The 108,430-nt window shown below is 69.3% G+C and carries 112 protein-coding genes and 1 tRNA gene (2 of these 113 running past the window's edge); 63 read left to right on the top strand and 50 right to left on the bottom strand.

Annotation, left to right across the window (positions count from 1 at the left end):
- Window positions 1-9 carry the beginning of a P-II family nitrogen regulator gene (locus AC1M14_RS16915; protein ID WP_102771640.1) on the bottom strand. The gene continues 330 nt to the left of window position 1, outside the view, so only the first 9 of its 339 coding nucleotides appear in the window; the start codon lies at window positions 7-9; its stop codon lies off the left edge, out of view.
- 657 nt (window positions 10-666) lie between these two features.
- Between AC1M14_RS16915 and AC1M14_RS16910 the strand changes: the two genes are divergently transcribed.
- The 9 genes from AC1M14_RS16910 (at window position 667) to AC1M14_RS16870 (ending at window position 8,111) form a co-directional block, all read left to right on the top strand.
- On the top strand, window positions 667-918 hold the full coding sequence (locus AC1M14_RS16910; RefSeq protein WP_102771639.1) for an accessory factor UbiK family protein: 252 nt from the start codon (window positions 667-669) through the stop codon (window positions 916-918).
- 141 nt (window positions 919-1,059) lie between these two features.
- On the top strand, window positions 1,060-2,574 hold the full coding sequence (locus AC1M14_RS16905) for a YifB family Mg chelatase-like AAA ATPase (protein WP_479730089.1): 1,515 nt from the start codon (window positions 1,060-1,062) through the stop codon (window positions 2,572-2,574).
- A 344-nt stretch (window positions 2,575-2,918) separates the two neighbouring features.
- Window positions 2,919-3,116 (top strand): 50S ribosomal protein L35, encoded by a 198-nt coding sequence (gene rpmI, locus AC1M14_RS16900; RefSeq protein WP_102771638.1) that lies wholly within the window; start codon window positions 2,919-2,921, stop codon window positions 3,114-3,116.
- Between the two features lie 19 nt (window positions 3,117-3,135).
- Complete coding sequence (gene rplT, locus AC1M14_RS16895; protein ID WP_006218741.1) at window positions 3,136-3,495, top strand: 50S ribosomal protein L20; 360 nt, start codon at window positions 3,136-3,138, stop codon at window positions 3,493-3,495.
- A 77-nt stretch (window positions 3,496-3,572) separates the two neighbouring features.
- Window positions 3,573-4,595, top strand: a complete 1,023-nt coding sequence (gene pheS / locus AC1M14_RS16890; RefSeq protein ID WP_102771637.1) for a phenylalanine--tRNA ligase subunit alpha — start codon at window positions 3,573-3,575, stop codon at window positions 4,593-4,595.
- Between the two features lie 13 nt (window positions 4,596-4,608).
- Window positions 4,609-7,023 carry a phenylalanine--tRNA ligase subunit beta gene (gene pheT / locus AC1M14_RS16885; RefSeq protein ID WP_479730088.1) on the top strand — a complete coding sequence of 805 codons (2,415 nt, stop codon included), beginning with the start codon at window positions 4,609-4,611 and terminating at the stop codon, window positions 7,021-7,023.
- A 3-nt stretch (window positions 7,024-7,026) separates the two neighbouring features.
- A complete protein-coding gene (locus AC1M14_RS16880) occupies window positions 7,027-7,368 on the top strand; it encodes an integration host factor subunit alpha (RefSeq protein ID WP_102771635.1) in 342 nt (113 codons plus the stop codon).
- 57 nt (window positions 7,369-7,425) lie between these two features.
- Window positions 7,426-7,854: a MerR family transcriptional regulator gene (locus tag AC1M14_RS16875; protein WP_479730087.1), complete on the top strand. Its 429-nt coding sequence runs from the start codon at window positions 7,426-7,428 to the stop codon at window positions 7,852-7,854.
- A 180-nt stretch (window positions 7,855-8,034) separates the two neighbouring features.
- Window positions 8,035-8,111, top strand: a tRNA-Pro gene (locus AC1M14_RS16870).
- A 188-nt stretch (window positions 8,112-8,299) separates the two neighbouring features.
- Here AC1M14_RS16870 and AC1M14_RS16865 read toward each other — a convergent pair.
- Entirely contained in the window at window positions 8,300-9,484 is a 1,185-nt protein-coding gene (locus AC1M14_RS16865) for an MFS transporter (protein WP_479730086.1), read from the bottom strand.
- 255 nt (window positions 9,485-9,739) lie between these two features.
- On the opposite strand from AC1M14_RS16865, the gene AC1M14_RS16860 reads away from it, so the two are divergent.
- Window positions 9,740-11,017, top strand: coding sequence for a rhomboid family intramembrane serine protease (locus tag AC1M14_RS16860; RefSeq protein WP_479730085.1), 1,278 nt, complete (start codon window positions 9,740-9,742; stop codon window positions 11,015-11,017).
- A gap of 4 nt (window positions 11,018-11,021) precedes the next feature.
- Here the strand turns inward: AC1M14_RS16860 and AC1M14_RS16855 are convergent, their stop codons facing one another.
- Window positions 11,022-11,663: a hypothetical protein gene (locus AC1M14_RS16855; protein ID WP_479730084.1), complete on the bottom strand. Its 642-nt coding sequence runs from the start codon at window positions 11,661-11,663 to the stop codon at window positions 11,022-11,024.
- Between the two features lie 237 nt (window positions 11,664-11,900).
- Between AC1M14_RS16855 and AC1M14_RS16850 the strand changes: the two genes are divergently transcribed.
- The 8 genes from AC1M14_RS16850 (at window position 11,901) to AC1M14_RS16815 (ending at window position 18,478) form a co-directional block, all read left to right on the top strand.
- Window positions 11,901-12,665, top strand: a complete 765-nt coding sequence (locus tag AC1M14_RS16850) for a FadR/GntR family transcriptional regulator (RefSeq protein WP_102771630.1) — start codon at window positions 11,901-11,903, stop codon at window positions 12,663-12,665.
- A gap of 37 nt (window positions 12,666-12,702) precedes the next feature.
- Window positions 12,703-14,064 carry an aromatic ring-hydroxylating oxygenase subunit alpha gene (locus AC1M14_RS16845; protein ID WP_111825485.1) on the top strand — a complete coding sequence of 454 codons (1,362 nt, stop codon included), beginning with the start codon at window positions 12,703-12,705 and terminating at the stop codon, window positions 14,062-14,064.
- Window positions 14,061-14,630, top strand: a complete 570-nt coding sequence (locus AC1M14_RS16840) for a 3-phenylpropionate/cinnamic acid dioxygenase subunit beta (protein WP_102771628.1) — start codon at window positions 14,061-14,063, stop codon at window positions 14,628-14,630. The genes AC1M14_RS16845 and AC1M14_RS16840 overlap by 4 nt, the downstream gene beginning before the upstream one ends.
- A 103-nt stretch (window positions 14,631-14,733) precedes the next feature.
- A complete protein-coding gene (locus tag AC1M14_RS16835) occupies window positions 14,734-15,726 on the top strand; it encodes a Bug family tripartite tricarboxylate transporter substrate binding protein (RefSeq protein ID WP_479730083.1) in 993 nt (330 codons plus the stop codon).
- A 5-nt stretch (window positions 15,727-15,731) separates the two neighbouring features.
- On the top strand, window positions 15,732-16,916 hold the full coding sequence (locus AC1M14_RS16830) for an FAD-dependent oxidoreductase (protein WP_479730082.1): 1,185 nt from the start codon (window positions 15,732-15,734) through the stop codon (window positions 16,914-16,916).
- A 12-nt stretch (window positions 16,917-16,928) separates the two neighbouring features.
- Window positions 16,929-17,255, top strand: coding sequence for a 2Fe-2S iron-sulfur cluster-binding protein (locus tag AC1M14_RS16825; RefSeq protein ID WP_102771626.1), 327 nt, complete (start codon window positions 16,929-16,931; stop codon window positions 17,253-17,255).
- A 19-nt stretch (window positions 17,256-17,274) separates the two neighbouring features.
- A complete protein-coding gene (locus AC1M14_RS16820; RefSeq protein WP_102771625.1) occupies window positions 17,275-17,484 on the top strand; it encodes a hypothetical protein in 210 nt (69 codons plus the stop codon).
- Between the two features lie 16 nt (window positions 17,485-17,500).
- Window positions 17,501-18,478 (top strand): 2-hydroxyacid dehydrogenase, encoded by a 978-nt coding sequence (locus AC1M14_RS16815; protein WP_479730081.1) that lies wholly within the window; start codon window positions 17,501-17,503, stop codon window positions 18,476-18,478.
- 51 nt (window positions 18,479-18,529) lie between these two features.
- On the opposite strand, the gene AC1M14_RS16810 is transcribed toward AC1M14_RS16815, so the two are convergent.
- On the bottom strand, window positions 18,530-19,522 hold the full coding sequence (locus tag AC1M14_RS16810; RefSeq protein ID WP_246842404.1) for a Bug family tripartite tricarboxylate transporter substrate binding protein: 993 nt from the start codon (window positions 19,520-19,522) through the stop codon (window positions 18,530-18,532).
- A 437-nt stretch (window positions 19,523-19,959) separates the two neighbouring features.
- Between AC1M14_RS16810 and AC1M14_RS16805 the strand changes: the two genes are divergently transcribed.
- Window positions 19,960-20,394 (top strand): GNAT family acetyltransferase, encoded by a 435-nt coding sequence (locus AC1M14_RS16805; RefSeq protein ID WP_479730080.1) that lies wholly within the window; start codon window positions 19,960-19,962, stop codon window positions 20,392-20,394.
- Window positions 20,395-20,419: 25 nt separating this feature from the next.
- On the opposite strand, the gene AC1M14_RS16800 is transcribed toward AC1M14_RS16805, so the two are convergent.
- Window positions 20,420-21,373 (bottom strand): M14 family metallopeptidase, encoded by a 954-nt coding sequence (locus tag AC1M14_RS16800; protein ID WP_479730079.1) that lies wholly within the window; start codon window positions 21,371-21,373, stop codon window positions 20,420-20,422.
- Window positions 21,374-21,644: 271 nt separating this feature from the next.
- Here AC1M14_RS16800 and AC1M14_RS16795 point away from each other — a divergent pair, with 271 nt between their 5' ends.
- Together AC1M14_RS16795 and AC1M14_RS16790 are read left to right on the top strand one after the other, a co-directional pair.
- Window positions 21,645-21,860, top strand: a complete 216-nt coding sequence (locus AC1M14_RS16795; RefSeq protein WP_479730078.1) for a hypothetical protein — start codon at window positions 21,645-21,647, stop codon at window positions 21,858-21,860.
- Between the two features lie 124 nt (window positions 21,861-21,984).
- Window positions 21,985-22,575, top strand: coding sequence for a BPSL1445 family SYLF domain-containing lipoprotein (locus AC1M14_RS16790; RefSeq protein WP_102771619.1), 591 nt, complete (start codon window positions 21,985-21,987; stop codon window positions 22,573-22,575).
- A gap of 64 nt (window positions 22,576-22,639) precedes the next feature.
- On the opposite strand, the gene AC1M14_RS16785 is transcribed toward AC1M14_RS16790, so the two are convergent.
- Both AC1M14_RS16785 and AC1M14_RS16780 read right to left on the bottom strand, forming a co-directional pair.
- Window positions 22,640-22,873, bottom strand: coding sequence for a hypothetical protein (locus AC1M14_RS16785; RefSeq protein ID WP_102771618.1), 234 nt, complete (start codon window positions 22,871-22,873; stop codon window positions 22,640-22,642).
- A gap of 120 nt (window positions 22,874-22,993) precedes the next feature.
- Window positions 22,994-23,464, bottom strand: a complete 471-nt coding sequence (locus tag AC1M14_RS16780) for an Lrp/AsnC family transcriptional regulator (RefSeq protein WP_102771617.1) — start codon at window positions 23,462-23,464, stop codon at window positions 22,994-22,996.
- Window positions 23,465-23,659: 195 nt separating this feature from the next.
- On the opposite strand from AC1M14_RS16780, the gene AC1M14_RS16775 reads away from it, so the two are divergent.
- From AC1M14_RS16775 to AC1M14_RS16755, 5 genes are all read left to right on the top strand, one after another.
- The gene (locus tag AC1M14_RS16775) at window positions 23,660-24,406 is read left to right on the top strand and encodes a sulfite exporter TauE/SafE family protein (RefSeq protein WP_479730077.1); all 747 of its coding nucleotides are present in this window, start codon (window positions 23,660-23,662) and stop codon (window positions 24,404-24,406) included.
- Between the two features lie 201 nt (window positions 24,407-24,607).
- Window positions 24,608-24,832 (top strand): hypothetical protein, encoded by a 225-nt coding sequence (locus AC1M14_RS16770; RefSeq protein WP_102771615.1) that lies wholly within the window; start codon window positions 24,608-24,610, stop codon window positions 24,830-24,832.
- Between the two features lie 353 nt (window positions 24,833-25,185).
- The gene (locus AC1M14_RS16765; RefSeq protein WP_102771614.1) at window positions 25,186-25,398 is read left to right on the top strand and encodes a hypothetical protein; all 213 of its coding nucleotides are present in this window, start codon (window positions 25,186-25,188) and stop codon (window positions 25,396-25,398) included.
- A 148-nt stretch (window positions 25,399-25,546) separates the two neighbouring features.
- A complete protein-coding gene (locus tag AC1M14_RS16760) occupies window positions 25,547-26,653 on the top strand; it encodes an AGE family epimerase/isomerase (protein WP_479730076.1) in 1,107 nt (368 codons plus the stop codon).
- A gap of 102 nt (window positions 26,654-26,755) precedes the next feature.
- Entirely contained in the window at window positions 26,756-26,971 is a 216-nt protein-coding gene (locus AC1M14_RS16755; RefSeq protein ID WP_102771612.1) for a hypothetical protein, read from the top strand.
- Window positions 26,972-27,079: 108 nt separating this feature from the next.
- Here the strand turns inward: AC1M14_RS16755 and AC1M14_RS16750 are convergent, their stop codons facing one another.
- Complete coding sequence (locus AC1M14_RS16750; RefSeq protein WP_111825479.1) at window positions 27,080-28,015, bottom strand: LysR substrate-binding domain-containing protein; 936 nt, start codon at window positions 28,013-28,015, stop codon at window positions 27,080-27,082.
- Window positions 28,016-28,127: 112 nt separating this feature from the next.
- On the opposite strand from AC1M14_RS16750, the gene AC1M14_RS16745 reads away from it, so the two are divergent.
- Genes AC1M14_RS16745 through AC1M14_RS16735 form a run of 3 tightly spaced genes read left to right on the top strand, consistent with a single transcriptional unit; the run spans window position 28,128 to window position 30,322 of the window.
- Complete coding sequence (locus AC1M14_RS16745) at window positions 28,128-29,120, top strand: Bug family tripartite tricarboxylate transporter substrate binding protein (RefSeq protein WP_479730075.1); 993 nt, start codon at window positions 28,128-28,130, stop codon at window positions 29,118-29,120.
- 2 nt (window positions 29,121-29,122) lie between these two features.
- A complete protein-coding gene (locus AC1M14_RS16740; protein WP_111825477.1) occupies window positions 29,123-29,992 on the top strand; it encodes an N-formylglutamate amidohydrolase in 870 nt (289 codons plus the stop codon).
- 60 nt (window positions 29,993-30,052) lie between these two features.
- Window positions 30,053-30,322 carry a hypothetical protein gene (locus tag AC1M14_RS16735; RefSeq protein WP_102771608.1) on the top strand — a complete coding sequence of 90 codons (270 nt, stop codon included), beginning with the start codon at window positions 30,053-30,055 and terminating at the stop codon, window positions 30,320-30,322.
- An 11-nt stretch (window positions 30,323-30,333) separates the two neighbouring features.
- Here AC1M14_RS16735 and AC1M14_RS16730 read toward each other — a convergent pair whose 3' ends face one another.
- On the bottom strand, window positions 30,334-31,176 hold the full coding sequence (locus AC1M14_RS16730) for a LysR family transcriptional regulator (RefSeq protein WP_102771868.1): 843 nt from the start codon (window positions 31,174-31,176) through the stop codon (window positions 30,334-30,336).
- Window positions 31,177-31,279: 103 nt separating this feature from the next.
- Here AC1M14_RS16730 and AC1M14_RS16725 point away from each other — a divergent pair, with 103 nt between their 5' ends.
- The gene (locus AC1M14_RS16725; RefSeq protein ID WP_479730074.1) at window positions 31,280-32,290 is read left to right on the top strand and encodes a bile acid:sodium symporter family protein; all 1,011 of its coding nucleotides are present in this window, start codon (window positions 31,280-31,282) and stop codon (window positions 32,288-32,290) included.
- Here the strand turns inward: AC1M14_RS16725 and AC1M14_RS16720 are convergent.
- On the bottom strand, window positions 32,239-32,628 hold the full coding sequence (locus tag AC1M14_RS16720) for a Rieske (2Fe-2S) protein (protein ID WP_102771606.1): 390 nt from the start codon (window positions 32,626-32,628) through the stop codon (window positions 32,239-32,241). The two genes, AC1M14_RS16725 and AC1M14_RS16720, sit on opposite strands and share 52 nt — an antisense overlap.
- A 52-nt stretch (window positions 32,629-32,680) precedes the next feature.
- Window positions 32,681-34,474, bottom strand: a complete 1,794-nt coding sequence (locus AC1M14_RS16715) for an ABCB family ABC transporter ATP-binding protein/permease (protein WP_479730073.1) — start codon at window positions 34,472-34,474, stop codon at window positions 32,681-32,683.
- A gap of 149 nt (window positions 34,475-34,623) precedes the next feature.
- Here AC1M14_RS16715 and AC1M14_RS16710 point away from each other — a divergent pair, with 149 nt between their 5' ends.
- A complete protein-coding gene (locus AC1M14_RS16710; RefSeq protein ID WP_111825473.1) occupies window positions 34,624-35,463 on the top strand; it encodes an aldo/keto reductase in 840 nt (279 codons plus the stop codon).
- Window positions 35,464-35,467: 4 nt separating this feature from the next.
- On the opposite strand, the gene AC1M14_RS16705 is transcribed toward AC1M14_RS16710, so the two are convergent.
- The gene (locus tag AC1M14_RS16705) at window positions 35,468-35,650 is read right to left on the bottom strand and encodes a hypothetical protein (protein WP_102771604.1); all 183 of its coding nucleotides are present in this window, start codon (window positions 35,648-35,650) and stop codon (window positions 35,468-35,470) included.
- Window positions 35,647-36,822 carry a PepSY-associated TM helix domain-containing protein gene (locus tag AC1M14_RS16700; RefSeq protein WP_102771866.1) on the bottom strand — a complete coding sequence of 392 codons (1,176 nt, stop codon included), beginning with the start codon at window positions 36,820-36,822 and terminating at the stop codon, window positions 35,647-35,649. Before AC1M14_RS16700 ends, AC1M14_RS16705 begins: the two co-directional genes overlap by 4 nt.
- Before the next feature lie 214 nt (window positions 36,823-37,036).
- On the opposite strand from AC1M14_RS16700, the gene AC1M14_RS16695 reads away from it, so the two are divergent.
- Window positions 37,037-37,738 (top strand): metallophosphoesterase, encoded by a 702-nt coding sequence (locus tag AC1M14_RS16695; protein ID WP_102771865.1) that lies wholly within the window; start codon window positions 37,037-37,039, stop codon window positions 37,736-37,738.
- Window positions 37,739-37,756: 18 nt separating this feature from the next.
- Here AC1M14_RS16695 and AC1M14_RS16690 read toward each other — a convergent pair whose 3' ends face one another.
- Both AC1M14_RS16690 and AC1M14_RS16685 read right to left on the bottom strand, forming a co-directional pair.
- Window positions 37,757-40,354, bottom strand: coding sequence for a penicillin-binding protein 1A (locus AC1M14_RS16690; protein WP_479730072.1), 2,598 nt, complete (start codon window positions 40,352-40,354; stop codon window positions 37,757-37,759).
- Between the two features lie 98 nt (window positions 40,355-40,452).
- The gene (locus AC1M14_RS16685) at window positions 40,453-41,259 is read right to left on the bottom strand and encodes an AraC family transcriptional regulator (RefSeq protein ID WP_209164825.1); all 807 of its coding nucleotides are present in this window, start codon (window positions 41,257-41,259) and stop codon (window positions 40,453-40,455) included.
- A gap of 167 nt (window positions 41,260-41,426) precedes the next feature.
- Here AC1M14_RS16685 and AC1M14_RS16680 point away from each other — a divergent pair, with 167 nt between their 5' ends.
- Window positions 41,427-42,665 (top strand): MFS transporter, encoded by a 1,239-nt coding sequence (locus tag AC1M14_RS16680; protein ID WP_102771601.1) that lies wholly within the window; start codon window positions 41,427-41,429, stop codon window positions 42,663-42,665.
- A 10-nt stretch (window positions 42,666-42,675) separates the two neighbouring features.
- Here the strand turns inward: AC1M14_RS16680 and pgaD are convergent, their stop codons facing one another.
- From pgaD to pgaA, 4 genes are read right to left on the bottom strand one after another with little or no spacing between them, the layout of a single operon-like run.
- Complete coding sequence (gene pgaD / locus AC1M14_RS16675) at window positions 42,676-43,119, bottom strand: poly-beta-1,6-N-acetyl-D-glucosamine biosynthesis protein PgaD (protein ID WP_102771600.1); 444 nt, start codon at window positions 43,117-43,119, stop codon at window positions 42,676-42,678.
- Window positions 43,116-44,453 carry a poly-beta-1,6-N-acetyl-D-glucosamine synthase gene (gene pgaC, locus AC1M14_RS16670; RefSeq protein ID WP_102771599.1) on the bottom strand — a complete coding sequence of 446 codons (1,338 nt, stop codon included), beginning with the start codon at window positions 44,451-44,453 and terminating at the stop codon, window positions 43,116-43,118. The genes pgaD and pgaC overlap by 4 nt, the downstream gene beginning before the upstream one ends.
- Complete coding sequence (pgaB, locus tag AC1M14_RS16665) at window positions 44,450-46,486, bottom strand: poly-beta-1,6-N-acetyl-D-glucosamine N-deacetylase PgaB (RefSeq protein ID WP_479730071.1); 2,037 nt, start codon at window positions 46,484-46,486, stop codon at window positions 44,450-44,452. Before pgaB ends, pgaC begins: the two co-directional genes overlap by 4 nt.
- Window positions 46,487-46,496: 10 nt before the next feature.
- Complete coding sequence (gene pgaA / locus AC1M14_RS16660; protein ID WP_479730070.1) at window positions 46,497-48,998, bottom strand: poly-beta-1,6 N-acetyl-D-glucosamine export porin PgaA; 2,502 nt, start codon at window positions 48,996-48,998, stop codon at window positions 46,497-46,499.
- A gap of 467 nt (window positions 48,999-49,465) precedes the next feature.
- Between pgaA and AC1M14_RS16655 the strand changes: the two genes are divergently transcribed.
- Window positions 49,466-50,674, top strand: a complete 1,209-nt coding sequence (locus tag AC1M14_RS16655; protein ID WP_479730069.1) for a GGDEF domain-containing protein — start codon at window positions 49,466-49,468, stop codon at window positions 50,672-50,674.
- On the opposite strand, the gene AC1M14_RS16650 is transcribed toward AC1M14_RS16655, so the two are convergent.
- The 3 genes from AC1M14_RS16650 to AC1M14_RS16640 all read right to left on the bottom strand — a co-directional run bounded on the left by AC1M14_RS16650 (window position 50,664) and on the right by AC1M14_RS16640 (window position 55,731).
- Window positions 50,664-52,580 carry an alpha/beta hydrolase family protein gene (locus AC1M14_RS16650; protein WP_479730068.1) on the bottom strand — a complete coding sequence of 639 codons (1,917 nt, stop codon included), beginning with the start codon at window positions 52,578-52,580 and terminating at the stop codon, window positions 50,664-50,666. The two genes, AC1M14_RS16655 and AC1M14_RS16650, sit on opposite strands and share 11 nt — an antisense overlap.
- A gap of 111 nt (window positions 52,581-52,691) precedes the next feature.
- Window positions 52,692-53,657 (bottom strand): Bug family tripartite tricarboxylate transporter substrate binding protein, encoded by a 966-nt coding sequence (locus tag AC1M14_RS16645; protein WP_479730067.1) that lies wholly within the window; start codon window positions 53,655-53,657, stop codon window positions 52,692-52,694.
- A gap of 31 nt (window positions 53,658-53,688) precedes the next feature.
- Window positions 53,689-55,731, bottom strand: coding sequence for a metallophosphoesterase (locus AC1M14_RS16640; RefSeq protein WP_479730066.1), 2,043 nt, complete (start codon window positions 55,729-55,731; stop codon window positions 53,689-53,691).
- A 109-nt stretch (window positions 55,732-55,840) separates the two neighbouring features.
- Between AC1M14_RS16640 and AC1M14_RS16635 the strand changes: the two genes are divergently transcribed.
- Window positions 55,841-56,656: an IclR family transcriptional regulator gene (locus AC1M14_RS16635; RefSeq protein ID WP_102771592.1), complete on the top strand. Its 816-nt coding sequence runs from the start codon at window positions 55,841-55,843 to the stop codon at window positions 56,654-56,656.
- Window positions 56,657-56,718: 62 nt separating this feature from the next.
- A complete protein-coding gene (locus AC1M14_RS16630; RefSeq protein ID WP_102771591.1) occupies window positions 56,719-57,177 on the top strand; it encodes a BPTD_2524 family lipoprotein in 459 nt (152 codons plus the stop codon).
- Between the two features lie 9 nt (window positions 57,178-57,186).
- Here AC1M14_RS16630 and AC1M14_RS16625 read toward each other — a convergent pair whose 3' ends face one another.
- Window positions 57,187-57,609 (bottom strand): PaaI family thioesterase, encoded by a 423-nt coding sequence (locus AC1M14_RS16625; RefSeq protein ID WP_102771590.1) that lies wholly within the window; start codon window positions 57,607-57,609, stop codon window positions 57,187-57,189.
- A 103-nt stretch (window positions 57,610-57,712) separates the two neighbouring features.
- Here AC1M14_RS16625 and dinB point away from each other — a divergent pair, with 103 nt between their 5' ends.
- Window positions 57,713-58,759 carry a DNA polymerase IV gene (dinB, locus tag AC1M14_RS16620; protein WP_479731814.1) on the top strand — a complete coding sequence of 349 codons (1,047 nt, stop codon included), beginning with the start codon at window positions 57,713-57,715 and terminating at the stop codon, window positions 58,757-58,759.
- Window positions 58,760-58,799: 40 nt separating this feature from the next.
- Here the strand turns inward: dinB and AC1M14_RS16615 are convergent, their stop codons facing one another.
- From AC1M14_RS16615 to AC1M14_RS16530, 18 genes are all read right to left on the bottom strand, one after another.
- Window positions 58,800-59,261 carry a GatB/YqeY domain-containing protein gene (locus AC1M14_RS16615; protein WP_102771588.1) on the bottom strand — a complete coding sequence of 154 codons (462 nt, stop codon included), beginning with the start codon at window positions 59,259-59,261 and terminating at the stop codon, window positions 58,800-58,802.
- A 69-nt stretch (window positions 59,262-59,330) separates the two neighbouring features.
- Complete coding sequence (locus AC1M14_RS16610; RefSeq protein WP_102771587.1) at window positions 59,331-60,554, bottom strand: beta-ketoacyl-ACP synthase; 1,224 nt, start codon at window positions 60,552-60,554, stop codon at window positions 59,331-59,333.
- A complete protein-coding gene (fabG, locus tag AC1M14_RS16605; RefSeq protein WP_111825462.1) occupies window positions 60,554-61,285 on the bottom strand; it encodes a 3-oxoacyl-ACP reductase FabG in 732 nt (243 codons plus the stop codon). Before fabG ends, AC1M14_RS16610 begins: the two co-directional genes overlap by 1 nt.
- On the bottom strand, window positions 61,282-61,737 hold the full coding sequence (locus AC1M14_RS16600; protein ID WP_102771585.1) for a hotdog family protein: 456 nt from the start codon (window positions 61,735-61,737) through the stop codon (window positions 61,282-61,284). The genes fabG and AC1M14_RS16600 overlap by 4 nt, the downstream gene beginning before the upstream one ends.
- Window positions 61,734-62,933: a beta-ketoacyl-ACP synthase gene (locus AC1M14_RS16595; RefSeq protein WP_479730065.1), complete on the bottom strand. Its 1,200-nt coding sequence runs from the start codon at window positions 62,931-62,933 to the stop codon at window positions 61,734-61,736. The genes AC1M14_RS16600 and AC1M14_RS16595 overlap by 4 nt, the downstream gene beginning before the upstream one ends.
- Window positions 62,930-63,469: a hypothetical protein gene (locus AC1M14_RS16590; RefSeq protein ID WP_111825577.1), complete on the bottom strand. Its 540-nt coding sequence runs from the start codon at window positions 63,467-63,469 to the stop codon at window positions 62,930-62,932. The genes AC1M14_RS16595 and AC1M14_RS16590 overlap by 4 nt, the downstream gene beginning before the upstream one ends.
- A complete protein-coding gene (locus AC1M14_RS16585) occupies window positions 63,466-64,710 on the bottom strand; it encodes an NAD(P)/FAD-dependent oxidoreductase (RefSeq protein WP_479730064.1) in 1,245 nt (414 codons plus the stop codon). Before AC1M14_RS16585 ends, AC1M14_RS16590 begins: the two co-directional genes overlap by 4 nt.
- Before the next feature lie 13 nt (window positions 64,711-64,723).
- Entirely contained in the window at window positions 64,724-67,051 is a 2,328-nt protein-coding gene (locus AC1M14_RS16580) for an MMPL family transporter (RefSeq protein WP_479730063.1), read from the bottom strand.
- On the bottom strand, window positions 67,035-67,643 hold the full coding sequence (locus AC1M14_RS16575; RefSeq protein ID WP_102771581.1) for an outer membrane lipoprotein carrier protein LolA: 609 nt from the start codon (window positions 67,641-67,643) through the stop codon (window positions 67,035-67,037). Before AC1M14_RS16575 ends, AC1M14_RS16580 begins: the two co-directional genes overlap by 17 nt.
- A complete protein-coding gene (locus AC1M14_RS16570) occupies window positions 67,640-68,083 on the bottom strand; it encodes an acyl-CoA thioesterase (protein WP_102771580.1) in 444 nt (147 codons plus the stop codon). The genes AC1M14_RS16575 and AC1M14_RS16570 overlap by 4 nt, the downstream gene beginning before the upstream one ends.
- Window positions 68,076-68,999, bottom strand: coding sequence for an LpxL/LpxP family acyltransferase (locus AC1M14_RS16565; RefSeq protein WP_479730062.1), 924 nt, complete (start codon window positions 68,997-68,999; stop codon window positions 68,076-68,078). The genes AC1M14_RS16570 and AC1M14_RS16565 overlap by 8 nt, the downstream gene beginning before the upstream one ends.
- Window positions 68,996-69,748 carry a glycosyltransferase family 2 protein gene (locus AC1M14_RS16560; protein ID WP_479730061.1) on the bottom strand — a complete coding sequence of 251 codons (753 nt, stop codon included), beginning with the start codon at window positions 69,746-69,748 and terminating at the stop codon, window positions 68,996-68,998. The genes AC1M14_RS16565 and AC1M14_RS16560 overlap by 4 nt, the downstream gene beginning before the upstream one ends.
- Window positions 69,745-71,424 (bottom strand): ApeI family dehydratase, encoded by a 1,680-nt coding sequence (locus AC1M14_RS16555; protein ID WP_479730060.1) that lies wholly within the window; start codon window positions 71,422-71,424, stop codon window positions 69,745-69,747. Before AC1M14_RS16555 ends, AC1M14_RS16560 begins: the two co-directional genes overlap by 4 nt.
- A 3-nt stretch (window positions 71,425-71,427) precedes the next feature.
- Window positions 71,428-71,964: a COG4648 family protein gene (locus AC1M14_RS16550; protein WP_308810265.1), complete on the bottom strand. Its 537-nt coding sequence runs from the start codon at window positions 71,962-71,964 to the stop codon at window positions 71,428-71,430.
- Window positions 71,965-71,972: 8 nt separating this feature from the next.
- Window positions 71,973-72,227 (bottom strand): acyl carrier protein, encoded by a 255-nt coding sequence (locus tag AC1M14_RS16545; protein WP_102771575.1) that lies wholly within the window; start codon window positions 72,225-72,227, stop codon window positions 71,973-71,975.
- 17 nt (window positions 72,228-72,244) lie between these two features.
- Complete coding sequence (locus AC1M14_RS16540) at window positions 72,245-72,505, bottom strand: phosphopantetheine-binding protein (RefSeq protein WP_102771574.1); 261 nt, start codon at window positions 72,503-72,505, stop codon at window positions 72,245-72,247.
- The gene (locus AC1M14_RS16535) at window positions 72,486-73,367 is read right to left on the bottom strand and encodes a lysophospholipid acyltransferase family protein (RefSeq protein WP_246842400.1); all 882 of its coding nucleotides are present in this window, start codon (window positions 73,365-73,367) and stop codon (window positions 72,486-72,488) included. Before AC1M14_RS16535 ends, AC1M14_RS16540 begins: the two co-directional genes overlap by 20 nt.
- The gene (locus AC1M14_RS16530; protein ID WP_102771573.1) at window positions 73,343-74,071 is read right to left on the bottom strand and encodes a beta-ketoacyl synthase chain length factor; all 729 of its coding nucleotides are present in this window, start codon (window positions 74,069-74,071) and stop codon (window positions 73,343-73,345) included. The genes AC1M14_RS16535 and AC1M14_RS16530 overlap by 25 nt, the downstream gene beginning before the upstream one ends.
- Window positions 74,072-74,181: 110 nt before the next feature.
- On the opposite strand from AC1M14_RS16530, the gene AC1M14_RS16525 reads away from it, so the two are divergent.
- The 5 genes from AC1M14_RS16525 (at window position 74,182) to AC1M14_RS16505 (ending at window position 79,052) form a co-directional block, all read left to right on the top strand.
- Entirely contained in the window at window positions 74,182-74,850 is a 669-nt protein-coding gene (locus AC1M14_RS16525) for a 4'-phosphopantetheinyl transferase family protein (RefSeq protein WP_479730059.1), read from the top strand.
- A gap of 89 nt (window positions 74,851-74,939) precedes the next feature.
- On the top strand, window positions 74,940-76,157 hold the full coding sequence (hmpA, locus tag AC1M14_RS16520; RefSeq protein WP_102771571.1) for an NO-inducible flavohemoprotein: 1,218 nt from the start codon (window positions 74,940-74,942) through the stop codon (window positions 76,155-76,157).
- Window positions 76,158-76,213: 56 nt separating this feature from the next.
- Complete coding sequence (locus AC1M14_RS16515; protein WP_102771570.1) at window positions 76,214-76,651, top strand: Rrf2 family transcriptional regulator; 438 nt, start codon at window positions 76,214-76,216, stop codon at window positions 76,649-76,651.
- A 116-nt stretch (window positions 76,652-76,767) separates the two neighbouring features.
- Window positions 76,768-78,018 carry a D-amino acid dehydrogenase gene (locus AC1M14_RS16510; RefSeq protein ID WP_479730058.1) on the top strand — a complete coding sequence of 417 codons (1,251 nt, stop codon included), beginning with the start codon at window positions 76,768-76,770 and terminating at the stop codon, window positions 78,016-78,018.
- A 131-nt stretch (window positions 78,019-78,149) separates the two neighbouring features.
- Window positions 78,150-79,052 (top strand): DMT family transporter, encoded by a 903-nt coding sequence (locus tag AC1M14_RS16505; protein WP_102771568.1) that lies wholly within the window; start codon window positions 78,150-78,152, stop codon window positions 79,050-79,052.
- Here AC1M14_RS16505 and AC1M14_RS16500 read toward each other — a convergent pair.
- Entirely contained in the window at window positions 79,049-79,705 is a 657-nt protein-coding gene (locus AC1M14_RS16500) for an NAD(P)H-dependent oxidoreductase (protein WP_209164842.1), read from the bottom strand. The genes AC1M14_RS16505 and AC1M14_RS16500 overlap by 4 nt on opposite strands.
- Window positions 79,706-79,831: 126 nt before the next feature.
- Between AC1M14_RS16500 and AC1M14_RS16495 the strand changes: the two genes are divergently transcribed.
- The 10 genes from AC1M14_RS16495 (at window position 79,832) to AC1M14_RS16450 (ending at window position 88,581) form a co-directional block, all read left to right on the top strand.
- Entirely contained in the window at window positions 79,832-80,722 is an 891-nt protein-coding gene (locus tag AC1M14_RS16495) for a LysR substrate-binding domain-containing protein (RefSeq protein WP_209164843.1), read from the top strand.
- Window positions 80,719-81,768: an AraC family transcriptional regulator gene (locus AC1M14_RS16490; RefSeq protein WP_479730057.1), complete on the top strand. Its 1,050-nt coding sequence runs from the start codon at window positions 80,719-80,721 to the stop codon at window positions 81,766-81,768. The genes AC1M14_RS16495 and AC1M14_RS16490 overlap by 4 nt, the downstream gene beginning before the upstream one ends.
- Before the next feature lie 89 nt (window positions 81,769-81,857).
- Window positions 81,858-82,826 carry a tripartite tricarboxylate transporter substrate binding protein gene (locus AC1M14_RS16485; protein ID WP_102771564.1) on the top strand — a complete coding sequence of 323 codons (969 nt, stop codon included), beginning with the start codon at window positions 81,858-81,860 and terminating at the stop codon, window positions 82,824-82,826.
- A 110-nt stretch (window positions 82,827-82,936) separates the two neighbouring features.
- Window positions 82,937-83,992, top strand: a complete 1,056-nt coding sequence (locus AC1M14_RS16480; protein WP_111825449.1) for a beta-keto acid cleavage family enzyme — start codon at window positions 82,937-82,939, stop codon at window positions 83,990-83,992.
- Between the two features lie 54 nt (window positions 83,993-84,046).
- Window positions 84,047-85,033: a Bug family tripartite tricarboxylate transporter substrate binding protein gene (locus AC1M14_RS16475; protein ID WP_479730056.1), complete on the top strand. Its 987-nt coding sequence runs from the start codon at window positions 84,047-84,049 to the stop codon at window positions 85,031-85,033.
- Between the two features lie 8 nt (window positions 85,034-85,041).
- Complete coding sequence (locus tag AC1M14_RS16470; protein ID WP_479730055.1) at window positions 85,042-85,500, top strand: hypothetical protein; 459 nt, start codon at window positions 85,042-85,044, stop codon at window positions 85,498-85,500.
- Window positions 85,497-85,859, top strand: a complete 363-nt coding sequence (locus tag AC1M14_RS16465; RefSeq protein ID WP_102771560.1) for a hypothetical protein — start codon at window positions 85,497-85,499, stop codon at window positions 85,857-85,859. The genes AC1M14_RS16470 and AC1M14_RS16465 overlap by 4 nt, the downstream gene beginning before the upstream one ends.
- Window positions 85,860-85,946: 87 nt before the next feature.
- Window positions 85,947-86,852 carry a LysR family transcriptional regulator gene (locus AC1M14_RS16460; protein WP_479730054.1) on the top strand — a complete coding sequence of 302 codons (906 nt, stop codon included), beginning with the start codon at window positions 85,947-85,949 and terminating at the stop codon, window positions 86,850-86,852.
- A gap of 110 nt (window positions 86,853-86,962) precedes the next feature.
- A complete protein-coding gene (locus tag AC1M14_RS16455; protein ID WP_479730053.1) occupies window positions 86,963-87,601 on the top strand; it encodes a glutathione S-transferase family protein in 639 nt (212 codons plus the stop codon).
- A gap of 17 nt (window positions 87,602-87,618) precedes the next feature.
- Window positions 87,619-88,581: a pyridoxamine 5'-phosphate oxidase family protein gene (locus tag AC1M14_RS16450; protein WP_479730052.1), complete on the top strand. Its 963-nt coding sequence runs from the start codon at window positions 87,619-87,621 to the stop codon at window positions 88,579-88,581.
- On the opposite strand, the gene AC1M14_RS16445 is transcribed toward AC1M14_RS16450, so the two are convergent.
- Window positions 88,578-89,027 (bottom strand): winged helix-turn-helix transcriptional regulator, encoded by a 450-nt coding sequence (locus tag AC1M14_RS16445; protein ID WP_479730051.1) that lies wholly within the window; start codon window positions 89,025-89,027, stop codon window positions 88,578-88,580. The genes AC1M14_RS16450 and AC1M14_RS16445 overlap by 4 nt on opposite strands.
- Before the next feature lie 91 nt (window positions 89,028-89,118).
- Between AC1M14_RS16445 and AC1M14_RS16440 the strand changes: the two genes are divergently transcribed.
- Complete coding sequence (locus AC1M14_RS16440; RefSeq protein WP_479730050.1) at window positions 89,119-90,333, top strand: MFS transporter; 1,215 nt, start codon at window positions 89,119-89,121, stop codon at window positions 90,331-90,333.
- Here the strand turns inward: AC1M14_RS16440 and AC1M14_RS16435 are convergent.
- Window positions 90,318-92,084: an acyl-CoA dehydrogenase gene (locus AC1M14_RS16435; RefSeq protein ID WP_479730049.1), complete on the bottom strand. Its 1,767-nt coding sequence runs from the start codon at window positions 92,082-92,084 to the stop codon at window positions 90,318-90,320. The genes AC1M14_RS16440 and AC1M14_RS16435 overlap by 16 nt on opposite strands.
- A 28-nt stretch (window positions 92,085-92,112) precedes the next feature.
- A complete protein-coding gene (locus AC1M14_RS16430; protein WP_102771554.1) occupies window positions 92,113-93,768 on the bottom strand; it encodes an acyl-CoA synthetase in 1,656 nt (551 codons plus the stop codon).
- Window positions 93,769-93,919: 151 nt separating this feature from the next.
- On the opposite strand from AC1M14_RS16430, the gene AC1M14_RS16425 reads away from it, so the two are divergent.
- Window positions 93,920-94,630 (top strand): Crp/Fnr family transcriptional regulator, encoded by a 711-nt coding sequence (locus tag AC1M14_RS16425; RefSeq protein ID WP_102771553.1) that lies wholly within the window; start codon window positions 93,920-93,922, stop codon window positions 94,628-94,630.
- Here the strand turns inward: AC1M14_RS16425 and AC1M14_RS16420 are convergent.
- Window positions 94,578-95,336 (bottom strand): aspartate/glutamate racemase family protein, encoded by a 759-nt coding sequence (locus AC1M14_RS16420; protein WP_479730048.1) that lies wholly within the window; start codon window positions 95,334-95,336, stop codon window positions 94,578-94,580. The two genes, AC1M14_RS16425 and AC1M14_RS16420, sit on opposite strands and share 53 nt — an antisense overlap.
- Before the next feature lie 218 nt (window positions 95,337-95,554).
- On the opposite strand from AC1M14_RS16420, the gene AC1M14_RS16415 reads away from it, so the two are divergent.
- Window positions 95,555-97,840, top strand: a complete 2,286-nt coding sequence (locus AC1M14_RS16415) for a nitric-oxide reductase large subunit (RefSeq protein ID WP_479730047.1) — start codon at window positions 95,555-95,557, stop codon at window positions 97,838-97,840.
- Window positions 97,841-98,036: 196 nt separating this feature from the next.
- Entirely contained in the window at window positions 98,037-98,762 is a 726-nt protein-coding gene (locus tag AC1M14_RS16410; RefSeq protein WP_479731813.1) for a formylglycine-generating enzyme family protein, read from the top strand.
- Window positions 98,763-98,809: 47 nt separating this feature from the next.
- Here AC1M14_RS16410 and AC1M14_RS16405 read toward each other — a convergent pair whose 3' ends face one another.
- The gene (locus AC1M14_RS16405) at window positions 98,810-99,640 is read right to left on the bottom strand and encodes a Crp/Fnr family transcriptional regulator (RefSeq protein ID WP_479730046.1); all 831 of its coding nucleotides are present in this window, start codon (window positions 99,638-99,640) and stop codon (window positions 98,810-98,812) included.
- 196 nt (window positions 99,641-99,836) lie between these two features.
- Here AC1M14_RS16405 and nirK point away from each other — a divergent pair, with 196 nt between their 5' ends.
- The 3 genes from nirK to gorA all read left to right on the top strand — a co-directional run bounded on the left by nirK (window position 99,837) and on the right by gorA (window position 102,761).
- Window positions 99,837-100,919, top strand: coding sequence for a copper-containing nitrite reductase (gene nirK / locus AC1M14_RS16400; RefSeq protein ID WP_479730045.1), 1,083 nt, complete (start codon window positions 99,837-99,839; stop codon window positions 100,917-100,919).
- Between the two features lie 64 nt (window positions 100,920-100,983).
- The gene (locus AC1M14_RS16395; RefSeq protein ID WP_111825440.1) at window positions 100,984-101,310 is read left to right on the top strand and encodes a c-type cytochrome; all 327 of its coding nucleotides are present in this window, start codon (window positions 100,984-100,986) and stop codon (window positions 101,308-101,310) included.
- A gap of 92 nt (window positions 101,311-101,402) precedes the next feature.
- Window positions 101,403-102,761: a glutathione-disulfide reductase gene (gene gorA / locus AC1M14_RS16390; protein ID WP_479730044.1), complete on the top strand. Its 1,359-nt coding sequence runs from the start codon at window positions 101,403-101,405 to the stop codon at window positions 102,759-102,761.
- 2 nt (window positions 102,762-102,763) lie between these two features.
- Here the strand turns inward: gorA and AC1M14_RS16385 are convergent, their stop codons facing one another.
- A complete protein-coding gene (locus AC1M14_RS16385) occupies window positions 102,764-103,573 on the bottom strand; it encodes a DUF72 domain-containing protein (RefSeq protein WP_479730043.1) in 810 nt (269 codons plus the stop codon).
- 139 nt (window positions 103,574-103,712) lie between these two features.
- On the opposite strand from AC1M14_RS16385, the gene AC1M14_RS16380 reads away from it, so the two are divergent.
- Together AC1M14_RS16380 and AC1M14_RS16375 are read left to right on the top strand one after the other, a co-directional pair.
- Window positions 103,713-104,345, top strand: a complete 633-nt coding sequence (locus tag AC1M14_RS16380) for a LysE family translocator (RefSeq protein ID WP_102771544.1) — start codon at window positions 103,713-103,715, stop codon at window positions 104,343-104,345.
- A complete protein-coding gene (locus AC1M14_RS16375) occupies window positions 104,345-104,641 on the top strand; it encodes a hypothetical protein (RefSeq protein ID WP_102771543.1) in 297 nt (98 codons plus the stop codon). Before AC1M14_RS16380 ends, AC1M14_RS16375 begins: the two co-directional genes overlap by 1 nt.
- On the opposite strand, the gene pdxR is transcribed toward AC1M14_RS16375, so the two are convergent.
- The gene (pdxR, locus tag AC1M14_RS16370; protein WP_479730042.1) at window positions 104,634-106,154 is read right to left on the bottom strand and encodes a MocR-like pyridoxine biosynthesis transcription factor PdxR; all 1,521 of its coding nucleotides are present in this window, start codon (window positions 106,152-106,154) and stop codon (window positions 104,634-104,636) included. The genes AC1M14_RS16375 and pdxR overlap by 8 nt on opposite strands.
- A 78-nt stretch (window positions 106,155-106,232) precedes the next feature.
- On the opposite strand from pdxR, the gene AC1M14_RS16365 reads away from it, so the two are divergent.
- The gene (locus AC1M14_RS16365) at window positions 106,233-106,961 is read left to right on the top strand and encodes a GNAT family N-acetyltransferase (RefSeq protein ID WP_209164853.1); all 729 of its coding nucleotides are present in this window, start codon (window positions 106,233-106,235) and stop codon (window positions 106,959-106,961) included.
- Window positions 106,952-107,848, top strand: a complete 897-nt coding sequence (locus tag AC1M14_RS16360; RefSeq protein ID WP_479730041.1) for a DMT family transporter — start codon at window positions 106,952-106,954, stop codon at window positions 107,846-107,848. The genes AC1M14_RS16365 and AC1M14_RS16360 overlap by 10 nt, the downstream gene beginning before the upstream one ends.
- On the opposite strand, the gene AC1M14_RS16355 is transcribed toward AC1M14_RS16360, so the two are convergent.
- A protein-coding gene (locus AC1M14_RS16355) for a DMT family transporter (protein WP_479730040.1) crosses the window boundary here: on the bottom strand, window positions 107,849-108,430 show its 3' portion. The gene runs 366 nt beyond the window's last position; only the last 582 of its 948 coding nucleotides appear in the window; its start codon lies off the right edge, out of view; its stop codon occupies window positions 107,849-107,851. It lies immediately after the preceding gene.

The following is a 108,430-nucleotide window of genomic DNA, read 5'->3' as shown; positions in this document are numbered from 1 at the left end:
GAGTTTCATGGCATTTCCTCTCATGGTTGCACGTTGGCTCCGGGTATCAAGCAAAGTCCGTGCCATGTTTGCGCACGCGGGAGGCGCCCCGGCGCACGCCCGCAACCGTGCCTGGCCGCACCGAGGTGGTGCGCGCGAGCCGTGTCGCGGCCTCAAGTTGGTGCGCGGTCTGCACCGTTCGGAACATGCAACCAAACATGTTTCAAATCCGATATGTGTTGCAAATCAATGCAACGTATATTTCGATAAATATCTGCATATGCCCCTAATTTCACGGCCCGATTGAACCGCGCAACGGGCCGCTCAGCCTTGCGGCATGAGGCTTTCGCGTGGAATCACGAGCGCGCGACGAGCTGCCGCGATGAGGCGGAATCGAGGACTGTTGCGGTTTTTGCTGATACGAGGGTTTACACGCACGAGCTTGTTGCGCGCGTTCGGGTGAAGAAGAATCGAACACAGTTCCTGTCGTCATGAAGACGGCATGGGCCGCAGGCCGCGGCCCGACGGGTACCGATGTTGGTAGGGGGTTGCCGCCATGGCAGCCCGGTTTTCTCCTGTGCTTTGAAGGGCGGTCACCGCATGCGGCCCGCCCTTTTTTTTCGTCCCGGGAAAGCGCGGCGCGGCGACGCATTACACTTGAGTCATCAAGAACATCGTGAGGCCGTCATGAACAATCGCACCCAGTGGATGGAAGACATCCAGAAGAATCTCTCCGACCTGATCGCCCGCAGCCCGGCCGCGGACGTGGAGCGCAACGTGCGCGCGATGATGACGCAGGCGTTCTCCAAGCTGGACCTGGTGACGCGCGAGGAATTCGACGTGCAGGCCGATCTGCTGGCCCGCACCCGCGCCCGCGTGGACCAGCTGGCCGCGCAGGTGGAGCAGCTGGAAACCCGCCTGTCCGCGCTGGAAAAATAATTCCGCGCCAGCCGTATGCCGCGGCCGCCTTCGGGCGGCCTTTTTTATCGGCGCCCGGCGGGACCGATTTGTCGCGCCGGCGCCGACGGCGCGGCGGTCTTTGCCGATACTGGCGGTTTGCATCCCTTTCCGGAGGCCGCCTTGACGCTAGCGGTGCTTGCCAGCCGGGCCCTGTGCGGCCTGGATTCCCACGCGGTGCGCGTGGAGACCCACCTTGGCCCGGGCCTGCCCAGCTTCAATGTGGTGGGCCTGCCCGACACCGAGGTGCGCGAGAGCCGCGAACGGGTGCGCGCGGCCATCCTGAACAGCGGATTCGAGTTTCCGCCCGGACGCATCACCGTCAATCTTTCGCCGGCCGACATACCCAAGGAATCCGGCCGCTTCGATCTGCCCATCGCCCTGGGGCTGCTGCTGGCTTCGGGCCAGTTGGCCGCCGCCACGGGCGAGAGCGAGGCCGGGCCCGCGCCCGCGCCCGCGCCGGCGGCGCTGGCCGATCTGGTGCTGGCCGGCGAACTGTCCTTGACGGGGGCGCTGGTGCCGGTGGCCGCGCCGCTGGTCATCGCGCTGAGCGTGGCGCGCGAAGCGCCCGGCGCCAGCCTCATCCTGCCCGCGGGCAGCGCCGAAGAGGCGGCCTGGGTGCCCGGCCTGCGGGTGCTGTCGGCGCGCAGCCTGGCCGACGTGGCCGCGCATGCAGCCGGCGCGTGCCGGCTGCCCGACGCGATTGCCCGTCCCTGGCCCGACGCCGGGCCGGGTCCGTGCCTGTCGGACGTGAGGGGCCAGCCGGGCGCGCGGCGGGCTCTGGAAGTGGCGGCGGCGGGCGGCCACAGCCTGCTGATGATCGGTCCGCCGGGCGCGGGCAAGAGCATGCTGGCCGCGCGCCTGCCCGGTCTGCTGCCGCCGCTGGCCCGCGCCGAGGCGCTGGAAGCGGCCGCCGTGGCGGCCCTGGCCGGCCTGCCGGACGCGCCGATGGGCCTGCCGCCGTTCCGGGCGCCGCATCACAGCGCCTCGGCGGCCGCGCTGGTGGGCGGCGGCAGCCGGCCGCGCCCGGGCGAAATCAGCCTGGCGCACCACGGGGTGCTGTTCCTGGACGAACTGCCGGAATTCAGCCGGCGCACGCTGGAGGCCCTGCGCGAGCCGCTGGAGGCGGGCAGGGTGGTCATCGCGCGGGCGCTGCATGCCGCGCAGTTTCCGGCGCGCTTCCAGCTGGTCGCCGCCATGAACCCGTGCCCCTGCGGCTGGCGCGGCCATTCGGCGCGGGCCTGCATCTGCACGCCGGACCAGGTGGCGCGCTACGTCGGCAAGATCTCCGGCCCCTTGCTGGACCGCATCGACCTGCACGTGGCCCTGCCGGCCTCCGACCCCGACTGGCTGTCGGGTCCGCCGGGCGAGCCGTCCGGCCCGGTGCGCGAGCGCGTGGTGCGCTGCCGCGAGCGCCAACTGCAGCGCCAGGGAAGGCCCAACGCCGCGCTGGCGGGCGCCGAACTTGACGCGCATTGCCGGATGGACGCCGAGGCCGCGGCCCTGCTGACGCAGGCCATGCGCCGGCTGGGCGGTTCGGCCCGCGCCCAGCACCGGGCGCTGCGGGTCGCCCGGACCATCGCCGACCTGGAAGGCGCGCCGCTGCTGGCCGCCAGCCACGTCGCCCAGGCCGTGTAGTACCGGCGCACCGGCGTATGATCGTGGCGGCCCGGTCCCGTCGGCCGCGCCCGCCCGCCGGCTCGACAAACTGCGGGAAATCACCATATAATCAAAGGCTTTCCCGGATCTGGGCTTTTGGATTTGTCCGTTTTCGGGGAAAGGGTTCAGGCGAAGCGCCTGGGCCTGGGTGGCGACACCCGAGTAGTACCCCAAGCAGTACCCCCCAGAAGTGGCAACAGGTACACCAAGTTTTGCCGTAGCGCAGCAGGGCTTGGCCGGTGGTTTAACGCCGGCCATACACGCGAGGCAAGCACCTGGCGTCATATAAATCAACAATGCGTGTTTTAGTTTAGGGAATCAACATGCCCAAGATGAAAACCAAGAAAAGCGCCTCCAAGCGCTTTAAGGTTCGCGGCAGCGGCTCCATCAAGCGTGGTCAGGCGTTCAAGCGTCACATCCTGACCAAGAAGACCACCAAGAACAAGCGCCAACTGCGCGGTTCGGCTGCGGTCCATGACTCCAACGTGGCCTCCGTCAAGGCCATGATGCCTTTCGCTTGATATATAACGGAGATCTACTATGCCTCGCGTCAAACGCGGCGTAACCGCCCGCGCCCGTCACAAGAAAGTCATTGCCGCCGCCAAGGGTTACCGTGGCCGCCGCGGTAATGTGTTCCGTATCGCCAAGCAAGCGGTCATGCGCGCTGGCCAATACGCCTACCGCGACCGCCGCAACAAGAAGCGCACGTTCCGCGCTCTGTGGATCACGCGTATCAACGCCGCCGTCCGCGAGCATGGCGTGAGCTACAGCGTGTTCATCGCCGGTCTGAAGAAGGCCTCGATCGAACTCGACCGCAAGGTCCTGGCCGATCTGGCCGTGCGCGACAAGGCCGGCTTCGCCGCCATCGTGCAGCAAGCCAAGGCTGCCTTGGCTGCCTGATCGCGCGCTTTAACTCATCGCGCATCGCTGCGAACGGGGCTGTAATGGCCCCGTTTGCGTTTTGAAGGCTGGATTTCATGACTCACACGGTTGACGACCTGGTCTCCCAGGCGCAAGAACGGTTCGCCGCGGCCACTGACGCCGCCGCGCTGGAAAACGCAAAGGCTCGGTTCCTGGGCAAGGAAGGCGCGCTGACGGTGCTGCTGAAAGCCCTGGGCAAGCTCGATCCCGAGCAGAAGCGCGAGATGGGCGCCAGGATCAATCAGGCCAAGCAAAAGGTCGAGGAACTCCTGAACGCGCGCCGCGCCGCGCTGGCGCAGGCCGAACTGGACGCCCGGCTGGCATCCGAAACCATTGACGTCACGCTGCCGGGACGCGGTCGCGCGCCGGGCGGCATCCATCCGGTCATCCGGACCTGGGAAAGAGTGGAAGAAATCTTCCGCTCCATCGGCTTCGACGTGGCCGACGGCCCCGAAGTCGAAAACGACTGGACCAATTTCACCGCGCTGAACAATCCGCTGGACCATCCGGCGCGGTCCATGCAGGACACGTTCTACGTCGACATGAACGACGCCGACGGCCTGCCGCTGCTGCTGCGCACGCACACCAGCCCCATGCAGGTGCGTTACGCCCGCATGAACAAGCCGCCCATCAAGGTCATCGCGCCGGGGCGCACCTATCGCGTCGACAGCGACGCCACGCACTCGCCCATGTTCCACCAGGTCGAAGGGCTCTGGATCGCCGAGGACATCTCGTTCGCCGACCTGAAGGGCGTGTACACCGATTTCCTGCGTTGTTTCTTCGAAAGCGACGATCTCGTCGTGCGTTTCCGCCCGTCGTTCTTCCCGTTCACGGAGCCGTCCGCCGAGATCGACATGATGTTCACCTCGGGTCCGAACCGCGGCCGCTGGCTGGAGATTTCCGGCTCGGGCCAGGTGCATCCGCAAGTGGTGCGCAACTTCGGCCTCGATCCCGAGCGCTACATCGGCTTCGCCTTCGGTTCCGGGCTCGAGCGCCTGACCATGTTGCGCTACGGCGTCAACGATCTGCGCCAGTTCTACGAAGGCGATTTGCGCTTCCTGCGCCAGTTCAACGAATAACCCACGGCTGATCATGCAATTTCCCGAATCCTGGCTGCGTACGCTGGTCAATCCCCCGATCGCAACCGACGAACTCGCGCACCGGCTCACGATGGCCGGCCTGGAAGTCGAAGACACCGTGCCCGCCGCGCCCGCGTTCTCGGGCGTGGTGGTGGCCCACATCGTCGAGATCGCTCCGCATCCCGACGCCGACAAGCTGCGCGTCTGCCAAGTGGACGACGGCTCCGGCGAGCGTCTGCAGATCGTCTGCGGCGCGCCCAACGCCGCGGCCGGCCTGAAGGTGCCGCTGGCCCGCGTGGGCGCGGAACTGCCCGGCGGCATGAAGATCGGCGTGGCCAAGATGCGCGGCGTGCAATCGTCGGGCATGCTGTGCTCGGCGCGCGAACTGGGCCTGTCGCAAGACCATGCCGGTCTGCTGGAACTGCCGGCCGACATGGTGGTCGGCCAGTCGATCCGCGAAGCGCTGGACCTGGACGACACGCTCTTCACCCTGAAGATGACGCCCAACCGCGCGGACTGCCTTTCCATCCTGGGCGTGGCGCGCGAAGTCGCCGCCCTGACGGGCGCGCCGCTGTCGGTGCCCACGGCCGCCGCCGTGCCCGTGACGCTGGACGAGCGCCTGCCGGTCAAGGTCGAGGCGCCCGATCTGTGCGGCCGTTTCGGCGGCCGCGTGATCCGCGGCGTCAACGCCCGCGCCGCGACCCCTGAGTGGATGAAGACGCGCCTGGAGCGCGCCGGCCAGCGTTCGCTGTCGGCCCTGGTCGACATCTCCAACTACGTCATGCTGGAACTGGGCCGCCCCTCGCACGTGTTCGATCTGGACAAGATCCAGGGCGACCTGTGCGTGCGTTGGGCCCGCGAAGGCGAGACCCTGGAACTGCTGAACGGCCAGACCGTGACCCTGGACCCCAAGGTCGGCGTGGTCGCGGCCGGCGACCAGGTCGAAAGCCTGGCCGGCATCATGGGCGGCGAAGCCACCTCGGTCACGCTGGATACGCAGAACATCTACCTGGAGGCCGCTTTCTGGTGGCCGCAGGCGCTGGCCGGACGCGCTCGCCGCTACAAGTTCAGCTCGGAGGCCAGCCACCGCGGCGAACGCGGCGTGGACTTCGCTACCATTCCCGAGCACATCGAATTCATCACGCGCCTGATCGTCGACATCTGCGGCGGCCAGGCCGGCCCGCTGGACGACCAGATCGTCAACCTGCCCAAGCGCCTGCCGGTGCGCATGCGCCTGGCGCGCTGCCACCGCGTGCTGGGCGTGCCGGTCACGCAGGCCGAGGTCGCCAAGATTTTCGCCAGCCTGGGCCTGGAGTACACGGTCGAGGGCGACGACTTCGTCGTGACGCCGCCGTCCTACCGCTTCGACCTGGAACTGGAAGAAGACCTGATCGAGGAAGTCGCCCGCATCTACGGCTTCGAGAACATTCCCGCCGTGCCGCCGATGGCGCGCGCCAAGATGTTCTCGCAGCCCGAGATCCGCCGCGGCAACCATGCGCTGCGCCGCCTGGCCGCCGCGCAGGACTACCAGGAAGTCGTGAACTACAGCTTCGTCGAAGCCGACTGGGAACGCGACTACGCCGGCAATGACAGCCCGGTGCGCCTGGTCAACCCCATCGCCAGCCATCTGTCGGTCATGCGCTCCAGCCTGATCGGCGGCCTGGTGGCCAACATCCGCCACAACGCCAACCGCAAGCAGTCGCGCGTGCGCGTGTTCGAACTGGGCCGCGTGTTCCTGCGCGACGCCTCGGTGCAGGACGGCCCGCTGGAAGTGGCCGGCGTGCGCCAGCCGCTGAAGCTGGCGGGCGCCGCCTGGGGCCCGGCGGTGGAAGAGCAGTGGGGCGCGGCCACGCGCCAGGTCGATTTCTTCGACGTGAAGATGGACGTGCAGGCGCTGTTCGGCGCGCGCGGCCAACGCCTGCGCTTCGAAGCTGCCGTCCATCCGGCGCTGCATCCGGGCCGCAGCGCCCGCATCGAACTCGACGGCCGCGAAGTCGGCTGGATCGGCGAACTGCATCCGCGCTGGGCGCAGCAGGCCGACCTGACGCACGCGCCCGTGGTCTTCGAACTCGACGTCGCCGCCCTGTCCGAAGGCGAACTGCCGCAGGTCCGCGAACTGTCGCGCCAGCCCGTAGTCATGCGCGACCTGGCGCTGTGGGTCGACGCCCAGGTGTCGGTCCAGTCCATGCTGGACACCGTCGCGGCCGCCGTCAAGGCGGACCCGCAGCTCGCGGTGGTGCAGGACGTGCGCCTGTTCGACGTGTGGCGCGAGAAGCCGCAGGGCGGCGAACCCGTCACCGAGAAAAGCCTTGCTTTCCGGTTCTGGCTACAGGACACTGAAGTCACGCTGGACGAAGCCCGGGTGGCCGACTGCCTGGCGCGCATCAAGGACGCCTTGGTGGCCGCGCACGGCGCGCGCCAGCGTTGAACCATGGGGAACAGTATGCTTGCCGAGCCACGCACCCTGACCAAGGCCGAGCTGGCCGAACTGCTTTTCGAGCGGGTCGGCCTGAACAAGCGCGAAGCCAAGGACATCGTCGATACTTTCTTCGAGGAAATCCGCGACGCCCTGGCGCGCGGAGACTCCGTGAAGCTCTCGGGCTTCGGTAATTTCCAGGTGCGCGACAAACCGCCGCGCCCGGGCCGCAATCCCAAGACGGGCGAGACCATTCCCATCGCCGCGCGGCGCGTGGTGACCTTCCATGCGAGCCAGAAACTCAAGAGCGTGGTGGAGCAGGCGACGCCTGCTGCATCCGACGACACCGCGGAGTGATACGCTTTGTCGGTAATTGTTATCGGCACTCGACGTATCGCGGCATAAAATCCTCTTATGACACGTACAGAATCCACCGTTACCTTACCGCCCATTCCCGCCAAGCGTTACTTCACCATCGGTGAAGTCAGCGACCTGTGTGGCGTCAAGCCCCATGTCCTGCGGTACTGGGAACAGGAATTCACGCAGCTCAAGCCGGTGAAACGGCGCGGCAACCGCCGCTACTACCAGCATCATGAAGTGCTGCTGATTCGCCGCATCCGTTCCCTGCTGTACGAGCAGGGCTTCACCATCAGCGGCGCGCGCAACCGCCTGGGCGATGCGCGCGACGTGCCGCACGACCAGGACGCCGCCGTGCGCCTGTCGGGCGCCGAGATGCAGGCCCTGCGCAACGAGCTGGGCAACGTCTCGACCATGCTGGCCGAAGCCCTGGGCACTTCGGCTGGCGCCGGCACAAGCAACAACGGCGCCGCGTCGGCAGCCTGAATCCGGACATGATGGCGGCGCATCGCGCCGCCATCCGCAGTACCTCGCGCCCCGTGCGCAGCCGTAGGCAGGCAGTAATGCAATCGGCGCACTCGGGGCGCAAATTTTTTTGAGTATTCAGCACTTTTTTTGCACGAATGCGTGCAAACATTTTTTAGGTCTGCTATACTCTTTTTCTTTCGGGGCGTAGCGCAGCCTGGTAGCGCACTTGCATGGGGTGCAAGGGGTCGCGAGTTCGAATCCCGCCGTCCCGACCAGCAGTTCCAAGGCCGTTAGTGAGATACTCACTAACGGCCTTTCTCATTGTGGGCCGGTCTGAGAGCAAACAGACGATTGAAGCAGCTTTGGGTCGCGCGTATTGACGCAAATGCGTGACGCAAATGCGTGAGGCAAATGCGTGAGGCAAATGCGTGAGGCAAATGCATGAGGCAAATGCGCTTGGCGATTATCGCTTTCCCGCCTTGAACGCATCCCACACCGTCAACCACACCCCCAGCACCACCCCGCCCATCAACACCCCAGCAGCCAGACACCCGTTGCCATTCGCAAGCAGCGCGGACGCCGGCGGTACGAAGACCAGTATGGAAACGTTGTTCAGCGTTTCCGCCGCGGCCAGCACCGCGCCTTTGTCGTGGTGCGCGCGATGGGCGAGCACGGTGGTCGATAGCGGGGCGCCGGCGCCCAGGGCAACGCCCCAGGCGGCCAGGCAGACGAGGGCGGCGGGCAGCGGCAGGGCAAGAAAATGGAAGGCGCCGATGGCGGTGGCCAGCAGTGCGGTGGTGCAGACCAGCGCGCGTTCTTCGCTTGCGGCCAGGCGCCGCAGCCAGCCGGCCGAGAGATTGCCGATGCCCAGGCCGATGCCGAATGCCGCCGCGCTCAGGCCCACGCCGGCGACGTCGAGTCGATAGCGCTGGCGCAGGACCTCGCCCGACAGCAGGAAAGCGCCTACGGCGGTGCCGTTCCACAGGCCTTTGGCGAGCATGGGGCGCACGATGGGCCAGCGGCGCAGCCATTGCAGGCCTTGCGCTCTGGCGGCCCCAACGGGTGCGCGGGTTTTCGGGATGGCGACGCGTCCGATCGCGAACGCGGCCAGGCATCCGGCGGCGGCCAGGATGAAGGGAGCGCGCCAGCCCAGCCAGCTGGTGAGCAGGCCGGCGATCGCGGGGCCGCTTGCGATGCCCAGCGTCATGCCGAGCATGACGGCGCCCATGGCGGATGCGTGGCGGGCGCGCGGCACGGCGTCGGCGATCAGCGCGAAGGCATTGGGAATGATGACGGCCGAGGCCAGTCCGCCGAAGATGCGCAGCGCCACGGCGGCTTCGAAGCTGGGCGCGAAGGCGATGCCCAGGCCGTCGACGGAGAACGAGAGCAGGGCGATCAGCAACAGGCGGCGGCGGTCGACGCGGTCGGACAGGTGGCCGAGGATGGGGGCGGCGATGGCGTAGGCGAGCGCGTAGCTCGATATCAGCCACGTGGTCTGGGCGGTGCCGGTGCCAAAGGCGGCGCCGAGCGGGTTCAGCATGGCCGCAAGCATGAACTCGCTTGCGCCGACGAAGAACACCGAGAGGGAAAGCACGGACAGCAGCGCGCGCTGTCCGCCCTTGCGGGCAACAGTTTTGGAATCAGGCATGGTCGATCTCGCGGAAGCGCGAAATGGATGGAGGAAAACGGAAGGGGAGTTCGTCGCGTGGGGAAGGCCGCGAGGGCTTGCGACGTTGGGCGGCGCGCTGACAGCGCAGAGGCCGGGAGAGTCGGGCCGGCCGTTCGACCGGACCTGCGTGTGCATGATACGCGGTTTTGCGGGGTGGTTCCAGGCGCCGGCCGCGAACGCGGCGCGGCTTGGTTAAGATAGCGCTCGTCTCATCGATCCGTCCGGTCCGTACGCATGCCGCTAATCAAAAAACTGTTTGCCTGCAAGATCACGTTTCTGTTGATCCTCTCCAATCTCGCGGTCTACCTCGTAGCCGGATACCTGGATACACGGGCTTTCGAGAGCCTGAGCCAGGGGTCTTTCCTGATCGATTGGGGCGCGAACGTGCCGGCGCTGACCATGTCGGGCGAGTACTGGCGCCTGTTTACCAGCATGTTCCTGCATGTCGGTTTTCTGCATCTGGCGGTCAATATGCTGGCGCTGTGGTCGCTGGGGACCATACTGGAGGCGCGCATGCGTTCCCCGGTGTTCCTGGGGGTGTATCTGCTGTCGGGTTTGTGCGGCAGCCTGGTGACGGCGCTGTGGCACCGCGAGGACTTTTTCGTGAGCTGCGGCGCGTCGGGCGCGATCCTGGGGATTTTCGGGGCGGCGCTCGTCTATGGACTGCATGACCGGCGCATGGGGCGTGCGCACGTGCCGCCGGCCAATCTGCTGTTCAGTCTGGCGCTGACTTTCGGCGCGGGGTTTGTGTTCAACGTCGATAATGCGGCGCACGCGGGCGGACTGGTGGCCGGGGCGCTGCTGGCGGTCGTTGCGCTTTTCGGCGAACGGCTGCGGCCGGCGGCGCAGGCCGCCGTGCTGGCGGCCGCTGCCGTGATCGGCGCGGTGGCGTTGGCCGCGGTGGCGTACAGCCAGTACGATCGCGGCATGCAGGAACAGATCGCGGCCGCGCGCTTCCAGGACACGCTGGGCAAGATGGGCCTGCTGGGCATCGGGCGGGCGGCGGGCAATGTACTGTTGCTTGACGATTGCATCGCCGAGGCGCTGTCGGCGGCCTCGCGCGACGGCGCGCCCGCGCCGGACCTGCGCGGTTGCGCGGACCCGGGCGACAGGGAGCAGGCCTTGTTGGCGAGGTTCATGCCGCAGTGGTATCGGACGTGCCAGGTCCAGGCCGCCGGGCTGCGCGGGCTGTACCCCGACGCCGGCGCGCAGGAGGCGTTGGCGACGGTGGACCGTTACTGCGGGCTTCAGACGCGGATCTATGCGTCGATCTTCCAGCAGGCGCCGGCCGATTTCGACGTTAAAGAAGCGATGCAGACCCGGCTGGTGTTGCGGGTGCTGCTGGACGAAGGCGCGGGGTTCCTGCTGGATCAGGGCAGGAACTTCGGGGCGGACCCGGAAAAGCTGCGCGCGCAGGCGAATGCGCTGCGCGACATACTGGAGGCGCCGGGCGAGCTGGCGACCGCCGTCGTCGATGAGTCCGGGTGCCCGTACTGGAGTTGCGCGCGCTAGCCTGCTAGAGCCACACGGTGGTCACGAGCACGGCGCAACCCGCGGTGGCGGTGGCCGCCATGATGATGCCGAGCCGGCTTCCAAGCTTGCGGTCCTTGCGGCCGACGTTGGGGTTGGCGTCGTTGGCCGATCGCAGTTCTTCCCAGGTCGAGGCGCTGCCGGCCTGGCGGCTGCGCGACTCGGCCGTGGCGCGGGTGCGGCTGCGGGCCTTGCGCACCAGCCGCAGCGCCGGGTAGGCCAGGATGGCGCCCGCCAGGAACAGCGCCAGGGCGCCGACCGCGCCGGCGGTATAGGCGGGGTCGCCGGGCGCCGCCAGCAGGATGGCCGCGGCCAGCAGGCCGATGAAGTTCAGGCCGGCCAGCGCCTTGAGCGCCTGCACGCCCCAGACGCCGGTGGCTTCTTCCGAGAAGTCGCCGACGGATTGCCAATAGGCGGCGTCCTTGGACGCGGCCTGGAAAAAGAATTCGAGATCGCGCTGCAAGGCCTCGCCGTATCGGTCGGCGGGCGGGGTGTCGCGGTGCCATTGGATGGCGAAGTTGCGGCTGCGATCGGCATCCGCGTGGTGCCTGGCCGCCCAGGCGTTCGCCAGGCGGAGAGCGGTGTCGATCGTCAGTTCACCCAGGTGCGCGTCAGCAGCGTCTTTCATCGTTGTCATCCCCATATATGGGACATTCTACCGGGCCTGAGGAGGACGGCAGGGGGCGTCGCATCAAGCCGCCGATGAAGTAATGAGCCTGTGCGCGGCGGCATCCGCGCTTTCCCTAGTATGCGGTGGAATTTTTATACGATTATCATATTTTCAACGCCGTCGCCCCGCGACCGGCGCACACAGCCGAGGCAACGCGGGCTGGCACTATGAACGTTTTCGGATGGAAACTTCTTTATGCCTACTTCAGCTTCTCGTTCACTGTTGAAAAGGGATTCGGTCGCGCCCGTCGCATCGGAACCCAATCTGACCGACCGCGTCACCGAAATGCTGCTGGAAGAGATTACCAGCGGCGACTACCAGATCGGCGAAGTGCTGCCGCCGGAGCAGATCATCGCCACCCGCATGGGCGTTTCCCGCACCGTGCTGCGTGAAGCGGTTTCGCGCCTGAAGGGCGACGGCATCGTGCAAAGCAAGCAGGGCCGCGGGCTGACCGTGATGCAGACGGCGCGGCCCTCGGTGCTGCGGATGCAGGCCGCCGATATCGGTGACGCCGAACAGGTGCTGCGCATCGTCGAATTGCGCCGCGGCTTCGAGATCGAGGCTGCGCAGCTTGCCGCGCAACGGCGCAGCGAGGAAGACCTGGCCGCCATGCGCCGGGCCCTGCACATGATGGCCGATGCGATCGCCACCGGCGACGTGGCGGCCGGCGTGGACGCCGATATGGAGTTTCACCGCTGCGTGGCGCGTGCGACCCGCAATGAACACTACCTGAATTTCTTCGATTTCCTGGCGGTGCTGCTCAAGAAGAACCTGCGCGTCTCGCGCTCGCGCTCGGCCAAGGTGGCCGGGCGTGGGGCGCAGGCGCAAAAGGAGCACGAGGCCTTGTTCGCCGCCATCGAAAAAGGCGATGTGGAGCTGGCGCGGCGGCAGGCGCGCAGCCATGTCGACAACACGGAAGCGCGACTGCGCACGGCGGCGGCCACGGCGGAAAAGCCGTAGCCCTCCGCCAGCGGGCAATCTTCAAGGGGAAGTGGCGATGGGGCAGAAAACGATAGACGAACTGGTGCGCGCCGATGAAGGACTGATCAGCCGCTCCATCTTTGTCGACGACGAGATATTCCAGCGGGAACTGCGGCAGGTTTTCGCGCGGGCCTGGCTGTTCGTGGGCCACGAGAGCCTGGTGCCGAATCCGGACGATTATTTCGTCTCGCGGATGGGCACCGAATCGGTGATCCTGACGCGCGACCGGCAGGGCCAGATCCAGGTCATGCTCAACAGCTGTGCGCACCGTGGCATGAAGCTGTGCCGCTACGACCACGGCAATAACCGGACCTTCACCTGTCCGTATCACGGCTGGAGCTTTTCCACCGATGGCAAGCTGGTGGAGCGGCCCGGCGAACTGGTCGGCGTGCCGGGGCACGCCACGCACTACAAGGGCGAGCTGGACAAGAAGCAGTGGGGCCTGAAGACGGTGGCGCAGGTGGTCAACTACAAGGGCGCCGTATGGGCGACCTGGGACCCGGACGCGCCGCCGTTCCTGGACTACCTGGGCAATATGCGGCTGTACCTGGACGCGGCGCTGGATCATCGCGACGGCAGCCCGGGCGGCTCCGAGGTCATCGGAGGCGTGCAGAAATGGCGGGTCAAGTGCAACTGGAAATTCGCGCCCGAGAATTTCATCGGCGATCTCTACCACGATATCAGCCATCGCTCCGTGGACATCGTCGGCATTGGGCCTGGCGGCGGCAGGGGCCGGCGCGATCCCTCGGTGACGCGGTCGGCGATCTGTTTTCCGGAACTCGGGCACGGGCTGCTGGGCCGGCTGCCATTCTACGAGGAAGGGCCTTACGCGCCGCAATATGCGCGCTATCCGGAAGTGGAGGCCTATTACCGCGAAGTGCATGAACGCCGCGTGCGCACGCTGGGCTCGGCGATGCGCGTGCAGACCAGCGTGGGCACGATTTTTCCGAACATGTCGTTCCACGGCCGCCAGCCGCGCACCCTGGCGGTGTTCCATCCGATCAGTCCCACCGAAATGGAAATGTGGCGCATGTACCTGGTGGACAAGGATGCGCCCGAAGCGGTCAAGGAGGCCGCCCGCCATTACTTCCTGCGCTATTCCGGCCCCGGGGGCATGACCGAGTCGGACGATATGGAGAACTGGACCGGCGCCACCGAGGCCAGCATGGGCGCCATGTCGCGCGAACTCTATTTCAACTACCAGATGGGCGTGGGCCACGCCGAGCCCGTGCCGGAGATTCCCGGGTGCGCGGTCAACGGCGAGTACACCGAGGAAAACGCGCGCATCTATTACCGCCGCTGGGCGCAATTCATGAACGGCTGGTCCTGGGACCAGCTGATGGCGGGCGCCGCGCGCGCCAAGGAGCAGGCGGCATGAACGCGCCCACCGACAAGACGCCCGAGGCGGCGCTGGATTGCAGCATCGACGATATGCAGATCTGGTGGCAGGTGCAGCGCTTCATGCACCATGAGGCCGATCTGCTCGACCACCGCGAGTTCGACGCCTGGCTGGAGCTGCTGGACGAGGACATCGCTTACCGCATGCCGCTGACGCGCAATGTGCGCCGCGACGCCCTGGCGCAGGAGTATTCGGGTGCGCGCGACGCCGCCTGGTTCGACGAGGGCATCGATACGCTGCGCCAGCGGGTCGCCCAGATCAGGACCGGCATTCATTGGGCCGAGGAGCCGGCCTCGCGCGTCTCGCACCTGGTGACCAATATCCGCGTGCTGGGCGTGACGCAGGATGCGGAAGGCGGCGAGCGCGTGCGGGTGCGCTCGCGCTTTCTGATCTACCAGAACCGCCTGCAGGCGGAGGTCAGCCTGTTCGTCGGCAAGCGCGAAGACGTGCTGCGCCGGCGCGACGGTCGCTGGAAGCTGCTCTCGCGCGAGATCCACCTGGACCAGAACGTTCTGTTATCCAAGGCGCTCACGATCTTTTTCTAGCGCCGCTTCGCGGTGCCGGCCCGACTGCCGGCGTTCGATGGTTTTCCTTCCGATCAGGGCCTGTCCGCTGAGGGCGCGGCACGCCCCTACCTGGAGTCGCAGCATGCATAGACGCACTGTATTGAAAGCCTTGGCCGCCGCGGCCGCGATGGGCGCGGCCGGCGCGCCGCGGGCGGGCGCGGCGGCCTTTCCTTCCAGGCCGATTCGCCTGATCGTGCCGTATCCGCCGGGCGGCGTGACGGATGTGGCCGGACGGCTGGCCGGCGAGATCCTGAGCAGGAAGTTCGGGCAGCCGGTGGTGGTCGAGAACCGTCCCGGCGCCAACGGCATGATAGGCAGCCAGCAGGTGGCGTCGGCGGCGCCCGATGGCTATACGCTGCTGCTCAACGGATTGGGCGGCATGGTCCTGCCGATGGCCACGGTCACGGGGCTGCCGCTGGACACGGCGCGCGCGTTCACGCCGATCGGGCAGATGGCGGAGTTCGTCAATGTGCTGATCGTGCGCGCCGATTCGCCGATCCGCAGCGTCGCCGACCTGCTCGCGGCGGCCCGGGCGCGGGGCGAGGAAGCGCTCAAGTACGGGTCGAACGGCGTGGGAACGTCGGTGCACATGACCACGGCGTTCTTCGCACAGCGCGCGGGCATCGACCTGCTGCACGTGCCGTACAAGGGCAGCCGCGAGATGCTCATCGACGTGGTCAACGGCAACCTGGACTTCAGCTTCAGCAATCTGCCGCCCGTGATGGGCCTGATCCGCAAGGGCTCCATCCGGCCGATCGCGGTCACCAGCGGCTATCGCAGCAAGCAGTTGCCGGACGTGCCCACCATGGCCGAGCAGGGCATGGCGGATTTCGACGTGACCAGTTGGCTGGGCCTGTACGGCCCGGCCGGCATGCCGGCCGACGTGGTGCAGGCGCTGAGCGCCGCCTTGGAGCAGGGCATGGGCCAGGCCGCCTCGCGCGAGACGCTGAGCGCCGCCGGCTTCGAGCCCAAGCCTTCGTCGGCGGCCGCCTTCGCCGAGCTCAATCGCGCGGAGCTGGTCCGCTGGAAGCAGGTCGCGACGCGCGCCAATGTATCCCTGAAGTTCGGAGCCTGAGTCGTATGGAAGATCTTCCCCGCTTGCGCCACGTGCATACGGCCATCGTCGGCGCGGGACACGCCGGCGTCGAATGCGCCTGGGCGCTGCGCGCGGCCGGCATCGAGGGCGACCTGGCGCTGTTCGGCGCCGAAGGGCACGCGCCCTACGAGCGCCCGCCGCTGTCCAAGGCCCTCTTGACCGGCTCGACCAGCGAGGAGCGCATCGCCTTGCGCGCCGGCGAGGCCTACGAAAAGTCGCGCGTGGCATTCGTGGCGGGCGATCCGGTGGAGCGCCTGGACACCGCCGCCCGCGTCCTGCTCACGCGTTCCGGTCGCCGCGTGAGCTACGAGCATTGCGTGCTCGCGACCGGTGCGCGGGCCCGGGACATCGCAGGCGTGGCGGGCGCAGGCGTGCATGCGGTGCGCGGGCTGGACGATGCGCGCCGCCTGCGCGCAGCGTTGCGCCCGGGCAGCCGACTGCTGGTGCTGGGCGCGGGATACCTGGGCCTGGAAGCGGCGTGCTCGGCGCGCAAGCTGGGCGCCGAGGTGGCGGTGCTGGAGCAGGGCGGCCAGGTCATGGGCGGCAAGGTGTCCGAGCCGACCGCGGCGCGCATCGGCGCCATCCACCGCGACGCCGGCATTGCGATACGGCACGGCGTGGCGGTGCAGCGCTGGGAGCGCACGGCGGCGGGCTGGCGCGCACACCTGGTCGACGGGTCCGTGGAGGAAGCGGAGCTGGTGCTGGTGTCCGTCGGCGCGGTCGCGGAGACGGGGGTGGCCGAAGCGTCGGGGCTGGACTGCCTGGACGGCGTGGTGGTGGATGAATGCTGCCGGACCTCCGCGCCCGGCGTATATGCGATAGGGGATTGCGCCAGCGCTTTCCGCAGTGAATTGCAGCGCCATGCGCGCATAGAAAGCGTGCAGAACGCGCTGGCCCAGGCGCGCATCGCCGCCGCCGCCATCGCCGGCAAAAGCGCCCCCGCGCCGCGTCCGCCGACCTTCTGGTCCGAGCAGCACGGGCGCCGGCTGCAGATGGCGGGACTGGTGAACCCGGTGCAGCCCTGCCGCGACGTGCTTTTGCCCACGGCCAAGGGTTGGCTGGTGGAGCGTTATCAGGGAGGCCGGCTGGCGGCGATAGAAGCCGTGGACAGCCCGGTCGAGTTCATCAAGGGCGTGCCGCGCATCGGCACGCTGGAATCAGCCTCGTGAAAAGGTGGTCATATGTCTTCTGCAGTTTTTGAATTGCCGGATGGCGCCGAACTGGTGCTGGACGTTCCCGATGACTGGTCGCTGATGGAGGCCGCCAGGCGCGACGGCCTGGAAGGCATCGTCGCAGAGTGCGGCGGGGGCGCCATCTGCGGCACCTGCCACGTGCAGGTCGATCCGGCCTGGTTCGACCGGCTCGAACCGCCGGGCATGGCCGAGGAGGCGCTGCTGGAGGTGGTGCCCGAGCGCTGCGCGACCAGCCGGCTGTCCTGTCAGGTGATCATGAGGCCCGAGCTGGATGGCATCCGCCTGCGCGTGCCCGCGACGCAGCTCGCGCTGTAGCCCGCCGGGAGCCGCCGCCATGGCCGACAACAAATCCATCAACCTGGTCGATCTGCGGCCCGGCGTGCGCGTGCGCATGGCCGACGGCGCCGTCGCCGAAATCGTGGAGAACCCGCAGGACGGGTTCTGGCTGATCGTCCGCTACCTCAGTCATCCCGGGGATCCCTCCCTGGCCGACGCCGGAGAGCAGCAAGTGTTCGCCACCGACGTCGAATCGATCGAACCCTGAACCCTATGGAGCCGCAATGAGCCAAAAACCGAAAATCATCGTATCCGCGCCGGTGCCCGCCGATCTGCGCGAGCGTGTGGCCGCCGCCTGTGAAATCATCGACGTGCCCGTGGGGCAGAACCCCGCGCAAGCCGTGCCCGAGGCGCAGCGCGCCGAAGTCGCTGGCATGGTCTGCACGGTGCGCACCCGCGTGGACCAGGCGTTGCTCGACGCTTTTCCCGCGCTAGCCGTCAGTTCCAATTTCGCCGTGGGATTCGACAACGTCGATCTGGACGCGGCCAACCGCCGCCAGGTGCTCATCTGCAATACGCCCGGCGTGCTGGACGGCGCGGTCGCGGACGTGACCATCGGCCTGATGCTGTGCCTGGCCCGCAACCTGGTGGCCGGCGACGCGTTCGTGCGCAGCGGCGCCTGGACCAAGGGCGCGTTTCCGCTCACCACGGACATACGCGGCAAGACGCTGGGCCTGCTCGGCATGGGCCGTATCGGCAAGGTGGTGGCGCGCACGGCGCAGGCTTTCGACATGAAGGTGATCTATCACAACCGGCGCGAGGATCCGTCGGTGCAAGGCCTGGCCGCCTACGTCGGGCGCGACGAGCTGTTCAAGTCCTCGGACGTGCTGAGCATCCACATCCCGCTGTCGGCCGAGACGCGCCATTCCGTGGGCAAGCGTGAATTCGAGCTGATGAAGCCTACGGCTTATGTCATCAATACGGCGCGCGGCCCGGTGCTGGACGAGGCGGCGCTGGTCCAGGCGCTGCGCAGCGGCACGATCGCCGGCGCCGGCCTGGACGTGATGGAGCAGGAGCCGCTGCCGCCGTCCAGCCCCTTGTGCGAGCTGCCCAACGTGGTGTTGCAGGCGCACGTGGGCAGCGCCACCCACGAGACGCGGCGCGCCATGATCGACCTGGCGGTGGCCAACCTGCTGGACACGCTGGCCGGGCGCAAGCCGCAGGCCATGGTCAACCCGCAGGTGTGGGAAGCCCGCGGCTGAACTGCGCGGCGCGAAGCGGGACGCCCATCGGGCGTCCCGGCTTTCCAGGGGCTATTTGCCGCCGTAGGCGACCACGATGCCGGCCTTCTGGGCCACTTCGCTCCAGCGCTTGAACTCCGAGGCCGAGAAGGCCTGGAACTGCGCCGCGTCGCGCAGCTTGGGCTCGAACCCCGCGCCGATGATGCGCGACTGGAATTCAGGCGTGGCCAGGCCCGTGACGATGGCGTCCGACAGCTGCGCGATGATGGCCGGATCCACTTTGGCGGGCGCGTACATGCCCAGCCAACTGGTCACGTCGAAGTCCGTCATGCCTTGCTGCTGCATGGTGGGCACGTCGGGCAATTGCCGCGCGCGATAGGCGCTGGTGACGGCCAGGGCCTTCAGGCGCCTGCCTTCCACCATGGCCAGCGTGGGCGGAAGGTTCATGAAACAGATGTCGAGATCGCCGTTGGCCGTGCCCACCAGTGCATCGGCGGCGCCCTTGTAGGGCACATGGTCGAATTTCAATCCGGTGCGCATGGCGAAGAGTTCCGCCGTCATTTGCGACGAGCTGCCGACGCCGTTGCTGCCGTAGAGCGGCTTGCGCTTGCTGGCGCGCAGGTATTCGATGAGTTCCGGCACCGAGTTGGCCGGGTGGTCGGTGCGCACCACCAGCGCATTGACGAATTCCGCGACCTGGGCGATGGGCAACAGGGCGGTGGGAATGTCCAGCGGCAGCCCGCGCAATGTCGCCGGCGGCAGCACATTGTGTCCCAGGCCTCCCGTCGTCAGCGTGTAGCCGTCCGGCCTGGCCGCCGCGGCGGCCTGCATGCCGATCACGCCGCCTGCGCCGGCGCGGTTTTCGATGACCACGCTTTGCCCGTACCTGGCGTAGAGCAGGTCGCCGACCAGCCTTCCGGCCAGGTCGGTCGCGCTTCCGGGGGTGGAAGAGACAATGATCTTGATCGTTCGCGACGGGTAGGGCCCGTCTTGAGACCAGCTTCTGCCTGCCAGGGCCAGGCCGGCCGCGCTACCCATCAGTTTCAACGCACTGCGACGCTTCATGACGACTTCCCCTTGGGTTGGTTTTGCTAGACCACGTGCTGCTCCGGTTTCTGGTTGCGACTTTGTACGATAAACATATTTATGGAAAAGGTACGTGTAGCGTCCGGACGTGGAAATTGCGGCTAACCCTAGGATGCGGAAGCGACTGTTGCGGCTCCAATTTCGCTGAGCGGCCTGTTGGCGGCGGTCGTCTCCTTCGGTATGCTTGCGTTCATGCAAACACCCGATTGCGCGCCGCTGTCCGGCGCTTCCTGCCGACGAGTCACTCGACGCCTGCGTTGAGTGGCTGGTCGGATCCGGACGCTGAGTCTTCAGCGTCTTTCCCCGAAAGCCACGATATTCCTCGTGGCTTTTTCGTTCTTGTTCCGCTGTTTCCGCTATCGAGGCGTATCGCAAGGCTTTCGTTTCCCTCTTTTCCCTTATGGAAGGAACGAAGCATGAACTATCCAGACCTCGCCATCCGGCCTTACCACGCGCGCGACGAGGCCGCCGTCATCCAGCTGTGGCGCGACTGCGGGCTGACGCGTCCGTGGAACGATCCGCGCAAGGACATCGCCCGCAAGCTGACGGTGCAGCCGGAGCTGTTTCTGGTGGGCGAGGCCGATGGCGCGATCGTCGCGGCGCTGATGGGCGGCTATGACGGGCACCGCGCATGGATCAATTACCTGGCGGTGTCGCCGGCGCACCAGCGCCGCGGCCATGCGACGGCGCTGATGCTTGCGGTGGAGCGCAAGCTGCTGGAGATGGGCTGTCCGAAGATCAATCTGCTGATACGGTCGGGCAATCTGGCGGTGCAGGGTTTCTATGAAACCCTGGGGTTCCGTCAGGACGAGGTCATCAGCATGGGCAAGCGCCTGATCCCGGACCTTTGAGGTCCGCGGCCCGGCGCGGGCCGGGTCATGCCGCCACGGTCAGGTACACGGCTTCGCGGCCGACGATGGGCATGCGCGTGGGCATGAAGATGGTGCAGGCGTCGCATGGCGAGCGGATTTCCTCGGCGCCGTTGACGGCGATCAGCTCGCCCTTGTCGAAGGTCTCGAAGCCGATGACCGGCCGCGTGAAGCGGAAGTCCGGCGACTTGACCATGTGGACTTCGAGCAGCCGGTAGCGCCGCGGCGCCGGCGGCGGCGCCGCGTCGGCGGGCGCGTCGATCAGGCCCAGGTGGGCCAGGAAGCGCAACGAGACCTCGGTGGCCAGCGTGGCGGCGGACTGGGCGAAGTGCTGGCCGCATTCCACCACCAGCGAGCCGCCGCTGTCGGAGTCCGGTTCGCCGTGGCGGCCATAGCTCATGACGCCGGTGCCGGGGAATATGCCCGGCGGCATGACCAGATGGATTTCGGGCGCGCCGACGGCGCTGGCCAGCGCGGTGTTGCGCGGCATTTCGGTGTAGACCCAGAAGGGCTGGACCGGGGCGCGCGTGGAGTGGATGTCGAGCACGTAGTCGGCGGCGTCCAGCACGGGCCGCAGTTCGCGCGCGCGGCGCAGTTCGGGGCTGTCCTCGGCGCCGTCGAGCATGTCGGCCGACCAGATGCGGTTGAGGTTGTGCACCAGCTGGCGGTTTTCGTAGGGCTGCTCGATATCGAAGGCCTCGTAGGCTTCGACGTGGGCGAAGCTGACCGTGAGCGTGCCGATCTTGGGCCGCACGCCGCTGTCGAGCAGGTGGGTGGCGGCCACCATGCCGCAGATTTCGTTGCCGTGGGTGATGGCGTTGATCAGCGCGTGCGGGCCGGGGCGGCCCGATTCGAAACGGTGGACGTAAGGGATGCCGACATTACCGTCGCGGTAGGCGGAGAGATCGCGCGGCAGGACTTCCAGCGGCGCGGTGTCGGGTTCGAAAGCGGGATGGTTCATGGGGGCTCTTGTGGCTGCGGGTTTCGGCGTATTTTGCAGTACGCACTGCAGAAGTGAAATACAAGAAGCACTGCACAGTCGAACAGACGCGGTTTCGGCGGGTTTTCCGGCGCATGCAAGATGCGCTCGCACTAGGTCTTCTAGTGCTTCATAACCCCTTGAAAACATTGCTTTTCAAGCCGATTTATTTTTGGCATATTGCGCCCCGGTAAAGACACTTTCGGAGGATGGCATGGGCGCGTGGCCACAGCGTCATATCGATGGCTTTCAGGTGGAATGCCAGGTCGTCAGATTGGGCGACGGCGTGCTGGCGATCGAGGTGGCGGTGAGCCGGGCCGAAGGCGAGGACGCGCCGCGGCGCTGGTCGCTGCCGCGTTTCGTGACCTTCGCCGACGCCGGGCTCGCGCGGCGTCACGCCGAGCTGGTGCTGTCGGGCATCGTGTCGGTGGATGAGACCACCGGCGAGCCGCGCTACGGAATTTTGTAGCGGCGCGTGTCGCCGGACGTTGGAGTCGGGCAGGTTTTGTTGCGTTTGGCACAATCATGTGCCTTGCGCTGGCTGATTTGCCCGGTACATTGATAGAACAGGTGACAACAACAAGGAGAGTTCCATGCTTGATACTTTTCCTGTCCTGCGCCGCGCCAGCGTGGCCGTGGCGATCGGCGCGGCCGGACTGCTGTTTGCCGGTTGCACGACCACCAGCCCCAAGTCCTCGGCCTCGGCGACCGAGCAGCGCCAGTCGCTCAATAGCGCGGCCGATGCGACGCTGGGCAAGCTTTATCAGGCGTCGCCCCAGTCCAAGGATCTGGTCGCGCGCGCCAAAGGCGTGCTGATCTTTCCCGACGTGTTGAGCGGCAGCTTCATTGTCGGCGCCGAACACGGCAAGGGCGTGCTGCGGGTCGGCGGCGCGCCGGCCGGCTACTACAGCACGACGGCGGGCTCCATCGGCTTCCAGGCGGGCGCGCAGTCCAAGGCCATGGTGCTGCTGTTCATGACCGACGAGGCGCTCAACAAATTCCGTAACAGCAGCGGCTGGACCGTGGGGGCCGACGCCACCGTGGCCGTCGTCAACATCGGCGCCAACGGACGCATCGACACCAATACGGCGCAGCAGCCCATTGTCGGTTTCGTGATGAACAATGGCGGGCTGATGGCGGGCGTGTCGCTGGCCGGCACCAAGATCTCGAAGCTGAATCTTTGAACGCAGCGCCGGCAATGCAGAACGCCGCGGAGGTTTTCCGCGGCGTTCTTTTTTGGGCGTCGGTTCAGCCGTTCAACGTATCTCCAGTGCCGCGCACGGCGTTTTCGCGCTGCATTTCGGCGGCTTCTATGCCGGGGTCCAGGCCGCGCCAGCGCTTGATCCGCCCGCGGTCCTGGGCGGGTTCCCAGCCCAGCAGGCCGTAGCGCGTGATTTCGGTTTCTCCGGTGTCGAATTCGACTTCGTAGTAGCCCTGACGATCGGGTAGCGTGCCGCCGGGGAACCAGTCGGTTTCAGGCATGGTCTGCTCCTTGCTAGACGATGGGAGGGTTGCGCGCGCCGGACGGCCCGCGCGGCGTTTTTTTTGGACCATTTTGGTCTGGGGCCGGCGATCCCGCAAGCATCGCGGGCGCCGTCTGTTTCAGGACAGCGGCACGGCGGTGGTGTAGAGCACCTGTTTGAGCGCGAAGCTGGAGCGGATGCTGGCCACGCCGGGAATGCGGGTGATGTGTTCGACGATGAGCCGTTCGAGCGCGTCGACGTCGGGCACCAGCGCGCGGATCAGGTAGTCGGCGTCGCCCGACATCAGATAGCACTCCATGATTTCCGGCAGCACGGCGATTTCGCGTTCGAATACGTCCAGCGCGGCCTTGCGCTGCTTGTCCAGCGAGATCTGGATGAAGACGTTGACCTTCAGGCCCAGCTTGCGCGCGTTCAGCAGCGTGACGCGGCGGTCGATCAGGCCTTCGGCTTCGAGCCGCCGGACCCGGGCCAGGCAGGGCGAGGCCGACAGGTTGACGCGGGCCGCCAGCTCGACGTTGGTCAGGCGCGCGTCGCGCTGCAGTTCGTTCAGGATACGGATGTCAGTGGCATCCAGGTTGATTTCCAGCATAAGTGGCTCAGGTAAAGTCGATAAACGATTCGAATATGCTGAGTATGCCGCGTACTGGAGTGAATGTAGACGAATTGTCCTGGGGTTTTCCCTGGCACCGTTGCTTTATCCGCCCGTCCGGCCGAATCCCGGACGGAACGCTCTAGAATGGCGTGCGCCGGGAGGGCCCGGCTTGCATGCGGACGTACGCGGGATATGGATTCCTTATATGTGGTGGTCGCGGCCGGCGCCATGACCGCCGGTTTCGTGCAGGGGCTTTCCGGTTTCGGATTCGGCATGGTGGCCATGTCGTTCTGGGCGTGGACGGTGGACCCCAAGCTGGCCGCGGCGATGGCGGTGTTCGGCGCGCTGACCGGGCAGCTGCTGGCCGCCTTCACCGTCAGGCGCGGGTTCGCGCTGGGCCGGCTGCTGCCGTTCATCGCGGGCGGACTCGTCGGCATTCCGCTGGGCGTCGGGCTGCTGCCGCACCTGGACCCGCTGCTGTTCAAGGCGTTCATCGGCGGGCTGCTGGCGATCTGGTGTCCGATCATGCTGTTCGCCGCAAGGCTGCCGCGCATCGCCGTGGGCGGCAGGCTGGCCGACGCGGCGGTGGGCGCGGTGGGCGGCATCATGGGCGGCATCGGCGGCTTTACCGGCGTGATCCCGACGCTGTGGTGCACCTTGCGCGGCTTCGATCGCGACGTGCAGCGCGCGGTGATCCAGAACTTCAATCTGTCCATGCTGATCGTGACGATGGCGAGCTATGTGTTCACCGGCCTGGTCACGCGCGAGATGCTGCCGCTGTTCGCCGTGATCGTGCCGGCCATGCTGGTGCCCACGCTGTGGGGCACGCGGGTCTACGTGGGCATCAGCGACCTGGCGTTTCGCCGCGTCGTGCTGGGCCTGCTGACCATCTCGGGCCTGGCCTTGCTGGCCTCGTCGCTGCCCGGGCTGCTGGCCTAGTGTGCTGTCCCGTAGATACGTCCGCACGAAATTCCCCCCTTGACGCCAGGGCGTCGTTGCAAATCCTCGCGATACCTACGGGTATCGCTGCGGTTTGCGCCTAGCCCTGACGCCAAGAGGAGAAATTTCGTCATGCGGACGCATCTACGGGACAGCACACTGCGGCGTGCTATCGTTAGCGGGTTCTATAGAGGTTCACGCATGGCATTGCATCGTTTCGAGAAAGGCGAACTGGGTCATTGGTTGCGCGTCGTCGCCGATAACGGCGAACCAGGCGCCGAGCAGACCGAGGTGCCGGAACACGTCGCGAAGGCGCTGGAAACGCTGCGTTGCATCCAGGCCGGCGCCGACGGCCAATGGCGCATCACCGACAAGGGCAGGCTGGCCCTGCGCATGGAAGAGCCGGGCGCCATTCATCTCAGATAGCCCGCGCAAACTCGCACCACACACATTGCGGCCGTGATCCGGCGCGTTCCGCAGGTTTTGCGGCGCGCCCGACGCGTTTTGTTGCGTCCTGATCGTTTGGTGACCTCCGTTGCCGCACATTTTGCGAACATTTGCGCAGTATTTCGCGGATTCGCGAGTATTGGCGACAGATGCGGGAATTTACCAAGCAAAAATGCTCGATTTGGTCGCTTTTTGGCGTATCGCTGGGACCCCGGCGCCAGTAAGATGAACTTGCGTGACGTTTGCGGGTCTATTCATTAGCGCGGGACTCGCTGCTCCCGCCAACGTCACGCGTGGTTCACGCGTTTAGGTAACCGACTGGGAGGTAGCACATGCAGCATCGTGACCAGGAAGTACTGATCGACGTTTCCACGGCGGCCATGGATACCGGCGGATATGGCGTTTTGCTGACGGTAACGGCCGAGGGCGGCACCGAAGTCGATGCCGCGTTTTCCCATCTGGGTAATTGCGCTTCGCTGGATGAAGCGCGTAACCGCGCGGAGATATTCGCGCAGAATTGGGTAGAGGAAAATATCTTCCGATAGGGCTTTACGCCCTGGGCGGAGTTGATCGGTAGCACCGGTCTGTGCGTGCATGAGGCTGCGGAGATTGCTCAACGGTTTGCGGCGAAAATTTCGGTTATCGTTGCTGCTCCAAAAACTGGAGCCCCGACCGGGCAGGCGCCGTTCCAAGATGACTGCCGCACAGACCGATTCCAATCTCGCGGCGCACGTGCGCGCACTGCGCGAGCATTTCGATTCCATCATCCTGCCCATGTGGATGGGGCGGGGTTTCAATACCGCATTGGGCCTGCCGTACGAATCGCTGGATTCGGCTGGCGGCGCCGCGTTGCCGGCGACGCGTTATCGGGCCATGGCCTGCGCGCGCCAGCTTTATGTTTTCTCGGAGGCGCCGGGCGAGGCGGCCGGGCGGCACGCCGATATTCTGTTCGAGTCGCTGCGCCGCGTATTCCGCGACGAGGAGCATGGCGGCTGGCGTTATAGCGTGGACGCGCAGGCGCGCCCGCTCGACGCCACGCAGGATCTCTATACCCACGCGTTCATCGTGCTGGCTTGCGCGGCGTATTTCCGCCGCAGCCGCAACGGCGAGGCGCGCAAGCTCATGCTGGCTACGGCCGCGACCATCGAGGCGCGCTTCAAGACCGCCGATTCGCTCTATCACGCCGCGCTGAGCCCGGACCTGGGCCAGCCGCTGCGCGCGCCGGCGCAGAATCCCATGATGCATCTGACCGAGGCCTATCTGGCGGCCGCGCAGGTCGCGGAGCCGGCGCGGTTCGCCCAGCATCTGCGCAGCCTGGCGCAGGGCATCAGCCATCGCTTCGTGCACGCGCCGTCGCAGTGCATCTCGGAGGAGCGGCAGGGCACGGCCGGCAACCGGCTGGAGCCGGGGCACCAGTTCGAGTGGCTGTCGCTGGTGCATGGCTCGGCGGCGGTGTTCGAAGGCCTGGACCTGGCCGAATCGCTGCCGCGCGCGGTGCAATGGGCGCGCCGCCGCGGCGTGGACCAGGCGGGCGTGGTGGCGGCGCTGGACGAATCCGGCGCGGTCATCGACGACACGCGCCGGATCTGGGCCCAGACCGAATACCTGCGGGTGCTGGCGGTGCAGGGCGATCTGCCGGCGCTGGCCGCGGGCCTGGAGGTTTTCCGCAAGCGGTTTCTGCATGCCGGCGGCTGGTATGAATGCCTGAATGCGGACGGAGTTGTTACACGTTCGGACATGCCTTCGACGTCGCCCTATCACCTGGCGACCTGCCTGGCGGCGATGCCCGGCGTTGTTTAATTGTGGCGTTAACAATTTTTTGTGGCGATAGGGCCCGATTTAATAGAAAAGCATTGGTGAAATCCCTTACAATTTGGAAACACTGTTTGTGGGGAAGCATCAATGAGCGTTATGTGCTTGGCTTGCCAACGCATTAACCCGGGCCTTGCTGGCGTTGCGCCGCATGCTCAACTCGGACACCAGGGATTTACCAACCCGACGCAGAAAGGCCGCGAGGAAAGCCGCGAGGATCACTTCCGTTGCCTGAACTGCGGCGCCAAATGGCTGCGTGAAACCGATAAGTGGGGCGTGGACCTGGGATTCAAGCTCGCGCCTTGAGCGTTGCGCCGCGCGGTTGAGCCGGGCTCCGTAAGGAGCCCGTTTTGTTTTCTTTTGAAGCATTTTCCGGCCCTGCCGCGAAATGAAGTGTTTCGCGTGCCTGGGCCTTCAGGCGGCGTTGCCGGCGGCCAGCACGTCGGGGTCGCGGCCGGCGGTCTCCAGCAGCCATTGCCGGAAACAGGCCAGCGCGTAGTGGTCGCGGCGCTGGGCCGGCGCGCACAGATGGTAGCCGCGGGCGATGCGTATCGGCAGTTCGGGGAAGGGCGCCGCCACCGTTCCGGCAAGCAGGTCGTCGCGCACCAGGCAGCGCTGCAGCACGGCGATGCCCATGTCGGCCATCACCGCCCGCACCAGGATGGACACCTGGTCGAAACCATTGGACAGCTTGACCGAGCCGCGCGGCACGCCGGCGGCGGCGAACCATTGCGCCCAGTTTTCGACGCCGTTGGTGTGATACAGCAGGGCTTCGCCGAGCAGGCCGGCGGGCGTGCTCCACAGCCCTTGCGCGCGGCGCGCGGCCAGCCGGGCGGGGTGGCAGATCACGACCATTTCGCGGCCGATGACGTAGTCGGCCTGCCAGCCGGGCCATTGCTCGGGCGTGCCGGAAAGAATGCTGGCGTCGGGCGTGGCGCCCGAAAAATCCTCGTTGCGCCGGTAGGCCGCGAAGCCGAGCTGGATTTCGGGGTGGCGCTGGTGGAAATCGGGCAGGCGCGGCACCAGCCAGGCGCTGGCCAGCGTGGGCACGGACGACAGGGTCAGGCGCAGGCGGCGGTCGTCGGCGCGCAGTTCGGCGCTGAGCGCCTCGATCGCCTGCAGGGGCGCATGCGCGCCGTCATAGAGCCGGCGGCCGGTTTCGGTGAGGGTCAGACCGTGGGCGTTGCGGTGCATCAGGGGCTGGCCGAAATGCGCCTCCAGGCGGGCGATGGCGCGGCTGACCGCGCCCTGAGTGACGCACAAGGTTTCGGCCGCCTGCGTGAAGCTGCCCAGGCGCGCGGCCGTCATGAACGCATGCAGTTCGGACATGGAGGGCGACTGCAAGCGCATCTAGCATGACCATTGGTAATGAAAGAGTGCAATATAGTCGTTTGAAAGGGGACCGTAAAGTTCGGACACTGGCGGCCTTGTCGATAGACCTTCCATTTTCGGAGCCATCCCCATGTCCCGCCGTTCTTTCGGCCGGTCCGCGCGCTTCGCGCTCGCCGGCTTGTTCGCCTCCCTGTCCTTCGCCGGCGCTGCGGCCCAGGCCGCCGACTATCCCTCCCGTCCGATCAAGCTGGTGGTGCCGTTCGCCGCCGGCGGCTCGACCGACATCGTGGCCCGCCTGATCGCCGAGTACGCCGGCCGCGACCTGAAGCAGACCATCGTGGTCGAGAACAAGGCCGGCGCCGGCGGTTCGCTGGGCATGGAGCAGGTGGCGCGCGCCACGCCGGACGGCTACACCCTCGGCATGGCCACGATGAGCACGCACGGCTCGAATCCGGCCGTGTTCCGCAAGATGAACTACGACCCGGTCAAGGACTTCGTGCCGGTGGCCAACGTGGTGGCCGTGCCCAGCATTTTCGCGATCAACCCCAATATCCCGGCCAAGAACATGGCCGAGTTCGTGAAGCTGGCCAAGGCCGAGCCGGAGCGCTACAGCTTCGCCTCGCCGGGCGTGGGTTCGCTGGGCCACGTGAACATCGAGAACTTCATGATGCTGTCGGGCATCAAGCTGCTGCACGTGCCGTACCGCGGCGCGGGCCCGGCCCTGAACGACGTGATGGGCGGCCAGGTCGACGCGATCACCGACAACCTGTCCTCGACCCTGCCGCAGGTGCAGGGCGGCAAGCTGCGCGCGCTGGCCGTGCTGGGCATGGAGCGCTCGCCGCTGCTGCCGGACGTGCCTACCTATATCGAGCTGGGCTACCCCGACATGGGCACGGGCGGCTGGTTCGGCCTGGTGGCGCCGGCCGGCACGCCGCAAGCCGTGGTGGACCGCCTGAACCAGGCCGTGCGCACGGCCCAGCAGGATCCGGAGTTCCGCAAGAAGGCCGAGGAAGTCGGTGGTACGCTGATGCCCACCACGCCGCAGGAATTCCAGGCGCAGATCGAACAGGCCCTGGCCCGCTACGCCAAAGTGGCCAAGACCGCCAACATCCAGGCTGACTGACCATGACACACGCCGACTTCGACGCAGTTTCCGTGCACGAGCCCACGGCGCCGGCCCTGCCGCTGGTTTGCGATTCGCCGCATAGCGGCGAGCGCTATCCGGCGGATTTCGGGGCGGCGGCCAGCCTGGCCCAGCTGCGCCAGGGCGAGGACACGCACGTCGACGCGTTGTGGTCGGCGGCGCCCGCCCTGGGCGCGACGCTGATCGCCGCGAACTTCCCGCGCGTCTATATCGACCCCAACCGCACGCTGCGCGACCTGGACCCGGAGCTGCTGGCCGAGCCCTGGCCCGAGCCGCTGGAGCCGGGCGAAAAGACTCGCCTGGGCAAGGGCCTGATCTGGCGCCGGATGGACAAGGCCACGCCGATCTACGACCGCCGGCTGACGCTGGCCGAAGTGCGCCACCGCATCCAGGCGTACTACCAGCCTTACCATGCGGCCCTGTCCGACGCCATCCAGCGCACCGTCCAGCGCTTCGGCGCGGTGTGGCACCTCAATCTGCATTCCATGCCCAACGACGCCTACGAGCGCCTGGGCCGCAAGAGCGAACATCCGCTGGCCGACTTCGTGCTGGGCGACCGCGACGGCACGACCTGCGAGCCGGAATTCATCGCCCTGATCGAAACGGCGCTGCGCGACAAGGGCTACACGGTGGCGCGCAACGACCCCTACAAGGGCGTGCAGCTGATCGCGCAGATCGGCCAGCCGGAACTGAACCGCCACAGCCTGCAGGTGGAGATCCGCCGCCCGCTGTACATGGACGAAGCCACGCGCGAACGCAATGCGGGCTTCGCCAGACTGCAGGCCGACCTGTCGGACGTGCTGGCCCAGGTGGCGGCCTACGTGCGCACGCGCCAGGCCGCGGCGGCTTAAGTTTGGCGGCGGCGGGCCGTAGCCTGAACAGGGGCCGCGCCGCGGCCATACGGAGCCGCCATGGCTGAGAAGATCATCAACGGTTACTCGGTGGTCGCGTATGCGACCCAGCCCGAGGGCCGCACGCCGCCGCGCGCCTTTCTGGAAACGCGGCGGCTGGACCGCGCGCAGGACGGCGACGAGGACGCCGAGCCGGAGAACCTGGCGTTCGAAATCTACGCCAGCCGGCGTTTCCGCAGCACGGTGGAAGCCATGTCGGCCGCGCGCAACGCGCTGGACCGGGTGGCGCACGTGGACGCCGACGGCGTGCCCGACCACCTGCCCGGATAATCTGCGGCGCCTCAGGTCAGCGTGCTGCGCATCAGGATGTCGGTCAGGGCGCGCGTGGGCCGGTTGGGCGCGGGCGCCGAAATCACGATGAATTCCACTTGGGGCAGCGCAGGCAATTGCGCCGCCGCCGCGGGCGCGGCCAGTCCGGCGGTGGCCAGGTGCGAGGGCTGCACGGTAATGCCCAGGCCCGCCCGCGCGGCCGCCTGGCAGCCGGCGTAGCTGGTGCTGGTGCACACGATCTGCCAACTGCGCCCGGCGCGCGCCAGCGCGTCCAGCGCCAGCCCGCGCGTGACGCTGGGCTCGCGCAGCAGGATCAGCGGCAGCGGCTGGTCGGCCGCGAAGCGCAGGCCCTCGCGCGCCTGCCACAGCAGCGCTTCCTTGTGCAGGGTCTGGCCGCGGCGGTCGCCGCGGCGGCGCTTGCCTATCATGACGTCCAGCCCGTTGTCGTCCAGCAGCTTGTAGAGCTCGCTGGTGACGCCTATGGTCAGGTCCAGTTCGACCTCGGGGTGGGCCAGGCGGAAGGCGGCCAGCACGTCGGGCAGCGGGCCCATGGCCAGGTCGTCCGAGGTGCCCAGGCGCACGCGGCCGCGCAGGCGCGGCGCGTCGAACAGGCGTTCGGCGCGCTCGTGCGCGTCGAGGATGATCTCGGCATGCACCAGCAGGCTGCGGCCGTCGCTGGTGAGCGCGAGCGAGTGCGTGTCGCGCAGGAACAGGCGGCGCTTGAGCGCCAGCTCCAGCTGGCGGATGTGCTCGCTCACGGTGGGCTGGGCCAGGCCCAGCCGGCGCGCCGCTTCGGAGAAGCTGGGGGCGGCGGCCGCGGCGACGAAGGTGTTGAGCCACAGGGGGTTGAGCATGGCGGTCATAGGAATTACCGATAGCAGCTACAGTACCTAGTGGGCTTCACGATGACAAGAGGCGCGCCTATAGTGGGCTCCGATCATCACGGAATTCCCTGCCATGCGCCGCTTTCTTCCCGATTCGTTCACGCTCATCCTGATCGCCACCGTGGTCCTGGCCAGCGTATTCCCGGCCACGGGCCGGGGCGCGTCCTTCATGCTGGTGGCCAGCAACGTGGCGATCGCGCTGCTGTTCTTCCTGCATGGCGCGCGCCTGTCGACGCAGGCCATCGTGGCGGGCGTGAAGGACCTGCGGCTGCACGCGCTGATCCTGGCCTGCACCTTCCTGCTGTTTCCGGCGCTGGGGCTGGCCCTGCGCGCGCTGTTTCCCGGCCTGCTGACGCCGTCGCTCTGGCTGGGCGTGCTGTTCGTGTGCACGCTGTCCTCGACCGTGCAGTCTTCGATCGCGCTGACTTCGATGGCGCGCGGCAATATCCCGGGCGCGATCTGCGCGGCCACGGCGTCGAACCTGCTGGGCACCGTGCTGACGCCGCTGCTGGTGGCGCTGCTGCTGCACCGCCAGGGCGGGGGCCACGGCCTGGCCGACGCCGGCCGCATCCTGCTGCAGCTGCTGGTGCCGTTCGCGGCCGGCAGCCTGCTGCGGCCCTGGATAGGCGCGTGGGCGCAGCGCAACAACAGCAAGCTGGCCAAGGTGGACCGCAGTTCGATCCTGCTGGCGGTCTACACCGCGTTCAGCGAGGCCGTGGCGCAGGGCATCTGGCATACGTTTCCGGCCATCGACATGGCGGCGATGGTGCTGGTCAACGCCGTGCTGCTCGGTTCGGTGCTGCTGATCACGACCTGGGGCGCGCGCAGGCTGGGCCTGTCCAAGGAGAACGAGATCACCCTGGTGTTCTGCGGTTCCAAGAAATCGCTGGCCTCGGGCATTCCGCTGGCCACGGTACTGTTCGGCACGGCGCAGATGGGCGTGTTGGTGCTGCCGCTGATGATCTTCCACCAGATGCAGCTGATGGTCTGCGCGGTGCTGGCGCGCCGCTATGCCGAACGGCCGCAAGCGCCTCAGGCGGAGGCGTCGTCCAGCGGCCGGATCTTGCCGGCGGGACGCCAGTAGACGGCGCCGTCGCGTTCCTCGACCGACAGCGCGGTCAGGCGGCCGTTTTTACAGGGGCCGCCCACGCACAGGCCGGTGTCGGGCTGGTAGGTCGCGCCGTGGCGCGCGCACATCAGCAGGTCGCCGGCGCGGGTGAAGAAGCTGCCTTCCCAGTCCAGCTCCACGCCCACGTGGGCGCAGCGGTTCAGGTAGCCATGCACGCGGTCCTGGTAGCGCACGAAGAACGCGGTGGTGCGTCCGGCGCCGTCGGAGACGGGGACTTTCACGCCCAGGCCGCCGTTGACGAGGTCGGCGGCGGCGCAGACGCGGATGGCGGGGGCGGCGGTGGAGTCCTGCATGGCGGGCCCTGGCGATCAAAGGGTGCGATAGTCGGGCAAGCGGCCGGGCTTGTCAATCGGCGCGGCCTTCCTGCTGGCGGGCCCACATGCCGGCGTAGACGCCGCCCTGCGCCAGCAGCGCCGGATGGCGGCCGCGCTCGACGATGCGGCCGTCGGCCAGCACGATGATCTCGTCGGCGTCGGCCACGGTGGACAGGCGGTGGGCGATGATCAGGGTGCTGCGGCCCTGGCTGACTTCGCGCAGGTTTGCCTGGATCTCGCGTTCCGTGTGGGTGTCGAGCGCGCTGGTGGCCTCGTCGAACAGGAAGATGGCGGGGTTCTTCAGCAGGGTGCGGGCGATGGCCACGCGCTGCTTTTCGCCGCCCGACAGCTTCAGGCCGCGTTCGCCGACCAGGGTGCCGTAGCCGTCGGGCATGGCCATGATCAGGTCGTGGATGTGCGCCAGGCGCGCGGCCGCCTCGATCTCGGCGTCGCTGGCGCCCGGGCGGCCGTAGCCGATGTTGTAGCGGATGGTGTCGTTGAACAGCACGGTGTCCTGCGGCACCACGCCGATGGCCGCGCGCAGGCTGGCCTGGGTCACCTCGCGCACGTCCTGGCCGTCGACCAGGATCGCGCCGCCGTCGGCGTCGTAGAAGCGGAACAGCAGGCGCGCGATGGTGGATTTGCCCGCGCCCGAGGTGCCGACGACGGCCACCGTCTTGCCGGCGGGAATGGTGAAGCTCACGCCCTTGAGGATGGGCCTGCGCGCGTCGTAGCCGAAGCGCACGTCGCGCAGTTCGACTTCGCCGCCGGTCACGCGCAGCGGCCGGGCGCCGGGACGGTCGGCGATTTCGCGGTCCTGCCCCAGCAGCTCGAACATGCGTTCCATGTCCACGATCGCCTGCTTGATCTCGCGGTAGATGAAGCCGAAGAAGCTGAGCGGCGAATACAGCTGCAGCAGGTAGGTGTTGACCAGCACGAAATCGCCCAGCGTGTAGCGGCCGTCGGCGATGCCGCTGGCGGCCATCCACATCACCAGTGTCAGGCCGGCCGAGATGATGGCGGCCTGGCCGATGTTGAGGATGGACAGGCTGACCTGGCTGCGCACGGCGGCGCGTTCGTAGCGCGTGAGCGAGGCGTCGTAGCGGCGGGCTTCGTGCTCCTCGTTGCCGAAGTACTTGACCGTTTCGTAGTTCAGCAGGCTTTCGATGGCCTTGGTGTTGGCCTCCGAATCGGTTTCGTTCATCTGGCGGCGGAACTTGGTGCGCCACTCGGTCACGGCCAGCGTGTAGCCGATATACAGCAGGACGGTGGTGCCGGTGGCCAGCGCCAGCCAGGCGTCGAACATCTTCCACAGCACGATACAGACCAGCCCGATTTCGAAGAAGGTCGGCAGGATGTTGAAGAGCAGGAACGACAGCAGCGTCTGGATGCCTTTGGTGCCGCGCTCGATGGCGCGGTTCAGGCCGCCGGTCTGGCGCGCCAGGTGAAAGCGCAGCGCCAATGCGTGCAGATGCCGGAAGATCCGCAGCCCCACCGCGTGGATGGCGTGCTGGCCGACGCGCGCGAATATGGCGTCGCGCAGTTCGGAGAACAGCAGCGACAGCACGCGCGCCGAGCCGTAGGCCAGGATCAGCCCCACCGGCACTGCCACCGTGCCCGGCGCGCCCTGGCCCAGCTGGTCGACCGCCTGCTTGTACAGCAGCGGCACGTAGACGGTGGCCGCCTTGGCGGCGAACAGGCACAGCAGGGCCGCCACCACGCGGGCCTTCAGGCCCGGCTGGCCGGGCGGCCACAGGTAGGGAAACAGCGTGCGCAATGTGTGCAGATTGCCGCGGCGCGCGGGCCGCGTGTCGGGAGCGGGCATGGAGGGAGCAGGGTGGTGAGCAGGGCCGGCCGCGCTTGCGGCGCGCCGGGACACCGGCATTATCGGGCACCCGCGGCCATCCCGCCCGGCAGGGGCTTGCCGGCCCTGGGGGTATCATCGAGAGTCGATTGCTAGTTACGGAGGGTTTTATGGCGAACGTACCCGTAGTGGAATTGAACGGCGGCGGCAGGATTCCGCAGCTGGGCCTGGGCGTCTGGCAGGTGCCGGACGGGCAGGCCGCCGACAGCGTCAAGACGGCGCTGGCGGCGGGCTACCGCCTGGTGGACACCGCGGCGATCTACGGCAATGAGGCCGGCGTGGGCGCGGGCCTGCGCGCCGCGGGCGTGGCCCGCAAGGATCTGTTCATCACCACCAAACTCTGGAACGACCGGCATGGATACGACGACGCCCGCAAGGCCATGGACGAAAGCCTGCAGAAGCTGGGCCTGGCCTATGTGGACCTGTACCTGATCCATTGGCCGGTGGCCGGCAGCGACAAATACCTGGAAGCCTGGCGCGCCATGATCGAGATGCAGCGCGACGGACTGGCGCGCGCGATCGGCGTTTCCAATTTCACCCAGGCCAACCTGCAGCGGCTGATGGATGACTCCGGCGTCGCGCCCGCGGTGAATCAGATCGAACTGCATCCCGGCTTCGCCCAGCGCGCGCTGCGCGAGTTCCATGCCCGGCACGGCATCGCGACGCAGTCGTGGAGTCCGCTGTCCCAGGGCGGCGTGGCCAAGGAAAAGGCCATCGTGGACCTGGCGCGCAAATACGGCAAATCCCCCGCGCAGGTGACGCTGCGCTGGCATTTGCAGCACGGCCTGCTGGTGATCCCGAAGTCGGTCACGCCGGCGCGCATCCGGGAGAACATCGACGTGTTCGATTTCGAGCTGTCGGCGGCCGACATGGCCGCCATCGACGCGATCCCCGACGGCGAGCGCCTGGGGCCGGACCCGGAAACGTTCGCGTGGATGGGCGGGTCGTAGGCCGTTACGTCGCCGGAAACGCCCAATAGCGCACGATCACCGCCAGCAGGATGGACAGGGCGACCCAGGAAGCCCAGTGCCAGCCGCCGGTGCCCAGCAGCGCGGCGAGCAGGCCGAATACGCTGAGCAGGCCCAGGACGATGGGCGCGCCCCAGACGAACATGAAACCGCGGGTCGTCTTGGTCATGCGGGATTCCGTTGAGGTTGGGCGGCCGCCTGGTGCTTGCGCACGAGTTCGGCGATGCGGGCTTCGGTGGCGCGGCGGCGCGCCAGCCAGAGGTAGAGGCCGCTGGCCAGCACGATGATGGTGATGACGTCCAGCAGCGCCCAGATGATCTTCAGCGGCAGGCCGGCGTAGTCGCCGAAGTGCAGCGGGCGCGACAGCTCCAGCGCGGTCAGGTACCAGGGCATGCGGGCCACGGTGGTGAGCTCGCCGCTGCGGCCGTCGACCAGCACCGGCGTGTTCAGGCGCGAGGTCAGCGGCGTGTCGCCGCGCATCCAGACGATGTAGTGGTGGGGGCTGCCGAAGGCGTTGCCGGGGAAGGCGATGAAACCGGCGACGGTGCCCGGCACGGCCTTGAGCGCGGTGTCGGCGGCGCCCTGGACCGAGGCCAGCTCGGTGGGCACGCCCGCGCCCTTGTAGGGCTCCAGGATGCGCGGCAATTCGGTGGACTGCCATAGCCGGAAGAGCGGCGTGGACAGTTCGTTGATCACGCCCGTCACGCCCACCACGAAGGCCCAGACCAGCGTCACGATGCCGAGCAGGTTGTGCAGGTCCAGCCACTTCAGGCGGGTCGAGCGGGCGGCGCGGACCGTGCCGAACTCCAGCTTTTTCATGAAGGGGCCGTAGAGCACCACGCCGGAGACGATGGCCACGCAGAAAAGCAGGCCCATGAAACCCAGGAACAGTTCGCCGGCCAGCCCCGCGAACAGGTCCACGTGCAGGGCCAGCATGATGTTCATGAAGGTGAAGCGATCGTCCACGTACGGCGGCCCGTCCAGCAGCACGTCGCCGGTGCGCCCGTCCATGCGCACGGCATGGCCCGACACCAGGGCGTCGCCGGGCTTCTTGGCCATGCCGACGTAGACCTGGGGTTCGTCGGGGTCGACGTAGACGTAGTCCACGACTTCGCCCGGGTACATGGCGCGGGCGGCGCCGACCAGCTTGTCCAGGCTGGCCGGCGGGGTGGAGGCCGGCACGTCCGACAGCGGCTTGGCGTCGTCCAGCCAGTGCTCGATCTCGTGATGGAACACCAGCGGCAGGCCGGTCAGGCAGATGATGAGCAGGAAGATCGTGCAGACCAGGCTGGTCCACTTATGGACCAGATACCAGGTTTTGATGGTGGACGCGGCTGTCATGGTGTGAGGCGCGGGCAGCGCAGTGAAAGCGGTGCGGGAGCGGTTTCCGGAGGGCGGATTAAGCCCTGGGTAAGAAACATGCAAAGTTATCACGAATAAGACTGATTCGCGTCATCTATTTTTTCAGGGCCGGATAAGAACTGTGCGCGGGGGCCGCGCCAAAGCGGGTTAAAAAGGAAAGGTCGTGTATCGATAAAGTGGTGGTTTGCAGGTCATGGAGCAGCGTTTTCTCAAAGTTCCGCGCAATACGCAGGGCCGCGATTTCGCGGTGGGCGATCTGCACGGGCATTTTTCGCGCCTGGAGGACAGCCTGGGCGAGCTGGGTTTCGAGCCGTCCCGGGACCGGCTGTTCTCGGTGGGCGACCTGGTGGATCGCGGCCCGGAAAACGAGGCGGTGCTGGACTGGCTGGCGCGGCCCTGGTTCTATGCGGTGCAGGGCAATCACGAGGACTACGCCATCCGCCACGTGCGCACGGGGCGGGTGGATGTGAAGAACTGGCGGGAATACGGCGGCGGCTGGTTCCTGGATCTGCCGCGCGAGCGGCAGGAGGCTTTTGCCGAGGCGTTCGAGCGGCTGCCGATCGCCATCGAGGTCGAGACCGAGGCCGGCACGGTGGGCCTGCTGCACGCCGATTGCCCGGTGCTGTTCTGGCCGCGGCTGGAGTCGGCGCTGCAGGACCGCTACCGGCGCACCGCCGAGACCTGCCAATGGTCGCGCGAGCGGCTGCGCCAGATGAACCGCAGCGGCATCCAGGGCGTGCGCGCGGTAGTGGCGGGCCACACCCCGGTCGCCGCGCCGCTGGCGCTGGGCAATGTCTACCACATCGACACCGAGGGCTGGCGCTCGGGCTACTTCACTTTCCTGGAGCTGGAGTCGCTGCAGGCCTGGCCGCGCGACGTGGTGACGGAGCTCTGATCCCGCGCGGCGCGGCGATTACAGCGGCCGCGCAGGCAGCGCGCCGGGGCCGCTGACGGCGCCGGCCTGGGCCGGGGCCTCGGCGTCGACGCGCGGCACCGGGATGGGCGGGAAGGAGGCCGCGCCGGCCGGCGGCGCGCTGCGGGCCTGGGGCACCGGGATGGGCAGGGCCTGCGGCATCTGGATCGGCGCGTCGGCGCCGCCGCCCGGCGCCGGAGGAGGCGGCAGCGGCTTGACCGAGGTGTCCACGCCATCGGTGGAGCGGCGGTTGTTCAGGAAATCCGTCAGCTCGTCGCCGGACGACAGGTCCAGCGAGGCCACCGCCTGGCCCGGCGGGAATTCCGAGAAATAGTATTCGCCGTTGTCCACCAGCAGCCCGTCGGGCCGCGGCGCGGGCTTGCTTTCCGGCATGCCCTTGAGCGCCGGCTGCATGTAGTCCAGCCAGGTGGTCAGCGCCAGGCCGCTGCCGAATTCGTTGGTGCCCAGCGAGCGCGGCTGGTCGAAGCCCATCCAGACGGTGGTGGCCAGCTTGGGCGTGAAGCCGGAGAACCAGACGTCCACGGCCTCGTTGGTGGTGCCGGTCTTGCCGCCCACGTCGTTGCGCTTGAGCACCTGGTGCGCGCGGGCGCCGGTGCCGCTGACGGTCACGTCGCGCAGGATGTCGTCCATCACCCAGGCGGTGCGCGGGTCGATGGCGCGCGCCTGCTCGTCGCCGGCGACCACGGGCTGGGCCTGCATCAGCACGTTGCCGGAACGGTCGGTGACGCGGTCGATCAGGTAGGGCGTGACGCGGTAGCCGCCGTTGGCGAACACGCTGTAGGCGTTGACCACCTGCAGCGGCGTGGCGCCGCCGGCGCCCAGCGCCAGCGGCAGCACGGCGGGCCAGCGCGCCTTGTCGAAGCCGAAGCGGGTCAGGTAGTCCTGCGCGTACTGCGGCGTGATGGCCTGCAGGATGCGGATCGACACCATGTTCTTGGAGCGCACCAGGCCCTGGCGCAGCGTCATCATGGGTTCGTACTTGTTGCCGTCGTTCTTGGGCTGCCAGGCCTTGGAGCCGGTCTGCTCGGCGGTCAGCATGAAGGGCTGGTCCGAGACCTGCGTGGCCGGGGTCAGGCCGCGCTCCAGCGCGGCCGCGTAGACGAAGGGCTTGATGTTGGAGCCTGGCTGGCGCCAGGCCTGCGTGACCCGGTTGAAGCCGCCGCGGTTGTAGTCGAAGCCGCCGATCATGGCGCGGATGGCGCCGTCCTCGGGCTGCATGGACACCAGCGCGGCCTGCAGCGCCGGCATGTTGATGATTTCCCAGTTGTCGCCGTTCTTGTGCAGGTACACGACCGAGCCGCGGCGCAGGCGCTGCTTGTCGCCGGCCTTGGGGTTGAGCGCGCGCGCCACGACCGCCAGCGCCTTCTTGTCGGAGATCGTGATGATCTCGCGGGCGCTGCGGGCCACGGTGACTTCCGTGGGGCTGGCGGCCAGCACCACGGCGGCCAGCAGGTCTTCGCTGTCGGGCGTTTTTTCCTGCACGCCGTCGAGGATTTCGTCGAGCGCGACCGGGTCCTGCTCGACGTTGGCGGGCAGGTCGATCTGGTCCTCGGGGCCGGGATAGGGGGCGCGGCGCGTATAGGCCAGCACGCCGTCGCGCACCGCGAGATAGGCGGCCTCCTGGTCCTTGGAATCGATGGTGGTGTAGACGTCGATGCCCTTGGAATAGGTCTGTTCCTGGAACACCCCGTACATCAGCTGGCGGGCCAGTTCGGCGGGATAGTCGCCGTGGATGGCGAAGCCGCGCGCGCTGGCGCCGTCAGCGCCGCGGACGGTCAGCTGCTGGTTGATGGCCTCGTCGGCCTGTTCCGGCGTCAGGTAGCCCAGGGTCTTCATGCGGCCCAGCACGTAGTGCTGGCGGATCTGGGCGCGCGCGAAATTGGTGATGGGGTTGTAGCGCGAGGGCGCCTTGGGGATGCCGGCCAGCATGGCGGCCTCGGCCGGGGTCACCTCGGACAGGGGCTTGCCGAAATAGGTGCGCGAGGCGGCGGCGAAGCCGTAGGCGCGGTGGCCCAGGTAGATCTGGTTCATGTAGAGCTCCAGGATCTGGTCCTTGGTGAGCTCGGATTCGATCTTGAAGGTCAGCAGCAGCTCATAGAACTTGCGCGAGTACGTCTTTTCCGACGACAGGTAGAAGTTGCGCGCCACCTGCATGGTGATGGTGCTGCCGCCCTGGGTCTTGGACTGCTTGACGATATTGGTCAGCACCGCGCGCGCCACGCCCATCCAGTCCACGCCGCCGTGGCTGTAGAAACGGTCGTCCTCGGCGGCCAGCACCGCCTGGCGCATGACCGGCGGGATTTCGTCGATGCGCAGCACGTTGCGGTGTTCTTCGCCGTATTCGCCGATCAGCACCTTGTCGGCGGTATAGATGCGCAGCGGCACGCGCGGACGGTAGTCCGTCATGGCGTGCAGGTCGGGCAGGCTGGGCCAGGCCAGGGCCAGCGCCAGGCCGAGCGCGACGGCGCCGCACACGGCCACGCCGGCGGCGGCGATGCCCGCCTTGACGAGGTGTCGTTTCCAGGGGAAACCCGGTTTGCCGCCCGGGGTGGCGGGAGATTGCTGGGGGGTGCTCATTGCAGGCGATTCTAGGACATAACCGTATAGACCGCCCAGCGGGCAATAAGGTTTCGGTAACGAAAAATGTAACTCGGGCGAAGCCCGCCGGCCGGCTTTCAACCCTGGGCGGCCGGGCGCAGGTAGCGCTGCGGCGGCGCGCCCAGCGCGCGGTGGAACATGGCGGAAAACGCGCTGGCGCTACGGTAGCCCAGATCGGAGGCGATGCGCGCGACCGGCTCGCCCTGGGCCAGGCGGCATACCGCGTCGGCCAGCCGCACCTGCTGCACCCACTGGCGGTAGTTCAGGCCCAGTTCGGCCTGGAACAGCCGGATCAGGGTGCGGGCGCTGGCGCCGACCTCGCTGCCCCAGTCCTCGATACCGCGCTGCAGGCCGGGCCGGTCCAGGATGGCGGCGCAGATGGTCTGCAGGCGGCGGTCGCGCGGCCACGGGATCTGCAGGGGCGCGACGCGGGCGGCGGCCAGTTCGGACAGGGCCAGCGCGGCGATCTGCTCGGCCCGCCCGCCCAGCGGATAGTCGATGGGTTCGGCGGTGAGCGCCAGGATCAGCTCGCGCAGCAGCGCACTGACCTCGACCACCTGGCATTGCGGCCAGTAGCCGCGCGCGGCCTCGGCCTGCAGGTAGAGCGAGCGCATGGAGACCGCGCTCACCATGTCCACGCCGTGCGGCACCCCGGCGGGCACCCACAGCGCGCGCATCGGCGGCAGGGCCCACAGGCCGGTGGGCGTGGTCACGCGCATGGTGCCGCCGACCGCGTACACCAGCTGGGCGCGCGGATGGGAGTGAGTGCCCGTGCGCGCGCCGGCCGGGAATTCCTTGGCCATGGCCGTGACCACGCGCGGGCGGTCCTGGTAGTCCTGGGCGTTGACGCTGCGGCCGGGATCGGGAAGGGTGCGGGTCAGCATGTCTGTCACTTCCGGCATGAGAATGAGTCAGGCGACAAAAGGATGATTCACGCATTTTGTCACTTTCAAGACGAAAAATGGCAGATCGGGACGGGACGCGCTTCCTACACTGGCTACAGGTCCCGGCATCGCGCCGGGAAAGCCGTCCCCTTTATTTCCCGAGATCCATGAACCCCGCCCAGAATCCCGCGGCCGCGATGGCCGACGCCCAACCCGCCGCACCCGCCGCTTCAGACCCGTCCACCGCCTTCAAGGTGCTGGGCGCGATCAGCGTGGCGCACCTGATGAACGACATGATCCAGTCGATCCTGTTGGCCATCTACCCCATGCTGAAAGAGTCCTTCACGCTGTCGTTCGCGCAGATCGGGCTGATCACGCTGGTGTACCAGCTGGCGGCCTCGCTGCTGCAGCCGTTCATCGGCTTCTACACCGACCGCAATCCCAAGCCGTATTCGCTGCCGGTGGGCATGGGCTTCACCCTGGCGGGGCTGCTGATGCTGGCGATGGCGCCGTCGTTCGGCTGGCTGCTGGCGGCCGCGGTGCTGGTGGGCACGGGCTCGTCGGTGTTCCATCCGGAGTCGTCGCGCGTGGCGCGGATGGCCTCGGGCGGGCGCCACGGGCTGGCGCAGTCGCTGTTCCAGGTGGGCGGCAACGTGGGCTCGGCGCTCGGGCCGCTCGCCGCGGCGCTGTTCATCATTCCGCACGGGCAGCGCAGCGTGGCCTGGTTTTCGCTGGCGGCGCTGTTCGGCATCGTGGTGCTGACCGGCATCGGGCGCTGGTACAGCGCCAACCGCGAGCGCCTGAAGCCGCGGGCGCGCGGCGCGGCGGCCGGCAATGCGCTGTCGCGCCGGCAGGTGCTGGGCGCGCTGGCGGTGCTGGGCGTGCTGGTGTTCTCCAAGTATTTCTACCTGGCCAGCCTGAACAGCTATTTCACGTTCTACCTGATCGACAAGTTCGGCCTGTCGGTGCGCGAGGCGCAGCTGTACCTGTTCCTGTTCCTGGCCGCGGTGGCGGTGGGCACGGTGGTGGGCGGGCCGGTGGGCGACCGCATCGGCCGCAAGATCGTGATCTGGGTGTCCATCCTGGGCGTGGCGCCGTTCACGCTGCTGCTGCCGTACGCAAACCTGTTCTGGACCGGGGCGCTGGTGGTGGTGATCGGCGTGGTGCTGGCCTCGGCGTTCTCGGCCATCGTGGTCTATGCGCAGGAACTGGTGCCGGGCAAGGTCGGCATGATCGCCGGCCTGTTCTTCGGCTTTGCGTTCGGCATGGGAGGCCTGGGCGCGGCGGCGCTGGGCAAGCTGGCCGACGCGACCAGCATCGCCCATGTGTACCAGGTGTGCGCCTATCTGCCCCTGCTGGGGGTGGTGGCGGTCCTGCTGCCGGACGTGGAGAAGAAGAAGGCGTAGTAGCCGGCGGTCAACCCGTGTGCACCGCGGTAAGCAGCGGGCTGCGCGTCTCGATGCCGGTGATGCGTCCGTCCGGCCCGTGGTGGATGACGGCCGTGCGCGATGCGCGCAGCTCCGCCAGCTGCGCCGGCGTGAGCCCGAAGCTCATGGCCAGCCGGCGGTCGCCAAGCGGCTTGATCGGCTTGCGCCGGTCCTTGCCCGCGAAGCGCCGGTGGTTGTAGACCGCCCAGGCCACCAGCAGGGCGGCGTTGGCCAGCGCCAGCAGCGCATAGCCCGACAGGGTGCGCAGCGTGGGCACGAAAGCCGGCAGCGGCGACAGCCCCGGGCCCTGCGCGTCGCGCAGGATGGCCAGGATGCCGGCGCCGAACAGGTACACGAAGGCGAACCAGCCCAGGGCGGTCAGGACGAGGTCGAACAGATAGCCCGCGCGCGAGCGTTGCGTGGTGATGATCATGATGCGTCCGGTGATTTGATGCCCCGGTCCGGGCTGACCCAGCGCGCGCGCCGGGCCTGCTTGCGGAGCATGACCTTGGGAAAGCTGACCAGGGTGGTGAACAGGCTCACCATCCAGAAGGCCAGCGGATACCAGATGACCCAGTACAGCGCGCGCGGCAGGCCGGGCTCGTAGCGGCGGTCGATCAGGATGCTGACGACGAACTGCAGCAGGCACACCATGGCCAGCATCATGCCGGTGAAGGCCGGCGGCATCAGGCTGGCGATGTACATGTTGTTGGGCAGCGCCACGACCTGGCTGACGGCCCACAGCAGCACCGAGATGCCGAAGGCGAAGGCCCAGGCGGTGGACAGACAGAATTCCGCCATCAGCGGCCACAGCCGGCGGTGGCGCCAGATCCAGATCGAGCGCAGGTTCTTCAGGAAGACCTCGGCGCCGCCCTGGGCCCAGCGCAGCCGCTGCTTCCACAGCCCGCGCAGGGTCTCGGGCATCAGGATCCAGCACAGGCCGCGCGGCTCGTAGAAGATGGACCAGTGGTCGCGCTGCAGCTTCCAGCTGATGTCGATGTCCTCGGTGATCATGTCCAGGCTCCAGTAGCCCACGCGGTCCAGCGCCGCGCGCCGGAACGCGGCGACCACGCCGGACACGGTGAACACCTGGCCGTAGACGCGCTGGGTGCGCTTGATCAGGCCGATGATGGAGGAGAACTCCCCGACCTGGATGCGGCCGATCATGGTCGAGCGGGTGCGGATGCGCGGGTTGCCGGTGACCGCGCCGACGCGCGGGTTCTGGATCAGCGGCGCCACCAGGTAGGCGGCGGCGTCCGGGTCCAGCGTGGCGTCGCCGTCGATGCACACCAGGTACTCGCTGCGCGCGGCCAGCGCGCCCATGCGCAGCGCCATGGCCTTGCCCTGGTTCTGCGCCAGGTGCACCACGCGCAGCCGGTCGTGGCGCGCGGCCAGGCGGTCCAGCATGTCGGCGGTGCCGTCGCTGGAGCCGTCGTTGATGGCGATGACCTCGATGTGCGGATAGTTCTGCGCCAGCGCGGCCAGCAGGGTCTCTTCGCCGTGCTCGGCCTCGTTGAAACAGGGCACCAGGATGGACACCAGGGGATTGCCGGGCAGCGCCGGCGGCTGGCGGTCCTTGCCCCATTTCCAGTGCCGCTCCCAGTGCCACCAGAAATAGAGGCCGCCGCTCATCCACAGGCCGGACATGAAGAGCGGGTAGAAGAACACGAAGCCCAGCAGCGCCTCGCCGGTCAGCATCAGCGTGAAGCCGAACGGCACGCCGAGCATGGCGCAGAGTATGAGCAGAGCGATCAGGCGGTCTATCATCGGACGGGATACCAGGCTTCGGAGATGGCGGGCCGGATGTCTTGCAGCCGGGGCTGGTCTTGCGAGTAGTCGTCGGGGTAGTAGCCGAAGTTGCGGGCGCCGCGCAGCTGCAGCCGCTGCATCCAGCCGGCCAGCACGGCCGTGTCGATGGGCGTGGACTCGGGACGGTCCGGGCCGGTGCGCCAGTCGCGCGCCTGCAGTTCGAACACGGTCCTGTCCAGCGCGCCGGGGCGGCGCGCCACCGCGTCGACCATGCTGTCCAGCCAGGCGTGCTCGCCGGCTTCGGGCACGTTCTCCATGCGCGGCATCGCCATCGGGGCGGTCCAGTCGTAGGCCTGCAGGAAGTCGTCCAGGTTCTGCGCGAACCAGGTTTCGCTGGCGGGGTTCAGGATGGGCTGGGCGTAGATGTTGCGGGCCGTCTTGATGTGCGGGCCGCGCACCGCGCGCACGCGCCGGGTCAGCTCGTCCGTGAAATCGACCAGCGCGCGGCTTTTCAGGCGGGTCCAGCGCTGCAGCGTGTCGGGATCGGCGCGCAGCTCGGCGATGGAGCCGGGCAGGCCGGCGCGGCGGTAGGCCGCCAGCGCGCCGGGGCTGGCGTCCTCGAAATCGCTGAGCACCGCGTCGTCATGGAACAGCACGCCGTCGAACAGGGTGTAGCGCGACAGGTCCTCGTACAGGTCGCCGATGCGCTGGCGCGCCACCGGATCGAAGGGCGAGAGGCGGCGGTACTGGTCGGGATCCGGCGCCGGGGCGGCCCCGGGATGCGCGGGGTCCCAGCGCGTCACGTGCGCGATGGACGGGTCCAGGTCGACCGCCAGCACCGGCATCCATGCGTAGACCGCCACGTGGGCGCGGTTCTGCAACTGCCAAGAGACGCGGTTGAACAGGTCGGCGCGCATGGGCAGCCAGCGGTTGGGAAAGTACACGGAGCGCACCAGGCCGTCGGCCTCGGGATCGGCAAAGGCCTGCAGGAACACCGTGTTGATCTGCATGTCGGCGATGCGCTGCACCAGTTCGCCCAGGTTGCGGTCGACCTGCGCCGGGTCGGGGTCGTAGATGTAGTCGAGGTCCACGTGCGCGACGCGCATGGTGGGCAGGGCTTCCATGCCGCCGATGCTGTCGGCGAACGGCCGCAGGTGCGGATCGTTGGCCAGCAGCAGGCGCGGCGCGGACATCAGGCGCGAGACCCGGCTGGGGCCGTCTTCCAGCGTCAGCGCCATGCGGTAGCCGTGCTCGCCGGCGATCTTCAGGGTGGAGCCGCCTTCGGCGCCGTAGGGCCAGACCCAGACGCGCGGCGCCTTGCCGGTGGCGCGGCGGATCTTCTCGCTGATGGCGGCGACGTCGCGCTGCATGCGGGCCTGGAACTGCGCCTCGGTTTCGTACTGGCGGGCGCCGGCGTCGTAGACGCGGATGGCGGCCGCCGGCTCGGTATTGCCCTGCGGGTTGGCCAGGGCGCCGTAGTGCGAGGCGTTGGTGTGGGCGGCGATCTCCACCAGGCCGGAACGCGAGATCTCGCGCACCCCGTCCCAGTCCAGGAAGCGCTCGCGCGGCTGCGGGCTGCCGCCGAAATCCACCTTGCGGTCGGCCGGCGTGTCCATCCAGACGCCGACCGGCGCCAGCACGGCCGGCCAGCGGTAGGCTTCGAGGATGGGCAGCACGCGGGTCTGGAAGCTGCGGTAGCCGTCGTCGAAACTGAGCAGCACCGCGCGCTCGGGCAGGGGCTTGCCGCCTTCGCGCGCGGCCAGGATCTGGTCCACGGACACGGCCTGGTAGCCGTTCTCGCGCAGCCAGGCCAGCTGGTCGACCAGCCGGTCGGTGCGCACGCTGAGAAAGCCCTGGTCGGGGTCTTCGTCTTCCACGTCGTGATAGGCCAGGGCCAGGAACTGGCCGGACGGCCAGGGCCGGTCGGCCGGCGCGAGGCTGCGTTCGGCCGGCGGCGTGTAGACGGGAATGTCCTTGGCGCAGGCGGTCAGGAACAGGATCAGCAGCAGCAACAGGCCGGCCAGGAGGATGCGGGTATGGGTTCTAAGCATGGCGGCGGTCTCAGAAGCGGTAGGCGAGGTCGAACACGATGCGCAGTTCGCGCTCGCGGTCGCCGTCGTACGGGCGGCTGATGCCGGTGATCATGGCGCCCATGTCCAGCACGTCGTTGGCACGGTAGCGCTGGCCGTAGCCCAGGGCGAACACGCCGCCGGTGCCGTAGCCCTGCTGCGTGTAGGCGCCGGCGCCGACGGTGCCGATCTGTTCCCACGCGGTTTCGTAGCGCCGGTACAGCGTGTGCGTCAGCCGCAGGCCGGGCACCAGCGTCAGGTCCGAGCGCGGGTTGAAATAGGGCACGTCGCTGCCGCCGCTGTTGTGCTGGGTGGAGATGTCGAATTCCAGGTCGGCCTTCAGGTGCGGGGCGGTGTAGACGCGTTCGCGTCCGATCAGGCCGAGCGACCAGCGGTTGTTGCCGTCGCTGAAGTGCGAGGGCGACAGCGCCAGGGTCCATTCGCGGCGCTCGTCGGCGCGCCAGCGCACGAAAGCGGACAGGCTGTTCGACGAGATGCCGCTGGCCAGCGCGCGCAGCGGCGTCTCGCGCGAGATCAGCTCGGCCGAGCCGCCGACCTGCCAGCGGTCGTCCAGATCGTAGGCGGCGCTCAGGCGCAGGCCGGGCTTGACGCCGTCGCCGTAGTCGTGGGTGGAGACTTCGCCCTCGACGGTGAGGTCACGGCCGCGCCATTCGACGCCGGCGCGCACCCAGCGGTAGGTGCCGCGGCCTTCCTCGAAGTCGCCGGCCGCGTAGCCGCCGCCGCCGAACGCGCGCCAGTTGTAGTCCAGCGGCTTGGAGTACACCACCGCGTCGATGCCGAAGTCGCCGCTGCCCGAGACCGGGCTGTCCGAAGCCAGGCCGCGGTAGCCGGCGATGCGCAGCTCGGCCATGTTGTGCACCTGCCACTGGCGCGCCAGCCGGCGCGACACCAGGTCCTCGGGCGCGCGCGCCAGCGTGTCCTGGCTGAGCGCCTCGGCCTGGCGCCATTCCTGCAGGTCGAGCGCGGTGAATCCCTGGCCGTTCTCCACGCTCAGGCTGCGCGGCGACAGCGTCTCGGCCATTTTCAACGTGCGTTCCGAGGCGCGCGGCTGCGAGCGGGCGCGGTAGACGCCGGCAAGCTGGGCCTGCAGGCCGGAGTTGTTGGGCGCCTCGCGCACCATGTGTTCCAGGCTGCGCTGGGCGGCCGGGGTGTCGTCGGCCTGCAGGCTGGCGGCGGCCTCGGTCTGCATGCGCTCCAGGCGCAGGTCGTTGGGCAGGCGGCTGGGCTGGCCCTTGAGGTAGACCCAGTCCGGATAGTCCTGGCGGTTGGCGGCCAGGCTTTGCGAGGCCTGGTCGAATTGCTCGGCCTCGGCCAGGGAGTAGTACAGGCCGGTCTCGGTGTTCAGGCGGTCCTCGGGATCGTCGTTGCGGGCCGCGTCGTCGGCGGCGACCTGGCGGTAGATGTCGCGCGCCTTTTCCGGCTGGCGCAGGTACAGGTAGGCCGAGGCCACGTCGTTCAGCGCGTAGCGCGGCACCTGTGCGCCTTCGGCGCGCAGCGCCTCGTATTCGCGCACCAGGTCGGCCATGCGCGCGCGCGCATGCAGCGCGTGCAGGCGGTCGATGCGGGCGCGCAGCACGTCGTCGCGCGCGGACTCGCCCAGCGCCTGCCAGGCCGGGATCAGTTCGTCGTAGCGGGCCAGGGCGCGGTCGGCGACGACGTAGCGTTCGGCTTCGTTGCGCGCCGGCATGGAGGCCAGGCGCACCTGCTGGGCCACGGCGTCGGCCTCGAAGCGCCGCATCTGGGCGGCGTCGAACAGGCCGGGATGCTCGGACGCGCGCGCCAGCGCCGCGCCCGACATGCGGGCGCGGGACAGCGCCTGTATGTATTCGCGCTGCACGTAGGGCGTGTCGGGAGCGAGGGCCAGGGCGCGGTCGGCCTGGTAGAGGGCCTCGAAAGGGCGCCCCTGCCGGACGTGGACGTAGCCCAGCGCCAGGCGCGCGTCGACGTCGCGCGGCTGGCGTGCCACCCAGCGCTCGCCGGCCTGGAGCGCGGCCTGCGTCTGGCCGGCGTCGGCCAGCGTCATGATTTCGCCGGCCTGGAAAGCCGTGTGCCGCGGATGGCGGCGCAGCCCCGCGCGGTAGGCGGCCAGCGCCTCGGGCCAGCGCTGCAGGTCGCGGTAGGCGCGCGCGGCGGCCAGCTGCACGTCGGCCGGCGGATTGGCGCCGGCCGGCAGCGTCTCGAAGGCGGCCGCCGCCTCGGCGGGCCGGCCGGCCCAGCCGGCGATGACGATGTGGTCGTAGATGGCGCGTGGCCCGGCGGCGGCGCCTTGCCGGCGCAGCATCTCCAGCGCGGGCTCGTAGTCGCCGGCGCGGGCCCGGGCGATCAGGCCGTCGTAATCCTCGGCGGGGGCGGCCAGCGCCAAGGCCGGCGCCAGGACCGCACAGGCGGCCAGCAGGCGCAGGCCCGCCGCGGCGTCAAGGCGCGATAGCGACCGGTTGGCGGCTTTTCCCGCAGGTTTTCCTTTGCATGGCATCTGTAGTACTTCCGCAGTTGCGACTCGGGACGTTCGCCGCCTCCGCCGGGCAGGCGCGCGCCGGCCGGACAGCCGGACGCCGCGCGGGCGCGCAGCGCCGGCGATGGAGGTGGGGAACATGGGTTCAGTTGCGCGGCGCCCGCTGCGGGGACCTTCGCACTCGCGCTATCGAAGTGCATGGCTAGTACGCGCCACGTCCGATGGACGTGGTTGCGGCACTCTGCGGCGCCGTCAACGGGATGCACTGTAGGACGTTTTGGATATTTCAACTGTCAAGTAGTGCAAAGGAGACGCGCACAGGGGCCGGCGCTGGCGTATTCTTCGTCGCTCGGGCCGGGGCGAGTGCCGACGAGGATAGCGCGCCGGCTCGTCCTGACTGTAACAAAAGACGTCAAAAATGCTAGGGTGTAACGCGGCGCGAGCGGTGCGCAGTGCGGCAATCCCAACGAGGGCGCGCGGCAGGAGCCATGACGATTTCCTTATTCTTCCTGATGTGGGGACTGGCCACGGCGCTGGCGCTGCCCTTGTTCGTGCTGTTCCATGCACGCGACCTGGGCGGCATCCGCGCGTTCACCGCGGCCAATGCGCTGGCCGTGGTGTCGTTGCTGGCGTATGCCTCGTCCGGCCTGCTGGCGCCGGGCCCGGCCGTGATGGTCTCGAACGCCGCCTGGGTCGGTTCGCTCGGCCTGGTCCATGTCGGCGTGCGGCGGTTCTTCGGGCTGCCGCCGCAGGCGCAGGCCACGGCGGCGCTGGGCGCGCTGTGCATCCTGGCGTTTGCGCTGCTGCTGTTTGCCGGCGGCGAGCTGCGCGCCCGCATCCTGTTGTTTTCGGCCATGACCTGCGTGGCCATGCTGGCCACGGGGCGGGTGATTTTCCGCCAGCGCCGGCGCCTGCAGACCCGCGGCGTGATGGCGTACCTGATGCTGGCGATGTTCGGGCTGGCGGCCGTGCAGGGCCTGCGCCTGGCGGTCTATTCCATCGGCGGCGAGGCGCCCCATTCCTTGCTGGAACCGTCGGCCTGGGGGCTGTTCTTCATCGTCTGCGGAGCGGTCACGGTGCCGGCGCTGTTCCTGGCCCTGCTGTTGCTGGTGCAGACCAGCCTGTCCGAGCAGATGCAGGCGGCGCTGACCTTCGACAGCCTGACGCGGGCGCACTCGCGGCGCAGCATCCTCGACGAGCTCGAACGCGAATTGCGCCGCTGCCATCGCGCCGGCGGCAAGCTGGCCGTGCTGTTGCTGGACATCGACCACTTCAAGTCCATCAACGACCGCTACGGGCATGCGGCCGGCGACGGCGCGCTGCGCCATTACGCGCAGGTGGTGCAGCGCGCGGTGCGGGCCAGCGACCGTCTCGGCAGGCTGGGCGGCGAGGAATTCGCGCTGCTGATGTATGACTGCGATCCGGCGCACGCGCTGGTGCAGGCGCAGCGGGTATGCGACGCGGTGCGCGACGCGCCGCTGGCCCTGCCGGACGCCGAGGTGCCCATGACCACCAGCGGCGGCCTGGCCCTGTACCAGCCGGGCGATACCGCCGACGGCATCCTGGCGCGCGCCGACGCGGCGCTCTACCGCGCCAAGCAGCAGGGCCGCGACCGCGTGGAGATGGCCTCGATCGGGCGGGCCGCGGGCCGCGCGCGCCCGGACGGCGCGGCAGCCGAGGCGCGGTCTACGGCTTGAGGTGTTCCTTCAGGAAGCGTTCCATGGCCTCGTAAAACTCGAACTTGTTCTCGTCGTTGTGAAAGCCGTGGCCTTCGTTGTCCTTGACCATGTATTCGACCTCCACGCCGCGCGCGCGCAGCGCCTTGACCATCTGGTCGCTCTCGTCCTTGTTCACGCGCGGGTCCTTGGCGCCCTGCGCCACGAACAGCGGCGTGACGATGCGGTCCGCGTGCAGCGCGGGCGAGGTCGCGGCCAGGCGTTCGCGGTCGCGTTCGGGGTCGCCCACCATGTCCTGCATCTTGGCCAGCATGGGCTTCCAGTACGGCGGGATCGACTGCATGAACGTGAACAGGTTGGACACGCCCACGTAGTCGACCGCAGCGGCGTAGAGCTCGGGCGTGAAGGCCACGCCGGCCAGCGTGGCGTAGCCGCCGTAGCTGGCGCCGTAGATGCCGATGCGCTTGGGGTCGGCGATGCCTTGCTGCACCAGCCACTGGACGCCGTCGGTGATGTCATCCTGCATCTTCAGGCCCCATTGCCCGAAGCCGGCTTCCCAGAAGGCGCGGCCATAGCCGGTCGAGCCGCGGAAGTTCATCTGCAGCACGCAGAAGCCGCGGTTGGCCAGGAACTGCACCTCCGGGTTGTAGCCCCAGCCGTCGCGGGCCCACGGCCCGCCATGCGGATTGACGATGCAAGGCAGGCCGGACGGCGCGCGGCCGGCCGGCAGCGTCAGGTAGCCGTGCACGGTCAGGCCGTCGCGCGTCTGGTAGCTGATGGGCTGCACGCGCGACATGTCCGCCTCGGGAATGGCCGGGTTGATGTCGGCCAGCTTGGTCAGCGTGTCGGCGGCGGCGTCGTAGATGTAGCGCGAGCCGGGCGTGCGGTCGTTGTAGGCGGCGACGATGAATTTGTTTTCATCGCGGTCGTAGCCCTGGATGGCGAAATCGTAGCCCGCGAGCCGCGCCGACAGCGCCTTGAACAGCGCCTCGGTCTGCGCGTCGAAAAAGCGGTATTGCGGCTTGTCGGTCTGGTAGGCGGCCAGCGTCAGCACGCGGCGCTTGCGCGAGTACGCCGCGGCGTCAAGGTCCACGTCCTCGGGCGTGTAGATTTCCTCTTCGGCGTCGGGATTGGCCGGGTCGATGACGACCAGCGCCAGCTTGTCGCGGCCGCGGTTGGACAGGGCGTAGAACTTGCGGTCGTCGAAGGTGAAGAACGCCGGGCTGACGCTGGTGCGGTAGTCGGTGGTGATCAGCGGGCGGAATTCGGCGGCTTCGTCGTCGCGGTAGAGCAGGGTGGTGTTCAGGCCGTCGCTGGCGACGGCGGCGCGTACCTTGCCGGCGTGGTCGGTCTGCCAGCCGACGATGTTGCCGGGGTTCTGCGCCACCAGCACCGCCGCGCCGGTATGGACGTTGACGCGGTAGACGTCGAAGACTTCGGGGTCGCGCTGGTTGTGGCTGATGAGGACGTGGTCGGGGTCGTCCTCGAGGTCGTCCTCGATGCCGGCGCGCACGCCTTCGTAGGGAGTCAGGTCGGTGATCTGGCCGGTCTTGGCGTTGACCGCCAGCACGTGGAAATTCTCGTCGCCGCCGAAGTCCTTCTGGTAGAGCACCACGTCGGCGCCTTTCCAGAAGAAGTTGCTGATGTCGCGCGCGGTCTCGCGCGTGAGCAGGCGCGGGTCGCCCACGGGCTTGCTGCCTTGCAGCGGCTGCACGTAGATGTTCATGCGGGCCGGGCTGCCGTCCACGCTGGTGGGCTGCATGAAGCCCAGGGTCTTGCCGTCGTCGGCCAGGCGGAAGAAGCCGCGGTCGGGGTTGCGGAAGAAATCCTTCAGGGGATAGGCGCGCGGCGGCTGGGCGGCGCTGGCGCCCAGCGATGCGCCGACGATGCTGGCGGCCAGGACGGTGCGCTTGAGGAACGAGAACAAGAGAGGACCTCCGGGGTTGCTGCGGCCGCGGGCTGGGCCGGCAGCCGCCTGGTCCACCGATGATGCCATAGCGCCGCCGGCGGTGTCGAACCGCCTTGCGCATCGTCCCCGCTATTGCGGCGTCACCCCGGCCGTCTTGACGATGCCGGCGTATTTGCTCATTTTGGCGGCGATGAAAGCCTTGAATTCCTGCGGCGGCTTGTACGCGACCGTCAGGCCCTGGCCTTCGAGCTTGGCGCGCACGTCGGCGTCCTGCAGCGCGCGGGCCACGTCCGCCGAGATGCGTGCGACCAGCGCCGGCGGCATGCCGGCCGGGCCGAACAGGCCGAACCAGTTGGACAGGTCGAAGTCGTCCAGCCCCACCTCGCGCGCCGTTGGCGTGTCCGGCAGCACGGCCTGGCGCTGCGGGCCGGCTACGAACAGCGGATGCAGGGTGCCGGCCTTGATGTGGCTGATGATGGCCGGCGCGGTGGCGAAGAAGACGTCGATCTGGCCGCCGACCAGGTCGGCCACCGCCAGCGACGTGCCGCGATAGGGCACGTGCATCAGGTTCATGCCCGAGCGCACGCGCAGCAGCTCGCCGGCCAGATGCTGCTGCCCGCCCGTGCCCGGCGAACCGAATACCGCCGAGCCCTGCGCCGTGCGCCGCTTCATGTCGGCGTAGGTGGTCACCGGCAGCTTGGGGCCGCTGACCAGGATCAGCGGCGCATCGGCCACCAGCGCGATGGGCTGCAGGTCCTTCATGGGGTCGTAGCGCATCTGCTTGAACACGAGCTTGTTAATGGACACCTCGGGCGTGTAGGCCAGCAGCAGGGTATGGCCATCGGGCTTGGCGCCCACCACCTGCTCGGCTCCTATCATGCCGCTGGCGCCGGAGCGGTTCTCGACCACGACCTGCTGGCCCCATTGCGCCGTCAGCTTCGCGCCCAGCACGCGGGCGATCACATCGGTGGCGCCGCCGGGCGCGTAGGCCACGATCAGGCGCACCGGCCGGTCCGGAAAGGATTCGGCGCGGGCCGTCAGCGCGAGGCAGGCGGCGGCCAGCGCCGCCGCGATTTTCATTCCGATTCGAAGCATGGGATGGCTCCTTGGGATAGGGGATTCGGGATCAGCCGCGCTCGATCAGCAGCAGCGCATGGCCCGGCCGATCGTGGCTGGCCGAGTCCACCGGCGTCTGCGGGCAGAGCAGGTCGATGACGCGCCCAGCGCCCGCGGCATGGCCGTGCACCGCGGCGGCGGGGCCGTAGGCCAGTTCGTAGCTGCGGCCGTGCGTAAGAAAGCGGCACAGGCGCGTGTGCGCCGGGCCGTCCAGCCGTTCGACCGAGGCCAGGCCGGGCCGGTCGAACACGGCGTTCAGCGCCGCCAGCGCCAGCGCCGCGGGCCGCGGATCGTAGCGCCGGTCGATCAGGCCATTGCGCGGAAAGTAGCCGCGGTCCACGTCCATGAAGGTGTCGAAGGCATAGCTCACCGCGTCGCCCGTGCGCGAGGCCAGGAAGGCTTCGGCCACCAGGGCGGCGATCGCGGCGTCGTCGGTGTTGGCCGCCGCCAGGCGGTCGGCCAGCTTCACCCCCACGTTCACGCACATGCCCCAGTCCTGCGCGCGCCGCGCCAGGTCGGCATGGGCGGCGATGAGATCGGCGCCCCAGTCCAGCCGCACGGTGATGCCGTCGATGTGCTTCTGTTCCAGCCGCGCCCGCAGCAGGGGCGCGGCGGCGTCCAGTTCGGCGGCGCGCAGCCCGGTGTTGACGAAATGGCTGTAGTGCTTGCCGTCGAAATGCGCGTCGTCCTCGCCGGTGCGGATCTTGCCGTAGATGAGCCGCGCGTCGGTGTGGCCGCGCAGCCTGGCGAGCGCGGGCCCCGCATCCTGCAAGGCCCGCGCGCTGAGGTTGATCTCGATGGCCGCGATGGGCACGCCGTGGGCGCGCGCCCGGTCCAGCAGGCCGGTGTCGGGCACGCCCAGCGAAGTCAGCACGAAGCGATGCCCGACGTCGGCCATCAGGCGGGCGCGGCGCAGCGTCTGTTCGTCGTGCAGGTCCTGGGTGGGGATCTTGAGCGTGCGTAGCCCCATTTCCCACATGGCCATGAGCGGGTAGTCGTTGCGCGCCAGCTTGCGGCCGAATTCCTGCACGCCGCCGGTGCAGGGAATCTCGACGATCTCGGCCCACGGGTGGCGCAGTTCGACCGCGACGCCGTCGCTGACGGCGGTCTTGGTATGCACGGGGGGCAGGGCGCGCGCCGGAGGCTGGCCGCCGGCGGCTTCGCCGCGCATCGCGCCGTGGGTGCGGATCAGCTTGGCCACGTGGCCGCGCTCGTGCACGTCGACGACGAAGTAGCCGAATTTCTCGACGTCGCCGCGGCCGAACTCGTCGGCCGGCGGCACGCGGTAGAACTCGGAATAGTCGTGCCGCAGGAAAGCGGTGGAGGGCAGCATGTACAGTTCCGCGCCGCCGATCACGTCGTACCAGAAATTGTGGACGTGGCCCGCGAATACCGCCTCCACCTTGGGATTGCCCAGCCGCGACAGCAGCCAGCCGCGGCCGGGCTCGTCGATGTTGTCGTAGGAGCCGCGTTCGGCCGGATCGTGCAGGTAGGGCGGATAGTGCAGCGACACGAACACGCGCCCGGGCGCGCCGGCCAGTTGCCCGTCGATCCACTCGCGCTGGGCCGCGTCGGCGTCCAGCCCGGAGTTGAACAGCAGCGCGTTGACGAACAGGAAGCGGACCCCGCCGTGGTCCACGGCGTAGTAGTCGGGGCCGAAGATCCCGCGGTACTTGTCCAGATAGCCGTCGCAGACGATGTCGGCCGGCATCCAGTCGATGCGCTTGTCGCCCACGTCGTGGTTGCCGGGCACCAGGTGCAGCGGCATGTCGATCTGGCTGGCGATGGCCTTGAAGCGGCGCGCGGCTTCCTCGAAGGAGGGCAGGCCGGGGACCGGGTGGACGATGTCGCCGAGGTGGATGGCGAAGGCCGGCGCCGGGTCCAGGCGCGCGATGTCGGCGAAGACGTGGCGGGCCCGCGCGTTGGCGCGCGCGTTGGTGGCGAACGGTGAGGCGCAGGTGTCCTCGGATTCGTTCACGTGGGTGTCGGCGACGACGGCGAAGCTGAACAGGCGGGCGCCCAGGGGCTGGCGCGGAAACTGGGGTTCGGTCACGGCGGTCATACTCCAATTTCAATAAATGGAATTCAAATGTATTTATCGGTCGGATAGTTTGTATTTCGGCCGGCGATATACTGTCAATGCTCCGCAACCCTAGGCCCCTATGCACTCGAAAACGCCGCTTCACTACGAACTCGAATCCCGCGCCTCGCTCGAGGCGCACCCGCGTTTCGCCTCCACGCTGTCGAACGGGCTGGACGTGCTGAAGTGCTTTTCGGCGGCCGAGCCGCTGCTGGGCAACAAGGAGATTTCCGAGATGCTGGGGCTGACGCGCCCGACCGTATCGCGGCTGACGTTCACGCTGGTGGGGCTGGGCTATCTGCGGCGCGACGAGCGCACGGGCAAGTACTCACTGGGGCCGGCGGTGCTGACGCTGGGCTATCCGCTGCTGGTGCACCTGACCCTGCGCCAGCTGGCCGCGCACGACATGGTGGAACTGGCGCGCTACGCGCGCGGCCCGGTGTCGATGGCGATCCGAGACCGCCTGCAGGCGGTGTACGTGGAAACGGTGCAGGACGGCGCTTCCAACGCCTCGCGGCCGGACATCGGCTCGGCCCGCCCGCTGCTGCGCACCGCGACCGGACGCGCGCTGCTGTATGCCCAGACCGCGGCCGAGCGCGAGCTGATCTGCGGCCGGCTGGCCGAGGAATTCCCCGATGAGTGGGAGCGGTTCGGTCCGGCCCTGCCGGCGGCCTACGAGGAAATCGAGGAGCACGGCTTCTGCGTGGTCACCAAGGACTGGCGCGCCGAGCTCTGCGGCATCGCCACGCCGATGCGCTTTCGCTCCAACGACCTGCCGCTGGCCTTCAACGTGACCATCCCGGCCGACGGCCTGGACCGGCAGTACGTGTACGAAACGCTGGGCCCGCGCCTGCGCACCCTGGTCAAGAACCTCGAATACCGCATCGGCATCCTGTGACGCCCCGCGGCCGCGCCGGGCCGATATGCGGGATAATCGCGGGCACTGATCTGGAGATACACATGTACAGGAATCTGGCCGCGGCTGCGGCACTGGCCCTGGGCCTGGCGGGATGCTCGATGGGCATCTCGCAGGACGGTTCGTCGCCGCACAGCGAATTCAAGGCGCCGGTGGCATTCAAGGACGCCTATGCGGCGGCGATCCGCCAATCGCGCGATTGCCTGCGCAGCACCGACAACGCCTACCGCGTGGTGGCCGACATCGACGAGCCGGCGCAGTCCGGCGTGGTGCGCGTGCTGGCGCCCTACAGCGACAACGTGATGTCGCGGGTCGACCTGAAGGCGGCCGGCCCCAAGAGCACCGACGTGCGCGTCGCGATGTGGGGCCAGGGCACCTGGGACGCGGCGGCGATGCGCGCCATGCAGGACGCCGTCTATTACGGCCTGGTGTCGTGCAGCAGCTATATGCCGCTGGACCCGCGCCCGCAGGTCCAGCCCAAGCGCGACCTGCCCAGGGACTGAGCCGGCCGGTCAGTCGCCGCCCGGGCGGCGGCGGATGATGCGGAACGTGGCGGTGGCGCGCGCCACCAGTTCGCCGTCGGCGCGGCGCACGTCGCCTTCGCAGAAGGCGATGGAGGCGCCGCGGCGCAGGCAGCGCGCCTCGATCTTCAGGTCGCCCGTGCCGGGCGACAGGAACGAGGTGTTCATGTCGATGGTGGCCATGCCTTCTTCGCCGTCGGCCGAGCCGCGCGCGGCGGCGCTCAAGGTGAAGTCGAGCACGCTCATCAGCGTGCCGCCGTGTATGTCGCCGCGGCTGTTGGTGAGGTCGGCGCGCCAGGGCAGCGAGGTGCGGGCATAGCCCGGCTCGATGTGCTCGGGCACCAGGCCGACGAAATGCATGAAGGGAATGGTGAGGCCGAAGTAATCGGTTTGCGCGGTTGCGGGTGCGGTCATGGAACGGTGATGGCGGGATTGGATAGCGGGTCGCCGGTCATAATATATGCTTTTGCCACGGGATATCAGGGTGTCTGAGGGGCGCAAGATCGTGCATGTGGACATGGACGCGTTCTATGCGTCGGTGGAGCAGCGCGACAATCCGGAGTTGCGCGGCCGGCCGGTGGTGGTGGCCTGGACCGGGCCGCGCTCGGTGGTCTGCGCCGCCTCGTACGAGGCGCGCCGCTACGGCATCCATTCGGCCATGTCGGCGGCGCGCGCCGAGCGCCTCTGTCCGCACGCGGTCTACGTGCCGCCGGACTTCAACCGCTACCGCGAAGTGTCGCGCCAGGTGCGCCAGATCTTCGCGCGCCATACCGACCTGATCGAACCGCTGTCGCTGGACGAGGCCTACCTCGACGTGACCGTCAACAAGTGCGGCCTGCCTTCGGCCACCGAGGTCGCCCAGGTCATCCGCCGGCAGATCCGCGAGGAAACCGGCCTGACCGCCTCGGCCGGCGTGGCCCCCAACAAATTCCTGGCCAAGATCGCCTCCGACTGGAACAAGCCGGACGGCCTGTTCGTGGTGCCGCCGGCCAAGGTGCTGGCCTTCCTGGAGCCGCTGCCGGTGCGCAAGGTGCCGGGCGTGGGCAAGGTGACCCAGGCCCGCCTGGAGCAGCTGGGCATCCATACCGTGGGCGACCTGGCCACCCACGGCGCGCAGGAGCTGGAGCATTACTTCGGCCGCTACGGGCGGCGCCTGTACGAACTGGCGCGCGGCATCGACGAGCGCGCGGTGCAGACCGACGCGCCGCTGCAACAGGTCTCGGCCGAGACCACGTTCTCGCAGGACGTGCGCCTGGAGGCGCTGGGCGAGGCCATCGAGCGCATGGCGCAGAAGGTGTGGGACCAGGCGCTGAAAAAGGGCGCGCTGGGGCGCACCGTGGTGCTCAAGCTCAAGACCGACCGCTTCCGCATCCTGACGCGCAGCCAGACCAGCGCCTATCCGCCGGGGTCCGCGGCCGAGCTGGCCGCGGTGGCGCGGCTGCTGTGCGAAAGAGTGGAACTGCCGCCGCACACGCTGTACCGGCTGGCGGGGGTGGGAATGAGCAATTTCGCCGAACCGGGCGAGCAGGCGCGCCAGCCGGATCTGTTCGGCGGGGTGTTCTGATTCGGTGCACGGCGGCCCGCCGCCGGCGGGCCGCGCGGGATCAGCCCAGGCGGGCCTTCACCTGCTGCGACAGCGCGCTCATGTCGGCGCGGCCGGCCAGCGACTGCTTCAGCAGCGCCATGACCTTGCCCATCGCGGGCGCGCCCGTCACGCCCTGCGCGGCCACTTCGGCCAGCGCCGCGTCGATGGCGGCGGCGACTTCCTCGGGCGTGGCGGCCTGCGGCAGGAATTCCTGCAGCACGGCCAGTTCGGCCTTTTCCTGCTCGGCGGTCTCGGTGCGGCCGGCCTGCTCGAAGGCGGCGATGGATTCGCGGCGCTGCTTGACCTGTTTTTCGATGATGGCGGTGATTTCGGCGTCGCTCAGGTCGCGGCGCTCGTCCACTTCTTTCTGCTTGACGGCGGCCAGCAGGAAGCGCAGCGTGGCCAGGCGTTCGGTGGCCTTGGCGCGCATGGCTTCCTTGACGGAGTCGGAGAGGCGGGTCTTGAGCGTAGCAGTGCTCATGGGGGAACCTTTTGAGGTGTTGCGGCAAACGGCTAGTTTAATCTCCCGGCCGCCGCCGCGGCGGCCGTTTCAGCGCCAGCGGCGGAAGATCAGCGAGGTGTTGATGCCGCCGAAGGCGAAGTTGTTGTTCATGACATATTCGTTGCTCATGCGGCGGCCCTCGGTCAGATAGTCCAGCTCGCCGCAGCGCGGATCGACGTGGTCCAGGTTCAGCGTGGGCGCGTACCAGTCGCGGTTGAGCATTTCGATGCTGAACCAGGATTCCAGCACGCCGCAGGCGCCCAGGGTATGGCCCAGGTAGCTCTTCTGCGAGCTGATCGGCATGCGGCTGCCGAACAGGCTGTGGGTGGCCTGGGTTTCGGCGATGTCGCCCTGCTCGGTGGCGGTGCCGTGGCCGTTGACGTAGCCGATGGCCTGCGGCGCCAGGCCGGCGTCGGCCAGCGCCATTTCCATGGCCACGCGCATGGTGCGGGCCTCCGGGCGGGTGATGTGGGCGCCGTCCGAGTTGCTGCCGAAACCCACGATTTCCGCATGGATGCGCGCGCCGCGCGCCAGCGCGTGGTCCAGCGATTCCAGCACCAGCATGCCGGCGCCTTCGCCGATCACCAGGCCGTCACGGTCGCGGTCGTAGGGGCGAGGGGTGAGGCCGGGCGTATCGTTCTTCTGGCTGGTGGCGTAGAGCGCGTCGAACACCAGCGCCTCGCTGGCGCAGAGCTCTTCGGCGCCGCCGGCCAGCATCAATTCCTGGCGTCCGTAGCGTACGGCCTCGTAGGCGTAGCCGATGCCCTGGCTGCCCGAGGTGCAGGCGCTGGACGTGGGGATGATGCGGCCCTTGAGTTCGAAAAAGATGCCGACGTTGGCCGCCGTGGTGTGCGGCATCATGCGCACGTAGGAATTGGCGTTCAGGTCGTCGGTGACGCCGTTGAGCAGCATATTGCCGAAGGCGCGGATTTCCGCCGTGCTGCCGATGGACGAGCCGCAGGCCACGCCCATGCGGCCGTCCTTGATGGCGGGGTCGTCCAGCAGCGCCGCGTCGGCCAGGGCCAGCTCGGCGGCGCGCACCGCCAGCTGCGAGACGCGGCCCATGCTGCGCAGCTGCTTGCGGGTCCAGTGCGCCGGCGGGCGGAAATCCTCGATGGGCCCGGCCAGCCGGGTATTCAGTTCCGCGTAGCGCGACCATTCCGGCATGCAGCGGATGGCGCTGCGGCGCGCTTCCATCGCCGCGCGCACGCCGGCCCAGTCCGAACCCAGCGCGCTGATGCCGGCCATGCCGGTGACGACCACCCGCTTCATCAGCACAGCCCTCCGTTGACGCCGATGACCTGGCGCGTGATGTAGGCCGCGCCCGGCGACATCAGGAAGGCGACGGCGGCGGCCACTTCCTCGGGCCTTCCCATGCGCTGCGCCGGCACGGCCTTGAGGATCTCGTCGACCGGCACGTGCTCGTCCAGCATGTCGGTGTCGATCAGCCCGGGCGCCACGCAGTTCACGGTGATCTGGCGCTTGGCCAGCTCCACCGCCAGCGCCTTGGCCGCGCCGATCAGGCCGGCCTTGGAGGCGCTGTAATTGACCTGGCCGCGGTTGCCCACCACGCCGGAGACGGAGGCGATGCAGACGATGCGGCCCGGCGCGCGGCGGCGGATCATGGGCATGGCCAGCGGACCCAGCACGTTGTAGAAGCCGTCCAGGTTGGTGCGCAGCACCTCGTCCCAGTCGTCGCCGGTCAGGGCGGGAAAGGCGCCGTCGCGCGTCAGGCCGGCGTTGAGCACCACGCCGTAGTAGGCGCCGTGGGCGTCGACGTCGGCCTGCAGCGCGGCCGCGCATTGCTGGCGGTCGGCGACGTCGAACTGCAGCACGCGGGCCTGGCGGCCGCGCGCCTGGACTTCGGCCTGCACGGCCTCGGCCTGGCCGCGCTGCCGGCGGCAGTGCAGCACCAGATCGTGGCCGGCGTCGGCCAGGGCCAGCGCGATCGCGCGGCCGATGCCGCGGCTCGAACCGGTGACGAGGATGGGGGCTGCGCTCATTCGGGTGACTCTTCCTGGATAAAGGCGTTGGGGTCCTGCGGCTGGTAGACGTTCAGCCTGGCCTGCGCCAGCAGGCGCGCGCCGTCGTGCAGTTCGCATTCGAACACGCTGATGCCGCTGGCGTCGGCCAGGCCGCGGCGCACCTGGACCGTCAGGCGCGCGCCGGCCGGCAGGGCGTCGGCATGGCTTTCGTAGCGCCGCGTGCCCAGCAGAAAGCCCAGCTTGACGGGCTGGCCGGCCTCGCGCGCGCGGCAGCCGGCCCAGGCGCCCACGGCCTGGGCCATCAGCTCCATGCCCAGCCAGGGCGGCAGCGAACCGTCCGCCAGGCTATAGGGCCCGGGCTTGACGACGGCCAGCGCGCACAGGCTGTCCGCATCATAGCTGCGGATCTCGTCTATCAATATCATGTCGCCGGCGTGCGGCAGCAGGCTGGCGATGGGCCACGGGATCATGGCTGCGCTCCGAGGATCAGGCTGACGTTGTTGCCGCCGAACGCGAACGAATTGCTCATGGCCACGCGCGGGCGGCCCGGCGCGTAGCGGTGCGCCGGCGTGCTGAATTCCAGCGCCGGCAGCTGCGGGTCGGGCACGCCGTCCCAGACGTGGGGAATCAGGCGCGCGCCGGCATTGGAGGCCGACAGCGTGGCCCAGGCCAGCGCCGCCTCCAGCGCGCCGGCCGCGCCCAGGGCATGGCCGGTCAGCGCCTTGGTCGAACAGCACGGCACGCCCTGCGGGAACACGGCGTGCATGGCGTGGCTTTCCATCGCGTCGTTGTGCGGCGTGCCGGTGCCGTGCAGGTTGACCCAGCCGACGCTGGCCGCGTCCAGGCCGGCCGAGGCCAGGGCGGCCTGCATGGCCTGGCGCGCGCCGGCCCCGGTCGGCTCCGGCGCCGACATGTGCCAGGCGTCGGAACTGGCGCCTCCGCCGAGCAGGGCCACGCCGTCGGACCCGGCCGCGTCGCGCGCCATCAGGAACAGCGCGCCGGCTTCGCCGATGTTGATGCCGCGGCGGTTGGCCGAGAACGGCAGGCACAGGCCGTCGTCGATGGCGCCGAGCGCGGCGAACCCGTTGATGGTCAGCCGGCACAGCGTGTCCGCGCCGCCGCACACCACGGCGTCGCACAGGTCCAGTTCGAGCAGGCGGCGGGCCGACAGCAGGGCGCGCGCGCCCGAGGTGCAGGCCGTCGACAGCGTATAGGCCGGTCCGCTGACGCCCAGCCAGTCGGCGAAGAACGACGCAGGCGAGGACAGGGCCTGGCGGCGGTAGTCGTAGTCGGCCGGCCAGGCGCCGTGCGCGGCCAGGTGGCCGAAGGCGGGCGCGTTGTCGTTCACGCCCGAGGTGCTGGTGCCCAGCACCACGGCCACGCGGCCCGGCCCGTAACGCGCCACGGCGCCGCGCAATTGCGCTTCGATCTGCAGGGCCGCGGCCAGCAGCAACTGGTTGTTGCGGCTGCGGTGATGCGCCGGCAGGGCGTCGGGAATGGCAGGCAGCTCGCCGTCGTAGCCGCCCAGGGTCAGGGCGCGTCCGCGCACCCAGCCGGTGCGCGCGCGCATGCCGGACGTGTCGCCGGCCAGCGCGGCCGCGGCCACGGCGTCTATGCCCGCGCCCAGCGCGCAGACCACGCCGGGCTTGCCCAACCACGCGTTCATGGCTGCTCCTTCAGCGGCGAGATCCGCCAGTTCGTGCCGTCGGCGTCGACGATGGTGAAATCGCCGGCCCGGGCGGCGTCGGGCCAGCGCACGCTCCAGCGCGCGCGCCCCTGTTCCAGCAGGTCGCGCTGCAGCGCCGCGCCCGTGCGGCGCGCCTGCCAGCGGCCCGGACCATAGGCGGCGTCCAGCTCGGCCTCGGGCGTCCAGGCGAACATCAGCGCGGCGAACAGGTCGCGCGCCTGGGGGTTGGGGCGCAGGAAGCCGTCGTTGCGCCACTGGCCATGTTCGAGCATCTGGCGGGCCTGCGGCACGCCCACCAGGTCGAACAGCGACCAGCGCAGCGCGGCGCCTTCGCGTTGCACCACCAGCATCGCGTCCTGCGGCGGCTGGCCGGGCGCGGCCTGCACCACGTGCAGCTGCCGGGGCAGCGCGAACGCCGCCGTGCGCGCCGGCAGGGGCGGGGCGCCGGCGCAGCCGGCCAGCGCGGCCGCCAGCCAGGCCGCGCCGATGCAGCGGGCGAGCCTCGTTATCGTCATGCGGCCTCCGGCGGCGCGTCGCTGCCGCGGCACAGTTCGCTCAGCATGCGCAGGCGGCGCTGCGGGCTGGCGACGAAGGGGTTGGACAGATCCCAGGCGTAGCCCGCCAGGATCGAACTGATCATGCGGCGGATCTCGGGTTGCGCGTGTTCGTAGAAAACCACGTCCTGGAATTCGCCGCTGTACCAGCCCTGCACGTAGGCGCGGAACGTCTCTACGCCCACCATGAGCGGGTCGGCGAACGCCGTCTGCCAATCGACCTGCGCGCCGCCCAGCTGGCGGTGCAGCGCGTCGGCGGCCAGCTTGGACGAGCGCAGCGCGATGGTCACGCCCGATGAAAACACCGGGTCCAGGAATTCCGCGGCATTGCCCAGCAGCGCGTAGCCGGGGCCATGCAGCCGGCGCACGCTGGCCGAATAGCCGCCGATGGCGCCGGCCGGCGTGTCCCAGACGGCGTGCTTCAGGATGCGTTCCAGGTTGGGCGCGGCGCGCGCCATCGCGCGCAGGACGGCCATCGGATCGGCATCGGCGCCGCCGAACCGTTCCTCGCCGCCCACCACGCCGAACGAGCTGCGGCCGTTGGAGAACGGGATCAGCCAGTACCAGATGCCGCGTTCCTCGGGATGCACGCTGATCAGGATTTTCTCGCGGTCGAAGCCGGGGTCGTCGATGCGGTCCTCGATGTGGGTGTAGATGGCCTTGCGCGGCGGCATCGACGAGGGGATTTCCAGGTCCAGCAGGCGCGCCAGCACCCGCCCGTAGCCGCTGGCGTCGAGCACGAAGCGGGCCTGCACGCGGTAGCTGGCGCCGTCGGCGCCGCGCACCGCCAGCGTCGGCTCGCCATCGAAGTCGGCCGCGGTCACTTCCTGCCGGTAGCGCAACTCCACGCCCTGGCGCACCGCCTCGTCGGCCAGCACCTGGTCGAAGCGCGCGCGCTGCACCTGGAAGGTGGTGCCCGGACCAGGGGTGAACTTGTCGCGGAAGTCGAAATAGCTGTAGCGCTCGCCGCAGGCGAAGGCCGCGCCGTTCTTGACCTGGAAGCCCGCGGCCCGGACCGCCGGCAGCATGCCCGCTTCCTCCACGAATTCCAGGCAATGGGCCAGCAGGCTTTCGCCGATGGAAAAGCGCGGAAACTGCTGGCGCTCCAGCACCAGCACGTCATGCCCCTGCCGCTTGAGCAGCGCCGCGGCGACCGCGCCGGCCGGGCCCGCGCCGATGATCACGACTTCGCGTTGTTCCATCTCCGACCTTCTCCTATTCAGTTTGCGGCGCGGCCGGCCGGACCCAGGGCGCCCACAGCAGCGAGAAGGCCACGCCCAGCGCCACCGCCAGCCCGAAGTTGGCCAGCGCCGGGGTGCGGCTGAAGGCCAGCAGCCCGAAGGACAGCAGGGTGGTGGACGCGCTCAGCGCGATGCCGACGAGGCTGGCGGGCGCGCCCGCGATGCGCTCGTACATGAAGATCGCGTAATCCACCCCGATGGCCGACACCAACAGCAGCCCGAACAGGCTGAACAGCGTGAGCGGCTGGCCCAGGTAGCCCAGCGCGGCCAGGCTGCATGCCGTGGCGGCGACCGGCACGGTCAGGATACGCCAGGCGGCCGCGCGCCCCAGCGTCAGCAGCAGCAGGGCGGCGGCCACGGCGTAGGACAGCAGCTTGAGTTCGGCGGCCTCGATGCGGGTGTCGGCGAACATGCGGTTCAGTTCGCCGCTGCGGTCCACCAGCGTCGCGCCCGGCACGGTTTCGGCGATGCCGGCGAGCGCGGCGGCGTCGCGCAGGCCCAGCAGGGTCACCATGCCCGCGACCTGCCCATCGCGCTCGCCCAGCCACAGGCCGCGCCAGCGTTCGGCCTGCTGGCCTTGCAGCGCCGCGGCGATGGTGACGGGCGGCAGGGCGGCGAGCGACCGCAGTTCCTCCTGCAAGGCTTCATAGGGAATGCCCAGGGCCGTAAGCGGGGCCCAGCGTTCGGGCTGCGCGGCCGCCGCGGCCAGGCTGCGGCCCAGCGCCTGCTGTTCGGCCACGGGCGCGACCAGCTGGCTCAAGGCGTTGTAGGCGGCGAGGTCGCCGCGTTCGACCAGGGCGTCCAGCGCCCGCGCCACGCGCGCCTGCCGGCGCAGCAGCTCGTCGGCGTCGGGCGCGCGCAGCAGGAAGAACTGGCTGGTCGGCACGAAGCCGGTGATCTCGCCGATCTGGCGCGCCTGCTGCAGCAGCGGCGCGGGCAGGCTCAGCCACTGCCGCAGGTCGTCCTGGACGCCGAGCCGGGCGATGCCGCCGGCGGCGCCCGCGGCCAGCGCGAGCGCGCCTATCCAGAACGCGCCGCGGCGGGCGTGCAGGCGTTCACGCGCATCCAGCGCCGCGGTCGACAGGCGCAGCAGCGGCTGCCAGGGACGCGGACGCCAGCCCTCCATCCAGGCCGGCAGCTGGCACACCGTGCAGGCGTAGGCGCCCAGCAGGCCGGCCGCCGAAAACACCGCCGTCTGCGTGAGCGCCGGAAACGGCGTGAACGCCAGCGCCACATAGCCCACCAGGGTGGCGGCCAGGCTGATGGTCAGCCCCGGCAGCACGCGCCGCAGCGCGGGCCAGCTGCGCCAGTCGGCCATGCCGTAGCTCTTGCCCAGCCAGTGCAGCGGAAAATCCACCGCCACCCCGATCAGGCTGGCGCCGATGACCAGGGTGAGCAGATGAATGGAGCCGAACACCGCCACGCAGGCCACCGCGCCGGTCACCAGGCCCACGGCCACCGGCGCGAAGGCCAGCAGGGCGCGCGCGCGGCGCAGCGCCAGCAGCAGCACCGCGACGATGCCCAGCGTGGCGCCGGCGCCGATCCAGCTGCTTTCGGCCACGGCCTGCGCGCGGCCCGCGGCCGCGTACAGCGGGCCGCCGGCCACCAGCAGTTCGGCGCCTTCGGCGTCCAGCACCTTGCGGTCCTGCTCCAGCTGCGCCGCGATGCGCTGGGGCGTGGCCGAGTCGAAGGCGTCGTCGCGGGTTTCGGCGCGCACCAGGATCCAGCGCCTGCCCGCATGCTCGGCCTGCAGGGTGCCGCTGCGTATGTCGTACTGCACCGCGCCGCCCGGATGCAGGGATTCCTCGGCGCGGCGGGTCAGGCCGAGCCAGTCCTGGTCCGCCGGCACCAGCCCCGAGGACGAGAACGGATCCGACAGTTCGCGCGCGCGGCGCGCGGCGTAGGCGGCGGGATCGGTCTGCAGCTGGCGCCGGTCGGCCGCCGGCGGCATGGCCAGCCGGCCGGCCAGAAGCTGCCGGCGCAGCGCCGCCAGGTCCACGTCCAGCTCCACCTGCACGCGCGAAAACAGGCCACTGTCGGTCCAGCGCTGCGCCAGCCGGCGCGCGGGCGCGGCGGGGTCGGCGCCGGCCGACACCAGCGCGATCAGCTGGCGCGACAGCGGCTCCTGGATGCGGGCCTCGGCAAGCTGGCGCGTGGCGTCGCTGCCGGCGCGCGGCACCAGCTCCATCAGGTCGGCCGACACCGGCCAGCCGTTGCGGCACAGCCAGGCGCCCAGGCAGAGGACCAGCAGCAGCCCCAGCTTGAACAGCCGGGGCAGCCAGCGTTCAATCGGCAAACGCACGTTGCTCCTCGGCGGTGAGGGCCTGGGCGGCGGCCGCGTCCTGCATCTGCAGCACAGTGCGGTCGCCCTGCGTCTCGCGCAGTTCGATGCGCTGGACCAGCGCCGCGCCGTCGATCCGGATGCCGTCGAAGATCTGGCGCAGCAGCGCCGACCTGGGCGTGAGCACGAGCCGCCAGGCCTGGGCCGTGCCGCTGAGCGCAAGATCGAAGTTCTCGCGCAGGCCGCTGGTGTCGCCCGCCAGCACGGACAGGAACAGCTGGTTTTCGTGGCTGGCGCCTGCGCGCTGCGGCAGGGCCTGCCATTTGCCGTCGTCGCCGCGGCGCGAGATGCCGCGCGCGTCGATGCGCAGGTCCTGGGCCACGGGGGTGCGCAGCAGCCACAGCAGCCCCTTGCCGGCGGCCAGCGTGAAGTCGCCGCGGCTGGTGAGCGGCTGCGGCAGCGAGCGCAGGAATTTCTGCTGCACGAAGTGGCCGCGCACCACGGGCGCGGCGCGCAGCTGCGCCTGCAGGTCGGCCAGTTCGAAGGCCTGCGCGCTCCAGGACGGCAGGGCCAGCGCCAGCAGCGCGGCGCGCAGCAGGACGCGCCGCTTCATGCCGGCGCTTCCATGGCTTGCAGGCGGCGCCGCACGGCCTCGGTCAGCGCGGCCGGCGAGGCCAGCTGCATTTCGCCGGTCTCGATGCGGACCGCGACCTGCTCGGTGCTGGCCCGGGTCAGGCGCTGGCCGGTCTGCGCGTCCAGGATCAGGTAATGGATCTTCAAGCGATGCTCCCATTCCACCAGTTCGGCTCGCACGACCAGGCGCTGGCCGAACTGCGCCGGCTGCGCATAGCGCAGGTGCAGGTCGATCACGGGCCAGGCATAGCCGCTGGCCCGCATGGCGCAGTAGTTATAGCCCAGCGCGTCGAGCAGCTCGCAGCGCGCCTGTTCCAGGTACTTCACATAGTGGCCGTGCCAGACCACGTGGATCGAGTCGACGTCGAAGAATGGCACCCGGATTTCGACTTCAGCGCTGATCACGCCTCTTTTACGCATCGTCTTTCCAGAAAGGGTAGAAGTTGAACCATTGCAGCGGCGCCTGGCGGCAGTGCGCGGCCAGTCGGTCGGCGTAGCCCTGGGCCAGTTCCGCGATGCGCGCCTGGCGCGTGGCCCGCGTCCATTGCACGCGCTCGCGCAGGCGCTCCAGGCTCACGCGGTAGCGCGCGCCGTGGCGCGTGCAGAACAGCAGGTTGACCGGGCAGCCCAGCAGGCCGGCCAGCAGCCAGGGGCCCTGGGGCAGCAGGGCGGTGTCGCCCAGGAACTGCACCGGCGTGGTGCGGTCGCCCCGCAGCGGCACCCGGTCGCCGGCGATGGCCAGCCACTCGCCGCGCTCCAGCCGTTCGGCCAGGTCCAGCATGACGCCGGCGTCCAGCTCGCTGACCTGGATCATGCGCAGGCCGCCGCCGGCCTCGCCGAGCAGGCGGTTGAAGCGCGCCGCGTGCTTGTCGTGGATCAGCACGTTGAGCTTGAGCGTGCCCGCCTGTTGCGCCAGCGCGCGGCAGATTTCGATATTGCCCAGGTGCGAGCCGACCAGGATCTGGCCGCGGCCCCGGCCCATCTGCGCGTGCAGGCCGTCGGGATCGGCGATGTCCAGGCTGGCCGGCGTGATGCGGCCGCGCCAGGCGTCGAACTTGTCCAGGATGGCGTGCGCGAAGGCGAGGTACTGGCGGTAGACCGGCAGCGTGCGCGGCAGCGGCGCAGCCAGGCCGCCCGCCTGCGTCAGCCTGCGCTGGTAGGCGGCGATGGCGCGGCGCGCGCGGGCGCCGGAGACGTAGAAATACAGCACCACCAGCCAGACCACCGGCGCGATGGCGCGCCGGCCCAGCCTGCGCGCGGCCCAGACCGTCAGGCGCATAAGCGCCAGGCTGCCGCGTTCGGGCTGCTCGGCCCAGTGTCCGTCGGCCGCGCTCATGTCCGCGCTCCTCGCGCCAGCCGGCGCCACAGCAGCGCCGGCGCGCGCACCAGCATGCCGAAGAACAGGCGCGCGTGCATGCGGCTGATCAGCGCGTTGTCGCGCACGCCCTTGAAATGCGAGACGCCGTCTCGCGGGTAGGCCACGCGCGTCGGCAGCCAGATCATGCGCGCGCCGCGCCAGTGCAGCCGGACCAGCACCGCGATGTCGAAATCCATGCGCTGGCCGACCCGCGCGCCGTCGATCACCGGCAGCGCCAGCGACAGGGGATAGACGCGGAATCCGCACATGGCGTCGGGAATGTCGGCCGACAGCGTATTGATCCAGACCCAGACGCGGGTCAGCCAGCGGCCGTACAGGCGGCTGCGCGGCACGTCGTCGCCATATACCGGCCGGCCGCAGACCAGGGCTTGCGGATGCTCGCGCGAGGCGCGCGCGAACGCAGCGGCGTCCGCCAGGGCATGCTGCCCGTCGGCGTCGACCTGCAGCGCATGGGTGTAGCCCAGCGCCGCCGCCGCCCGCAGCCCGTCCTGCACCGCCGCGCCCTTGCCGCCGTTGGCCGGGCGCCGCAGCAGATGCGTGCCGGGCCGCGCGGCCAGCGCGTCCAGCACCGCGGCGCAGCCGGGCTCGGAGCCGTCGTCCACCAGCACGCAGGGCAGGCCTTGCGCGGCCAGTTGCGCCTGCACGGCGCCGACGGTGGCGCCGTGGTTGTACACGGGGATGAGCGCGCACAGGCGATAGCCGCTCATGGCGCGCCGTCCTCCAGGATGCGGCCCGACGAGCAGGGCTGGCCGTCCACCGTGTAGGCGAAATGCAGCTTGCGTTTGGCGGCGTCCCATTTCAGCGTCAGCGTCGCCGGGTCGCCGGGCCGGAGCAGGCGCTGGAACTTCAGGACCTCCATGCCCCCAAAGCGCAGGCCGGGCCGCAGGTCGCGCCGGGCCAGCGACATGGCCCAGCCGATCTGCGCCACGCCCGGCACCACCGGCACGGCCGGGAAGTGGCCGCTGAAATGGATCAGGTCGCAGGGGATCTCCATGGCGTAGCGGCGTTCGCCGTCGGCCCCGGCGGGCAGCGCCACGGCCTGCGGCGCCAGCGGGCGCGGGCCGGCCGCGGCCTCGAAATCCTGCGGCAGCAGCTTGCCCTGCGCGTTGCAGGGCAGTTGCGTCATCAGGCGCCAGGCGCGCGGGATGGCCAGCGATTCGAAGCCGGCGGCCAGGTGCGCGCGCAGCTCGGCCAGGAGCGCCTTGCGCCCGCCGTTGCGCAGGGCGTGCAGGCCCCGGGCCGACAGCGCGACCAGCGCGACCAGCCGCGGCGCGCCGGCCAGCGTGCCCAGGCGCGCCTGCGCGACATAGCGGTGCTGCGCCAGCGCCTGCTCCAGCATGGGCAGCGAGATGCGCTTTTCTTCGATCTTGACGATGCGGTCCAGGCGGCCGAGCAGCCGGAATCCGCGTCCGCTCAGTTCGACGGCGTCGGCGGTCTGTTCCTCGGCCGCGCCGACCCAGGGCGACTGCACGCGCAGCGCGCCCTCGGCGTTGCGGCTCACGGCCACGCCGGGCAGCGGCCGCCAGTCCTGCGCGCCTTCGCGCCAGGCCACGGCGCCGGTTTCGGTGCTGCCGTAGATCTCGACGGGCCGCAGCCCGAGGTTGCGCGCGATGTGGTCGGACGCGTCGGCCGGCAGTTCGCCGCCGGCGGAATCGATGCGCAGCAGCCGCCCGCGCAACGCCGCCCAGTCCAGCCGCTGGCCCAGGCGGCGCAGCAGCGCCGGGCTGGCGATCCAGGCGAACTCGGGGTGGCGCAGGCTGGCGCGCTGCAGGTCTTCGGGATAGATGCGCTGAAACCTGTCCAGCAGCCGGCCCGCGCACAGCGGCCACAGCACCCGGAAGGGCAGGCCGTACATATGCTGGGCCGATACGCTGCCCAGCACGGGCGCGCGCATGCCGGGCCATTGCCGTTCCAGCGCGTCGACCTCGTCCATCAGTTGCCGCCAGGTCTTGGCGATGTGCTTGGACTGGCCGCTGGAGCCGGAGGTGCACAGCACCAGGCCCAGCGCGGGATCGAGTTCGGCGGGCGCCAGCGGCGTGCCCCGCAGGTCCGCCAGCCGCCATTGCCGCGGCGCCGGCAGCGGCACGGGCGCGTCGACGAGCCAGCCGTCCACGGTGCAATCCAGCGCCGCGCAGGTATGCGGCTGGACGTCGCCCGGCAGCACGGCCGTCGCGCCGGCCCGCCAGCAGGCCAGCAGCGCGACCGCCAGCATGGCCGCGTCTTCGAACCACAGCGCCACGCGGCGCAGCCGCAGCGTCTGCAGCGCGCCGGCCGCCGACAGGCAGGCCTGCGCGAAATCGGCGCGCGTGAGCAGCGGCTCGTCGGCGACCGCCAGCGCGGGCGCGCCCGGCTGCAGGAGTTGCGTCAGCGGCGTCCAGGACATGGCTCAGGCCGCTTTGGCCGCGGCCGGACGCAGCAGCCACTCGCCGGCCAGCAGCAGCCCCATCAGCCCGTAGCTGATGGCGCCGTTATAGGCCAGCCACCAGTCCCACGGCGCCCAGGCGGCCAGGGCCGCGGCGGTGGCGCCGTTCAGGACGAAGAAGGCGCACCACACCAGCGTGACCTTGCGCGTGTAGCGCACGCCGGCCGGCGGCAGGTCGGGATGGCGCAGGCGCGCCAGCCGTTCGATCACCGGCGGGCCGAATTTCAGGCTGGCGCCGAAGACTGCCAGCATCATGGCGTTGACCATGACCGGATACCAGCGCAGGCCGGCTTGCGAATCCGTGGCGGCCAGGACCAGGCAGAACACGACCGCGACGGCCGGCAGCGCGCGCGAGCCGGGCTGCGCCGCGCCCGCGGTCAGGCCGCGCGCCAGCCACAGCAGCGCCAGCGGCAGCGCGATCCAGGCCGTGCTCACGCGTCCCAGCGCCGCATAGACGGCGAAGGGATACGCGATGCCGGCCACGGTCAGCGCGGCTGCCACGCCCCGTCTCATGCGGCCGGGTCCTGCTTCTGCCACATGGCTTCGACCACGTCCTCGATGGTGCGCACCGCACGGAAGTCGTTGGCGTCGAGCTTGCGGCCGGTCTGGCGGCGCACCTGGTCGATCAGATCGATGGCGTCGATGCTGTCGATTTCCAGGTCGGTGTACAGGTTCGCCGCGGGCGTGATGCGTTCCGGTTCGATCTCGAACAGTTCGATCAGCACGCTGCGCAGCGTATCGAAGATTTCTTCGCGGGTTTGCATCGTGGACTCCGTCTGCATTAGTCGTGGCGCTGGGCGTTCACGAAGGCTGCCAGCGTGGCGATGCTGGTGAAATGTTCGCGCATGTTCCGGGTTTCGGGATCGATGGTGATGCCGTAGCGCTTCTGCAGGGCCAGGCCCAGCTCCAGCGCGTCCACGGAGTCCAGCCCCAGGCCGTCGCCGAACAGCTGGGCGTCGCTGTCGATATCCTCGGGCGTGATGTCCTCCAGCCCCAGGGATTCGATGACGAAGGTTTTCAGTTCAAGTTCCAGTTGATTCATCCAGCTTGGACTCCGGGTTCGCCGCGATGGGCGATGGTTGGTTCGGCGCAGCGCGGGCGGGCGCGGCGCGCGCCAGCTCGGCTTCGAAATAGGCATGCAGGTAATCGTTCATCCGGCGTCCGGCGATGGGCAGCGGATGCGCGGCCAGCCAGGCGGCGGGATCGACGTCCTCGCCGACGTGGATGACATAGCGCATCCGGCTGGGCGGAATCCGGTACCAGGGCTCGCCCTTGGTCAGGCTGCGCGGATTCATGCTGATCACCACGGGCGTCACCACGCGCGCGCCGCGCAGCGCGATGGCGCAGGCGCCGCGATGAAAGCGCGGCGACGAATCGCGCGGCGTGCGGGTGCCTTCGGGAAAGACGATCAGCGTCTCGCCGTTGCGCAGCACCTCGGCGGCGCGGTCGAACATGTCGAAGCTCTCGTCGTTGGTGATGTAGCCGCAGCCGGCGATCGGCCCGCGCGTGAACGGGTTGGACGCCAGGCCGTGCTTGACGATGCAGTTGGCGTTGTCGACGTGGCCGACCAGGAACACCACGTCCAGCAGCGAGGGATGATTGGCCAGGATCATCTGCCCCGGCTGCCCCAGGCGCTCGGCGCCGCGGAAATCGATGGTCAGGATGCCGGTGCGCACCATGAAGCGGATGAAGATGCGGAACGTCCAGCTCAGGGTCCGGCGCGCCCGGCGCTGGCGCTCGCGCAGCCCGCCCGGCAGCAGGCGCTGCGCCGGGAACACCAGCACGCGCAGCAGCACGCCGCCCACGCCGAACAGCGTGAACGCCATGCCCGTGGCGACGAGCCGCCAGAGCCACCAGTCCTGCCGCGGCGCCGAGGTCGTCATGCCGCCCGCGTCCAGGTCCACTGGCGCGCGCGGTTCGCGTGCCGCCAGGCATCGCCGCCCAGGCACAGTTGGCGCAGCAGGTTCAGGGGATTGGGCCACAGCTGCGGCGGCGTACAGGCCGGCTCGGCCGGGCGCGGCGCCATGGCCAGCGTCCAGTCGGCGCCGGGGCGCAGGTGCAGGGCGACGGCGTAGGAATACGGCACGTCCTGCACCCAGGGAGAGTAGGGCGCCGGCGGCGATTCTTCGGCCAGCACCACCAGCACGTCGTCGTGGCCCTGGCCGAACAGCATGGCGGCTTCGACGATGGCGTGCTCCAGGCCGTCGTCCTCCACCGACAGGGCCACCGATTCGGCGGTTTCGCGGCGTATGATCGACCACTGGGCGGCGATGGCGTTGTGCACCGACAGGCCGAACGCCGTGGGCGAGAGCGGTTCGCCGGCGGCCAGCGCCTGCAGCAGCCCGAAGTTGCGGCTGGTCTCGCCGTGGCGCGAGGCGTAGACCAGCGGCATGCCGGGTCGGGCCTGGGCCATCGGCCACGCGCAGTCGAACACCCCGCGGGCCAGTGCGCTCAGGCGGCGGCGCTGCAGGGCGGGCAAGAAGTCCAGCCGGGCCGCATCCTGATTTCCGACGGGGCAGAACGGGTGTCGCGCCCAATCCAGCCAGCCTTCGGGGCTATCGATGCCAGGCGCCCAACCTCGCCATTGCGCGATCGAAAACGTCAACATAGCGCGCGATTCTACTACGGTGCTTTTGGCTGATTTTGATGAAAAAAGTTACCTGGGGCGCATCTTGTTGCGCGCTCTTCCGACCCTTTTAATGCAGGTTACCTTTTAACTTGGATACCCCTGAAATCCTGCTCTGGTGGGCCGACGGCCACGCCGCGCAAGCCTATTCGGAGGACCGGCTCTCGGCCGGCGACGCGGCGCGCGCGCGCACCGTGCGCGGGCCCCGGGCGCAGGCCGACTGGCGCGCCAGCCGCGCCCTGCTGCAGGACGTGCGCACGGCGCTGGCCGAAGGCGCAACCACCTCGCTCAGCCATAGCGCCGGCCATGCGCTGTGCGCCTCGGGGCCGGCGGGGCTGCCGCTGGGCGCCGACCTGGAGCGGATACGTCCCCGCGACGTGCCGCGCCTGGCGCGATGGGTCTGCGCGCCGCGGGAACAGGCCGCGCTGGCGCGCCTGGACGACGCCGCGCGGCTGGAACGCTTCTACCTGCTATGGACGCTCAAGGAAGCCTTCGTGAAGGCGGCGCGGCTGGATTTTCCGGCGGACATGGCCGCGGTCGGCCTGGCGGGCGATCCGGACGCGGACTGGGCCGGATGGCGGCTGCGGGCGCCGCCGGGAGCGTGGCGGGCGGCGGCTTACCGCCTGGGCGGGGATTGGGTGGCGTCGGCGGTCTGGCGCGCCGCGGCCGGGACGCCGGCGCGTCCCGCGTGGCGCGCTGCAACCAATTGTGTGTTGCCGCCGGTTGCGATTTTGGGCGAGTGGGAGGTGTCGGCGGGCTGAAGCGGATGCGGGTTTACCATTAAATTGTTAAAGATGTATTATGAATATATGTTTAACGGCGAACCCGATCGCACCACAAGGAGCAGTAGATGTTGAGTCCCGAAATCCGCGCCCTGGTCAAGAGCACCGCCCCCGTCCTGAAGACGCATGGCGTTGCGCTGACCCGGCATTTTTATGCCCGCATGTTCCAGCACAACCCTGAGCTCAAGCAGGTCTTCAACCAGGGCCATCAGGAAGGCGGTCAACAGCAGCAGGCGCTGGCCGGCGCGGTCGCGGCGTATGCCGAACACATCGACGATCCTTCGGTGCTGATGCCGGTGGTGACGCGCATCGTGCACAAGCACGTGAGCCTGGGCATCCGCCCCGAGCACTACCCCATCGTGGGCAAGCACCTGCTGGCCTCGATCCGCGAAGTGCTGGGCGAGGCGGCCACCGACGAACTGGTGGACGCCTGGGCCGCGGCCTACGGCCAGTTGGCCGATCTGCTGATCGCCGAAGAGGCGCGGCTGTACGGCGAATCGGCCGCCAAGCCCGGCGGCTGGACCGGCTGGCGCGGGTTCCGCGTGGTCGGCAAGCAGCGTGAAAGCGCCGAGATCACCTCCTTCTACCTGGCGCCTGCCGACGGCGGCAAGGTGCCCCCGTACCAGCCCGGCCAATACGTTTCGGTGCGTCTATACGTGCCCGAACTGGGCCTGATGCAGCCGCGCCAGTACAGCCTGTCCGACGCGCCCGGCCAGGACCGCCTGCGCATCTCGGTCAAGCGCGAAACCGGCAGCGCACAGGCGCCGGCCGGCCGCGTCTCCAACGCCCTGCACGACCGCCTGCAGGAGGGCGACGTGCTGGACGTGGCGCCGCCGCAGGGCGATTTCCATCTGCGTCCCGAAGGCAACGCGCCCGTGGTGCTGCTGAGCGGCGGCGTGGGCCTGACGCCCATGGTGTCCATCCTGAACCACCTGGTGGGCCTGAACGACGACCGCCAGATCCGCTTCGTGCACGGCTGCCGCAACGGCTCGGTGCACGCCATGAAAGAGCACGTCAACAGCATCGCCGCCGAGCGTCCCAACGTGCGCAAGGCCGTGTTCTACGAGGAAGTCGGCAACGGCGACCAGCGCGGCCGCGACTACGACCACGCCGGCCGCGTGGACCTGCTCGCCATCCAGGACGACGCCATCGTGCCGGGCGCCGACTACTACCTGTGCGGCCCCGCCGGCTTCATGCGCGCGCAGCGCCAGGCCCTGACCAGCCTGGGCGTGCCCGAAGACCGCATCCATGCCGAGGCCTTCGGCAGCGGCGGCGCGCCGGCCTGAGCGGTGTATCCTGGCGGCCTGTCTCCCCGGCCGCCGGGGACCTTCCCGACCTTGCCATGCAACTGACCCGATTCACCGACTTCGGCCTGCGCGTGCTGATGTACCTGACGCAATGCCGCGACCGGCCTACCGCCGTCACCATCCCGGAGATCGCCGACCGCTTCAGCCTGTCGCGCAATCACCTGGTCAAGGTGGCGCACTTCATGGCGCAGCGCGGATGGATCGACACCTCGCGCGGCAAGGGCGGCGGCCTGCGCCTGGCGCGCCCGGCCGCCGAGTACCGGCTGGGCGACCTGATCCGCGAGCTGGAGCAGCAGGGCCCGCTGATCGACTGCCGCGAGCCGCCTTGCGCGCTGGACGGCGTCTGCCATCTTTCCGGCGTGCTGGCGCGCACGCTGCAGGCCTTCTACGACGCGCTCAACGGCTACACGCTGGCCGACCTGGTGCGCGATCCGACCGCCGCCGCCATCATCCGCCTGCACCGCGCCGCCTGAGGCGCGCATTCCCTTCTGTGCATTCCCTTTTGTTATGGACCCTGCGGCATTTGGCATTTGCCGCAGGCGCCGCGCGCGCCCGAGAATAGGCGATTCCCAGTCATTTGGATTCAGGCATGCGCGTTTGCGTCATCGGTGCCGGCGTCGTGGGCGTCACGTCGGCGTATTTTCTGGCGCGCCAGGGCCACGACGTGGTTCTGGTCGACAGCCAGCCCCGTCCGGCGGAAGTGTCCAGCTACGCCAACGGCGGACAGCTCAGCTACAGCTACGTGGCGCCGCTGGCCGGCCCCGGCGTGCTGCCCAGCGTGCCGGGCTGGCTGCTGCGGGCCGATTCGCCGCTGCGGTTCAGGCCCCGGCTGGACCCGCACCAGTGGCGCTGGTGCCTGCAATTCGCGCTGGCGTGCCGCGCCTCGGTGGCGCGCGAATCGACCGCCCAGCTCTCCGGCCTGTCCTATCTCAGCCGCGACGTGATGCATACCCTGCTGGAGCAGGAGAACCTGGATTTTGGCCACCTGAAGAACGGCAAGCTGATCGCCTACCGCAGCCCCGAGCTGCTGGAGAAAGCGCGCGCGCTGGTCGCCTACCAGGCCGCGCACGGGGCCGAGCAGCAGGTGCTGGACGCGGCCCAGACCCTGGCGCTGGAACCCGCGCTGGCCGGCATGGGCGGCAGCCTGGCCGGCGCCATCTACACGCCGAGCGAAGAGGCGGGCGATTGCCGCCAGTTCACCGAGGCGCTGTTCGAGCGCCTGCAGTCGCTGGGCAACGTGGAATGCGTCATGTCCAATCCGGTTTCCGGACTGCAGCGCGAAGGCCGCCGCATCGTGGCGGTGAACACGCGCCAGGGCGACATCGGCGCCGACGCCATCGTGCTGGCCACCGGCATCGGCACGCGCGCGCTGCTCGGTCCGCTGGGCCATGACGTCCCGCTGTATCCGCTCAAGGGCTACAGCCTGAGCGTGCCGCTGGCCGACGGCGATGATTCCGTGGCCCCGCGCATCAGCGTGACCGACTACGAACGGCGCATCGTCTACGCCCGCGTGGGCGGCATGCTGCGGATCGCGGCCATGGTGGACATCGGCAGCGCCGACGCCGACATCGACCCGGCGCGCATCGCGCTGCTCAAGCGCCAGGTGCGCGAGGCCTTCCCGGCGCTGGACCTGCGCCAGGCGGTCCCGTGGGCGGGCCTGCGCCCGGCCACGCCCACCGGCAAGCCCCTGATCGGGCGCAGCCCTGCGGCCGGCAATCTGTGGCTCAACGTCGGCCAGGGCGCGCTGGGCTTCACGCTGGCCTGCGGCAGCGCGGCGCTGCTGACCGCCCAGATGGCGGACGTGGCCTTGCCCCTGGACCCCGCGCCGTTTCGCCCCTGAACCGGCCCATGTCCATTTCCAGATAGCCCCTGCCATTTCGTCGGCAGACGGACTGTCCCGCGCTCCCTAGGATAGGCATCCGCGCGCCGCTTCGCGGCCGCGTCCATCCTAATCCTGCGAGCGCAATCATCATGTCCTATCTGTACCCGTTGTTCGCCATCCTGTTCTGGGCGGGCAACGTCATCGTCTCCAAGATGGCGGCCAGCGCCATCTCGCCCACGGCCATCACCTTCTACCGGCTGGTGCTGGCGCTGTTCCTCATGGGCCTGTTCACCGCGCGCCCGGCCTGGCGCAACCGCAAGCTCATCCTGCGCCACTGGCCCAAGCTGGCCCTGTACGGCGCGCTGTCCTCGGCGCTGTTCCAGGCGCTGTCGTACCGCGCCGCCGAAACCACCACGGCCACCAACATGGCCATTCTGACCGCGCTGATCCCCTTGCTCAGCATGCTGCTCAGCGTGCTGATCCTGCGCGACCCCCTGACCCTGGGCATGGCCGCGGGCGGGGCGCTTTCGTTCATCGGCCTGCTGTACCTGGTGGGGCAGGGCGACATGCTGAGCGTGTTCCAGCAAGGCATCCACGCGGGCGACGGCCTGATGCTGCTGGCGGCCCTGTCGTACGCGCTGTACGGCGTGCTGCTGCGCCACTGGAAGGTGCCGCTGCCGGCCTGGCAGTCGACCTTCGTGCAGTCGATCTTCGCGCTGCTCTACATGCTGCCGCTGTACCTGCGCGTGCCGGCGGCGCAGGCCGCGCTGGACGCGGACACCATTCCGCTGATTCTTTACGCGGGCATTTTCTCGTCGGTGCTGCTGTCGTTCCTGTGGATCGAGGGCGTGCAGCGGCTGGGCCCCAACCGTTGCAGCATCTTCATCAACCTGCTGCCGCTGTTCACCGCGCTGGCCGCCTTCGCGCTGCTGCGCGAGCAGCTGCATGGCTACCACCTGCTGGGCGGCGCGGTGACGCTGGCCGGCGTGCTGCTGGCGCAGACCGTGCAGCGGCCGCTGTTCGGCCGCGCCCGCGGGCTGGCGCTGGACTAGTCCGCGCCTGCGCCCGCGGGTTCGTCCCACACATTGCGCGCGCGCGGCGTCTCGATCCGGTAGTCGGAATATTTGCGGACGAAGAATTCCGCGCCCAGCGCGGCCGCGGCGTCCAGCGGACGGCGCGGGTCGGCGGCGATCTCGCCGCGCAGATTGCCCGCGCCGTGCACATAGCCGATGAAATCCGAGTGCGTGTAGCGCGCGTATTCCTGGACCTGATGCACGATGCCCAGCGCGGCGCCGGGATAGGTCTCCTCGGAAGCCACGGCCAGGCCCAGGCGCTTGCCGGCCATGCGGGCCTTGACCCGCTCGGGCTCGGGGCCGGCCCCGGCGTAGTGCGCGAACGAACGGTCGAAGAAGGCCTTGGCCTGGGCCGACATGCCGTACCACCAGATGGGGGTGCACAGCAGCATGCCGTCGGCCGGCAGGAAATGCTCCAGGAACAGTTCCGCGTAGCGGTCCGTGGGCGCAGGCGCGCGCCGCAGGTCGGGCAGAAAGCCGTGGATGTAATCGTCCAGGAACAGCAGGCTGGCGCGCACGCCCGCGGTTTCGGCGCCGCGCAGCGCGGCCGCACCCAGCGCCGCGCTGTTGCCGTCGCGCCGCGGGCTGCCCACCAGGATGAGCAGGCTTTTTTCGGCTTGATGTGAATTCATGTGACGTTTCCCGTTCTTGCAGGCGATATGCCATGCGTTAGGCAGAATTTAGGTTCATCGCCGGGCGGCGACAAATGAGCATTCCTGAACTAAGATGAATCAAATTCATCCCAGGGCCCGCCATCCATGTTCGCCACGCTACCCGTCACGGCGCTGCGCACCTTCGAGGCCGCCGCCAGGCTGCGCAGTTTCAAGCTGGCCGCGGCCGAGCTTGCCGTCACCGCGACGGCGGTTTCGCACCAGGTCAAGGCGCTGGAGCGCCATGTGGGCGTGGCGCTGTTCGAACGCGTGCCGCGCGGGGTGCGCCTGACGGACGCCGGCGGCCGATTGTTCGCGCGCGTGCACGGCGCGCTGCTGGACGTGGCCCAGACGCTGGACGACTTGCGGCCGGCGCCGGCCTCGGGCGCGCTGACGGTATCGACCACGCATTCGTTCGCGGCCTTGTGGCTGGTGCCGCGGCTGGGACGTTTCTACGAGGCCCATCCGCAATACCAGCTGCGCCTGAACGCCAGCGCCGAGCCGGTGGACCTGCTGCAGGACGCCAGCGTGGACGTGGCGGTGCGCTACAGCCGCCGGCAGTATCCGGGCCTGCATGCCGCCTGCACGCTGCAGGAGTGGTTCGGCGTCTATGGCGCGCCGGCCCTGGTGGCGCGGCAGGGCAGGCGCGCGCCGGCGCTGGTGACCGTGCGCTGGCGCGACTCGCTGTTGTACGAACAGGGCTGGCGGGACTGGTGCGAGGCGGCCGGGCTGCCGGCCTGGCGCCGGCCGGCGGCCGAACACGCCTATGACGAGGAACACTATGCGCTGCAGGCCGCCATCGCCGGGCAGGGCCTGGTGCTGGCCAGCTCGGTGATGGTGTCCGACAGCGTGGACGCGGGCACCCTGGTGGCCTGCCGTCCGCAGGTGCGGGTGGCGGGCGCGGCCTATACGGCGCTGTGCGCGCCGGGGCGCGAACGGCATCCGCCGGTCAAGGCGTTCCTGGCGTGGCTGGGCCGGGAATTCGAGGCCCAGGCATGAGACACGCCCCGCAGCTGATGCGCAGCGGCAGCCTCAGCGGCTACGTCGAACTGGTGCAATCGCTGGGCCGCGACCCTTACGCCTTCATGAAGGCGGTCGGCCTGCAGGCGAAGTTCCTGGACGATCCGGAGATGCTGATTTCGCGGGACGCCGTGCGCGAACTGCTGGAGATCACCGCGCGCGCCACGCGCACGGAAGACCTGGCGCTGCGCCTGGCCGCAAGGCGCAAGCTGTCCGCGCTCGGCCCCATCAGCCTGGTGCTCAGGCAAGCGCCCACGCCGCGCGCCGCCATCGACACCCTGTGCCGCTATCTGCGGCTGGTGAACGCCTCGCTGATCATCCGCGTCGAAGACGCGGGCAACGTGATCGTGCTGCGCGAGGATCTCCTGCCCACGCCCGGACTGGCGATGCGCCAGTCGGTGGAGCTGGCCGTGGGCACGCTGTTTCGCATCCTCAGCGAACTGATCGGGCCGCGCTGGCAGCCGCTGGACGTCTGTTTCACGCATCGTCCGCCCAAGGACGTCGCCGCGCATCGCGCCTATTTCCGCCGCGCCGTCAAATTCAACCAGGACTTCAACGGGCTGGTGTGCCTGGCCAGCGACCTGTCCCGCCCGCGCGAGCCGGGAGACCAGGTCGCCGCCGACCTGGCGCGCAAATACCTGGAAGCGGCGCTGACCGATCGCGGCGAGAGCGCTCAGGAGACCTGCCGCCGGGTCATATTGGCGCTGTTGCCCAGCGGCGCGTGCAGCGCGCAGGAAGTGGCGCGCTTCCTGCACGTCGACCGGCGCACGCTGCACCGCCGGCTCGAAGCGGAAGGGCTGAGCTTCAGCCGGCTGCTCGACCAGGTGCGCTCGGACCTGGCCAGACACCATCTGCGCGAGAGCGACCTGCCGCTGGGCGAGGTGGCGGAGCTGCTCGGTTTCGCCCGCGCCAGCAGCTTCAGCCACTGGTTCCGCGGCCTGTTCGGCTGCAGCGCCACCGAGTGGAGCAGGCAGGCCGGGTCCATGTCCCAAAAAAGCAAACTTGTGTCCCAGAAAAGCAAGTGAGCGCGCAGCGTCCGGCAGATACTTATGCCCACAGGACAGGCATTGCGCAGCGCGCATCCGTCCGACATAAGAAAGCACAGGAGACGGACATGAGACTGCAGCGATTTGCACGGCCCGCCGTGGCCTTGATCGGATGGTCGCTGGCGTTCAGCGCCTGGGCGCTGGGCGGCAAGCCCTTGCGGGTCATCGTCCCGGGACAGCCGGGCGGCACGATAGACATCGCCGCCCGCGTGATCGGGCAGCAGATGTCCGCGGACACCGGCCGGCCCGTGGTCATCGAGAACCGTCCCGGCGCGACCGGCTCGATAGGCCTGAGCGCCATGCTGAAGGCCGATCCCGACGGCGACACCATCGCGCTCGGGCCGAACAACATGCTGGTCGAGGCGCCGCAGGTGATGAAGGTGCCGTACGACCCGCTGGGCGATATCGTCACCATCGCCCGGGTGGCGTTCACCAGCTATGCGCTGGTGAGTTCGGCAGACTATCCGGCCAAGGATTTCCCGAGCCTGGTCGAGCACCTGAAGACGCGCAAGGGCAAGTCTTCTTTCGCCAGCTACGGCACGGGCACGGTGTCGCAGTACTCCGGGCTGATCTTCAGCAGCCAGGCCGGGCTGGATATGCAGCACGTGGCCTACCTGGGATCGCCGCAGGCCCTGCAGGACGTGATCGGCGGGCAGGTCGACGTGATGTTCGACGGCATGGTGACGTCCCTGCCGCTGATCAAGAGCGGCAGGCTGCGCGCCTATGCCGTCGCCGGAAAGAACCGGTCCAGGTATTTTCCCGAGGTGCCGACGATGAGCGAGCTGGGCTACCCCGAAATCCAGTTCCAGGGCCAGGTGTGCTTCTACGGTTCCAGCAAGCTGCCGCCCGAGGTACTGGCCAGGCTCCAGGCCATCGTCAGCAAGGCGGCCAGCGCGCCCACGGTGCAGCAGAAGCTCGGCGACGTGGGCCTGGAGCCCGACGTGAGCACCGATACGGCCGCGCTGCTGGCCGAAAACCGGCAGCTGTTCCAGCGCAACGCCGCCATCGTCAAGAAGTTCGACATCCGGGCGAACTGACCCGCCCGCACCGTTTCCCACGCGACACGGGCGCGCCTGCGCGCGCCGGCACGGCCGCGCACGCCCGGCGCCGCAACCCTTCCATTTCCACCCCAGCGGAGCATCCAGCCATGAATTTCCTAGACGGCCATCTGTATCCCGAAAACCAGCAACCCCTGATCATCACCGCCGCGCCTTACGCGCCGGGCTGGATTCCTTCGGACTTTCCCGAAGATATTCCGGTCACGATGGAAGAGCAGATCCAGAAGGCGGTGGACTGCTACGAAGCCGGCGCCACCGTGCTGCACCTGCACGTGCGCGAAGCCAACGGCAAGGGCAGCAAGCGCCTGTCCATGTTCAACGAACTGATCGCCGGCGTGCGCGAGGCCGTGCCCGAGATGATCATCCAGGTCGGCGGCTCCATCAGCTTCGCGCCCGAGGAAGGGCAGGCGGCCAAGTGGCTCAGCGACGACACCCGCCACATGCTGGCCGAACTCGATCCCAAGCCCGACCAGGTCACGGTGACCGTCAACACCACGCAGATGAACGTCACCGAGCATGCCGGCGTCGATGACTTCCGGGGCGTTTCGCGCGGCTTTCCGGAGCTGTATTCGACCTACAAGGACATGATCGTGCCCTCCAATCCCAGCTGGGCCGAGGAGCACATCCGGCGCCTGACGGCGGCGGGCATCCAGAGCGAGTTCCAGGTCTACAACATCAACAGCTTCGAGACGATCGAGCGCATGATCCGCCGCGGCGTCTACAAGGGTCCGCTGGTGATGAACTGGGTCGCCATCAGCGGCGGCATGGACCAGGCCAACATCTACAACCTGGCCAACATGCTGCGCGCCGTGCCCGACGGCGCGGTGGTCACGGTGGAGAGCTCGGTGCTGAACGTGCTGCCCATCAACATGATCGGCATCGCGCTGGGCCTGCACGTGCGCTGCGGCATCGAGGACGTGCTGTGGAACCAGACGCGCACGGGCAAGATGAGCTCGGTCGAGCAGATCAGGCAGCTGGTCCGCATCTCCGGCGAATTCGGCCGCCCCATCGCCACCGCGCAGCAGGCGCGCGAGATCATGAAGATCGGCGTGTTCTACGAGACCGCCGACGAGACGCTGCGGGCCAACGGCTTCGCGCCCAACCGCAACGGCGGCAACCAGGGCTTTCTGCGCAAGCCGGACTGAAACCGGGCGGCCGGCCGGTCCGGCCGCGAACCTGAACCACGGGATGGATGAATCATGGCATCGTTGACTCGCAGGCAACTCATACTCGGCGCGACGGCGGCGCTGGCGGCCGGCCTGGTCCGCGCCCAGGGCGCCGGCGAATGGCCCGCGCGGCCGGTCAAGGTAATCGTCCCCGGCGGGCCGGGCGGCGTGCTGGACACGCTGGCGCGCCAGCTCTACGCCCGGCTGCAGGACGCGCTGGGCCAGCCTTTCGTGGTCGAGAACCGGCCCGGCGCGAACGGGCTGATCGGTTCGGCCGCGGTCAAGAACGCGGCGCCGGACGGCTACACGATCCTGCACAGCACGGCCTCGTCCATGGTGATGGCCGAGGCCCTGAATCCCGCCATATCGATCCGGACCTTGCGCGACCTGGAGCCGGTGGCGCTGTCCTCCGTGGGCGGGGTGCTGCTGGTGGTGCATCCGTCGGTGCCGGCCAGGACGCTGCCCGAACTGGTGGCGCTGCTGCGCAGCGATCCCGACAAGTACCCTTCGTACGGAAGCTGGGGCGTGGGCTCGAACGGCCACCTGACGATGGAGTGGCTCAAGCAGCGGGCCGGCCTGCGCATCAATCACGTTCCGTACAAGACTTCGCCTTCCTTGCTCACCAACATCGTGTCGGGCGAGCTGCCGATAGGCTGGGTCGACGTCGTGGCGCCGCAGGGCTTCATCGAGCAGGGCAAGCTGCGGCCCATCGCCCTGACCGGCACGGTGCGCAGCCCCCGGCTGCCCGAGGTGCCGGTGTTGTCCGAGCAGGGCTATCCCTTCACCGCCGCGGGCTGGCAAGGCATTTTCGCGCCCAAGGGCACGCCGCCGGAAATCGTGGAGCGCCTGCACGCCGTCATCAACCGCGAACAGGTGCAGCCGGCGTTCAGGCAGGCGCTGCTGCAGGCCAACGTGCCGCCGGCGCAGGCCGTGAGCCGCGAGGCGTTCGTGCAGACGATAAAGGACGACCTGGCGGCCTGGCGCAAGGTCGTGGTCGACGGCAATATCCAGGCGGATTGAGACAGGCCATGAAGATTGCTTCCCATGCCGAAAAGATCGGCCGCCTGCTGCGGCTGCGCGCCAGGCTCGACCCCCTGGAGGATTTCGAGCTGTGGTACTGGACCGGCCTGACGGCCGGAACCAATATCTGGAACGCCGCGCTGCACACGGTGGGGCTGACCAGCGAGGACCGTGTTTTCTCGACCATTCCAGGCGTGCACGTGGTGCCGCAGCCCGACGGCGGCTGGCGGCGCGAACTGCGCGGCCCGGGCGACGTCAGCCATGTCGGCTGGCCGGCGATTCCAGGGGAAATGCCCGAGCCCGTGCAGCGCCTGGAAGCCGCGCTGCACGAACTGGAAACCTATCGCGATCCCTGCCTGCGGGGCGACCGCGTTCCGACGCAGGCCATAGTCGATGCCTGCGACGGTGCGCTGTCGGAAGCCATCGCAGTCTATGACGCGCTGGTCCTTCCGGAGGCGCGCAGATGATTCCTGACCATCATCGCGCCAAGGCGCGGCGGATCGAGCGCTCGCTCGCCAAGCTCACCGACGCGGATTGGGAGATCCGCATCGAGGCGGCGATGCTGGCGGCCACGCACTGGGTCAATTACACGCTGCACAGGACTGGCGTCAGCGACGAGTCCGAAGACATGGTGCACGCGTCCATGTGCATGGTGAGCGTGCTGCGCAAGTACCGGCTGGCCGAACCGCTGCTGATCGCGCAGCTCGAAGCGATCGAGGAACTGCGCCCCTTGCACGTGCGCGGCGACATGGAAGGCGGCGCCGGCGCCGCGGCCAGGGCGCTGGAACTGCTCGACGCGATAGGAACGCGGGCGCGCGCGCTGTGATCCGGCGCCGGATTGACGGGTCCGGGAGCCGCTTCTAATATCGTCCGACATTGCGCGGCGGCCTTGCCGCGACCCTGGCGGCGCACCGTGAACCGATTCCATGAAATGACCGTATTCCTGGCGGTGGCCGAGGCGCAGAGCTTCGCCGCCGCCGCCCGGCGCCTGGAGATGTCGGCGCCCAGCGTCACACGCAGCGTGGCGGCGCTGGAGCGGCGGCTGGGCGCCTTGCTGCTGGTGCGCACCACGCGCAGCCTGCGCCTGACCGAGGCCGGCCAGCGCTATGCCGCGGACTGCCGCCGCATCCTCGAAGAGGTGGAACAGGCCGATGACGCCGCGGCCGGCGCCATGGCCGCCCCGCGCGGCGCGCTCAGCATCACCGCGCCGGCCCTGTTCGGCGAGCTGCACGTGATGCCGGCGGTGCTGGGCTATCTGCGCGCGCACCGCGCAGTCTCGGTGCGCACGCTGCTGGTGGACCGCGTGGTCAATCTGCTCGACGAAGGCGTGGACGTGGCGGTGCGCATCGGCGCCTTGCCCGATTCGTCGCTGACCGCCGTGCAGGTGGGGCAGGTGCGCCGCGTGGTGTGCGCCGCGCCCGCGTTCCTGCGCGAACATGGCGCGCCGCGCGATCCGGACGAGCTGCAGCGCTATTGCACCATCACCGCGGCGATGGAAGGGCGCGGGCCGCAATGGCGCTTCCTGCAGGACGGCCAGCCCAGGCGCGTGCGGTTCGATTCGCAGCTGACGGTCACCTCGTTCCAGGCCGCGGTGCTGGCGGCCCGCGAGGGCTGGGGCCTGACGCAGGTGGTGTCCTACCAGGTCGCGCGCCACCTGGCCAGCGGCGAACTGGAAGTGGTGCTGCGGGACTTCGAACTGCCGCCCTTGCCGGTGCACGTGGTGTATCCGGAAGGCCGCAAGAGTTCGGCCAAGGTGCGCAGCTTCGTCGATTTCTGTGTCGAGGCCCTGCGCCGCGACCTGGCCGCGCTGCCGGCCTAGCCGCATATTCTTTCACCGCCTGCAAGAGTGTCTTGCCGCGGCCGGCCGTTCCCCCGCGGCCGGCGCGGGGCCAAGATGGGGCTGTCTCCAGTCCCCATTGAAGAAACCTCATGCAGACCGCCCAGCCTTCCATCCTGACGTTCTACAGCTTTCCGCTGTCCGGCCATGCCCATCGCGTGGCGCTCATGCTGTCCCTGCTCGATGTGCCGCACCGGACGGTCGACGTGGACCTGCGCGGCGGCGAACACAAGCGCCCCGCGTTCCTGGCGCTCAATCCGTTCGGCCAGGTGCCGGTGATCGATGACGGCGGCGTGGTGGTGGCGGACTCCACCGCGATCCTGGTCTACCTGGCCAGGCGCTACGGCGGCCGGGCCTGGCTGCCCGAGGACGCCGCCGGCGCGGCCGCGGTGCAGCGCTGGCTGTCGGTGGCTTCCGGGCCGCTGGCCGCCGGTCCCGCCGCAGCGCGCCTGGTGACGCTGTTCGGTGCGCCCTACGACGTGGACAGCACGCTGGCGCGCGCCCATGCCTTGCTGGCGGTCATGGACCGCGAGCTGGCCGGCCGCGACTTTCTGGCCGGCGCGACGCCCTCGATCGCGGACGTCGCCTGCTATGCCTATGTGGCGCATGCGCCCGAGGGCAATGTGTCGCTGGACGGCTATGCGGCGCTGCGGGCCTGGCTGCGCCGCATCGAAGGCCTGCCGCGCTTCGTGCCCATGGCTTGCTCGCCGGTGGGCCTGCTGGCCGCGTGATGGCAGGGAGCGCAATCATGTCCATCGCTTCGACGCCTGCCGCAACGCCGTCGCCCTGGCATGCCGGCGAAACCCTGCTGCAACGCCACGCCGGCGTGGCCGAACGCATGCAGCAGACCGGGCCCAAGGTCATCCGCGACTACATGCCGGACCAGCACCGCGAATTCTTCGCGCAGCTGCCGTTCCTGGTGGCCGGCGCGGTGGACGGGCAGGGCGATCCCTGGGCCGGCGTGCTGGAGGGGCCGCCCGGCTTCGCGGTTTCGCCCGATCCGCGCGTGCTGCGCGTCTGCGCCACGCCCGATGCCGACGATCCGCTGCTGGCCGGCCTGGGACCGGACCGGCCGGTGGGCGTGCTGGGCATCGAGCTGCACACGCGCCGGCGCAACCGGGTCAACGGCCGCATTTCGGCCTGGGACGGCAAGCGTTTCGAGATCGCGGTGGCGCAGTCCTTCGGCAACTGTCCCAAGTACATACAGGCCCGCGATTTCCATTTCTCCCGTTCGCCGGCGCTGCGTTTCGCCGGCGCGCCGCGCGAGCGCGACGGGCTGGACACCGCCGCCCGCGCGCTGATCGCGCGGTCCGACACCCTGTTCGTGGCCAGCTACGCCGACGCCGGCGAGCGCGCCGTGGACGTGTCGCACCGCGGCGGCAAGCCGGGCTTCGTGCGGGTGGAGGGCAATGTGCTGACCATCCCGGATTTCTCGGGCAATCGCTACTTCAACACCTTGGGCAACATGGTGCTGAACCCGCGCGCCGGGCTGCTGTTCATCGACTTCGAGCGCGGCGACGTGCTGCAGCTGGCCGGACGCGCCGAAGTGATCCTGGACAGCCCCGAGATCGCGCGGTTCGAGGGCGCCGAACGGCTGTGGCGGGTGCACGCGCGCCGCGTGGCGTTCCGTCCGGGCGCGCTGGCGCTGCGCTGGCGTTTCGAGGCCTATTCGCCGGCCTCTCTGGCGACCGGGCAGTGGGCCGGATCCTAGGCATCCGTCTTCTGTACCACGGTGTCTTCCGGGCCGACCGGGCGGCCGTCCTGCGCGCGCACTTCCAGCCGGCGCACGGGCTGGCCGCGCTTGCGGTCGATCAGCAGCGAGTGGGGCTCGGCGGGGCCGTAATAGTGGTCTTCGCCCCATTGGCGCAGGCCGACGATCACCGGGAACAGCGCACGGCCTTTTTCCGTGAGCACGTATTCCTGGTAGGCGCTGCCGTCGGAGGCGGGGGCCGCGGCCAGGATGCCGTGCACGGTCAGCGTGCGCAGGCGGTCGCTGAGGATGTTCTTGGCCACGCCCAGGCTTTTCTGGAACTCGCCGAAGCGGCGCAGCCCGTCGAAGGCGTCGCGCACGATCAATAGCGACCACCAGTCGCCGATGGCGTCCAGGGAGCGCGCCACCGGGCAGGCGGCGCCTTCGAAACTCGTGCGTTTGACCATGCCGATTCCTCGCGCAGGAAAAATAATGGTTGCATTATAAAACCTTGAATCCTAGTATTCTGGTTTTGTAATGAAACCAAAAGGAATCGCCATGTCCGACGACTCTCCCATGCCGCGTTCGCTGGTGCTGCTGCTTGCGGTGGCCTGCGCCCTGAGCGTGGCCAACGTGTATTACGCGCAGCCGCTGCTGGACGCCATCGGCCGCGAGTTCGGCCTGTCCGAGGCGGCGGTGGGCGTGGTGGTGACGGCCACGCAGCTGGGCTGCGCGCTGGCGCTGCTGTTTGTGGTGCCGCTGGGCGACCTGCTGGACCGCCGTCGCCTGATGATCGGCCAGCTCGGGCTGCTGGTGCTGGCGCTGGCGGCCGTGGCGGTCGCGCCTGCCGCGCCCTGGCTGCTGGCCGGCATGGTCGCGCTGGGCCTGCTGGGCACGGCGATGACGCAGGGCCTGCTGGCGCTGTCGGCGGCGCTGGCCGCACCGGGCGAACGCGGCCGCGTGGTCGGGGCCGCGCAGGGCGGCGTGGTGACCGGGCTGTTGCTGGCCCGGGTGCTGGCCGGCGTGGTGGCCGACGCCTGGGGCTGGCGCGCGGTGTACCTGGTGTCGGCCGCGCTGGCGGCGGCGCTTGCGGTGGTGCTGGCCTATCGCCTGCCGCGCCGCCGCCTGCCCACGGTGGACCTGGGCTACTGGGCGCTGCTGCGTTCGCTCTACGACTTGCTCGCGTCAGAGCGCGTGCTGCGCGTGCGCGGCACGATCGCGATGCTGATGTTCGCCGCCTTCAGCGCGTTCTGGACCGCGCTGGTGCTGCCCTTGAGCGCGCCGCCCCATTCGCTGACGCATACGGCGGTGGGCGCCTTCGGGCTGGTGGGCGCGGTCGGCGTGCTGATGGCCGCCGGCGCCGGCCGGCTGGCCGATCGCGGACTGGGCGAGCGCACCACGGCGGCGGGCCTGGCGCTGTTGTGCCTGTCGTGGGCGCCGATCGCATTGCTGGAACACAGCCTGTGGCTGCTGGCGCTGGGCGTGCTGGTCCTGGACGTGGCCTTGCAGGCGCTGCACGTCACCAACCAGGCCATGATTTTCGGCATCAGCGCCCAGGCGCACAGCCGCCTGGTGGGCGGCTACATGATGTTCTACGCCGCCGGCAGCGGCCTGGGCTCGATCGCCTCGACCGCGATATACGCGCAGGCCGGATGGCCGGGCGTCTGCGCGCTGGGCGCGGCGATCAGCCTGGCGGCGCTGGCGTTCTGGGCGCTGACCCTGCCGCGTCAGGCGGCGCAACGCCCCTACGCCTGCCGTCACGGCAAGGCGTAATCCTTCGACCCCAGCACCACCGCCGCCAGCCCCGGCGCCTGGCTCAGCTTGTGCAGCGCATAGCATTGCGCGGTGGCGATCTTGGCGTCGTGGAACGCCGGGTCTTCGTCGCGGTGCGCCAGGCTGGCGAGCAGGGCGCGCGCCATCTGCCAGCCGGCCAGGGTGGTGCCGGCCAGCAGCAGGTAGGGCACGGCGGCGCCGAACACCGCGTTGGGATGGCTGGCGGCGTTGGCCAGTACGAAATCGACGGCGTCGGACAGCGCCGCGCTGGCCCGGCGCAGGGGCGCGAGCATGCGGGCCGCAGCGGGATCGCCGCTGGCCTCCAGCACCGCTTCGGTCTGGCGGACTTCGGCCAGCAGGGCGCGGGCGACGGCGCCGCCGTCGCGCAGGGTCTTGCGGCCCACCAGGTCGTTGGCCTGGATCGCGGTGGTGCCTTCGTAGATGGTGAGGATGCGGGCGTCGCGGTAGTACTGCGCGGCGCCGGTTTCCTCGATGAAGCCCATGCCGCCATGCACCTGCACGCCGAGGCTGGCCACGTCGATCGACATCTCGGTGCACCAGCCCTTGACGATGGGAACCAGGAATTCCTGGACCGCCAGGTGGCGCTTGCGCGCTTCGGCGTCGGAGCTGGCGTGGGCCAGGTCGGCATGGCCGGCGGTGACGTAGGCCAGCGCGCGGCCGGCCTCGGTCAGCGCGCGCATGGTGCCCAGCATGCGGCGCACGTCGGGGTGCTGGATGATGGGCACGGCCTCGCGCGAGGAGCCGTCCACCGGCCGGCTCTGCACGCGTTCGGCGGCATAGGCCAGCGCATGCTGGTAGGCGCGGTCGGCGACGGCGATGCCCTGCACGCCGACGGCGTAGCGGGCGGCGTTCATCATGATGAACATGGCGTCCAGGCCGCGGTTTTCCTGGCCCACCAGATAGCCCACCGCGCCGCCGGCGTCGCCGAACTGCAAGGTCGCGGTGGGGCTGGCCTTGATGCCCAGCTTGTGCTCGATCGACACGCATTGCACGTCGTTGCGCGCGCCCAGCGTGCCGTCCTCGTTGACCAGGAACTTGGGCACCAGGAAAAGCGAAATGCCCTTGACCCCTTCGGGCGCGTCGGGCAGCCGGGCCAGCACCAGGTGCACGATATTCTCGGCGAGATCATGTTCGCCGTAGGTGATGAAGATCTTGGTGCCGGAAATCCGGTAGGTGCCGTCGTCCGCGGGTTGCGCGCGAGAGCGGATCATGGCCAGGTCGGAGCCGGCCTGCGGCTCGGTCAGGTTCATGGTCCCGGTCCAGCGGCCTTCGATCATGGGGCCGATGTAGCGCTCGCGCAGCTCGGGCGAGCCGGCGGTCAGCAGCGCCTCGATCGCGCCGTTGGTCAGCAGCGGGCACAGCGCGAAAGACAGGTTGGCGGCGTTGAGCATCTCGGAGCAGGGCGAGCCCAGCAGCCCCGGCAGGCCCTGGCCGCCGTACTCGACCGGATGGGTCATGCCCTGCCAGCCGGCTTCGGCGTACTGGCGGAAGGCCTGCTTGAAGCCGGGCGAGGTGGTCACCGCGCCATCGCGCCAGGCGCTGGGCTCGCGGTCGGCCGGCTGGTTCAGCGGCGCCAGCACGTCGCCGGCGTAGCGCGCGGATTCCTCCAGCACGGCCTGCACGGTGTCGGGCGTGGCTTCCTCGAAGCCGGGCAGGGCGGCCACCTGGGGCAGGCCGGCCAGGCGGTTCAGCACGAACAGCATGTCTTTCACGGGGGCTTGGTACGTCATTGCGTTGGCGCTCCTGGATGGGGTGTGGTCAGGCCGTCTTGCCCGGGGCGGCCAGGTCGATGGCCGAGGTCGCGCCCACGGCGGCGCGCAGTTCGAACTTCTGGATCTTGCCGGTGGAGGTCTTGGGCAGTTCGCCGAAGCGCACCGCGCGCGGGACCTTGAAGCCCGGCAGCAGGCTTCTGCAATGCGCGATGATTTCCTCGGCGGTGGCGCTGCAGCCGGGCTTGAGCTCGATGAAGGCGCACGGGGTTTCGCCCCACTTGGGATCGGGCATGGCCACCACCGCGGCCGCGGCCACCGCGGGATGGCGGTAGAGCGCGTCCTCGACTTCGATGCTGGAGATGTTCTCGCCGCCCGAGATGATGATGTCCTTGCTGCGGTCCTTGATGCGGACGTAGCCGTCGGCCGTCATCACGCCGAGGTCGCCGGTATGGAACCAGCCGCCGGCGAACGCGGCGTCGGTGGCGCGCTCGTTCTTCAGGTAGCCCTTCATGCAGATGTTGCCGCGGAACATGACTTCGCCCACGGTCTGCTCGTCGGGCGGCACCGGTTCCATGGTTTCCGGGTCGCGCACCGACACGCCGGCCTGCAGGTGGTAGCGCACGCCCTGGCGGGCGGTGAGCAGCGCGCGCTGCTCGTCTTCCAGCGCGTCCCAGGCGTCCTGGCGCGCGCACACGGCCGCCGGGCCGTAGACCTCGGTCAGGCCGTAGACGTGGGTCAGCTCGAAACCGATGTCGCGCATCTTGGCGATGACGGCCGGCGCCGGCGCCGCGCCGGCGACCATGGTGCGCACGGTGTGCCGGATGCCCGCCCGCATTTCGGCCGGCGCGTTGGCCAGCGCGCTTTGCACGATGGGCGCGCCGCAGTAATGGGTCACGCCTTCGTCGCGGATCAGGTCGAACACCATCTTGGGGTCGACCTTGCGCAGACAGACGTTGACGCCCGCGCGCGCGGCCACCGTCCACGGGAAACACCAGCCGTTGCAATGGAACATGGGCAGGGTCCACAGATAGACCGGATGCTTGGGCATGTCCCATTCGAGGATGTTGCTGACCGCGTTGAGATAGGCGCCGCGGTAGTGGTAGACCACGCCCTTGGGATCGCCGGTGGTGCCGGACGTGTAGTTCAGCGCGATGGCGTCCCATTCGTCGGCGGGCGGCTGCCAGTCGTAGCGCGCGGGCGCGGCGGCCAGGAAGTCTTCGTAGTCGATCGCGCCGGGCAGGGCGGCGGGCGCGCTCTCCAGGTCGTGCACCGAAATCAGTTTCAGGTGGGGATACTCGGCCACGGCGCGGCGCGCGACCTCGGCGTATTCCGTGTCCACGATCAGCGCCCGGGCCTCGCCGTGGCCCAGCATGAACAGCACGCTGGGAATGTCCAGCCGCGTGTTCAGGGTGTTGAGCACCGCGCCCAGCATGGGCACGCCGAAGTGGGCCTCGACCATGGCGGGGATGTTGGGCAGCATGACCGCGACCGTATCGCCGCGCCGCACGCCGGCCTGCTCCAGCGCGCCGGCCAGGCGCTGCGCGCGTTCGTAGGTCTGGGCCCAGTTGCGCCGCACCTTGCCGTGGACCACGGCCAGGCGCTGCCCATACACTTCGGCGGCGCGGGCGATGAAATCCACCGGCGTCAGGGGCGTGTAATTGGCCTCGCGGCGCGCGAGGCCGTGCTCGTACATGCTGCTCATGCTTGTCTCCTGTCGGATGCGGAAGGCACCCGGATATTCTTTGCGCGGAGGGCGTTTGTTCCGCTTCGCTTGCTAGAGCTTATCGGCGGCCGGAAAATGCAGTCTGTCACCTGCATGACAGACCCATCCCGAGTTTTACACGGATCTTCCCATGTCCGACGTTTCAAACATCGTTTCCGCCGAAGAACCGGCGCCGTTGTTCGCCGCCTGCGCCTGGTTCGGCGCGCTGCAGGCCGAACACCAGGAGCTGGTCCTGGCGAGCTCGCGCGCCGAGCGCGTGGACGCCGGCGCCTGGATCGCGCGGCGCAACGCGCCCTCGGATTACTGGCTGGGCGTGCATACGGGCCTGCTCAAACTGGCCATCTACAACGAGTCGGGGCGCAGCTGTACGTTTTCGGGCGTGCCGCCGGGCGGCTGGTTCGGCGAGGGCAGCGTGATCAAGCGCGAATTGCGCAAGTACGACGTGGTGGCCATCCAGCCCTCGCTGGTGCTGCTGGTGCCGGCGGCGACCTTCCACGCGCTGCTGGCGGCCAGCCTGCCGTTTTCGCATTTCGTCATCGGCCAGCTGAACGACCGCATGGGCGAATTCATCGCCTCCATCCAGAACCACCGCCTGCTGGACGCGGACGCGCGGGTGGCGCAGTCGCTGGCGCAGTTGTTCAATCCGCGGCTGTATCCGTCCACCGACCTGACCCTGGCGATTTCGCAGGAGGAGCTGGGCTATCTCACCGGCCTGTCGCGCCAGCGGGTCAACCAGGCGCTGCAGGCCCTGGCCGACCAGGACATGCTGGCGCTGGCCTACAACCAGATCAAGGTGCTGGACCTGGAGCGCCTGCGCCAGTACGGGCTGGAGCAGATCTGAGCGCGCGGGCCAGCGCGGCGCGCGCCAGGATGCGGGTGGAGTCCAGCGTGGGCAGCGCGCAATTGGCGTCGTCCAGCACCAGCGGCAGTTCGGTGCAGCCCAGCACCACGGCGTCGCAGCCGGCCGCGCGCAGGCGCTCGACCACGGCTTGCAGCCGCGCCACCGATTCGGGCTTGAAGACGCCGTACACCAGTTCGTCCATGATGATGCGGCCCACCAGCGCGCGGTCCTGCGGTTCGGGGCGCAGCCATTGCAGCCCGCGTTCGTCCAGCTTGTCCGGGTAGACCTCGCTGTCGGCCAGCCAGCGCGTGCCCAGGATGCCGAGGCGGCGGTGGCCGCGCGCCTGCGCCTGGGCGGCGACTTCCGCGGCGATGTGCAGCCAGGGCAGCGGCGAGCGCGCCAATATCGGGTCCAGCGCCTGGTGGATGGTGTTGTCGGGGCAGATCAGGAAATCGGCGCCGGCGCGCGCCAGCTTGTGCGCCGAGGACAGCATCAGCGCGCCCACGCCGTCCAGGTCGCCGCGGTCCAGGCAGGCCACGTAGTCGGCCAGCGAATGCGTATGCAGCGAGATCTCGGGGTGCGCGTGCGGGCCCAGGCGCTGCGCGCCTTCGGCGCACAGCGTGCGATAGCACAGCGCCGCGCCTTCGGCCGAGCAGGCCACGATGCCGATATGCAAGGGGGCGGGGTTGTCGCTTGCGGTCACCATGCGGTCGGCTCCTTGTAGAGGGACGGGAAGAGACTGCGCCATCGTAAACGGCGGGGAAGGGTTGAAATAACCTTTCGATGGTTATTTTCACCCTTGTGTGTCACGGTCAAAAAAACCCTATAAATCACAATCCGTTGATTTAAAGGGAAATTTTTCTGGCACGGAATTCGCATATAGGAGCGTACCCAAAAACCGCAACACTGGAGGGCGTTCCCATCATGGGTCCGTATCGGAAATTATGGTTCACGCTGATCGCCGTGCTGACGATCACATTCGCACTGCTGGGTTTCTATGGCGGCGAAGTCTACCGAAAGGCGCCGCCGATTCCCGGCCAGGTGGTGTCGGCCGACGGCACCCGCCTGTTCGGCCGTGACGACATCCTGGACGGCCAGACCGCCTGGCAATCGATCGGCGGCATGCAGCTGGGATCGATCTGGGGGCACGGCGCCTACCAGGCGCCCGACTGGACGGCCGACTGGCTGCACCGCGAACTGACGGCCTGGCTGGACCTTGCCGCGCGCGACGCGCACGGCAAGGACTACGCGCAGTTGTCCACGCCCGAGCAGGCCGCGCTGCGCGAGGCCCTGAAGGCCGAATACCGCGGCAACGGCACCGACGCCGCGACCGACACGCTCACGGTCAGTCCGCGCCGCGCGCGGGCGATGGCGCAGACGGCGGCCTACTACGACCTGCTGTTCTCCGACGCGCCGTCGCAGCATCGCACCCGCGAAAGCTACGCCATGAAGGAAAACACCCTGCCCGATCCGGCGCGGCGCGCGCAGCTCACGCAGTTCTTCTTCTGGACCGCGTGGGCCGCGGCGACCGAGCGCCCGGGCCAGGACGTCACCTACACCAACAACTGGCCGCACGAGCCGCTGATCGGCAACACGCCCAGCACCGAAAACATCGTCTGGTCCATCGTCAGCGTGGTGGTGCTGCTGGCCGGCATCGGCCTGCTGGTGTGGGCCTGGGCGTTCCTGCGCGGCAAGGAAGAACCCGAACCCGAGGCGCCTCCCAAGGACCCGCTTACCACCTTCACGCTCACGCCCTCGCAGCGGGCGCTGGGCAAGTACGTGCTGCTGGTGGCGGGCCTGTTCGCCTTCCAGGTGCTGCTGGGCGGTTTCACCGCGCACTACACCGTCGAAGGGCAGCAGTTCTACGGCGTCGACGTGTCGCAGTGGTTCCCGTATTCGCTGGTGCGCACCTGGCACGTCCAGAGCGCGCTGTTCTGGATCGCCAGCGGCTTCCTGGCCGCCGGCCTGTTCCTGGCGCCGGTGATCAACGGCGGGCGCGATCCCAAGTACCAGAAGCTGGGCGTGGACATGCTGTTCTGGGCGCTGGTGGTCGTGGTGGTCGGCTCGTACATCGGCAACTTCCTGGCGATCGCCCAGATCATGCCGGCGGACCTGAACTTCTGGCTGGGCCACCAGGGCTATGAGTACATTGACCTGGGCCGCCTGTGGCAGATCCTGAAGTACGTGGGCCTGCTGTTCTGGCTGGTGCTGATGCTGCGCGGCATCGTGCCCGCGCTGCGCGTCAAGGGCACCGACAAGAACCTGCTGGCGCTGCTGACCGCGTCGACGGGCGCCATCGGCCTGTTCTACGGCGCCGGCTTCTTCTACGGCGAGCGCACCCACCTGACGATCATGGAGTACTGGCGCTGGTGGATCGTGCACCTGTGGGTCGAGGGCTTCTTCGAAGTCTTCGCCACCACGGCGATGGCCTTCATCTTCACGAGCATGGGCCTGGTGTCGCGTCGCATGGCCACCGCCGCCAGCCTGGCCTCGGCCTCGCTGTTCATGCTGGGCGGCGTGCCGGGCACCTTCCACCATCTGTACTTCGCCGGCGCCACCACGCCCGTGATGGCGGTGGGCGCGAGCTTCTCGGCGCTGGAAGTGGTGCCGCTGATCGTGCTGGGCCACGAGGCCTGGGAAAACTGGCGCCTGAAGTCGCGCGCGCCGTGGATGAGCAACCTGAAGTGGCCGCTGATGTGCTTCGTGTCGGTGGCGTTCTGGAACATGCTGGGCGCGGGCGTATTCGGCTTCATGATCAACCCGCCGGTGTCGCTGTTCTACATCCAGGGCCTGAACACCACGCCGGTCCACGCGCACGCCGCGCTGTTCGGGGTGTACGGTTTCCTGGCGCTGGGCTTCACGCTGATGGTGCTGCGCTACATCCGTCCGCACTACACGCTCAACCCCGGCCTGATGAAGCTGGCGTTCTGGGGGCTGAACATCGGCCTGGCGCTGATGATCTTCACCAGCCTGCTGCCGATCGGGCTGATCCAGTTCCAGGCCAGCGTGAGCGAGGGCATGTGGTACGCCCGCAGCGAAGCCTTCATGCAGCAGGAGATCCTGCAGAACCTGCGCTGGGGCCGCACCTTCGGCGACGTGGTGTTCCTGCTGGGCGCGCTGGCGATGGTGGTGCAGCTCATCCTGGGCCTGCTCAGCGGCCGGACCGTGCCCAACGAGCCGCAGCTGCAGGCCCGTCCGGCCCGCGGCTGATCCGGGTTCGCCGCCCTCATTGCGCCAGCGCAAAGAGGGCGGCGGCGGGAGCCGGTCCAATAGATCCAGGTCCCGGGGCGCCCCGCCCCGGAACGCAACCGGAGCCTCATCCGTGCGCAGCCTGTCGATCGTCGCAATCCTCTTGTCGTTGACCGCATGCGGGCCCGCAGACCGGGCCCCTGCGTCTTTGCCGCAGGTGCTGCGGCTGCCGGCCGGCGAAGTGTCGTACCGGCCTTCCGACACGACGCTGCGCGGCGGCTATCCGGTGACCCCGGCGCCGCTGACGGCGCGCTTTCCGCGCGGGCTGTCCATCATGAAACACCAGGTCAGCCAGGCCGAATACGCGGCCTGCGTGAAGGCGGGCGGCTGCAAGCCGCTGGACGGCGCGCATCGAGGCGCGGGCGCGCCTGACATGCCGGCGGTGGGCGTCAGCTGGACCGATGCGTCGGCGTATGCGGCCTGGCTGTCGGCGCGCACCGGGCGGCGCTGGCGCCTGCCCACCTATCCGGAATGGGTCTACGCGGCCGGCGAAGCCTTTCGCGAGCAGGCCGCGCTGCCCGACGCCGGCGACGATCCCGCCCAGCGCTGGCTGGCCGAATACGACGCGCAGAGCAACCGCCAGCGCGAGGACGCCGAGGTGCGCGCGTTCGGCGCCTACGGCGTGAACGCAAGCGGCCTGATGGACATGGCCGGCAGCGTGTGGGACTGGACCAGCGACTGCCATGCGGTGCGGGTCCTGGACGCGCCGGCCGGCGAGGCCGACGGCGGCCGCAACTGCGGCATCCGGGTCGCGGCCGGGCGCCACGTGGCTTACCTGCCGGACTTCATCCGCGATCCCAAGAGCGGGGCCTGCTCGGTCGGCCTGCCGCCGGCCAACCTGGGCCTGCGACTGGTGCTGGACGAGGCTGCCGTCGCGGGCTGATGTTGGAGTTTTGCTGCGAAACCCGGCGGCTGGGGCCGCCTGATGGGTTACGCGCGTTCGAGATAGGGGTCCTTGCTTAAGAACGCTCGCGCTGTACCCATCCTACGGCGCTGCGCGGGCGGCGGCTCGGCCGGCGGCGGGCCGTCCAGGCAGGAAGTACAGCCCGAACAATCGGGCGCGGCCTGGGCATCGCTGCAGACGCGCGCCAGCGCGGCCGGCGAGCGCAGCACGATGCGCTTGCGGCTGCCGTCGACGATGCCGCGCTGGCGCCAGTCGCTCAGCAGGCGGCTGACGGTGTGCAGCGTGGTGCCCGTCATTTCCGCGATGTCCTGGCGCGTGATCGGAAAACTGATGCCGATGCCGCCGGCGGTAGGCTGGCCGGCGCTTTCCACCAGGCGCAACAGCGTGCGCGCCACGCGCTGCTCGACCTCGTCGGTGGACAGTTCCTGGATGCGCAGGTGCGCGTCCTGCAGGCGCTGGCCCACGGTCTGCAGCGCCATCGCGCCGAGCTGCGGATGGTTGCCCACGAAACGCTCCCACAACTCGTCCGGCCAGGCCAGGCACACGCTTTCCAGCACGGCCTGCACGGTGGCGGGATAGCGCGATTGGCGCATGGCGCGGGCCAGTCCGAACATGTCGCCCGGGTTGACGTAGCGCACCACCACCTGTTCGCCGTCGGCGGTGATCTGCGCCACTTTCAGCCGGCCGCTGAGCAGCACGAAGAAGTGCGAGGCGATGCCGCCCTGGCGGTAGGCGGCGGCGCCGGCGACCAGCCGGCAAGGCTGGGCGCCGCGCAACGCGGACTTCAATTGCGCATCGGAAAGAGGCTTGAAGATCTCCAGGTTGCGCAGCAGCGCGTGACAAAGCGGGGAAGGCATGGCGGTCCTAGAAAACGGGGGGAGACGGACGAATCTCCATGGCTTCATGTTGACACCGCGGTTCCGCGCTGACAATGCGCCCGGCGCGCGCGCCCGCCTTCGAGTTTGCGCTACAGCAAAGAACGGCGCCTGCGTCGGTTCTTCAATAGGGGTGCCGGCTTTCCCGGCGATTGAAGAACTGGATAAGGAGCTGGATATGAACGCACTACGGCCCCCCTTGCTGGCTGCGGCGCTGGCTTTCACGCTGGCCGCGACGGCCGTGTTCGCGCAGGATGCCGACAAGCTGCCGCGCGCCAAGGTCACGCTGGTCGCCCCGCCGATGGTCCACCCGCACGAGCAGGTCGCGACGTCGGGCCCGAAAGTGATCGAATTCGAAATGAGCATCGAGGAAAAGAAGATGGTCATCGACGACAAGGGCACCACGCTTCAGGCCATGACGTTCAACGGGTCCATGCCTGGCCCGACGCTGGTGGTGCACGAGGGCGACTACGTCGAGCTGACGCTGGTCAACCCCGCCACCAACGCCATGCGCCACAACGTGGACTTCCACGCCGCCACCGGCGCGCTGGGCGGCGCCAAGCTGACCAACGTCGATCCGGGCCAGCAGGCCACGCTGCGCTTCAAGGCCGACCGGACCGGCACCTTCGTGTACCACTGCGCGCCCGAAGGCATGGTGCCGTGGCACGTGGTGGCCGGCATGAGCGGCGTGCTGATGGTGCTGCCGCGCGACGGCCTGAAAGACCCGGAAGGCAAGCCGCTGCGCTACGACCGCGTCTACACGATAGGCGAATTCGACCTCTACATCCCCAAGGACGAAAACGGCAAGTACAAGGACTACGCCACGCTGGTGGAAAGCTACGCCGACACGGTCGAGGTGATGCGCACGCTTACGCCGTCGCACATCGTGTTCAACGGCAAGGTGGGCGCGCTGACCGGGGCCAACGCGCTGCAGGCCAAGGTCGGCGAAACCGTGATGCTGATCCATTCGCAGGCCAACCGCGACACGCGTCCGCACCTGATCGGCGGCCACGGCGACTGGGTCTGGGAAACCGGCAAGTTCGCCAATCCGCCGCAGCGTGACCTGGAGACCTGGTTCATCCGCGGCGGCTCGGCGGGCGCGGCGCTCTACACCTTCAAGCAGCCGGGCGTGTACGCCTACCTGAACCACAACCTGATCGAAGCCTTCGAGCTGGGGGCGGCCGGCCACATCAAGGTCGAGGGCAAGTGGAACGACGACCTGATGAAGCAGATCAAGGCTCCGGGCCCGATCCCGCGCTGAACGTCCGGGGCCGGGCGCCCGCGTCCGGCCTTCACCCCCAGAGATCTTCCGACGGAGCTTTGCCATGTCCACATTACGACGCATTCTGCTGGCGGCCGCACTGGCCGGCCTGCCGGCTTCATGGGCGCAGGCGGAAACCTCGGCCACCGTCCATGCGGCCGGCGAAAAAGTCTACAAATCCGCCTGTTTCGTGTGCCACGCCAGCGGCGTGGCCAACGCGCCCAGGCTGGGCGACAAGCAGGCCTGGTCGCCGCTCATCGCCCAGGGCGCCGACGCGCTGGTGGCGACGGTCATGAAGGGCAAGGGCGCCATGCCGCCGCGCGGCGGCTCGTCGGCCGACGAGGCCGCGCTGCGCGCCGCCGTGGAGTTCATGATGGCCGCCGCACAATAGGGACGCAGGACGCATCGGCCCGCCGCGTGGTGTTAAATACGGTTTTCCCAGACACAGAACGCGCGGTCCTGCGGCGGCGCGAAGGAAACATCATGGCATTTGATTTCGACTTGTTTGTGATCGGCGCGGGGTCGGGCGGCGTGCGCGCGGCGCGTTTCGCGGCCGGTTTCGGGGCGCGCGTGGCGGTGGCGGAAAGCCGCTACCTGGGCGGCACCTGCGTGAACGTGGGATGCGTGCCCAAGAAGCTGCTGGTCTACGGCGCCCATTTCAGCGAAGACTTCGAACAGGCCCGGGGCTTCGGCTGGAACGCCGGCGAACCCGCGTTCGACTGGCGCACCCTGATCGCCAACAAGAATCGTGAAATCGAGCGTCTCAATGGCATCTACCGCAACCTGCTGGTCAACAGCGGCGTGACGCTGCTGGAAGGGCATGCCCGCATCCAGGACCCGCACACGGTCGAAGTCAACGGCAAGACCTACAGCGCCGCCCACATCCTGGTGGCCACGGGCGGCTGGCCCCAGGTGCCGGACATTCCGGGCAAGGAACATGCCATCACCTCGAACGAGGCCTTTTTCCTCGAGGCGCTGCCGCGCCGCGTGCTGGTGGTGGGCGGCGGCTACATCGCGGTGGAATTCGCCTCGATCTTCAACGGCATGGGCGCGCAGACCGTGCAGGCCTATCGCGGCCCGCTGTTCCTGCGCGGCTTCGACCAGGGCGTGCGCGAGCACCTGCGCGACGAACTGGAGAAAAAAGGCGTGGACCTGCGTTTCAACGCCGAGGTCGCGCGCATCGACAAGCGGGCCGACGGCACGCTGGCCGCCACGCTCAAGGACGGCTCGGTGATCGAGACCGATTGCGTGTTCTACGCCACCGGCCGGCGCCCCATGCTGGACAACCTGGGGCTGGAGAACACCGCCGTCAGGCTCAAGGACGACGGCTTCATCCAGGTGGATGACGAGTACCGTACCGCCGAGCCTTCCATACTGGCCATCGGCGACGTGATCGGCCGCGTGCCGCTGACGCCGGTGGCGCTGGCCGAGGGCATGGCGGTGGCGCGGCGCCTGTTCCGTCCGGAGGAATACCGCAAGGTGGATTACCAGCTGATCCCGACCGCGGTGTTCAGCCTGCCCAACATCGGCACGGTGGGCATGACGACCGAAGAGGCGCGCGCCGCCGGCCACCGGATCAAGCTGTTCGAAAGCCGCTTCCGTCCCATGAAGCTGACCCTGACCGAGTCGCAGGAAAAGACGCTGATGAAGCTGATCGTCGACGCCGACACCGACCGCGTGCTGGGCGTGCACATGGTGGGCCCGGACGCCGGCGAGATCATCCAGGGCATCGCGGTGGCGCTGAAGGCCGGCGCGACCAAGCAGGTGTTCGACGAAACCATCGGCATCCATCCCACGGCCGCCGAGGAATTCGTGACCCTGCGCACGCCGGTCGCGCAATAAGCCTACAAGCGCTCGATCAGGGCGCGCGCCGCCGCCGGCGCGCGTTCCTTGGCGCCGTTGATGAAAAAGGCGTAGACGTCGCGCGGCTGCGCCGCGGCCCCGGCCGGCTCGCCGGCCCGCGGCAGGTCGGCGGGCTGCGCGCCGCCGGCCCAGGCCTGCAACCGCGCGGCCCAGGCGTCCAGCGCCTTGGGCGCGTAGCCGGCCTTGAAGCCGGCGCTGGCGCGCATCAGCCGCGCATACACGAAATCGGCCGTGCAATCGGCCATTGAGGGGTAGTCCTCGCTGTCCGTGTACACGGTGGCGGCGCGGTGGCGGCGCGCCAGCCTCAGGTAGTCCTCGCACAGGAAGCTGGGGTGGCGCACGTCCAGCACGTGGCGCAGCGCCAGCCCGTCCACCCGCTCCGGCAGCAGTTCCAGGAAAGCGCCGAAGTCTTCGGCGTCGAAGGTCTTGGTCGGCGCGAACTGCCAGACGATGGGGCCCAGCTTGGGGCCGAGCTCGGCGATGCCGCTGTGCACGAAGCGCTCGACCGAATCCTTGGCGCCCGCCAGCTGCCGGCGGTTGGTCGCGTAGCGCGAGGCCTTCAGCGTGAACACGAAACCGTCCGGGGTGGCGTCGCGCCACTTGGCGAAGGTGGCGGGTTTCTGGCTGCTGTAGTAGGTGCCGTTGACTTCGATGGCGGTGAGCTGGCGGCTGGCGTATTCCAGTTCCTGCGCGTGGGGCAGGTCTTCGGGGTAGAAGACGCCGCGCCAGGCGGGGTAGGTCCAGCCGCCTATGCCGACGCGGATCGCGCCGGCGCGGTGTTGTGGGGACATTCCGGACGCTCCAGGGAAAACCGACCGCTCAACTGTATCGCCGGCGCCACTGGCGCGTAAACGCCCCGCGGGAAAGTTTCTGTTGCGCCACCGTTTTGCGCTAAGGTGTCTGTCTACGCTCCCCACTTGCCGCTCCATCATGCCAGATCTCGCCCATTTCCTGACTTTCGCCCTGGTGGCCCTGGGCATGGTGCTCACCCCCGGGCCGAACATGATCTACCTGGTGTCGCGCTCGATCTCGCAGGGCGCCCAGGCCGGCCTGATCTCGCTGGGCGGCGTGGCGGTCGGCTTCGTCTTCTATGTATGCTGCGCCGCCTTCGGCATCACGGCGCTGCTGATGGCCGTGCCTTACGCCTACGACGCGCTGCGCATCGGCGGCGCGCTGTACCTGCTGTACATGGCGTGGCAGGCGCTGCGCCCCGGCGGACGCTCGCCGTTCCAGGTGCGCGAACTGCCCAGGAGCAGCCCGCGCACGCTGTTCATGATGGGGCTGCTGACCAATCTGCTCAATCCCAAGATCGCCATCATGTACGTATCGCTGCTGCCGCAGTTCATCCAGCCCGAGCGCGGCAGCGTGTTCGCGCAGTCGCTGGCGCTGGGCATGACCCAGGTCGCCATCAGCCTTTCGGTCAACGCCCTCATCGCGATCATGGCCGGCTCCATCGCCGGCTTCCTGGCCGGCCGTCCGCTCTGGATGGCGGCGCAGCGCTGGCTGATGGGCACCGTGCTGGCCGGACTGGCCGTGCGCATGCTGACGGACGCGCGGCGCTGATGGGGGCCGGCGACGGATTCTTCGCTTCGCTGGGCGGGATGCTCGGCGAAGCCCTGCGCAGCATCGTGGCGGGGCTGAAGTGGCTGCTGGGCGGCATCGGCGGCGCGCTGGGCGATTTCTATTCGGGCCTGGCCGGCGCGATGGGCATGAGCCCGTCCGTGTTCAACCTGGTCCTGCTGGTGCTGGGGCTCATGCTGCTGTGGGCGGCGGTCAAGTCGCTGCTGCGCCGCTCCATCCTGGGCTTCGTTTTCTGGCTGTTCCTGGCCGTGCTGGTGCTGGGCGGGCTGATCAACTGAGCGGCCGGCGCCGCCCGCCGCATTCCAGCGCGATGTCGCGCAGCCGCTGCAGCAGCGCCGGAAAGCGCTCCGCGCCCGTGTTGCCGTAGCCGATCACCAGGCCGTTGTCCTGCGGCCGGGGCGACACCGCGAACGAGGACAGCGCGCTCGGGTTCATCCCCAGCGCGCGCGCCTGCCGCACGATTTCCTGGTCCGGGTACGCCGGCGGCAGCCGCACCGTCAGGTGCAGGCCGCTGTGTCCGCCCAGCACTTCGTGCTCGATCCCGAAATGGGCGGCCAGCGCGTCGCGCAGCGCCGCCTGCCGTTCCCGGTACAGCCGGCGCATGCGCCCCAGATGGCGCGAGAACTGGCCGTTTTCGATGAAGGCCGCCATGGTCAGCTGTTCGAGCCGGTGGCCGCCGCGCAGCATCTCGACGACGGACGGCATGGCTTGCGCCGCCAGCGCCCGCGGCAGCACCAGATAGCCCAGCCGCAGGGCGGGGAACATGGTCTTGCTGAAGGTGCCCACATACAGCACGGGCGCGTCGGCCACCAGGCCCTGCATGGCCGCGATGGGTTCGCCCTGGTGGCGGAACTCGCTGTCGTAATCGTCTTCGATGATCCACGCGCCGGCCTGCCGCGCGCGCTCGATCAGATCCAGCCGGCGGGTCAGCGACAGCACCGCGCCGGTGGGGTACTGGTGCGACGGCGTGGTCTGGATCAGCCGCGGCGGATGGTCGCGCCAGGCGCTGTCGGGGATCACGATGCCGTCGTCGTCCACGCGCAGCGGCAGCATCTCCAGGTCGCCGCCGTGGAAGGCGGCCTTGGCGCCGCGGTAGCCGGGCTCTTCCAGCCAGGCGGTGTCGCCGGGGTTGGTCAGCAGCTGCACGCACAGCGCCAGTGCGCCTTGCGCGCCTTCGGTGATGACGATGCGCGAGGCGTCGCAGCGCACGCCGCGCGAGACCCGCAGGTATTGGGCGATGGCTTCGCGCAGCGCCGGTTCGCCCAGCGGATCGCCATAGCCCAGCGCGGCGGCCGGCGCGGCCTGCAGCGCGCGGTCCTGCGCGCGGCGCCAGGCGCTGGCCGGGAACTGCGTCAGCGCCGGGGTGCCGGGCGTCAGCGGCAGCGAACCGTCGTGCGCGTAGCGCGTGGACACGATGCGCGCCAGGCGCCGGGCCGTGGCCGGAACCGGGGAGGGCGGCGCGGCGGCATGGCCGGCCGCGCCGGCGGCGGCCGACAAGGGCGCGACCCGCGTGCCCTGCCGGTCGGCGATCACGAAGCCTTCGGCCGTCAGCTGCTCGTAGGCGATCAGCACGGTGTTGCGCGAGATCTCCAGCTCTTCGGCCAGGGCGCGCGACGAGGGCAGCTTGCCGCCGGCCGGCAGCTGGCCGGCCAGGATGGCCTGCTTGAGGCGCTGGATCAGTTGGCGCTGGCGCGGCAGGGCGCCGGGGCCGCGCGCCAGCGGGCTGGCGAGCAGGGCGGAGGAGGTCATCATGGCCCTATTAAAGTCCTTAGGCGTGGTGCTTTTTATCATGCCACGGTTCCGATATCGTGAGGCCATGCAGATCGCGTCCGGCCATACCGGCGGCGCGCCAACCAGGAAGAGGTCCGAATGCCCGCCCGCGTCAACGCTTTTCAGCAACCCATCGGCCCGGAAATGCCCGGCTGGACGGCGCGCCCGCGCCCGCCCGCCACGCCGCTCTCCGGCCGCTACTGCCGGCTCGAACCGCTGTCGGCCGAGCGCCACGCGGCGGATCTGTACCAGGCCTTCAGCCGGGCGCCCGACGACAGCGACTGGACCTACATGTCGGTGGGCCCCTTCGCCGACGAGGCCGCCTACCGAGCGTTCGCCGAAAAGGTCCAGGACGGCCCCGATCCCATGCACCACGCCATCATCGACCTGCAATCGGGCCGCGCCGTCGGCACGCTGGCGCTGATGCGCATCGATCCGCCCAACGGCGTCATCGAGGTCGGCTTCGTGTCTTTCTCGCGCCAGCTCAAGCGCACCCGCATCGCCACCGAGGCGCAGTTCCTGCTGATGCGCCGCGTCTTCGACGAACTGGGCTATCGCCGCTACGAATGGAAGTGCGACAGCCTCAACGCGCCGTCGCGCGCCGCCGCTGCGCGCCTGGGCTTCCAGTTCGAAGGGGTGTTCCGCCAGGCCACGGTCTACAAGGGCCGCAGCCGCGACACGGCCTGGTTCTCCATCGTGGACGGCGAATGGCCTGCGCTGCGCGCGGCCTACGAACAGTGGCTGGGCGCGGACAACTTCGACGCCGAAGGCCGCCAGCGCCGCGGGCTGGCCGCCATGATCGCCGAGGCCCGCGCCGCGTGCGCCTGATCCCCGTCGCGCTGGCCCTGTTCTGGGGGCTGAACTGGCCGGCCGTGAAAATCGTGCTGGGCGTCGTCCCGCCCTTCACCCTGCGCCTGCTGGGGCTGGGCAGCGGCGCCTTGCTGCTGTTGCTGCTGGCGCGGGTCAAGCGGCTCGATCTGCTGCCGCCGCGCGCTTCGTGGGCGGGCATCGTGGTGGGCGGCCTGCTGGCCATCGCGGTGTTCAACCTGGCGGTGGCCTGGGCGCAGCTCAGCACCAGCACCTCGCGCGCGGCGGTGCTGACCTTCACCATGCCCATGATGTCGGCGCTGCTGGCGTGGGCGGTGCTGGGCGAACGGCTGGACCGGCGCCGCGCGCTGGCGCTCGCGCTGGGCGCGGCCGGCGTGGCCATCCTGGCATGGCCGGTGCTGCGCGCGGTCTTCGGCGGGCATGACGCGGCGGCGGCCCTGGGCCTGGCGTATCCGCTGGTGGCGGCGTTCGGCTGGGCCGCCGGCACCGTCTATCTGAAGGCGCGGCCGGTGGCCGGCCACCGCATCGTGGTCACGGCCTGGCAGCTGGTGGTGGGCGCGGGCTGCGCGCTGGCGGGCGTGCTGCTGTCCGGCGAACGCTTTCCGCTGCACGGCTGGAACGGACGCGTCGCGGGCGCGCTGGCGTTTCACATCGTGCTGGGCACGGCGGTGGCCTATTGGCTCTGGTTCGTGCTGAGCGAGCGGGTCAGCGCCACGGTGGCCACGCTGACCACGCTGATGGTGCCGGTGGTGGGCGTGCTGGGCGCGATGGCGCTGGTGGGCGACCGGCCCGCCGCCATGGACTGGTGGGGCTTCGCCCTGGTGCTGGCGGGGGCGGCGCTGATCGTGCTGAACCTGGACGCGGCGCCGCGCCGGCGCCGGGCCTGATCAGCGCACGCGGCGCAGCTTCTCGCGCAGCAGTTCCGCGCCGCTGACCAGCGTGATGCCGGACAGCACCAGCGCCGCGCCCAGCACGAAGGCGGCGTCCAGCGGCTCGTCCAGGATCAGCACGCCAAAGCTCACGCCGAACAGCGGGGTCATGAAAGACAGCACCGACAGGCGCGAGGCCAGGTAGCGGCGCAGCAGCCAGAACCAGGCCAGGTAGCTGGACAGGGCCACCACCACGCACTGGAAGGCCACGCTGGCGAGCGCTTGCGGCGTGTAGCGGAAGCCGTCGTTGCCGGTGGCCGCGGCGTAGGCCAGCAGCGCCACCGCCGCCACCGCCATCTGGTAGAGCAGGGTCTTGGCGGGCGCGGCCTCGGACAGCGAGGTCTTGCGGATCGCCACGGTGGTGGCGCCCCACAGCAGGCCGGCGAGCAGGCCCATCGCGTCGCCCAGCAGCATGTCGGGCGCGCCGGCCTGGCCTTCGGGGCGGCCCTTGCCCAGGAACGCGATGGCGATGCCGCAGAACGCGATCGCCACGCCCAGCCACTGCAGCGGCTTCATGCGCTCTTCGGGCAGCAGCCAGTG

The organism is Achromobacter sp. SX5, assembly GCF_056711425.1.
The sequence above is the reverse complement of the archived record's forward strand: the minus strand, read 5'-3'. Positions and strand labels throughout refer to the sequence as shown.

Bases quoted from the DNA above. Each gene is read 5' to 3' on its own strand.
- AC1M14_RS16910 (WP_102771639.1), top strand. From the start codon at position 667: ATGAACAATCGCACCCAGTGGATGGAAGACATCCAGAAGAATCTCTCC.
- rpmI (WP_102771638.1), top strand. From the start codon at position 2,919: ATGCCCAAGATGAAAACCAAGAAAAGCGCCTCCAAGCGCTTTAAGGTT.
- rplT (WP_006218741.1), top strand. From the start codon at position 3,136: ATGCCTCGCGTCAAACGCGGCGTAACCGCCCGCGCCCGTCACAAGAAA.
- pheS (WP_102771637.1), top strand. From the start codon at position 3,573: ATGACTCACACGGTTGACGACCTGGTCTCCCAGGCGCAAGAACGGTTC.
- pheT (WP_479730088.1), top strand. From the start codon at position 4,609: ATGCAATTTCCCGAATCCTGGCTGCGTACGCTGGTCAATCCCCCGATC.
- AC1M14_RS16880 (WP_102771635.1), top strand. From the start codon at position 7,027: ATGGGGAACAGTATGCTTGCCGAGCCACGCACCCTGACCAAGGCCGAG.
- AC1M14_RS16875 (WP_479730087.1), top strand. From the start codon at position 7,426: ATGACACGTACAGAATCCACCGTTACCTTACCGCCCATTCCCGCCAAG.
- AC1M14_RS16865 (WP_479730086.1), bottom strand. From the start codon at position 9,484: ATGCCTGATTCCAAAACTGTTGCCCGCAAGGGCGGACAGCGCGCGCTG.
- AC1M14_RS16860 (WP_479730085.1), top strand. From the start codon at position 9,740: ATGCCGCTAATCAAAAAACTGTTTGCCTGCAAGATCACGTTTCTGTTG.
- AC1M14_RS16855 (WP_479730084.1), bottom strand. From the start codon at position 11,663: ATGAAAGACGCTGCTGACGCGCACCTGGGTGAACTGACGATCGACACC.
- AC1M14_RS16850 (WP_102771630.1), top strand. From the start codon at position 11,901: ATGCCTACTTCAGCTTCTCGTTCACTGTTGAAAAGGGATTCGGTCGCG.
- AC1M14_RS16845 (WP_111825485.1), top strand. From the start codon at position 12,703: ATGGGGCAGAAAACGATAGACGAACTGGTGCGCGCCGATGAAGGACTG.
- AC1M14_RS16840 (WP_102771628.1), top strand. From the start codon at position 14,061: ATGAACGCGCCCACCGACAAGACGCCCGAGGCGGCGCTGGATTGCAGC.
- AC1M14_RS16835 (WP_479730083.1), top strand. From the start codon at position 14,734: ATGCATAGACGCACTGTATTGAAAGCCTTGGCCGCCGCGGCCGCGATG.
- AC1M14_RS16830 (WP_479730082.1), top strand. From the start codon at position 15,732: ATGGAAGATCTTCCCCGCTTGCGCCACGTGCATACGGCCATCGTCGGC.
- AC1M14_RS16825 (WP_102771626.1), top strand. From the start codon at position 16,929: ATGTCTTCTGCAGTTTTTGAATTGCCGGATGGCGCCGAACTGGTGCTG.
- AC1M14_RS16820 (WP_102771625.1), top strand. From the start codon at position 17,275: ATGGCCGACAACAAATCCATCAACCTGGTCGATCTGCGGCCCGGCGTG.
- AC1M14_RS16815 (WP_479730081.1), top strand. From the start codon at position 17,501: ATGAGCCAAAAACCGAAAATCATCGTATCCGCGCCGGTGCCCGCCGAT.
- AC1M14_RS16810 (WP_246842404.1), bottom strand. From the start codon at position 19,522: ATGAAGCGTCGCAGTGCGTTGAAACTGATGGGTAGCGCGGCCGGCCTG.
- AC1M14_RS16805 (WP_479730080.1), top strand. From the start codon at position 19,960: ATGAACTATCCAGACCTCGCCATCCGGCCTTACCACGCGCGCGACGAG.
- AC1M14_RS16800 (WP_479730079.1), bottom strand. From the start codon at position 21,373: ATGAACCATCCCGCTTTCGAACCCGACACCGCGCCGCTGGAAGTCCTG.
- AC1M14_RS16790 (WP_102771619.1), top strand. From the start codon at position 21,985: ATGCTTGATACTTTTCCTGTCCTGCGCCGCGCCAGCGTGGCCGTGGCG.
- AC1M14_RS16785 (WP_102771618.1), bottom strand. From the start codon at position 22,873: ATGCCTGAAACCGACTGGTTCCCCGGCGGCACGCTACCCGATCGTCAG.
- AC1M14_RS16780 (WP_102771617.1), bottom strand. From the start codon at position 23,464: ATGCTGGAAATCAACCTGGATGCCACTGACATCCGTATCCTGAACGAA.
- AC1M14_RS16775 (WP_479730077.1), top strand. From the start codon at position 23,660: ATGGATTCCTTATATGTGGTGGTCGCGGCCGGCGCCATGACCGCCGGT.
- AC1M14_RS16770 (WP_102771615.1), top strand. From the start codon at position 24,608: ATGGCATTGCATCGTTTCGAGAAAGGCGAACTGGGTCATTGGTTGCGC.
- AC1M14_RS16765 (WP_102771614.1), top strand. From the start codon at position 25,186: ATGCAGCATCGTGACCAGGAAGTACTGATCGACGTTTCCACGGCGGCC.
- AC1M14_RS16760 (WP_479730076.1), top strand. From the start codon at position 25,547: ATGACTGCCGCACAGACCGATTCCAATCTCGCGGCGCACGTGCGCGCA.
- AC1M14_RS16755 (WP_102771612.1), top strand. From the start codon at position 26,756: ATGAGCGTTATGTGCTTGGCTTGCCAACGCATTAACCCGGGCCTTGCT.
- AC1M14_RS16750 (WP_111825479.1), bottom strand. From the start codon at position 28,015: ATGCGCTTGCAGTCGCCCTCCATGTCCGAACTGCATGCGTTCATGACG.
- AC1M14_RS16745 (WP_479730075.1), top strand. From the start codon at position 28,128: ATGTCCCGCCGTTCTTTCGGCCGGTCCGCGCGCTTCGCGCTCGCCGGC.
- AC1M14_RS16740 (WP_111825477.1), top strand. From the start codon at position 29,123: ATGACACACGCCGACTTCGACGCAGTTTCCGTGCACGAGCCCACGGCG.
- AC1M14_RS16735 (WP_102771608.1), top strand. From the start codon at position 30,053: ATGGCTGAGAAGATCATCAACGGTTACTCGGTGGTCGCGTATGCGACC.
- AC1M14_RS16730 (WP_102771868.1), bottom strand. From the start codon at position 31,176: ATGCTCAACCCCCTGTGGCTCAACACCTTCGTCGCCGCGGCCGCCGCC.
- AC1M14_RS16725 (WP_479730074.1), top strand. From the start codon at position 31,280: ATGCGCCGCTTTCTTCCCGATTCGTTCACGCTCATCCTGATCGCCACC.
- AC1M14_RS16720 (WP_102771606.1), bottom strand. From the start codon at position 32,628: ATGCAGGACTCCACCGCCGCCCCCGCCATCCGCGTCTGCGCCGCCGCC.
- AC1M14_RS16715 (WP_479730073.1), bottom strand. From the start codon at position 34,474: ATGCCCGCTCCCGACACGCGGCCCGCGCGCCGCGGCAATCTGCACACA.
- AC1M14_RS16710 (WP_111825473.1), top strand. From the start codon at position 34,624: ATGGCGAACGTACCCGTAGTGGAATTGAACGGCGGCGGCAGGATTCCG.
- AC1M14_RS16705 (WP_102771604.1), bottom strand. From the start codon at position 35,650: ATGACCAAGACGACCCGCGGTTTCATGTTCGTCTGGGGCGCGCCCATC.
- AC1M14_RS16700 (WP_102771866.1), bottom strand. From the start codon at position 36,822: ATGACAGCCGCGTCCACCATCAAAACCTGGTATCTGGTCCATAAGTGG.
- AC1M14_RS16695 (WP_102771865.1), top strand. From the start codon at position 37,037: ATGGAGCAGCGTTTTCTCAAAGTTCCGCGCAATACGCAGGGCCGCGAT.
- AC1M14_RS16690 (WP_479730072.1), bottom strand. From the start codon at position 40,354: ATGAGCACCCCCCAGCAATCTCCCGCCACCCCGGGCGGCAAACCGGGT.
- AC1M14_RS16685 (WP_209164825.1), bottom strand. From the start codon at position 41,259: ATGCTGACCCGCACCCTTCCCGATCCCGGCCGCAGCGTCAACGCCCAG.
- AC1M14_RS16680 (WP_102771601.1), top strand. From the start codon at position 41,427: ATGAACCCCGCCCAGAATCCCGCGGCCGCGATGGCCGACGCCCAACCC.
- pgaD (WP_102771600.1), bottom strand. From the start codon at position 43,119: ATGATCATCACCACGCAACGCTCGCGCGCGGGCTATCTGTTCGACCTC.
- pgaC (WP_102771599.1), bottom strand. From the start codon at position 44,453: ATGATAGACCGCCTGATCGCTCTGCTCATACTCTGCGCCATGCTCGGC.
- pgaB (WP_479730071.1), bottom strand. From the start codon at position 46,486: ATGCTTAGAACCCATACCCGCATCCTCCTGGCCGGCCTGTTGCTGCTG.
- pgaA (WP_479730070.1), bottom strand. From the start codon at position 48,998: ATGCCATGCAAAGGAAAACCTGCGGGAAAAGCCGCCAACCGGTCGCTA.
- AC1M14_RS16655 (WP_479730069.1), top strand. From the start codon at position 49,466: ATGACGATTTCCTTATTCTTCCTGATGTGGGGACTGGCCACGGCGCTG.
- AC1M14_RS16645 (WP_479730067.1), bottom strand. From the start codon at position 53,657: ATGCTTCGAATCGGAATGAAAATCGCGGCGGCGCTGGCCGCCGCCTGC.
- AC1M14_RS16635 (WP_102771592.1), top strand. From the start codon at position 55,841: ATGCACTCGAAAACGCCGCTTCACTACGAACTCGAATCCCGCGCCTCG.
- AC1M14_RS16630 (WP_102771591.1), top strand. From the start codon at position 56,719: ATGTACAGGAATCTGGCCGCGGCTGCGGCACTGGCCCTGGGCCTGGCG.
- AC1M14_RS16625 (WP_102771590.1), bottom strand. From the start codon at position 57,609: ATGACCGCACCCGCAACCGCGCAAACCGATTACTTCGGCCTCACCATT.
- dinB (WP_479731814.1), top strand. From the start codon at position 57,713: ATGGACGCGTTCTATGCGTCGGTGGAGCAGCGCGACAATCCGGAGTTG.
- AC1M14_RS16615 (WP_102771588.1), bottom strand. From the start codon at position 59,261: ATGAGCACTGCTACGCTCAAGACCCGCCTCTCCGACTCCGTCAAGGAA.
- AC1M14_RS16610 (WP_102771587.1), bottom strand. From the start codon at position 60,554: ATGAAGCGGGTGGTCGTCACCGGCATGGCCGGCATCAGCGCGCTGGGT.
- fabG (WP_111825462.1), bottom strand. From the start codon at position 61,285: ATGAGCGCAGCCCCCATCCTCGTCACCGGTTCGAGCCGCGGCATCGGC.
- AC1M14_RS16600 (WP_102771585.1), bottom strand. From the start codon at position 61,737: ATGATCCCGTGGCCCATCGCCAGCCTGCTGCCGCACGCCGGCGACATG.
- AC1M14_RS16595 (WP_479730065.1), bottom strand. From the start codon at position 62,933: ATGAACGCGTGGTTGGGCAAGCCCGGCGTGGTCTGCGCGCTGGGCGCG.
- AC1M14_RS16590 (WP_111825577.1), bottom strand. From the start codon at position 63,469: ATGACGATAACGAGGCTCGCCCGCTGCATCGGCGCGGCCTGGCTGGCG.
- AC1M14_RS16585 (WP_479730064.1), bottom strand. From the start codon at position 64,710: ATGGAACAACGCGAAGTCGTGATCATCGGCGCGGGCCCGGCCGGCGCG.
- AC1M14_RS16575 (WP_102771581.1), bottom strand. From the start codon at position 67,643: ATGAAGCGGCGCGTCCTGCTGCGCGCCGCGCTGCTGGCGCTGGCCCTG.
- AC1M14_RS16570 (WP_102771580.1), bottom strand. From the start codon at position 68,083: ATGCGTAAAAGAGGCGTGATCAGCGCTGAAGTCGAAATCCGGGTGCCA.
- AC1M14_RS16565 (WP_479730062.1), bottom strand. From the start codon at position 68,999: ATGAGCGCGGCCGACGGACACTGGGCCGAGCAGCCCGAACGCGGCAGC.
- AC1M14_RS16560 (WP_479730061.1), bottom strand. From the start codon at position 69,748: ATGAGCGGCTATCGCCTGTGCGCGCTCATCCCCGTGTACAACCACGGC.
- AC1M14_RS16555 (WP_479730060.1), bottom strand. From the start codon at position 71,424: ATGTCCTGGACGCCGCTGACGCAACTCCTGCAGCCGGGCGCGCCCGCG.
- AC1M14_RS16545 (WP_102771575.1), bottom strand. From the start codon at position 72,227: ATGCAAACCCGCGAAGAAATCTTCGATACGCTGCGCAGCGTGCTGATC.
- AC1M14_RS16540 (WP_102771574.1), bottom strand. From the start codon at position 72,505: ATGAATCAACTGGAACTTGAACTGAAAACCTTCGTCATCGAATCCCTG.
- AC1M14_RS16530 (WP_102771573.1), bottom strand. From the start codon at position 74,071: ATGTTGACGTTTTCGATCGCGCAATGGCGAGGTTGGGCGCCTGGCATC.
- hmpA (WP_102771571.1), top strand. From the start codon at position 74,940: ATGTTGAGTCCCGAAATCCGCGCCCTGGTCAAGAGCACCGCCCCCGTC.
- AC1M14_RS16515 (WP_102771570.1), top strand. From the start codon at position 76,214: ATGCAACTGACCCGATTCACCGACTTCGGCCTGCGCGTGCTGATGTAC.
- AC1M14_RS16510 (WP_479730058.1), top strand. From the start codon at position 76,768: ATGCGCGTTTGCGTCATCGGTGCCGGCGTCGTGGGCGTCACGTCGGCG.
- AC1M14_RS16505 (WP_102771568.1), top strand. From the start codon at position 78,150: ATGTCCTATCTGTACCCGTTGTTCGCCATCCTGTTCTGGGCGGGCAAC.
- AC1M14_RS16500 (WP_209164842.1), bottom strand. From the start codon at position 79,705: ATGAATTCACATCAAGCCGAAAAAAGCCTGCTCATCCTGGTGGGCAGC.
- AC1M14_RS16495 (WP_209164843.1), top strand. From the start codon at position 79,832: ATGTTCGCCACGCTACCCGTCACGGCGCTGCGCACCTTCGAGGCCGCC.
- AC1M14_RS16490 (WP_479730057.1), top strand. From the start codon at position 80,719: ATGAGACACGCCCCGCAGCTGATGCGCAGCGGCAGCCTCAGCGGCTAC.
- AC1M14_RS16485 (WP_102771564.1), top strand. From the start codon at position 81,858: ATGAGACTGCAGCGATTTGCACGGCCCGCCGTGGCCTTGATCGGATGG.
- AC1M14_RS16480 (WP_111825449.1), top strand. From the start codon at position 82,937: ATGAATTTCCTAGACGGCCATCTGTATCCCGAAAACCAGCAACCCCTG.
- AC1M14_RS16475 (WP_479730056.1), top strand. From the start codon at position 84,047: ATGGCATCGTTGACTCGCAGGCAACTCATACTCGGCGCGACGGCGGCG.
- AC1M14_RS16470 (WP_479730055.1), top strand. From the start codon at position 85,042: ATGAAGATTGCTTCCCATGCCGAAAAGATCGGCCGCCTGCTGCGGCTG.
- AC1M14_RS16465 (WP_102771560.1), top strand. From the start codon at position 85,497: ATGATTCCTGACCATCATCGCGCCAAGGCGCGGCGGATCGAGCGCTCG.
- AC1M14_RS16455 (WP_479730053.1), top strand. From the start codon at position 86,963: ATGCAGACCGCCCAGCCTTCCATCCTGACGTTCTACAGCTTTCCGCTG.
- AC1M14_RS16450 (WP_479730052.1), top strand. From the start codon at position 87,619: ATGTCCATCGCTTCGACGCCTGCCGCAACGCCGTCGCCCTGGCATGCC.
- AC1M14_RS16445 (WP_479730051.1), bottom strand. From the start codon at position 89,027: ATGGTCAAACGCACGAGTTTCGAAGGCGCCGCCTGCCCGGTGGCGCGC.
- AC1M14_RS16440 (WP_479730050.1), top strand. From the start codon at position 89,119: ATGTCCGACGACTCTCCCATGCCGCGTTCGCTGGTGCTGCTGCTTGCG.
- AC1M14_RS16435 (WP_479730049.1), bottom strand. From the start codon at position 92,084: ATGACGTACCAAGCCCCCGTGAAAGACATGCTGTTCGTGCTGAACCGC.
- AC1M14_RS16430 (WP_102771554.1), bottom strand. From the start codon at position 93,768: ATGAGCAGCATGTACGAGCACGGCCTCGCGCGCCGCGAGGCCAATTAC.
- AC1M14_RS16425 (WP_102771553.1), top strand. From the start codon at position 93,920: ATGTCCGACGTTTCAAACATCGTTTCCGCCGAAGAACCGGCGCCGTTG.
- AC1M14_RS16420 (WP_479730048.1), bottom strand. From the start codon at position 95,336: ATGGTGACCGCAAGCGACAACCCCGCCCCCTTGCATATCGGCATCGTG.
- AC1M14_RS16415 (WP_479730047.1), top strand. From the start codon at position 95,555: ATGGGTCCGTATCGGAAATTATGGTTCACGCTGATCGCCGTGCTGACG.
- AC1M14_RS16405 (WP_479730046.1), bottom strand. From the start codon at position 99,640: ATGCCTTCCCCGCTTTGTCACGCGCTGCTGCGCAACCTGGAGATCTTC.
- nirK (WP_479730045.1), top strand. From the start codon at position 99,837: ATGAACGCACTACGGCCCCCCTTGCTGGCTGCGGCGCTGGCTTTCACG.
- AC1M14_RS16395 (WP_111825440.1), top strand. From the start codon at position 100,984: ATGTCCACATTACGACGCATTCTGCTGGCGGCCGCACTGGCCGGCCTG.
- gorA (WP_479730044.1), top strand. From the start codon at position 101,403: ATGGCATTTGATTTCGACTTGTTTGTGATCGGCGCGGGGTCGGGCGGC.
- AC1M14_RS16385 (WP_479730043.1), bottom strand. From the start codon at position 103,573: ATGTCCCCACAACACCGCGCCGGCGCGATCCGCGTCGGCATAGGCGGC.
- AC1M14_RS16380 (WP_102771544.1), top strand. From the start codon at position 103,713: ATGCCAGATCTCGCCCATTTCCTGACTTTCGCCCTGGTGGCCCTGGGC.
- AC1M14_RS16375 (WP_102771543.1), top strand. From the start codon at position 104,345: ATGGGGGCCGGCGACGGATTCTTCGCTTCGCTGGGCGGGATGCTCGGC.
- pdxR (WP_479730042.1), bottom strand. From the start codon at position 106,154: ATGATAAAAAGCACCACGCCTAAGGACTTTAATAGGGCCATGATGACC.
- AC1M14_RS16365 (WP_209164853.1), top strand. From the start codon at position 106,233: ATGCCCGCCCGCGTCAACGCTTTTCAGCAACCCATCGGCCCGGAAATG.